The organism is Streptomyces sp. NPDC051104 (assembly GCF_040682835.1).
GTDB lineage: Bacteria > Actinomycetota > Actinomycetes > Streptomycetales > Streptomycetaceae > Streptomyces > Streptomyces cynarae.
On the sequence record NZ_JBFBBS010000009.1, the window covers coordinates 195394 to 285888 of the forward strand.

General features: G+C 71.2%; 68 protein-coding genes and 5 pseudogenes (1 of these 73 only partly in view). 34 read left to right on the plus strand and 39 right to left on the minus strand.

The genetic code is table 11. The features are described 5' to 3' along the window. A pseudogene (locus tag AB0N14_RS16555) lies at positions 1 to 278 on the plus strand (Tn3 family transposase); its annotated part reaches 177 nt to the left of the window's first position; the annotation flags it as partial. Between the two features lie 212 nt (positions 279 to 490). Here the strand turns inward: AB0N14_RS16555 and AB0N14_RS16560 are convergent. After that, complete coding sequence (locus tag AB0N14_RS16560; protein WP_366026350.1) at positions 491 to 1609, minus strand: NAD(P)/FAD-dependent oxidoreductase; 1119 nt, start codon at positions 1607 to 1609, stop codon at positions 491 to 493. Between the two features lie 53 nt (positions 1610 to 1662). Here AB0N14_RS16560 and AB0N14_RS16565 point away from each other — a divergent pair, with 53 nt between their 5' ends. The 6 genes from AB0N14_RS16565 (at position 1663) to AB0N14_RS16590 (ending at position 7876) form a co-directional block, all read left to right on the plus strand. Beyond that, positions 1663 to 2355: a TetR/AcrR family transcriptional regulator C-terminal domain-containing protein gene (locus AB0N14_RS16565; protein WP_366026351.1), complete on the plus strand. Its 693-nt coding sequence runs from the start codon at positions 1663 to 1665 to the stop codon at positions 2353 to 2355. A 298-nt stretch (positions 2356 to 2653) separates the two neighbouring features. Beyond that, positions 2654 to 3388: a recombinase family protein gene (locus AB0N14_RS16570; RefSeq protein ID WP_366026352.1), complete on the plus strand. Its 735-nt coding sequence runs from the start codon at positions 2654 to 2656 to the stop codon at positions 3386 to 3388. Between the two features lie 41 nt (positions 3389 to 3429). Further along, positions 3430 to 3567, plus strand: coding sequence for a hypothetical protein (locus tag AB0N14_RS16575; RefSeq protein WP_366026353.1), 138 nt, complete (start codon positions 3430 to 3432; stop codon positions 3565 to 3567). Between the two features lie 391 nt (positions 3568 to 3958). Further along, positions 3959 to 5179, plus strand: a complete 1221-nt coding sequence (locus AB0N14_RS16580; protein WP_366026354.1) for an acetyl-CoA C-acyltransferase — start codon at positions 3959 to 3961, stop codon at positions 5177 to 5179. After that, positions 5176 to 7305, plus strand: coding sequence for a 3-hydroxyacyl-CoA dehydrogenase NAD-binding domain-containing protein (locus tag AB0N14_RS16585; protein ID WP_366026355.1), 2130 nt, complete (start codon positions 5176 to 5178; stop codon positions 7303 to 7305). Before AB0N14_RS16580 ends, AB0N14_RS16585 begins: the two co-directional genes overlap by 4 nt. Before the next feature lie 199 nt (positions 7306 to 7504). Beyond that, positions 7505 to 7876, plus strand: a complete 372-nt coding sequence (locus AB0N14_RS16590; protein WP_366026356.1) for an NTP pyrophosphohydrolase — start codon at positions 7505 to 7507, stop codon at positions 7874 to 7876. A 22-nt stretch (positions 7877 to 7898) separates the two neighbouring features. Here AB0N14_RS16590 and AB0N14_RS16595 read toward each other — a convergent pair whose 3' ends face one another. From AB0N14_RS16595 to ngcE, 9 genes are all read right to left on the minus strand, one after another. Further along, on the minus strand, positions 7899 to 9422 hold the full coding sequence (locus AB0N14_RS16595) for an amino acid permease (RefSeq protein ID WP_366026357.1): 1524 nt from the start codon (positions 9420 to 9422) through the stop codon (positions 7899 to 7901). A gap of 148 nt (positions 9423 to 9570) precedes the next feature. Beyond that, complete coding sequence (dxs, locus tag AB0N14_RS16600) at positions 9571 to 11508, minus strand: 1-deoxy-D-xylulose-5-phosphate synthase (protein WP_366026358.1); 1938 nt, start codon at positions 11506 to 11508, stop codon at positions 9571 to 9573. Between the two features lie 184 nt (positions 11509 to 11692). Then, a complete protein-coding gene (locus tag AB0N14_RS16605; protein ID WP_366026359.1) occupies positions 11693 to 12985 on the minus strand; it encodes a sugar ABC transporter permease in 1293 nt (430 codons plus the stop codon). After that, complete coding sequence (locus AB0N14_RS16610; RefSeq protein ID WP_366026360.1) at positions 12982 to 13773, minus strand: ATP-binding cassette domain-containing protein; 792 nt, start codon at positions 13771 to 13773, stop codon at positions 12982 to 12984. Before AB0N14_RS16610 ends, AB0N14_RS16605 begins: the two co-directional genes overlap by 4 nt. Before the next feature lie 182 nt (positions 13774 to 13955). Further along, complete coding sequence (locus AB0N14_RS16615) at positions 13956 to 15056, minus strand: sugar ABC transporter substrate-binding protein (RefSeq protein WP_366026419.1); 1101 nt, start codon at positions 15054 to 15056, stop codon at positions 13956 to 13958. A gap of 134 nt (positions 15057 to 15190) precedes the next feature. Next, complete coding sequence (locus AB0N14_RS16620) at positions 15191 to 16390, minus strand: ROK family transcriptional regulator (RefSeq protein WP_366026361.1); 1200 nt, start codon at positions 16388 to 16390, stop codon at positions 15191 to 15193. 239 nt (positions 16391 to 16629) lie between these two features. Beyond that, positions 16630 to 17553: a carbohydrate ABC transporter permease gene (locus tag AB0N14_RS16625; RefSeq protein WP_366026362.1), complete on the minus strand. Its 924-nt coding sequence runs from the start codon at positions 17551 to 17553 to the stop codon at positions 16630 to 16632. Between the two features lie 2 nt (positions 17554 to 17555). Continuing rightward, complete coding sequence (locus AB0N14_RS16630; protein ID WP_366026363.1) at positions 17556 to 18482, minus strand: sugar ABC transporter permease; 927 nt, start codon at positions 18480 to 18482, stop codon at positions 17556 to 17558. Between the two features lie 97 nt (positions 18483 to 18579). Further along, complete coding sequence (gene ngcE / locus AB0N14_RS16635) at positions 18580 to 20058, minus strand: N-acetylglucosamine/diacetylchitobiose ABC transporter substrate-binding protein (protein ID WP_366026364.1); 1479 nt, start codon at positions 20056 to 20058, stop codon at positions 18580 to 18582. A gap of 461 nt (positions 20059 to 20519) precedes the next feature. Here ngcE and AB0N14_RS16640 point away from each other — a divergent pair, with 461 nt between their 5' ends. Next, the gene (locus AB0N14_RS16640) at positions 20520 to 24320 is read left to right on the plus strand and encodes a GH92 family glycosyl hydrolase (protein ID WP_366026365.1); all 3801 of its coding nucleotides are present in this window, start codon (positions 20520 to 20522) and stop codon (positions 24318 to 24320) included. Between the two features lie 64 nt (positions 24321 to 24384). On the opposite strand, the gene AB0N14_RS16645 is transcribed toward AB0N14_RS16640, so the two are convergent. Then, positions 24385 to 27696 (minus strand): GH92 family glycosyl hydrolase, encoded by a 3312-nt coding sequence (locus AB0N14_RS16645; protein ID WP_366026366.1) that lies wholly within the window; start codon positions 27694 to 27696, stop codon positions 24385 to 24387. Positions 27697 to 28193: 497 nt separating this feature from the next. Here AB0N14_RS16645 and AB0N14_RS16650 point away from each other — a divergent pair, with 497 nt between their 5' ends. Beyond that, positions 28194 to 28559: a hypothetical protein gene (locus AB0N14_RS16650; RefSeq protein ID WP_366026367.1), complete on the plus strand. Its 366-nt coding sequence runs from the start codon at positions 28194 to 28196 to the stop codon at positions 28557 to 28559. Here AB0N14_RS16650 and AB0N14_RS16655 read toward each other — a convergent pair. After that, the gene (locus tag AB0N14_RS16655; protein ID WP_366026368.1) at positions 28459 to 30054 is read right to left on the minus strand and encodes an ATP-binding protein; all 1596 of its coding nucleotides are present in this window, start codon (positions 30052 to 30054) and stop codon (positions 28459 to 28461) included. The genes AB0N14_RS16650 and AB0N14_RS16655 overlap by 101 nt on opposite strands. Positions 30055 to 30305: 251 nt before the next feature. Next, entirely contained in the window at positions 30306 to 33101 is a 2796-nt protein-coding gene (locus tag AB0N14_RS16660) for an aconitate hydratase (protein WP_366026369.1), read from the minus strand. A gap of 289 nt (positions 33102 to 33390) precedes the next feature. On the opposite strand from AB0N14_RS16660, the gene AB0N14_RS16665 reads away from it, so the two are divergent. Then, positions 33391 to 34920, plus strand: a complete 1530-nt coding sequence (locus AB0N14_RS16665; protein WP_366026370.1) for a UDP-N-acetylglucosamine 1-carboxyvinyltransferase — start codon at positions 33391 to 33393, stop codon at positions 34918 to 34920. A gap of 420 nt (positions 34921 to 35340) precedes the next feature. Continuing rightward, positions 35341 to 35757, plus strand: coding sequence for a hypothetical protein (locus AB0N14_RS16670; protein WP_366026371.1), 417 nt, complete (start codon positions 35341 to 35343; stop codon positions 35755 to 35757). Between the two features lie 125 nt (positions 35758 to 35882). On the opposite strand, the gene AB0N14_RS16675 is transcribed toward AB0N14_RS16670, so the two are convergent. Continuing rightward, on the minus strand, positions 35883 to 36311 hold the full coding sequence (locus AB0N14_RS16675) for a DUF6299 family protein (RefSeq protein WP_366026372.1): 429 nt from the start codon (positions 36309 to 36311) through the stop codon (positions 35883 to 35885). A gap of 250 nt (positions 36312 to 36561) precedes the next feature. Here AB0N14_RS16675 and AB0N14_RS16680 point away from each other — a divergent pair, with 250 nt between their 5' ends. After that, complete coding sequence (locus AB0N14_RS16680; protein ID WP_366026373.1) at positions 36562 to 37176, plus strand: hypothetical protein; 615 nt, start codon at positions 36562 to 36564, stop codon at positions 37174 to 37176. A 249-nt stretch (positions 37177 to 37425) separates the two neighbouring features. On the opposite strand, the gene AB0N14_RS16685 is transcribed toward AB0N14_RS16680, so the two are convergent. Both AB0N14_RS16685 and AB0N14_RS16690 read right to left on the minus strand, forming a co-directional pair. Further along, positions 37426 to 37830, minus strand: coding sequence for a RidA family protein (locus AB0N14_RS16685; RefSeq protein ID WP_366026374.1), 405 nt, complete (start codon positions 37828 to 37830; stop codon positions 37426 to 37428). Next, entirely contained in the window at positions 37827 to 38954 is a 1128-nt protein-coding gene (locus AB0N14_RS16690) for an acyl-CoA dehydrogenase family protein (RefSeq protein WP_366026375.1), read from the minus strand. The genes AB0N14_RS16685 and AB0N14_RS16690 overlap by 4 nt, the downstream gene beginning before the upstream one ends. Positions 38955 to 39089: 135 nt before the next feature. On the opposite strand from AB0N14_RS16690, the gene AB0N14_RS16695 reads away from it, so the two are divergent. Together AB0N14_RS16695 and AB0N14_RS16700 are read left to right on the plus strand one after the other, a co-directional pair. Then, entirely contained in the window at positions 39090 to 40787 is a 1698-nt protein-coding gene (locus AB0N14_RS16695; RefSeq protein ID WP_366026376.1) for an AMP-binding protein, read from the plus strand. Positions 40788 to 40802: 15 nt separating this feature from the next. Continuing rightward, complete coding sequence (locus AB0N14_RS16700; protein ID WP_366026377.1) at positions 40803 to 41636, plus strand: PaaX family transcriptional regulator C-terminal domain-containing protein; 834 nt, start codon at positions 40803 to 40805, stop codon at positions 41634 to 41636. Between the two features lie 5 nt (positions 41637 to 41641). Here the strand turns inward: AB0N14_RS16700 and AB0N14_RS16705 are convergent, their stop codons facing one another. Next, positions 41642 to 43933, minus strand: a complete 2292-nt coding sequence (locus AB0N14_RS16705) for a bifunctional salicylyl-CoA 5-hydroxylase/oxidoreductase (protein WP_366026378.1) — start codon at positions 43931 to 43933, stop codon at positions 41642 to 41644. 2 nt (positions 43934 to 43935) lie between these two features. Next, positions 43936 to 44763, minus strand: a complete 828-nt coding sequence (locus AB0N14_RS16710) for an enoyl-CoA hydratase family protein (RefSeq protein WP_366026379.1) — start codon at positions 44761 to 44763, stop codon at positions 43936 to 43938. 311 nt (positions 44764 to 45074) lie between these two features. On the opposite strand from AB0N14_RS16710, the gene AB0N14_RS16715 reads away from it, so the two are divergent. After that, complete coding sequence (locus AB0N14_RS16715; protein WP_366026380.1) at positions 45075 to 45524, plus strand: ATP-binding protein; 450 nt, start codon at positions 45075 to 45077, stop codon at positions 45522 to 45524. Here the strand turns inward: AB0N14_RS16715 and AB0N14_RS16720 are convergent. From AB0N14_RS16720 to AB0N14_RS16745, 6 genes are all read right to left on the minus strand, one after another. Then, positions 45484 to 46938: an amino acid permease gene (locus tag AB0N14_RS16720; RefSeq protein WP_366026381.1), complete on the minus strand. Its 1455-nt coding sequence runs from the start codon at positions 46936 to 46938 to the stop codon at positions 45484 to 45486. The genes AB0N14_RS16715 and AB0N14_RS16720 overlap by 41 nt on opposite strands. Before the next feature lie 149 nt (positions 46939 to 47087). Beyond that, positions 47088 to 48095, minus strand: a complete 1008-nt coding sequence (gene argF, locus AB0N14_RS16725; protein WP_366026382.1) for an ornithine carbamoyltransferase — start codon at positions 48093 to 48095, stop codon at positions 47088 to 47090. A 94-nt stretch (positions 48096 to 48189) separates the two neighbouring features. Then, entirely contained in the window at positions 48190 to 49419 is a 1230-nt protein-coding gene (locus AB0N14_RS16730; RefSeq protein WP_366026383.1) for an arginine deiminase, read from the minus strand. A 122-nt stretch (positions 49420 to 49541) separates the two neighbouring features. Beyond that, positions 49542 to 52085 (minus strand): polynucleotide kinase-phosphatase, encoded by a 2544-nt coding sequence (locus AB0N14_RS16735; RefSeq protein WP_366026384.1) that lies wholly within the window; start codon positions 52083 to 52085, stop codon positions 49542 to 49544. After that, positions 52082 to 53728: a 3' terminal RNA ribose 2'-O-methyltransferase Hen1 gene (locus tag AB0N14_RS16740; protein ID WP_366026385.1), complete on the minus strand. Its 1647-nt coding sequence runs from the start codon at positions 53726 to 53728 to the stop codon at positions 52082 to 52084. Before AB0N14_RS16740 ends, AB0N14_RS16735 begins: the two co-directional genes overlap by 4 nt. A 103-nt stretch (positions 53729 to 53831) precedes the next feature. Continuing rightward, entirely contained in the window at positions 53832 to 54755 is a 924-nt protein-coding gene (locus tag AB0N14_RS16745; protein ID WP_366026386.1) for an LLM class F420-dependent oxidoreductase, read from the minus strand. Between the two features lie 211 nt (positions 54756 to 54966). On the opposite strand from AB0N14_RS16745, the gene AB0N14_RS16750 reads away from it, so the two are divergent. Further along, positions 54967 to 55092 (plus strand): hypothetical protein, encoded by a 126-nt coding sequence (locus tag AB0N14_RS16750; protein WP_366026387.1) that lies wholly within the window; start codon positions 54967 to 54969, stop codon positions 55090 to 55092. Positions 55093 to 55194: 102 nt separating this feature from the next. Here AB0N14_RS16750 and AB0N14_RS16755 read toward each other — a convergent pair whose 3' ends face one another. The 4 genes from AB0N14_RS16755 to AB0N14_RS16770 all read right to left on the minus strand — a co-directional run bounded on the left by AB0N14_RS16755 (position 55195) and on the right by AB0N14_RS16770 (position 57870). After that, positions 55195 to 55671 carry a DUF6099 family protein gene (locus tag AB0N14_RS16755; RefSeq protein WP_366026388.1) on the minus strand — a complete coding sequence of 159 codons (477 nt, stop codon included), beginning with the start codon at positions 55669 to 55671 and terminating at the stop codon, positions 55195 to 55197. 177 nt (positions 55672 to 55848) lie between these two features. Further along, positions 55849 to 56202 (minus strand): nucleotide pyrophosphohydrolase, encoded by a 354-nt coding sequence (locus tag AB0N14_RS16760; protein WP_366026389.1) that lies wholly within the window; start codon positions 56200 to 56202, stop codon positions 55849 to 55851. Continuing rightward, on the minus strand, positions 56199 to 57377 hold the full coding sequence (locus AB0N14_RS16765; protein ID WP_366026390.1) for an ATP-binding protein: 1179 nt from the start codon (positions 57375 to 57377) through the stop codon (positions 56199 to 56201). The genes AB0N14_RS16760 and AB0N14_RS16765 overlap by 4 nt, the downstream gene beginning before the upstream one ends. Positions 57378 to 57480: 103 nt before the next feature. Further along, positions 57481 to 57870, minus strand: a complete 390-nt coding sequence (locus AB0N14_RS16770) for a cell division protein SepF (protein ID WP_366026391.1) — start codon at positions 57868 to 57870, stop codon at positions 57481 to 57483. A gap of 246 nt (positions 57871 to 58116) precedes the next feature. Here AB0N14_RS16770 and AB0N14_RS16775 point away from each other — a divergent pair, with 246 nt between their 5' ends. Together AB0N14_RS16775 and AB0N14_RS16780 are read left to right on the plus strand one after the other, a co-directional pair. Then, on the plus strand, positions 58117 to 62139 hold the full coding sequence (locus tag AB0N14_RS16775; RefSeq protein WP_366026392.1) for a bifunctional nitrate reductase/sulfite reductase flavoprotein subunit alpha: 4023 nt from the start codon (positions 58117 to 58119) through the stop codon (positions 62137 to 62139). 188 nt (positions 62140 to 62327) lie between these two features. Continuing rightward, the gene (locus tag AB0N14_RS16780; protein WP_366026420.1) at positions 62328 to 64031 is read left to right on the plus strand and encodes a hypothetical protein; all 1704 of its coding nucleotides are present in this window, start codon (positions 62328 to 62330) and stop codon (positions 64029 to 64031) included. A gap of 18 nt (positions 64032 to 64049) precedes the next feature. On the opposite strand, the gene AB0N14_RS16785 is transcribed toward AB0N14_RS16780, so the two are convergent. Continuing rightward, positions 64050 to 64397 carry a metalloregulator ArsR/SmtB family transcription factor gene (locus AB0N14_RS16785; protein ID WP_200418426.1) on the minus strand — a complete coding sequence of 116 codons (348 nt, stop codon included), beginning with the start codon at positions 64395 to 64397 and terminating at the stop codon, positions 64050 to 64052. 424 nt (positions 64398 to 64821) lie between these two features. Here AB0N14_RS16785 and AB0N14_RS16790 point away from each other — a divergent pair, with 424 nt between their 5' ends. After that, on the plus strand, positions 64822 to 65925 hold the full coding sequence (locus AB0N14_RS16790) for a HoxN/HupN/NixA family nickel/cobalt transporter (protein WP_366026393.1): 1104 nt from the start codon (positions 64822 to 64824) through the stop codon (positions 65923 to 65925). A 22-nt stretch (positions 65926 to 65947) separates the two neighbouring features. On the opposite strand, the gene AB0N14_RS16795 is transcribed toward AB0N14_RS16790, so the two are convergent. Together AB0N14_RS16795 and AB0N14_RS16800 are read right to left on the minus strand one after the other, a co-directional pair. Continuing rightward, positions 65948 to 66715 (minus strand): YcnI family protein, encoded by a 768-nt coding sequence (locus AB0N14_RS16795; RefSeq protein ID WP_366026394.1) that lies wholly within the window; start codon positions 66713 to 66715, stop codon positions 65948 to 65950. A gap of 40 nt (positions 66716 to 66755) precedes the next feature. Next, complete coding sequence (locus AB0N14_RS16800; RefSeq protein ID WP_366026395.1) at positions 66756 to 67343, minus strand: hypothetical protein; 588 nt, start codon at positions 67341 to 67343, stop codon at positions 66756 to 66758. A gap of 119 nt (positions 67344 to 67462) precedes the next feature. Between AB0N14_RS16800 and AB0N14_RS16805 the strand changes: the two genes are divergently transcribed. From AB0N14_RS16805 to AB0N14_RS16835, 7 genes are all read left to right on the plus strand, one after another. Further along, positions 67463 to 67861, plus strand: a complete 399-nt coding sequence (locus AB0N14_RS16805; RefSeq protein ID WP_366026396.1) for a helix-turn-helix transcriptional regulator — start codon at positions 67463 to 67465, stop codon at positions 67859 to 67861. Positions 67862 to 68033: 172 nt separating this feature from the next. Continuing rightward, positions 68034 to 68852, plus strand: a complete 819-nt coding sequence (gene modA, locus AB0N14_RS16810; RefSeq protein WP_366026397.1) for a molybdate ABC transporter substrate-binding protein — start codon at positions 68034 to 68036, stop codon at positions 68850 to 68852. Continuing rightward, complete coding sequence (gene modB, locus AB0N14_RS16815; protein ID WP_366026398.1) at positions 68849 to 69700, plus strand: molybdate ABC transporter permease subunit; 852 nt, start codon at positions 68849 to 68851, stop codon at positions 69698 to 69700. Before modA ends, modB begins: the two co-directional genes overlap by 4 nt. Next, on the plus strand, positions 69697 to 70788 hold the full coding sequence (locus tag AB0N14_RS16820; protein ID WP_366026399.1) for an ABC transporter ATP-binding protein: 1092 nt from the start codon (positions 69697 to 69699) through the stop codon (positions 70786 to 70788). Before modB ends, AB0N14_RS16820 begins: the two co-directional genes overlap by 4 nt. A 215-nt stretch (positions 70789 to 71003) precedes the next feature. Next, positions 71004 to 71423: a TOBE domain-containing protein gene (locus tag AB0N14_RS16825; RefSeq protein WP_366026400.1), complete on the plus strand. Its 420-nt coding sequence runs from the start codon at positions 71004 to 71006 to the stop codon at positions 71421 to 71423. 117 nt (positions 71424 to 71540) lie between these two features. Then, positions 71541 to 72206 (plus strand): DedA family protein, encoded by a 666-nt coding sequence (locus AB0N14_RS16830; RefSeq protein ID WP_366026401.1) that lies wholly within the window; start codon positions 71541 to 71543, stop codon positions 72204 to 72206. Next, positions 72203 to 72856, plus strand: a complete 654-nt coding sequence (locus AB0N14_RS16835) for a phosphatase PAP2 family protein (RefSeq protein WP_366026402.1) — start codon at positions 72203 to 72205, stop codon at positions 72854 to 72856. The genes AB0N14_RS16830 and AB0N14_RS16835 overlap by 4 nt, the downstream gene beginning before the upstream one ends. Positions 72857 to 72910: 54 nt before the next feature. Here the strand turns inward: AB0N14_RS16835 and AB0N14_RS16840 are convergent, their stop codons facing one another. Beyond that, complete coding sequence (locus tag AB0N14_RS16840; protein WP_366026403.1) at positions 72911 to 73888, minus strand: lysylphosphatidylglycerol synthase transmembrane domain-containing protein; 978 nt, start codon at positions 73886 to 73888, stop codon at positions 72911 to 72913. Beyond that, complete coding sequence (locus AB0N14_RS16845; protein ID WP_366026404.1) at positions 73885 to 75396, minus strand: hypothetical protein; 1512 nt, start codon at positions 75394 to 75396, stop codon at positions 73885 to 73887. The genes AB0N14_RS16840 and AB0N14_RS16845 overlap by 4 nt, the downstream gene beginning before the upstream one ends. 261 nt (positions 75397 to 75657) lie before the next feature. Between AB0N14_RS16845 and AB0N14_RS16850 the strand changes: the two genes are divergently transcribed. Further along, positions 75658 to 76059 carry a BlaI/MecI/CopY family transcriptional regulator gene (locus tag AB0N14_RS16850; RefSeq protein ID WP_366026405.1) on the plus strand — a complete coding sequence of 134 codons (402 nt, stop codon included), beginning with the start codon at positions 75658 to 75660 and terminating at the stop codon, positions 76057 to 76059. Further along, the gene (locus AB0N14_RS16855; protein ID WP_366026406.1) at positions 76056 to 76958 is read left to right on the plus strand and encodes a M48 family metalloprotease; all 903 of its coding nucleotides are present in this window, start codon (positions 76056 to 76058) and stop codon (positions 76956 to 76958) included. The genes AB0N14_RS16850 and AB0N14_RS16855 overlap by 4 nt, the downstream gene beginning before the upstream one ends. A 59-nt stretch (positions 76959 to 77017) precedes the next feature. On the opposite strand, the gene tatA is transcribed toward AB0N14_RS16855, so the two are convergent. Further along, positions 77018 to 77284, minus strand: a complete 267-nt coding sequence (tatA, locus tag AB0N14_RS16860; RefSeq protein ID WP_366026407.1) for a Sec-independent protein translocase subunit TatA — start codon at positions 77282 to 77284, stop codon at positions 77018 to 77020. A 147-nt stretch (positions 77285 to 77431) separates the two neighbouring features. Between tatA and AB0N14_RS16865 the strand changes: the two genes are divergently transcribed. Continuing rightward, a complete protein-coding gene (locus AB0N14_RS16865) occupies positions 77432 to 78958 on the plus strand; it encodes an LCP family protein (RefSeq protein ID WP_366026408.1) in 1527 nt (508 codons plus the stop codon). Between the two features lie 237 nt (positions 78959 to 79195). Here AB0N14_RS16865 and AB0N14_RS16870 read toward each other — a convergent pair whose 3' ends face one another. Further along, complete coding sequence (locus AB0N14_RS16870; RefSeq protein ID WP_366026409.1) at positions 79196 to 79867, minus strand: lytic transglycosylase domain-containing protein; 672 nt, start codon at positions 79865 to 79867, stop codon at positions 79196 to 79198. A 719-nt stretch (positions 79868 to 80586) separates the two neighbouring features. Further along, positions 80587 to 81144, minus strand: a pseudogene (locus tag AB0N14_RS16875) (TerD family protein); the annotation flags it as partial. 797 nt (positions 81145 to 81941) lie between these two features. On the opposite strand from AB0N14_RS16875, the gene AB0N14_RS16880 reads away from it, so the two are divergent. Next, entirely contained in the window at positions 81942 to 82742 is an 801-nt protein-coding gene (locus AB0N14_RS16880; RefSeq protein ID WP_366026410.1) for a hypothetical protein, read from the plus strand. A 146-nt stretch (positions 82743 to 82888) separates the two neighbouring features. Beyond that, entirely contained in the window at positions 82889 to 83665 is a 777-nt protein-coding gene (locus AB0N14_RS16885; RefSeq protein ID WP_366026411.1) for a class F sortase, read from the plus strand. A gap of 115 nt (positions 83666 to 83780) precedes the next feature. On the opposite strand, the pseudogene AB0N14_RS16890 reads toward AB0N14_RS16885, so the two are convergent. Further along, positions 83781 to 84005, minus strand: a pseudogene (locus tag AB0N14_RS16890) (theronine dehydrogenase); the annotation flags it as partial. A 372-nt stretch (positions 84006 to 84377) separates the two neighbouring features. Between AB0N14_RS16890 and AB0N14_RS16895 the strand changes: the two are divergent. Next, entirely contained in the window at positions 84378 to 84587 is a 210-nt protein-coding gene (locus tag AB0N14_RS16895) for a hypothetical protein (protein WP_366026421.1), read from the plus strand. A 22-nt stretch (positions 84588 to 84609) separates the two neighbouring features. On the opposite strand, the gene AB0N14_RS16900 is transcribed toward AB0N14_RS16895, so the two are convergent. Then, positions 84610 to 88821, minus strand: coding sequence for a hypothetical protein (locus AB0N14_RS16900; RefSeq protein ID WP_366026412.1), 4212 nt, complete (start codon positions 88819 to 88821; stop codon positions 84610 to 84612). A 276-nt stretch (positions 88822 to 89097) separates the two neighbouring features. On the opposite strand from AB0N14_RS16900, the gene AB0N14_RS16905 reads away from it, so the two are divergent. Continuing rightward, complete coding sequence (locus AB0N14_RS16905; RefSeq protein WP_366026413.1) at positions 89098 to 89343, plus strand: hypothetical protein; 246 nt, start codon at positions 89098 to 89100, stop codon at positions 89341 to 89343. A 253-nt stretch (positions 89344 to 89596) separates the two neighbouring features. Then, a pseudogene (locus tag AB0N14_RS16910) lies at positions 89597 to 89818 on the plus strand (hypothetical protein); the annotation flags it as partial. 413 nt (positions 89819 to 90231) lie between these two features. Here AB0N14_RS16910 and AB0N14_RS16915 read toward each other — a convergent pair. Beyond that, positions 90232 to 90495: pseudogene (locus tag AB0N14_RS16915) on the minus strand (RNase J family beta-CASP ribonuclease); the annotation flags it as partial.

Below are 90495 nucleotides of genomic sequence, written 5' to 3' on the forward strand. Positions count from 1 at the left end.
ACGGGATGGAAGACCAACTCGGTGCACTCGGCTTGGTCCTCAATGCCATCGTGCTTTGGACGACCCGGTACATCGACGCGGCCGTCGCCCAACTTCGCGCCGAGGGCCACGAGATCCGGGAGGAGGACATCGCCCGGCTCTCCCCGCTCAAGCTCCGCAACCTGAACCTGCTCGGGCGCTACAGCTTCAGCGCCAGCGTCCCGGCCGCTGGCGCCCTGCGCCCTCTGCGCGACCCGGATACGCCCGAGCTCGACGAGGACGAGGACGACGCGGACTGAAGTGCGCCCTCCTCCCTCCGGCTGCAGCGCGATGATGTCCGGCCCGCGAGGAGGATCGGACCGGATCTCGGTAGCGGACTGAGGGCTGAATTCGGTGCAGGCGTCCTTGCGTTCGCCTACAGTAACGGCGGTTTTGCCGGAAGGGACTACGGCGGTGCCGCACTGTCCTGTGAAGCCGTGGCGAGCTGCTGGTGCTCTCGCGCTTTTGGCAGTCAGGACGGCTGGACTTGGTCGAAGAGGGCGAGGGCTTCGACGGGGTCTGGGCTCACCAGGCGTTCCAGACCGGCCGTCGTGATCTTCGCCCACCTGCCGGCCCGTGCCCACATCTGTTCCTCGAAGGCGCGGACGGCCTCGTCCAGATCTCCATGACCGGTGGCGATGGACTCGGCGAGCTCGGCGCCCTCCAGCATCGCGAGATTCGCGCCCGCCCCCAGCGGGGGCATCAGATGGGCGGCGTCGCCCAGGAGCGTCACCCCGGAGACGTGGGTCCAGGTGTGGGAAACGGGCAGGACATAGAGGGGGCGGTGGACGAAAGCGGGGCCGTGGCGGAGGAGGTCGAGGACGGGAGCGGCCCAGCTGTCGAACAGAGCCAGCAGCCCCGATCGCATGGCCTCGACGTCGGCTAGGTCCAGGTTCGTGTGCCAGTCCAGCGGCGCGCGGAACTGGGCGTACACCTTGACGTGGCCGCCGCTGTTGCGCCGGGCGACGAGAGATCGGTTCACGCCGTACACAGCCACGGAACCGTCGCCGATCAACCGGGCGAGGTCAGGGTAGCGGGTGTCGACGTCGTCCAGGGAGGTCTCGACCGTGGTGACGCCGGTGTAGTGCGGTGTCACCGACGAGACTGCCGAGCGGGTCCGGGACCAAGCGCCGTCCGCGCCGACTACGAGGTCGAACGTCTCCTGTCGCCCGTCCGCGAAATGGACCAGTACGCCATCCCGAGTCCCGGGCGCCACCTGCATGACACTGCGGCCCCACTGGACGTCGAGAGGGCCGAGCAGCAGGTCACGGAGTTGCCCGCGGTCGATCTCGGGATTGGCCCGGTCATCTGGATGTGGTCGCCAGTCGCGCAGGACGGTCCCGTCCGTGTCCAGGATGCGCATGGCCTGCCCCTCGGGGCGAGACAGCGCCTGGAACTCCGCCAGCAGCCCCGCCTTGTCCAGCGCGAGCTGGCCCAGCCCTTCGCGCAGGTCCAGCGTGCCGCCCGGGGGGCGGGCATCGGGAGCGGGATCGCGTTCGAGGACGGCGACGGGGTGGCCATGGCGGTGCAGGACACGGGCGAAGGTAAGGCCGCCAGGACCGCCCCCGACCACTGCGATGCGTTGTCTCATGCCGATACACTGTATGGACTCGCTACGATGCATCGCAACAGTACGATGCCCCCATGACTGTGTGGGACCGACCGGAGCCGCCGACTCGCCCCGTGCCGCTCGACCGGGAGCGGATCGTGGCCGCCGCCATCGCGCTGGCCGACGAAGGTGGGTTGGAGGCGGTGTCGTTGCGCAAGGTCGCCGGTCGGCTGAATGCCGGCCCCATGCGGCTGTACGGATACATCTCCAGCAAGGAGGAGCTGTTCGACCTCATGGTGGACGAGGTCTACGCCGAGATTCTTCCCGAGGAGCAGCCCGGTGACTGGCGGGAGGCGCTGCGCATCCTCGCCCACCGCACCAGGCAGGCAGCTCTCCGCCACGAATGGCTGGCCGACCTGCTCGGCCGCCGCCCGGCCCTGGGCCCGAACGGCCTCGCCGTGACCGAGGCCACGCTGGCCGCCCTCGACGGCCTCACCGACATTGACACCGTCATGCGAGCCGTGGAGACGGTCAGCGCCTACTTCACCGGCGCGATCAGGCGCGAGATCACGAACCTGCGGGCCGAGCGCGCCACGGGCCTGTCCAAGCACGACTGGCAGCGCGCCCACGGTCCGCATGTGACAAGAATGCTGGCCACGGGCCGCTTCCCGGCACTGGCCAAGGCCGTCTATGACGGCACGGACGTGGACGCCGAAACATCCTTCGCGACCGGCCTGGACTGGGTCCTCGACGCCGTGGCCGCCAAGCTCACCCGGCCGTCGGCGTGACGCTCAACTCCTGCCGAATGTGAGCGAGGCCGGGGTCGGCGTCCACGGGCCGCACGGGCTCGCCGCCGCCACCCATGCTCTGGGCAGCACCACTCAAGGCGTTGTCACTGCGCCTGACACGGGATGACGGCACTCGGTGTCAGCAAACGATCGTTTGACGACAGGCAGTCGACGCGTCCAATGAACCCACGCAATCCGGGGGTTCGCAGCGGCTCGAATCCAATCAGATCCGATGGTGATTGCTGACAGGGTCTGACGACAGATAGGGTCCGATCCTCCGTACGGAAAGGGTCCCTGGGTGGCGAACCTGGTCTACAAGCGGGTTTCGACCGACCAGCAGTCGACCGCCCGGCAGAACCTCGTCCTGGACGAGGCCGGGATCGAGGACCCGGTCGTCTTCGAGGAGGACCCGGGCACCTCCAGTCGCCTCCACCCCCTGCAGCGTCCGAAGTTCCGCGAACTGCTCACGTACGCGCGGCCGGGCGACACCGTCCACATCTCCGAGATGTTCCGCGGCGTACGCGGCACCGGCCACATCCTCGACGTGCTCGACGTCCTCCACCACGACCAGGTGGCGCTGCGCATCCACGACGGCGCGTTCTCCGCGATGGACCTCACCGCCCGCCACCCGCGCACCGGCGAGCTGCTGTCCACCGTGAAGTTCATGGTGCAGACCCTCGCCGCCGCCGGCGAACTCCAGCGCGAGCTGACCTACGACGGACTGCGCGCCGCCAAGGCCAAGGGCAGCAAAGGTGGGCGCCGCCCCGCCGTGGTGGCCGCGAAGACCGACACCGTCCGCACCGCGAACCTGGAGGGCCGCTCGATCGCCGCCCTCGCCCGCGAACACGGTGTCAGCCGCGGCGCGATCCGCACGGCCGTCGCCGACTCCTGCCCGACCACACCGCCATTGAGCAGGAGGATGCCCCCGCCCCGGAGCTGCCGGTCACCCTCGATATGCCGGGCAAGGTCGCGGACTTCCTCCGCGCGGCCGACCTGGAGCCCGTCGAGCGGGCCGCGCTCGACCAAGGGGTAACCGTACGGCGCGGTCAGGGCTACACCCTTCGTGTCACGGCCGTGCCAGCGCTCCACCGGCAACTCGTTGCCCGCTGCCAGCCGCTCGACGGCGGCCGGGGCGTCCCTGCAGTCCCGGCCCAGCGCAAGGCCCGGCGCGAGTACGAGAACCGCGTCACCGGCCTCGGAGCCCCGGCCTGACCATGATCACCGGGTCAGCGTTAACCGCTGTACCGATGTACCGAGGCCGGACACGGCGCAGCCGCATGCCTCGACGGCGCAGCCGCATGCCTCCACGGCGCGGTCGCATGCCTCCACGGCGCGGTCGCATGCCCCACGGCGGGGTGGCGTGCCGACGCGCCCCCCGCCCCCGCCCCCCTTGCGGGCATGGCCCTTCGCGGGGATGCGGCCTGCCGCCTCCCGTTCCGAGCCCTTGCCGACCCCGCGGGGGCTCCACGGTCCGCCGAAGGTGTGACCTTCACCGCTTGGGCGTGCGGGACTGGGCAGCTTGGTTACCCACAAGTAGCATGGTGCTGAGCGCGCGCTCAGCGTGTCGCAGCAGTGCCATCCCGCACCCTGGAGGAGAGCCATCGTGCCTCGTACCGTCAGGGACGTCGTCTTCGTCGACGGCGTCCGCACCCCGTTCGGCAAGGCGGGCCCGAAGGGCATCTACCACGAGACCCGCGCCGACGACCTCGTCGTGAAGGCGATCCGGGAGCTGCTGCGCCGCAACCCGGGTCTCGACCCGAAGAAGATCGACGAGGTCGCCATCGCCGCGACCACGCAGATCGGTGACCAGGGCCTGACCCTCGGCCGCACCGCGGGCATCCTCGCCGGACTCCCGCAGTCGGTCCCCGGCTACTCCATCGACCGTATGTGCGCGGGTGCGATGACGGCCGTGACGACCACGGCCGGCTCGATCGCGTTCGGCGCGTACGACGCCGTCATCGCGGGCGGTGTCGAGCACATGGGCCGCCACCCGATGGGCGAGGGCGTCGACCCGAACCCGCGGTTCGTGAGCGAGAAGCTGGTCGACGAGTCCGCGCTGTTCATGGGCATGACCGCCGAGAACCTCCACGACCGCTACCCGCACATCACCAAGCTGCGCGCCGACGAATACGCCGTGCGCTCCCAGGAGAAGGCCGCGAAGGCGTACGCCAACGGCAAGATCCAGCAGGACCTGGTGCCGATCTCCGTGCGCCGCACGAACCCCGAGGGCGGCGAGACCGGCTGGGGCCTGGTCACCGCCGACGAGCCGATGCGCCCGGGCACCACGCTGGAGAACCTGGCGGGCCTGAAGACGCCGTTCCGCGTCCACGGCCGGGTCACCGCGGGCAACGCGGCCGGTCTGAACGACGGTGCCACCGCCTCGATCATCGCGAGCGAGGACTTCGCCCGCGAGAACGGCCTGCCGGTCAAGATGCGTCTGGTCTCGTACGCCTTCGCGGGCGTCGAGCCGGAGGTCATGGGCTACGGCCCGATCCCGGCCACGGAGAAGGCCCTCGCCAAGGCGGGCCTGTCCGTCTCCGACATCGGCCTGTTCGAGATCAACGAGGCCTTCGCCGTCCAGGTCCTGGCCTTCCTCGACCACTACGGCATCGCGGACGACGACGAGCGCGTCAACCAGTACGGCGGCGCCATCGCCTTCGGCCACCCGCTGGCCTCCTCCGGCGTCCGGCTGATGACGCAGCTCGCCCGCCAGTTCGAGGAGCAGCCGCAGGTCCGCTACGGCCTCACCACCATGTGCGTCGGCTTCGGCATGGGCGCGACGGTCATCTGGGAGAACCCGCACTTCGACGGAGGCGACAAGTGAGCACCACCGCTGAGCTGTTGAAGGGCGCGGCCGAGCTGTTCCCGGACGAGGTCGTCACGCAGGCGCACGTGCGCCACTTCGACCTGCCGTTCGGTGTGGGCCGGTTCGCCCTGATCACCCTCGACAACGGTCACGACCACACCAAGCCGACCACCTTCGGCCCGGCCTCGCTCGCGAACCTCAACACCGCGATCGACCAGGTCGAGAAGGAGGCCGCGGACGGCGAGATCGTCGGCGTCGGCATCACCGGCAAGCCGTTCATCTTCGCGGTCGGCGCCGACCTCAAGGGTGTCGAGCTGCTGAAGCGGCACGAGGACGCGCTGGCCATCGGCAAGGGCGGCCACGAGGTCTTCAAGCGCCTGTCCAAGCTGGCCGTCCCGACGTTCGCCTACTACAACGGCGCGGCGATGGGCGGCGGCGTCGAGGTCGGCCTGCACTGCACCTACCGCACGGTGTCCGCGGCCCTCCCGGCGTTCTCCCTCCCCGAGGTCTTCCTGGGCCTCGTCCCCGGCTGGGGCGGCTGCACGCTGCTGCCGAACCTGATCGGCGCCGACAAGGCCGTCTCGGTCATCATCGAGAACAGCCTCAACCAGAACAAGCAGCTCAAGGGCAAGCAGGTCTACGAGCTCGGGATCGCCGACGCCGTCTTCGAGGGCGCCGACTTCCTGGAGCAGTCGCTGATCTGGACGGCGGCCGTCCTCAAGGGCGAGATCGTCATCGAGCGCCCGGTCATCGATCGCGGCGAGGCCTGGGACCAGGCCGTCGCCAAGGGCCGCTTCATCGCGGACGGCAAGGTGCACGGCGCGGCCCCGGCCGCCTACCGCACCCTCGACATCATCGCCGCCGCGAAGAACGGCGACCTGCAGCAGGGCTACGACGCCGAGGACCAGGCCCTCGCGGACCTGATCATGGGCGGCGAACTGCGCGCCGGCATCTACGCGTTCAACCTCGTCCAGAAGCGCGGCAAGCGCCCGGCGGGCGCCCCCGACAAGAGCCTGGCGCGCCCGGTCACCAAGGTCGGTGTCGTCGGCGCCGGTCTGATGGCGTCGCAGCTCGCCCTGCTCTTCCTGCGCCGCCTCGAGGTCCCGGTCGTCCTCACGGACATCGACCAGGAGCGCATCGACAAGGGCGTGGGCTACGTCCACGCTGAGATCGACAAGCTGCTCGGCAAGGGCCGGATCAACCAGGACAAGGCCAACCGCCTCAAGGCGCTGGTCTCCGGCGTCCTGGACAAGGCCGAGGGCTTCTCGGACGCCGACTTCGTCATCGAGGCCGTGTTCGAGGAGATGGGCGTCAAGCAGCAGGTGTTCGCTGAGGTCGAGGCGGTCGCGCCCGAGCACGCGATCCTGGCGACCAACACCTCCTCCCTCTCCGTGTCGGAGATGGCGTCGAAGCTGAAGCACCCGGAGCGGGTCGTCGGCTTCCACTTCTTCAACCCGGTGGCGGTGCTGCCGCTGCTGGAGATCGTCCGCGGCGAGAAGACGGACGACGCCTCGCTGGCGACCGCCTTCGCGGTGGCCAAGAAGCTGAAGAAGACGGCGGTTCTGGTCAAGGACGCCCCGGCGTTCGTCGTGAACCGCATCCTGACCCGCTTCATGGGCGAGATCCAGAACGTCATCGACGAGGGCACCCCGGTCGAGGTTGCGGAGAAGGCGGTGGAGCCGCTGGGTCTGCCGATGTCCCCGCTGGTCCTGCTGGAGCTGGTCGGCCCGGCGATCGGCCTGCACGTCTCCGAGACCCTGAACAAGGCGTTCCCGGACCGCTTCACGGTCTCCCCGAACCTCAAGGCGGTCGTCGAGGCGGGCAAGCGCGGCTTCTACGTCTACGACAGCGGCAAGCCCGAGCTGGACCCGGAGGTCGCCGCGCTGCTGAAGCAGGGCGACACGGTCCTGACGGAGGAGCAGGTCCGCGCCCGCGTCCTGGACGCGGTGGCGCAGGAGATCGGCCTGATGCTGGACGAGGGCGTCGTCGCCGAGGCCCAGGACATCGACCTGTGCCTGATCACGGGCGCCGGCTGGCCCTTCCACCTGGGCGGCATCACGCCGTACCTGGACCGCGAGGGCGTCGCGGAGCGGGTGAACGGCAAGACGTTCCTCGAGCCGGGCGTGGCGTCGGTTCCGGCGTAACGGCCGCAGCACGGTGAAAGGGCCTCCGCGCAAGGCGGAGGCCCTTTCTCGTTGTGTGCGCAAGGCCGGTGGCGTCGGGGCCGGTCGGAGCCGCCGTCCCGGCGCCCGGCAGCCAGGAGCCGTTCAACGGGGACCGTTGGCACTCCCCCGATATCAATGAGGCGTCCCTGGCGCGGGCCGGACGTGGGACGCTGGAGGCATGAGTGTCCCGCTCCTGGTGATCGTCGATGGCGCGAACGTCGTCGGGTCGGTGCCCGACGGCTGGTGGCGGGACCGGCGGGGCGCCGCCGACCGGCTGCGGGACCGTCTCGTGCCGTTCGCCGCCGACGGGCTGCCCGGCTTTCCCGGGCCGCTGGAGGTGGTGCTGGTCGTGGAGGGTGCGGCGCGCGGCGTGGAGGCCGTGCCCGGCATCCGGGTGGACGCGGCCCCCGGCAGCGGGGACGACCGTATCGTCGAACTGGTCGCCGAGGCCGGGGACCGCCCGGTCCTGGTCGTCACGGCGGACCGGGAGCTACGGCGACGGGTGACGGATCTCGGCGCGGAGGTGACGGGCCCGCGTACGGTGCGCTGAATCCCCGCGCGGAACACCGCGGTCACCGCGTGCCGCCTCCGGACGGCCCGCTCACCCCGTCCGCCGCGGACTCCTCGGCACGGCCCACACGGCTGTGCGAACGGCCGTAGAGGAAGTACACGACGAACCCGAGGACCAGCCAGATCGCGAACCGCAGCCAGGTCTCGGCGGGCAGGTTCAGCATCAGCCACAGCGAGGCGCACACCGACAGGATCGGCACCACCGGGACGAACGGGGTGCGGAAGGCGCGTGGCAGGTCGGGACGGGTGCGGCGGAGGATGACCACGCCGATCGCGACGACGATGAACGCGAACAGCGTGCCGATGTTCACCAGTTCGGCCAGTTCGCTGAGGCTGGTGAAGCCCGCGACGACGGCGATGACCACGCCGAGCAGGATGGTCGGCCGGTGCGGGGTCTTGAAGCGCGGGTGGACGCGGGAGAAGAAGCGTGGCAGCAGCCCGTCGCGGCTCATCGCGAAGAAGACCCGGGTCTGGCCGAGCAGCAGGATCAGACAGACGGTGGTCAGGCCCACGGCGGCACCGAAGCTGATCACACCCGCGAACCAGGGGTGCCCGATGGCCTTGAACGCGTCGGCGAGCGGGGCGTCCACGGACAGTTTGCTGTAGTGCTCCATGCCGGTGACGACGATCGCGACCGCCACGTACAGCGCGGTGCAGATGAGCAGGGAGCCGAGGATGCCGCGCGGCATGTCGCGCTGCGGGTTGCGGGTCTCCTCGGCGGTGGTCGCCACGATGTCGAAGCCGATGAAGGCGAAGAAGACGACGGACGCGGCGGTGAAGATGCCCATCACGCCGAAGTTGGACGGTGCCCAGCCGACCATCAGCTGGATGAGCGGCGCCTTGAGGCTGCCGCCCGCCGGCACCGCCTGCGGCTCGGGCACGAACGGCTTGTAGTTGGCGCTGTTGACGAAGAAGGCGCCCCCGATGATCACGATCAGCACCACGGTCACCTTGACGGCGACGACGATCTGGGTGACCCGGGCCGACAGTTTCATCCCGAGGACGAGGATCGCGGTGAGGAGGAGGACGAGCGCGGCGGCGAGGATGTCGAAGCCGAATCCGTGCGCCCCCTCCCGCCCGCCGAGATAGGCGGGCAGGTGCCAGCCCACGTTGTCCATCAGGGAGCGGAAGTACCCGGACCAGCCGACGGCGACCACCGCCGTGCCGAGCGCGAACTCCAGGACCAGGTCCCAGCCGATGATCCAGGCGGGCAGCTCGCCCAGTGTGGCGTAGGAGAACGTGTACGCGGATCCGGCGACCGGCACCGTGGAGGCGAACTCCGCGTAGCAGAGCGCGGCGAGCGCGCAGACGATGCCGGCCACGACGAAGGACAGGGAGACGGCGGGGCCCGCGTTCTGCCTGGCGACCTTGCCGGTGAGCACGAAGATGCCGGTGCCGATGATGACCCCGACGCCGAACACGGTCAGGTCGAGGGCGGACAGGGTCTTTCTGAGCGCGTGCTCCGGCTCCTCGGTGTCCTGGATCGACTGCTCGACGTTCTTCGTCCGGAAGAGGGTGCTCCTCATGGCGTACCTCCCGCGCGCTCGCCGCCCCCGACATGATCGAGAGGGGGCGCACTCCGTGTGCCCCGGCACGGCAAGATTCACGCAGATGGGCCGGTTTCGCCACCGTAAAGGATGGAGAAACCGGCCCGGGCGCGTGCGGCGGGTCGTCTCAGTCGCGGGCGGGCTCCACCGAGTCCACGCCCTGCGTGGCGCCCGCACGGTCGTAGCGGCTGCCGTCGAGCTTGGAGACCAGCCCGGTGACCTGGCGGGCGACGTCCGGCGCGGTCAGGCCGATCTCCGCGAGGACCTCCTTGCGGGAGGCGTGGTCGAGGAAGCGCGGCGGGACGCCGAAGTCACGCAGCGGCACGTCCACACCCGCGTCGCGCAGCGCCTGCGCGATCGCCGAACCCACACCACCGACGCGGGAGTTGTCCTCGACGGTGACGACCACACGGTGCCGCTCGGCGAGCGGGGCGAGCGCCTCGTCGACGGGCTTGACCCAGCGGGGGTCGACGACGGTGGTGGAGATGCCCTGCTTGTCGAGGAGGTCGGCGATCTCCAGGCACATGGGAGCGAGCGCGCCGACGGAAACCAGCAGGACGTCCGGCACGGGGGCCTCTGCCTTGCGCAGCACGTCCATGCCGCCGACCTTGCCGACGGCGGGGACGGCCGGGCCGACGACGCCCTTGGAGTAGCGCAGCACGGTCGGCGCGTCGTCCACGTCGACGGCCTCGCGCAGCTGGGCCCGCAGCTGCTCGGCGTCGCGAGGGGCGGCGATCCTCAGGCCCGGCACCACCTGGAGCATCGACATGTCCCACATGCCGTTGTGGGAGGCGCCGTCGTCGCCCGTGATGCCCGCCCGGTCGAGCACGAACGTCACACCGCACTTGTGCAGGGCGACGTCCATGAGCACTTGGTCGAAGGCGCGGTTGAGGAAGGTCGCGTACACCGCGAAGACGGGGTGCAGACCGCCGGTGGCGAGGCCGGCCGCGGAGACCGCGCCGTGCTGCTCGGCGATGCCGACGTCGTAGATCCGGTTCGGGAAGGCGTCCGCGAACTTCTTCAGGCCCACCGGCTGGAGCATCGCGGCCGTGATGGCGACGATGTCGTCGCGCTCCCGGCCGAGCCTGACCATCTCGTCGCCGAAGACGGAGGTCCAGCTGGCGGCAGCGGCCTTGATGGGCAGACCGGTGTCGGGGTGGATGGGGCCGATGCCGTGGAAGCGGTCGGCCTCGTCCTGCTCGGCGGGCCTGTAGCCGCGGCCCTTCTCGGTGAGGCAGTGCACGATGACCGGGCCGCCGAACCGCTTGGCGCGGGCCAGGGCGGACTCCAGGGCCTCGATGTCGTGCCCGTTGATCGGGCCGACGTACTTCAGGCCCAGGTCCTCGAACATGCCCTGCGGGGCGATGAAGTCCTTCAGGCCCTTCTTGGCCCCGTGCAGGGTCTCGTAGAGCGGCTTGCCGACGACGGGCGTGCGCTCGAGGACCTCCTTGGTGCGGGCCAGGAACTTCTCGTAGCCGTCGGTGGTGCGCAGGGTGGCCAGGTGGTTGGCGAGGCCGCCGATCGTGGGCGCGTAGGAGCGCTCGTTGTCGTTGACGACGATGACGAGCGGGCGGTCCTTGGCGTCGGCGATGTTGTTCAGCGCCTCCCAGGCCATGCCGCCGGTGAGGGCGCCGTCACCGATGACGGCCACGACGTGGCTGTCGCGCTTGAGCAGCTGGTTGGCCTTGGCCAGACCGTCGGCCCAGCCCAGGACGGTGGAGGCGTGCGAGTTCTCGATGACGTCGTGGTCGGACTCGGCGCGCGAGGGGTAGCCGGACAGACCCCCCTTGCTGCGCAGCTTGGAGAAGTCCTGACGGCCGGTGACCAGCTTGTGGACGTAGGCCTGGTGGCCGGTGTCCCACAGCACCTTGTCCTTCGGGGAGTGGAAGACGCGGTGCAGGGCGATGGTGAGCTCGACCACACCGAGGTTCGGACCGAGGTGGCCGCCGGTCTTGGAGACGGCGTCGACGAGGAAGGTCCGGATCTCCTCTGCCAGCTGGTCCAGCTCCTCCAGGCTGAGCCGGTCCAGATCGCGCGGTCCCCTGATGCGGGTCAGCAGCGGCACCCGTGCCTCCTTGCAGTAGAGCTGTGTCGAGCATTCGCCGGGCCTGTCGAGTCTAATGTTCCGCCTGTGAGGGATCACCGATGGCCCCATGGATCCCCCCGACGTGTCCGCCCAAACACGGTGCCGGACACAGGACTGTGCCCGGCACCGCCGTTGGCGCCGGGCACAGTGGCTGAAGTATCGGCTAGGCGCGGCCGGCCGTCTTCTGGGTCTTGCGGGTCACGGCGTCGATGACGACCGTGGCGAGCAGAACACCACCGGTGATCATGTACTGCACCGGCGAGGCGATGCCCTCCAGGGCGAGGCCGTACTGGATCGAGACGATCACCAGCACACCGAGCAGCGCGTTCCACGTGCGGCCACGCCCACCGAACAGCGACGTACCGCCGATCACCGCGGCGGCGATCGCGTTCATCAGCAGGTCACCGCCACCGGCACCCTGGTTGGCGGACGCGATCTTCGACGCGATGAACAGACCGCCGATCGCGGCGAACGTGCCGGAGACGGCGAAGACCGAGATGCGGACCGCGGCCACGTTGATACCGGCACGGCGGGACGCCTCCACGCTGCCGCCGAGCGCGAACACCTTCCGGCCGTACGCGGTGCGGCGCAGCACGAAGTCCGTGATGAGCAGCACAGCGATGAAGATGACCACGGCGAGCGGCAGGCCCTTGTACTGGTTGTAGACGACGGCCACGGCGAACGTGAGGACCGCCAGCAGCGCCGTGCGCAGGATCGTCTCGCTCAGTGGCCGGGACGGCACACCCGCGGCCTCGCGCCGCTTGTTGCCGAAGTAGGAGCTGAGGAAGTACAGCACGGTCACTGCCAGCGCGAGCCCGTAGGCGGCGGCCACGTCGGGGAAGTAGTACGTCGTCAGCTTGGCGACGAGGCCGTCGCTGTTCAGGTTGATCGTGCCGCTGTCGCCGAGGATCTGGAGCATGAAGCCGTTCCAGAACAGCAGACCGGCCAGGGTGACCGCGAACGCGGGCACACCGATCTTCGCGAAGACGAAGCCGTGGATCGCGCCGGCGACCGTACCGGTGAGGATGGCCAGCACGAAGGCGAGCCACTCGCTCATGCCGTGGGTGATGTTCAGGACGGCGAAGGTGGCGCCCGCGACACCGGAGACCGAGCCGACCGACAGGTCGATCTCGCCGAGCAGCAGCACGAAGACGATACCGACGGCGATCATGCCCGTGCCGACCATGGCGACGGAGATGTCGGAGAGGTTGCCGGCGGTGAGGAAGTTCGAGTTCAGACTCTGGAAGATGATCCAGATGATCGCCAGACCGATGACGACCGGGATCGCGCCCAGGTCACCGGCCTTCATCTTCCGCTTGAACTCGGTGACATAGCCCGTGAAGCCCTGCTCGCGCACCAGCAGACGGGGGTCGACGGCGGTGACCGCCTTCGCCGCCGCCTCGGGGTTCTCCACGACGGTGTCCTCGGGGGGCGTGGAGGTCTTGTCGATGCTCACTTCTTGATCTCCCCATTGCTGCGCGCCGCACGACGGGTCACGGCGTTGTCCGTGGCGCCGGTGATGGCGGAGATGATCTCTTCCTGCGAGGTCGTCTTGACCTCGAAGACGCCGTTGTTGCGCCCCAGACGCAGCACCGCCACCTTGTCGGCGACGGCCTTCACGTCGGCCATGTTGTGGCTGATGAGGATCACGGCGTGACCGCGCTCCCGCAGCCGCTCCACGAGGTCGAGGACCTGCGCGGTCTGCTCGACGCCGAGGGCGGCGGTGGGCTCGTCGAGGATCACCAGCTTGGGCTCGCCGAGCATGGAACGGGCGATGGCCACCACCTGGCGCTGACCGCCGGAGAGCGAGGCGATCGGGATGCGGACGCTGGGGATGCGGATGGACAGCTGGTCCAGCAGCTCGCGCGAGCGCCGCTCCATCTCCACCTCGTCCAGGACACCGCGGCGGCGGATCTCCCGGCCCAGGTAGAGGTTGCCGACGACGTCGATGTTGTCGCACAGCGCGAGGTCCTGGTAGACCGTCGCGATGCCCAGGTTCTGGGCGTCGTTCGGCTTGCCGATGTGGGCGGTCTTGCCTTCCCACTCGATGACGCCCTCATCGATGGGGTGCACGCCGGCGATCGTCTTGACCAGCGTGGATTTTCCGGCGCCGTTGTCACCGACCAGGGCGACCACCTCACCGGCGTGGACCTCAAGCTCTACGTCGGTGAGCGCCTGAACGGCACCGAACCGCTTGGAGACCCCGCGCAACGCCAGCACGGGCGTAGCGGACACGTGAACCATCTCCTTCGCCGCCTGACCCGGCGGGAGGTTGTGCAGAAGTTTGGGGGGTGTTCCGTCCGGCGCCCCGCGACGAGCTTGCGGGGCTGGTGGAGGCGGGGCGCCGGAGGAGTTTCAGTGCGCCAGTCCCGTACGGGAATTCAAGGGCGAATTCCCGTAGGGGGAAAGGGGCTTGCGGCCGGTTGTTACTTCAGGCCGATCTTGGCGCAGGCCGACGTGAACTGCGGGGTGCAGATGTCCGCGACGGTGTAGATGCCGTCCTTGATGACGGTGTCCTTGATGTTGTCCTTCGTCAGAGCGACGACCGGGACCAGGACGGAGGGCACCTGCTTGGTGGTCGGGCTGTCGACCTTGTCCTTCGCTATCGAGTCGAGCGCCTTGCCCTGGGCGATGGCGACGGCCATCTGCGCGGCGACGTCCGCCTCCTGCGGGTACGGCTTGTAGACGCTCATGTACTGGTCGCCGGTGACGATGCGCTGCACACCCGCGAGCTCCGCGTCCTGGCCGGTGACCGGGATGCCCTTGATGCCGGCGGCCTTGAGGGCGGTGATGATACCGCCGGCCATGCCGTCGTTGGCGGAGTAGACGCCGATGATGTTCTGCTTGCCGAGGGCGGAGATGGCGCCCTCCATGTTGGTGTTGGCGTTCTCCGGCTTCCAGTCCTTGGTGTCGTACTCCTTGCCGATGTTCACCTTGCCGTCGAGCACCTCGTGGGCGCCCTTCTTGAACTGCGCGGCGTTCGGGTCGGTGACGGAGCCGTTCATCATGACGATCTTGCCGGACTTGGCCTTGGAGCCGAGGGCCGTGAGGAGGGCCTGACCCTGGGTCTTGCCGACGGTCTCGTTGTCGAACGAGGTGTAGCCGCTGATCGGGCCCTGCGCCAGACGGTCGTAGGCGATGACCGGGATGCCCGCGTCCTTGGCCTTCTGCACGGAGCTCTTGATGGCCGCGGAGTCCACCGCGTCCACGATCAGCACGTCGACCTTGTTGGTGATCATGGTCTCGACCTGCTGGTTCTGCAGCGTGGCGTCCTGCTTGGCGTTGGCGTAGACCACCTCGCCCTTGCCGTTGGTAAGCTCCTTGACCTTCTTCTCGATCAAGGGGCGGTCGAACTTCTCATAACGCGCCGTCTGGTTCTCGGGGAGAAGCAGACCCACCTTGATGGCGTCGCCCTTCTTGGCGCTCGAGGACGAGGAAGAGCTCTTGCTGGACTCCTTGGCGCTGCCACAGGCGGCGAGCGAAACGGCCATGGCACCAGCAGCAACGGCGAAGGCCGCACGACGCATACGCGTGTTCACTTCTAGAAACCTCCCTGACGAGGCCGCGTCGTTGCGGCCGAGGTGGCTGGAAGTCAACTCGGCCACACGTGCGACGTCAAGAAGTAAATCCTTAACGAGATGGCAACGGTGCCATCCGTTATCTAAGTGAAGGCAGGCGTCGCAGCAGGCAGGCTGCCGTCCAAAAGGGTTGAATCACCCATTTCACTGAGTGCGAGAGCAAGCGCGCCGAGGACCTCCGCACGGCCGCCGAGCGCCCCTGGCAGCACCGACAGCTGGCGCGCGGCACTGGGGATCGCGTACCGGCCGACCGACTCCTTGATGGGCCCGAGGACCAGCTCACCGGCCTCGGCGAGATCACCGCCCAGGACCACGCGGCTCGGGTTGAGCAGATTGCACAGGTTGGCGACCCCGCTGCCGATGTGGCGGCCGACATCGGCGATCACCCGACGACAGCCCGGATCACCGTCCCGCGCCAGCCTCACCACACCTTCCATGGTCAGGTCGGCACCGTGGCTGGGCTGCAGCAGCGGCAGCACGTACCGCGCCGACGCGAACGTCTCCAGGCAGCCCCGGTTGCCGCAGCGGCAGACGGGACCGGATTCATCGAGAGTAATATGCCCGATTTCTCCCGCTGTGCCGCCAGGCCCGCGGTAGATCTTGCCGTCAATCACCAGTCCGGCGCCGACACCGCTCGCCACCTTGATGTACGCCAGGTCCTTGACCCCTCGGCCGCTGCCCCAGACCAGCTCGCCGAGGGCGCCGAGGTTGGCGTCGTTGTCCACGTGCACCGGCACGCCGAGCCGCCCCCCCAGCTCCTCGGCGGGTTTGGTGCCGGTCCAGCCCGGCAGGATGGCGGTGGAGCCGAGCGTGCCCGACTCGACGTCGATGGGTCCGGGAACGCCGAGCCCCACGCCCGCGATCTTGGACCGGCTCACTCCGGTCGCCTCGATCAGCCTGCTGACCAGCTCTTCCGCACGGTCGAAGCCCTGTGCGGCGGAGGCGTCCACGTCCAGGGGTTCGGACTCCTCGGCGAGCACCTGATGGGCGAGGTTCCCGATCGCGACGCGCAAATGGGTGTGCCCGAAGTCGACGCCGATCACGATGCCGGCGTCGCCGCTGAGAGAGACGCTGCGGGCCCTGCGGCCACCCGCCGATGTGGGCGTGACCTCGACGGTTCCGCCGTCCTTCAGCTCCCGCACGATATTGGAGACGGTCGCCGCGGACAGACCCGTCGTCCTCGCGATCTCGGCCTGCGTCAGCGACCCGGCCAGGCGCACCGCACGGACGACACGCTCCAGATTTGCCCGATGCAGCGACGACTGCGATCCCGGAGTCTCCATCGACTCATTCACTCCTGCCCTCAGCGCGGCGGCCACGGCGCCGCCCGTGTGACTCGGGTCACAGCAGCGGAATCCGAGTCACGTACAAGTTGTGAACTCCAAGCTCCGCTGAACGGGTTACCGCAGTCAAGTCCTTGACGGAAATCGGGAGAGATCAAAATGAGGACGGACGGACACACCGGCGCCGTCCCCGGTTCACGGGGAAGACGCCGGCAGGCCGGGGCAGCGGAAGTCGATCACTATTTCAGGGCGCCCGCCGTCAGGCCCTGTACCACCTGCCTCTGGAAGACGATGTACGCCGCGAGAACCGGCAGCATCGCCATCACCAGGCCGGCGAAGAGTCCGGACCAGTCGCCCTTGTATCCCTGGCTGGCCGCCAGCTGGACCAGGCCCTGGGTGAGGACGCGCTTGTCGGGGTCGGTGTTCAGGACCGTCGGGAGCATGTACTGGTTCCACTGGCCCAGGAAGTTGAAGATCCCCACGCTGATCAGGCCCGGCTTGGCCATCGGCAGCATGATCTGGAAGAACGTACGGGAGTGCGAGGCCCCGTCCACGAACGCGGCCTCGGCCACCGAGGTGGGCAGCGAGCGGAAGAACGCGGTCAGGAAGAACACCGTGAAGGGCAGCGAGTAGGCGATGTAGACGAGGATCAGCCCGTGGATCGTGTTCAGCAGCCCCATGTTGTTCACGACGTAGAACAGCGGGACCAGCGCCAGCATGATCGGGAAGCTCATGCCGCCGATGAACAGGTAGTAGATGAACCGGTTGCCCGGGAAGTCGAAGCGGGCGAGGACGTACGCCGCCATCGAGCCGAGCACCAGGGTCCCGATGAGCGAACCGCCCACCACCAGGACGGTGTTGAGGAAGTAGTCGCTCATGTTGGCGTCGGTCCAGGCCCGTGCCCAGTTCTCGAAGTGCAGCTTGTCGGGCAGCGACCAGGGCGAGTCGAAGATGGAGCGGTCGTCCTTGAAGGAGGTCATCACCGCCCACAGCAGCGGCATGACGACCATGAACGCCCACAGGATCAGCATGCCGTGCGAGAAGACGTTCAGCACGGTGCCCTCCCGCTTCGCCCGGGAGGGCCCGCCGACCGGGGTGTCCGCCTTTGCGTTGGGGGCGTGCGGTTCGGCCGGGATCGGGGCTGGGGTGTCGGTGGTCTCCACGGTCAGTACTCCAGCCGCTCGCGCCGGCCCAGCCGCATCACGACCGCCGCGAACAGCAGCGTGACGACGAGCAGGGCGACCCCGATCGTGGTTGCGTAGGCGGCCTGACCGTCGCGGAAGGCCTTCTGGTAGACGTACAGCACCATGACGGTGGTCGAGTAGTCCGGCCCGCCCGGCCCGGTCGTCATGATCTGTACGACCGCGAACGACTCGGCGCCCAGGGCGAGGATGCCCATGTACACCCAGCCGGACTGCACGGTGTCCCACAGCAGCGGCAGGGTGATCCGGAAGAAGGTGGTGGTGCGGTTCGCCCCGTCCAGGAGCGCCGCCTCGTACAGGTCCGCCGGGACGGAGGCCATGCCCGCGGAGAACAGGACCACGAAGAAGCCGACCGTGGACCAGACGAGGACCGCCATCACACACCACAGGGCGAGGCCCGGATCGCCCAGCCACAGCGGCTGGACGCTCCCGAGCCCGATGCCGCGCAGCAGCGAGTTGATGGCGCCGCTGTCCGGGTTGTACGCGAAAGCGAACAGCAGGGCGACGATCGCGATGGAGAGCACCTGCGGGAAGAAGTAGACGATCTTGTAGAAGGGCGAGCCGCGGACCCCGGAGATCACCGGCCCGCCCTTCCGCCGCCGCCCGCCCACATTGATCATGAAGGCGAGGAACAGCGCGAGACCGATCGTCACCGGTGGCAGCACCAGCGCGAACAGCAGACTGTGCCACAGCGACTTCCAGAAGATGTCGTCGTGGACCAGTCGCGTGTAGTTGTCGAAGCCCACCATCCTGAACTCGGGGCTCAGGCCGGTCCAGTCCGTGAACGAGTAGTAGATGGACTGGATGAACGGCCAGACGACGAAGAGCGCGTACAGGCCGAGGGGAACCGTCAGGAACCCCACGATGAACCGGTACTTGCCGTGATGCATGGCTACCGACCCCGATCCGGCCGTGCGGGCGGCCGCCTCCGCTGACGGACCTGCCGCTGACGGGCCTGCCCCGGGCAGGCCCGTCCCTGACGGTTCCTCACTGGTGCTTGTAGTGCTTGATCGACGTGTCCTTGGCGGTCTCGTCGGCGAAACCCTGGATCCGCTTGATGGCCTCGGCCGGGGTGATACGGCCGGCCATCATCTCGCCGAGACCGGACACGCCGATCTTCTCCTTCTGCAGCTGCACGTACCAGTCCTGCAGCCGCGGGTTCAGGACGTTGCTGCCGGCCTTCTCGAGCGCCGCCACACCCGACTTCAGGCCCGGGGTGAGGCTGATGCCCGTGGTGCCGCCGTTGAACGCCGTCAGCGACTTGACCTTGGTGGTGAAGTTCTTCGAGGATGCCTCGCTGAGCATGATGCGCAGTTGCTCCATGCCCCCCTCGGGGTTCTGCGCCTTGGCGGGGACGATGAAGGGCTCACCGCCGGAGGCCCAGATGGTGCCGAAGGGCATCTTGTCGGAGGAGTCGATGCCGGAGGGCGCGGAGACGGCGAGGTCGAAGTCGGCCGGGATGACGTTGGCGGACTCGTTCTCCACCCAGGAGCCGTTCGGGATGAACAGCGCCTTGCCCTGGGCCCAGGCGGTCTGCGACTGGATGTGGTCGAGGCCCGGCGTGCCCTTGAGGACGTAGCCCTTCCTGTAGAGCTCGTAGTACGCCTCGAAGCAGGCCTTGACGGCCGGGTGCTTCCAGGCGTTCGGCTCCAGGTTGTCGATGGCGTCGAGGACCTCGCGGCCACCGACCTTGCCGATCATCGGGTACAGGGAGAAGGGGAGGTAGTACGGGTACTTGCCGGCGTAGGTCCAGCCCGCGATGCCCTTCTTCTTGGCCTTCTCGCAGACCTTGAGCATCTCGTCCCAGGTCTCGGGGTACTTCTCGTCGAGCGAGTCGAGGAGCTTCTGCGAGTACCAGACGCCGTAGACCGTGTAGGCGTAGTACATGATCCACACGGGGTTGCCGTCGAACTGGCCCATCTCGACGATGCCGGGACGCAGTGTGTCGCGGACCTTCTTCGACGGGTCGTCGTAGGAGGGGGCGTCGAGGAGCGGGGTGAGGTCGGCGAGCTGGTTGCGGCTGACGAGGACGCCCATGTCCATCTGCTCGGCGCCGGAGTTGTCGATGAGGTCCGGCGGGTTGCCCTGGTTGAAGCGCGGTTGCAGGGTGGACTGGATTTTCTGGGTGGCGGAGAACTTCACCTTCGCCTTCGGGAAGTCCTTCTGGTAGATCTTGACCGCGTCCTGGGCGTACTCCTTGCCGAAGCCGCCGTCGAAGAGCACGAACTCCATCTGTGCCGTGTCGTTGACGCCGAGCGGGTTCTGCTTGGTCTTCTTGCCCGCCTTGGCCTTCTCCTGGCCGCCGCCTCCGCTGCTGGCGCACGCGGTCAGGAAGCTCATCGTGGGGACGGAGACCAGGCCCAGCGCGACGGAACGCTTGATCAGGCTGCGGCGCCCGACGCCTTCGGGGGTGGTGGTGCCGATGCCTTCGGGGGTGGTGCTGTGCTCGCCGGAAGTGGATCCCATGCTCAAGTCCTCGCCTTCTCCAGGACTCAGGCGGTGCACCGGCTCCTCCCCGGCACCGCGGTGATGGTGAAGCTGGGGTCGTGCATGAGCGATTTCAGGGGGCGGTGCGGTGGTGGTTCGTTCTCGAGACGGTCCGCCGCCTCCCGCTTCTCCCCGGTCGTGCCTGCCCACAGCCGTCGTACGGCAAGGTGATGGCTGCCCGGACGCCGACAGGTATAGTCCACTCTCCGTCGCGGGAGCAATATCGCAAGCAAGGTTGCCGCCGTGCGTTTCCGAGTTGAGACCTCGTTTGGAAATACGGGATGCTCGCACAGCTCTCGAACGCGATACCCATTGCATTGAGCCCGAATGCCACAGCCAACGCCCTTGACAGCACTGGCCACTTGACCACCTACTGGTCCTTGCGCAGGCGAAGTGACAACGTTGTCCATTCTCAACAGGCGCAGGGAGGGTGCTCGCCCATGCAGCACAGATCTCGGCACAGATGGGCTCCTACGGCGGTCGTGGCAACGGCCGCCTTCGCGTTGCTGGTGGCGGCCCAGGGCGCTGCGGTGGCTCTGCCCGGCGAAGCGGCGGCCGCGGAACGCGAGTTCGCTTCCTCCTTCGAGCCGGGGGATCCGGCGCCCACGTGGCTGAACACCGTGGACACGACGGCGGACGGCACCAAGCGGGCGTCCGGCGTGGACGGAGGGTACACCACCGGCATTCCAGGCAATGTGACCGATGAGGTGACCGATGTCCGGGCCGGCGCCGAGAACACGGACGGCGGGGAGGTGGCGGACAACCTGATCGACGGCGAGCCGAGTACCAAGTGGCTGACGTTCGCGCCGACGGGCTGGGCGGAGTTCGACCTGGACGAGCCGGTCAAGGTGGTGACATACGCGCTGACCTCGGCCAACGACCACGCCGAGCGGGATCCGGCCGACTGGACCCTTCAGGGGTCCACCGACGGCAAGGACTGGAAGACGCTGGACACCCGAACCGGCGACTCGTTCGACCAGCGCTTCCAGACCAAGTCGTACGATCTCGCCGAACCGGCCGAGTTCGCGCACTTCCGGCTGGACATCACCAGGAATCACAGCGGCGGCATACTGCAACTCGCCGATGTGCAGTTCTCCACGGGCAGCAGCACCGACCCCACGCCGAAAGACATGCGCACGCTGGTGGACCGCGGTCCTCTCGGCTCCCCCACCGCCAAGGCGGGCGCGGGCTTCACGGGCAGGCGGGCGCTGCGCTACGCCGGGACGCACACGGCAGACGGGCGGGCGTACTCGTACAACAAGGTCTTCGACGTGAACGTACGCGTCGAGCGGGACACGCAGTTGTCGTACCGGATCTTCCCGGCGATGGCGGACGGCGACCGAGACTACGACGCCACCAACGTCTCGGTCGACCTGGCCTTCACCGACGGCACCCACCTCAGTGACCTGGGCGCGCTCGACCAGCACGGCTTCCCGCTGAGCCCCACGGGACAGGGCGCGGCCAAGGTGCTGTACGTCAACCAGTGGAACAGCGTCGTCTCGCGAATCGGTTCGGTGGCGGCCGGCAAGACCGTGGACCGGGTCCTGGTGGCGTACGACTCGCCGAAGGGGCCGGCCAAGTTCCGGGGCTGGCTGGACGACCTCGCGCTGAAGCAGGTACCGCCGGACAAGCCCAAGTCCCACCTGTCCGACTACGCGGTGACCACCCGCGGCACCAACTCCAGCGGCTCCTTCTCCCGGGGCAACAACTTCCCGGCGACTGCCCTGCCGCACGGCTTCAACTTCTGGACGCCGGTGACCAACGCCAGCTCGCTGAGCTGGTTGTACGACTATGCACGGACCAACAACTCCGACAATCTGCCCACGATCCAGGCGTTCAGCGCGAGTCATGAGCCGAGCCCGTGGATGGGTGACCGGCAGACGTTCCAGGTGATGCCGTCCGCGTCCGGCACTCCGGACACCGGGCGCACCGCGCGGGCGCTGCCGTTCCGGCACGAGAACGAGATCGCGCGCCCCTACTACTACGGCGTGACGTTCGAGGGCGGCCTCAAGGCGGAGATGACGCCGACGGACCACGCGGCGGTGCTGCGGTTCACCTACCCCGGCGACGACGCGAGCGTGATCTTCGACAATGTGACGGAGCAGGCCGGGCTCACCCTCGACAAGGCGGGCGGCGTCGTGACCGGCTTCTCGGACGTGAAGTCCGGGCTGTCGACGGGCGCGACCCGCCTGTTCGTGTACGGCGTGTTCGACGCGCCGGTGACGGACGGGGCGGCCTCGGGCGTGAAGGGCTATCTGCGCTTCAAGCCGGGCGCCGACCACACGGTCACGCTCCGCCTCGCCACCTCCCTCATCAGCATCGACCAGGCGAAGGACAATCTGCGCCAGGAGATCCCGGACGGCACCTCGTTCGACGACGTCAGGGCACGCGCCCAGGGGACTTGGGACAAGCTGCTCGGCACCATCGAGGTCGAGGGCGCGACCACCGACCAGCTCACGACGCTGTACTCGTCGATGTACCGGCTGTACCTCTACCCCAACTCGGGCTTCGAGAAGGTGGGCTCGGCCGACCGGTACGCGTCCCCGTTCTCCCCGATGACGGGCCCGGACACGGCCACGCACACCGGGGCGAAGATCGTCGACGGCAAGGTGTACGTCAACAACGGCTTCTGGGACACCTACCGGACGACCTGGCCCGCATACTCCTTCCTGACACGGAGTCAGGCAGGCGAGCTGGTCGACGGCTTCGTGCAGCAGTACAAGGACGGCGGCTGGACCTCCCGCTGGTCCTCCCCCGGCTACGCGGACCTGATGACGGGCACCTCGTCGGACGTGGCGTTCGCGGACGCCTATGTGAAGGGCGTGCGGTTCGACGCCAAGGCCGCCTACGACGCGGCGGTGAAGAACGCGACGGTCCTGCCACCGTCGTCCGGCGTGGGCCGCAAGGGCATGGCCACCTCACCGTTCCTCGGCTACACCAGCACCGCCACCCGCGAGGGCCTGTCGTGGGCGATGGACGGTTACATCAACGACTACGGCATCGCCAGGATGGGCCAGGCGCTGTACAAGAAGACCGGCGAACAGCGCTACGAGGAGGAGTCGGCCTACTTCCTCAACCGCGCCCGGGACTACGTCGACCTCTTCGACTCGAGGGTGGGCTTCTTCCAGGGCCGGGACGCGCAGGGCGACTGGCGGCTGGACCCGTCGAAGTACGACCCGCGCGTGTGGGGCTACGACTACACGGAGACCAACGGCTGGGGCTTCGCCTTCACGGTCCCGCAGGACAGCCGGGGCCTTGCCAATCTGTACGGCGGCCGGGCGAAGCTGGCCGACAAGCTGGACGAGTACTTCGCGACACCGGAGACGGCCTCACCTCAGTTCGTGGGCTCCTACGGCAGCGTCATCCACGAGATGACGGAGGCCCGTGACGTCCGGATGGGCATGTACGGGCACTCCAACCAGCCCGCGCACCACGTGATCTACATGTACGACGCGGCGGGTCAGCCCTGGAAGGCGCAGGCGAAGGTCCGCGAGGTGCTCTCCCGCCTGTACACCGGCAGCGAGATCGGGCAGGGCTACCACGGCGACGAGGACAACGGCGAGCAGTCCGGCTGGTACGTCTTCTCGGCGCTGGGCTTCTACCCGCTGGTGATGGGCAGCGGCGAGTACGCCATCGGGTCCCCGCTGTTCACCAAGGCGACCGTGCACCTGGAGAACGGCAAGGACCTGGTCATCAAGGCCCCCAGGAACAGCGCGCGGAACGTCTACGTCCAGGGCCTGAGGGTCGACGGCAAGGAGTGGACGTCGACATCGCTGCCGCACGCGCTGCTCTCCCGGGGCGGTGTGCTGGAGTTCGACATGGGTCCGCGGCCGTCGGCCTGGGGCACCGGGAAGAACGCGGCACCGGCGTCCATCACACGGGACGACAAGGTGCCCTCACCGCGGGCGGACGTGCTCAAGGGTGACGGTCCGCTCTTCGACAACACCTCGGCGACGGAGGCGGCCGTGACGAGCGTGGACCTGCCGGTCACGGACGGCACCAAGGCGGTGCAGTACACGCTGACGTCCCCGGCGGACCGCGCGTCGGCCCCCACGGGCTGGACGCTCGAGGCCTCCGAGGACGGCACGCAGTGGACGACCCTGGACCAGCGGTCGAACGAGTCCTTCACCTGGGACCGGCAGACGAGGGTGTTCTCCGTCCCGCATCCCGGCACGTACGCGCACTACCGCCTGACCTTCACGAGGGAGTCGACGCTGGCGGAGGTGGAGCTGCTGGCCTGACGCACGCCGGCACGGAGGAGGGGCGGGCCCGCCGGGCCCGCCCCTTCGTGCTGAACAGCGGTGATCAGCCGGTGGCGAGGGTGAAGACGTGCAGGTCGGTGTCGTCCGGCAGCGTCACGCTCCTGATGCTCCTGCCGGCGGGGGCCTCGAAGGGCTTGGTGGCGAAGACGTAGGTCGCCACCGGGTCCTTGTCGGCGCCGGCGACGTTGCGGTACGCCGTCTTCGCGACCACCTCGTTGCCGTACTGGACGGTGCCCCCGCCCCCGCCGACGGTCCAGTCGGTGAAGGAGAGGTCGATGCTGTCGCTGGTGCCGTCGGTGTAGGTCACGGTCGCCCTGGTCTGCTGGCTGCCGTTGACGGCGCTGCCGATGAAGCTCAGCTTCGCCGCCGGGCCGGCGAGTTCGATCGTCTGTCCGGTCACGGACGCGTTGTCCGGTCGGCCGCTCGGCGAGTCGGGCCAGGTGAAGGTCAGACCGTCCACCGTGCCCTGCCTGCCCGCCGTGAGACCGGCGGCCGCCAGGGCCTGGCGGGAGTAGCTCCAGCCGCCGCCGTCGTAGTCGGCCTCGTCGTGGTCGCCCTGGTCGTCCGAGACACCGGTGTTGTTGTAGGCGGCGAGCAGTGTGCCGGGGGCCGCGACCGTCAACGCCACCGGTTGGACGTAGGAGGTGCCGTCCGAGGTCACGGTGACCCTGACGTCGTGGAAGCCCTGGCGGGCGGCCGGGCCTGCGGTCAGGGTGATCTCCTGGGCGCCGTCCTTGACCGTGCCCTGGGCGGGGCCGGCCGTCACCCCGTCCGGGGCGTCGACCGTGAACCGCACCTCGGGGCCCGTGCCGCCGTTCAGTGCCAGGGCGCGGATGCCGATCTGGGTGCTGCCGCCCGGGGCGAGGGTCGCGGTGGTCGGGCCGACGCCGATCTGGTACGGCTGCTCGCCCTGACGGAAGGACGGCGGCGCGTCGGCGGGGTCGCTGCCCCAGGAACGGTCCGGCACGGCGGACAGGGTGTAGTCGAGCCGGCCGCCGTCACGGACGAAGGACGCGGGCAGCCAGGGGCGTTCGGTGAGGCGTCCGTCGACTTTGAGAGAGCGGATGTACGGGGAGCCCTCGGCCGCGCCCTCGGCCCGGACCTCGATGTCGTTGCCGTAGGGGCGGTGGATCACGACGCGCGGGAACAGCGGGGAGGCGAGGACGAGTTCGGCGCGGGACGGCACCTGCGGGTACATGCCGAGCGCCGAGAAGACGTACCAGGACGACATGGCGCCGAGGTCGTCGTTGCCGGGGATGCCCTCGGGCTTGGTCGACCACAGCTCGGTCATCGCCGCCCGTACCGTCTCCTGGGTCTTGTGGGGCGCGCCCGCGTAGTCGTACAGGTAGGGGGTGTTGATCGACGGCTCGTTGTCCAGCTCCGCCTTGTCGCCGCCGCTGCCGATGAACGCCCAGCCGCCGTCGGCGTCGTGGAAGAAGGTGTCGAGACGGGCGAGTGCCTTGTCACGGCCGCCCATCGCCGCGAACAGCCCGGCGGGGTTGTGCTGCACCATCCAGGTGTACTGGGCCGCCGTGCCCTCCACGAAGCCGTTGCCGGTCGACGGGGTGAAGCCGGTGACCCAGCTGCCGTCCGCCTTGCGGCCCGCGATGTAGCCGCCACCGGGGTCGGCGGCAAGGTTGAAGTTGTTCTGCCACCACTGGGAACGGCGCGCGAAGGTCGCTGCGGTGTCCTTCTCCCCTGCCGCCCGGGCCAGTTGGGAGAGCGAGAAGTCCGCCGTGGACATCTCCAGGGTTTCGGCGGCGCCGCCCCAGGCGTTGGAGACGGACGGCATGTAGTGGTGCTCCAGGTACTTGTCCAGGGACGGGCGCTGGCCCACCGACAGCACCGGCTTGCCCGCCGGCGAGAGGTCCTGCTCGGTCGGGACCGTCGCCGCCTTCACCAGCGAGTCCAGTGCGCCGCGCAGGTCGAAGCGCGTGCCGCCGAAGGCGCGGATGCCCGCGAGGGCGGTCGGTGAAGGATCGCCGTTCATGACGTGGGTGCCGCTGGCGCCGTGCAGCCAGCGGTCCCACACTCCCCCGTTCTGCCGGGCCAGTTCGTACAGGGACTGCGCCATGTCGGAGCCGGTGTCCGGGTTCAGCAGCGTCAGCAGTTGCACCTGGTCGCGGTAGACGTCCCAGCCGGAGAAGGTGCCGTACTGGGCCTTGTGGCCGGGGCTCACCCGGTGCACCTCGCCGTCGCTGCCGCGGTAGCGTCCGTCGGCGTCGCTGATCACGTTCGGATGCAGCAGGGCGTGGTAGAGCGCGGTGTAGAAGGTGGTGCGGTCCTCGTCGGTGCCGCCGCCGACCCGTATCGCGCCCAGGCGGTCAAGCCAGGCCCGCCGGGCTGCGTGCTCGACGGACTCGAAGGACCGCCCGTCGGGGTTCTCGGCCCGCAGGTTGGCCTCCGCGCCCGCCTGGCTGACGTAGGAGATGCCGACCTTGACGTTCACCGGATCCGGGCCCGGTGCGAACTCGACGTACCCCCCCGCCCCCTTGCCCGCGACGGGACGGCCCCCGTGCGAGAACCCTCCCGTGTCACCGGTCGTGTGCGTCGAGCCCGGGGTCAGCTTGTCGTCCTGCCAGGTGCCGGTCGCCGTGAAGTCGCGGTCGAAGCGGGCCGTGAAGTAGAGCGTGTAGTAGCTGCGTTGTCCCTCGGGATCGAGGTAGCCGCAGAAGTCGCCGGAGGTGACGGAACCGGACACCGTGCGGGTCTCCGGGTCGATGGTGACCGTCGAATCCGACGACCCCACCTCGGAGTTGGCGGTGCGGATCAGCAGCGAGGCCGGTCTGCCCTCGGGGAACGTGAAGCGGGCCGAGCCGGTGCGCGCGGTCGCCGTCAGGTCGGCCGTGACACCGGAGGACAGGCCCACCGTGTAGTGGCCGGGCTCGGCGGTCTCGTCTGCGTGCGTGAAGTCGGCCGCGTACACGGCCTCCTTGGTGTCGCTCGCCGGTGAGGAGGTGACCTCGCCCGCGTACGGGAAGAACGGGATGTCGCCGCTGCCGCCCGCGCAGCCGGTGCCGGACATATGGGTGAGGCTGAAGCCGCGGACGCGGGTGGCGTCGTACTGGTAGCCGCCGGGCGCGGCCGTTCTCGTCGCGTCGCCCCGGGTGTTCTCGGGACTCCAGGACAGCATCCCGAACGGGGCGACGGCGCCGGGGAAGACGTTGCCGCCGTTCCGGGTGCCGATGAGCGGGTCGACGTACGCGGTGGGGTCGCCCACCAGGTCGGGTGACGGTCGGGCGCCCGCGGCGAGCGCGGGGGACGGGGGTCCCCCCGCTCGAGCGAAGCCGAGAGTGGGGGAACCGCCGACCGCCAGGGCGGCGGCCAGCAGCAGGGACGTCGGACGGAAACGCATGACGCGGCCCCTCCTCCTTCGGACGGGTCGCGCACCACGGGTCGCACAAGCCGCAGGGACAGTAGCGTGCGCCAGGTGTATGGCGGAAGACCGTCTGCGGAAGGCCGCTTGTGGAACGCCGTTTGCGGAAGCCGTCGTTCGGCCGGAGCGCCGGGACGTCCCCTTAAGAGTGAACACCAGGAGTGACCCTTGACATCGTTGTCCGCCGCCGCGGTACAGTCATGTACAGACCATTCCGACAACGTTGTCGCCTCCGCCGGTCGACACAAGCCATCAGACCCCGGTCCGGCCTACTCCCCCCGGGCCGGGCCGGCTCGCGGACCGGGTGGCGCGCACAGCGGCCACCCGGTCCGCCCAGCGGCCCGGACACTCCCCACCGACGCCCTACGTCACTCGTGGGGGCGGTGTTCACCGCTCCGGGGCGCGCGCGGGGCAACCCCAGTGCTCTCGTGGTCATCTACCTGTAGGAACGCAATGACCGGGGAGAAGGGCGGGTTGTGCACGGTTCCGGTGCGGACGGTGGCCGCGAGAAGGCCACCGCCGGCTCCTGGTGGGCGGCCGCGGTGGCGAACCTCCTGATCGGCATGCTGGCGATCGTCCCCGGCGTGTGCGTCCGGTGGCTGCTGAACAGGTACGCGCTGCTTCACTGCGTCACCGGCTTCGGCTGCGGCGGCACGTCACCGGACCAGACCGTCGGTATGACGCTCGGCGCGGTGCTGGGCGGTGGGTTCATCCTCGGGATGGTGCTGGTGGTGGACGTCCTCATGCCGTGGCAGGAGGGCCGACCGCTGCACCTGTGGCTCGGCATGACGACCCTGGTGCCGGCGCCGTTCGCGGTGGCGCAGGTGGCGGGATGGATCTAGGGCTCCCCCTCAACGACGGCTCCGTCATGGGCAGTTCGATCGTGAACTCCGTACGGCCCGGAACACTCTCCGCCCGGACGCTGCCGCCGTGGGCCGCCGTGATCGCCGCGGCGATCGCGAGGCCGAGGCCCGAACCGCCCGCCGTGCCGTGCGTGCGGGAGCGGGAGGCCTCGGCGCGGGTGAAGCGTTCGAACACCGTCGGCAGCAGTGCGGGCGGGATGCCGGGCCCGTCGTCCCGCACACGGATCACGCACCGCTCGCCGCTCGCCTCGACGGAGGCGGCGACGGTGGTGCGGGCGGGTGTGTGGACGCGGGCGTTGGCCAGGAGATGCGCCACCGCCTGGCGCAGCCGTGCCTCGTCGCCGACGACCAGCGCGGGGGTGTCGAGCTGCAGGGCGAGCTGCCAGTCGTGGTCGCCGCCCTCCGCGCGCGCCTCCCACACCGCCTCGGCGACCAGGGACGCGAGGTCCACCTCGGCGCAGTGCAGGGGGCGACCCTCGTCGAGCCGGGCGAGCAGCAGCAGGCCTTCCACCAGGTGCGTCATACGGGCCGACTCGGCGGTGACGCGGCGCCAGGCCAGTTCCGGCTCGATCGGGCCGGTGCCCCGGTTCATGAGTTCCGCGTAGCCGGCGATGGAGGCGAGCGGCGTCCGCAGTTCGTGGCTGGCGTCGGCGACGAAGCGGCGCATGCGTTCCTCGCTGCGGCGCACCCGCTCCTCACTGCGCCGGTGTTCGGCGAGCGAGGACTCGACATGCTCGATCATGCGGTTCAGCGCGGCGCCGACCTGTCCGGCCTCGGTGCCGGGGTCGGTGTCGCGTTCGGGCACGCGGGTGAGACGGGTGACGTCACCCCGGCCCAGCGGCGCTCGGGAGACCTCCACGGCGGTGGCGGCGACCCGGCCGAGCGGGCGCAGCTGGCGCCGTATCACCACCGCGCAGACGCAGCCCGCGGCGGCGAGTCCGACGGCCGCCACGACGACCTCGACCACGACCAGGTCCCCGATCAGGTCCCGGACGTCGTCCATCGGGAGCCCGGTGAGGACACGGACCCCGTCGCCGCCGAGAGCGGTGACCCGGTAGGTGCCGAGGCCCGGCACGGTCCGGGTGTGCATCGAGCCGTCGGGCCTGATGCCGTCCAGGGCGGCACGCTGGGCGTCGCTGAGGGGCCGCGGCGCCGCACCCCGGGTGACGGCCCCGGCCACGGTGACCTTCCCGTGCTCGTCGAGCCGGGCGGCGAGCAGGCCGGCGGGTTGTCCGCTCTCCCCGAGGAAGCCGAGATCGGTATCGCGGTCCGGAAAGAGGGTGGCCTCGGCGCGGCTGCGCTGCGCGGCGTCGCCGACGCGGCGGTCGAGGTCGCCGAGCAGATAGGTGCGCTGGGCGTAGACGGAGGTGAGTGCCATGGCCGCGCAGACCACGACGAGAACCGCGCCGGTGAACAGGAGCAGCCGCGCGCGCAGCGAACGCCCCACCGGCCGCCTCGGGAGCCCGGCCCTCATCTCCGCGCCTCGGCAGCGGCGACGGACGGCGGCGCGACGAGTCCGGGCTCGTCGTCGACGATCAGCACACGGACCGGGCCGCCGGGGGAAACAGTGGTGCCAGACATGTCGCAATCCTGTCCCGGTCCGCTGAGGAAACCCTGTGTCCGCACTGAGCACCGGCGATGTCCCGTGCAGGCGATGGGTCCGAAGACGGCGCAGGGCCGCACCCCCGGGCGGGGGTGCGGCCCTCGACTGCCGTGCCGGATCGCCTACTTGCGGATCAGGCTGCGCAGCACGTACTGCATGATGCCGCCGTTGCGGTAGTAGTCGGCCTCACCGGGGGTGTCGATGCGGACGACCGCGTCGAACTCGACACCGGTGTCGGTGGTGACCTTGACCGTGCGCGGCGTGGTGCCGTTGTTGAGCTCCTCGACGCCGGTGAAGGAGAAGGTCTCCTCGCCGGTCAGACCGAGGGACTCGGCGGTGGCGCCCTCCGGGAACTGCAGCGGGAGCACACCCATGCCGATCAGGTTGGAGCGGTGGATGCGCTCGTACGACTCGGCGATGACGGCCTTGACGCCGAGCAGCGCGGTGCCCTTGGCCGCCCAGTCGCGGGACGAACCGGAGCCGTACTCCTTGCCGGCCAGGACGACCAGCGGGATGCCGGCGGCCTGGTAGTTCTGCGAGGCGTCGTAGATGAAGGAGACCGGCCCGCCCTCCTGGGTGAAGTCGCGGGTGTAGCCGCCCTCGGTGCCCGGCGCGATCTGGTTGCGCAGGCGGATGTTGGCGAACGTACCGCGGATCATCACCTCGTGGTTGCCGCGGCGGGAACCGTAGGAGTTGAAGTCGCGGCGCTCGACACCGTGCTCGGTGAGGTACTTGCCGGCCGGGGTGTCGGCCTTGATCGCGCCGGCCGGGGAGATGTGGTCGGTGGTGACCGAGTCGCCGAGCTTGGCCAGGACGCGGGCGCCGGTGATGTCCTCGACCGGGGCCGGCTCCATGCCCATGCCCTCGAAGTACGGGGGCTTGCGGACGTAGGTGGACTCGGGGTCCCACTCGAAGGTGTCGCCGGTCGGGACCGGGAGGGACTGCCACTGGGCGTCGCCGGCGAAGACGTCGCTGTAGGACTTGGAGAACATGTCCTCGCCGATGGCGTTGGCGACGACGTCGTTGACCTCGGCCTCGGAGGGCCAGATGTCCTTCAGGTAGACCGGGTTGCCGTCCTGGTCGGTGCCGAGCGCGTCCTTGGTGATGTCCACCTTCATGGAGCCCGCGATGGCGTAGGCGACGACCAGCGGCGGGGACGCCAGGTAGTTCATCTTGACGTCGGGGTTGATACGGCCCTCGAAGTTCCGGTTTCCGGAGAGGACCGAGGTGACCGCGAGGTCGTGGTCGTTGACGGCCTTGGAGACCTCCTCCGGCAGCGGGCCCGAGTTGCCGATGCAGGTGGTGCAGCCGTAGCCGACGAGATTGAAGCCCAGCTTGTCCAGGTATGGAGTGAGGCCGGCCTTCTCGAAGTAGTCGGTGACGACCTTGGAGCCCGGGGCGAGGGTGGACTTCACCCACGGCTTGCGGGTGAGGCCCTTCTCGACCGCCTTCTTGGCGACCAGGGCGGCGCCGATCATGACGTACGGGTTGGAGGTGTTGGTGCAGGAGGTGATGGCCGCGACCGTCACCGCACCGTGGTCCAGCTCGTAGGTCGTGCCGTCGGGGGCGGTGACCTGGACCGCGTTGGACGGTACGGCACCGGTGCCCTGGCCGTGCTGCGGGGCGCCGGCGCCGTTCTCCTGGTGGCCGTAGGCCGGGGCGTCGGAGGCCGGGAAGGACTCGGCGCTCGCCTCGTCGACCGGGGAGGCGGCGGCCTCCGGTGACTGCGCGACGGGGGCCTCGACGTAGTTGAGGACGTCCTTGGCGAACTGCTGGGCGGCCTCGGCCAGGACGATGCGGTCCTGCGGGCGCTTCGGGCCGGCGATCGACGGGACGACCGTGGACAGGTCCAGCTCGAGCTTCTCGGAGAAGTCCGGCTCGGCCTTCGGGTCCAGCCACAGGCCCTGCTGCTTGGCGTAGGTCTCGACGAGCGCGACCTGCTGCTCGGAGCGGCCGGTCAGGCGCAAATACTTCAGGGTCTCGTCGTCGATCGGGAAGATCGCGGCGGTGGAGCCGAACTCCGGCGACATGTTGCCGATGGTGGCGCGGTTGGCGAGCGAGGTGGCGGCGACGCCCTCGCCGTAGAACTCGACGAACTTGCCGACCACACCGTGCTTGCGGAGCATCTCGGTGATGGTGAGCACGAGGTCGGTGGCGGTGGTGCCGGCGGGCAGCTCGCCGGTCAGCTTGAAGCCGACGACGCGCGGGATGAGCATGGAGACCGGCTGGCCGAGCATCGCGGCCTCGGCCTCGATGCCGCCGACGCCCCAGCCGAGGACGCCGAGGCCGTTGACCATGGTGGTGTGCGAGTCGGTGCCGACCAGAGTGTCCGGGTAGGCCTTGCCGTCACGGACCATCACCACGCGGGCCAGGTGCTCGATGTTGACCTGGTGGACGATGCCGGTGCCGGGCGGGACGACCTTGAACTCGTCGAAGGCGGTCTGGCCCCAGCGCAGGAACTGGTAGCGCTCCTTGTTGCGGCCGTACTCCAGCTCGACGTTGACCTTGAAGGCGTCGTTGGTGCCGAACTTGTCGGCGATGACGGAGTGGTCGATGACCAGCTCGGCCGGCGCCAGCGGGTTGATCTTCGCCGGGTCGCCGCCCAGCTCCTTGACGGCCTCGCGCATGGTGGCGAGGTCCACGACACAGGGCACGCCGGTGAAGTCCTGCATGATCACGCGGGCCGGCGTGAACTGGATCTCCTGCGACGGCTGGGCCTGGGAGTCCCAGTTGCCGAGGGCGCGGATGTGGTCGGCGGTGATGTTCGCGCCGTCCTCGGTGCGGAGCAGGTTCTCCAGCAGGACCTTGAGGCTGTAGGGCAGGCGGGCCGAGCCCTCCACCTTGTCCAGCCGGAAGATCTCGTACGACTCGTCGCCCACCTGCAGCGTGCTGCGGGCGTCGAAGCTGTTCGCCGACACGACAGTCTCCTTCATTGATGTGCGCGTACCACCACGATCCTGCCGCCACGGCATCTCGGCCGATCCGCTGAGGTCAGGCTAAGTTAGGTAACCCTTACCAGAGCGGCTACTGCGGTACGCCTCGGCAGATATCTCGATGTCGAGATAACTCTAGTACATGGGGCCGGGTAGGTCATGTGCGACCGGAGCCCGTCGCGACACACCCCTGTCACCAGGCATCACTCTGCTCCTTTCACCCGAATGGACCCCACAAGATGCCGCATCTCATATCTGAGATAACCTCAGTCTCATGTCAGACGACTACCTCGTACGCATCGGCAAGCTCATCCGTGTCGCACGCCAGCACCGTGGCCTGACCCAGGCGCAGCTCGCCGAGGCACTCGGTACCAGTCAGAGCGCCGTCAACCGCATCGAGCGGGGCAACCAGAACCTCAGCCTTGAGATGATCGCCCGCATCGGGGACGCCCTGGAGAGCGAGATCGTGTCCCTGGGCTACGCGGGCCCCATGCATCTGCGCGTGGTCGGCGGCCGCCGGCTGTCCGGCGCGATCGACGTCAAGACGAGCAAGAACGCCTGCGTGGCGCTGCTGTGCGCCTCGCTGCTCAACAAGGGGCGCACGGTGCTGCGGCGCGTCGCCCGCATCGAGGAGGTGTACCGCCTGCTGGAGGTGCTCACCTCGATCGGTGTGCGGACCCGGTGGATCAACGAGGGGGTCGATCTGGAGATCGTCCCGCCCGCGGATCTCGACCTGGACGCCATCGACGCCGAGGCCGCCCGCCGTACGCGGTCCATCATCATGTTCCTCGGTCCGCTGCTGCACCGCCTCGACCGCTTCAAGCTGCCGTACGCGGGCGGCTGCGACCTCGGGACGCGCACCATCGAGCCGCACATGATCGCGCTGCGCCGCTTCGGGCTCGAGGTCACCGCCACGGAGGGGCTGTACCACGCGGTGGTGGACCGGTCCGTCTCCCCCGGCCGGGCGATCGTCCTGACCGAGCGCGGCGACACCGTGACCGAGAACGCGCTCCTGGCCGCCGCGCGGCACAACGGCGTCACGGTCATCCGCAACGCCTCCTCCAACTACATGGTCCAGGACCTGTGCTTCTTCCTCGAGGCGCTCGGCGTCGAGGTCGAGGGCATCGGCACCACCACGCTCACCGTCCACGGCGTGCCGAACATCGACGTCGACGTCGACTACTCCCCCTCCGAGGACCCGGTCGAGGCGATGAGCCTGCTGGCCGCCGCGGTGGTCACCGAGTCGGAACTGACCGTGCGCCGGGTGCCGATCGAGTTCCTGGAGATCGAGCTCGCGGTGCTGGAGGAGATGGGGCTCGACCACGACCGCACGCCCGAGTACTCCGCCGACAACGGCCGTACCCGGCTGGTGGACCTGACCGTGCGGCCCTCCAAGCTGGAGGCGCCGATCGACAAGATCCACCCGATGCCGTTCCCCGGCCTGAACATCGACAACGTCCCGTTCTTCGCGGCCATCGCGGCCTCCGCGCAGGGCAAGACGCTGATCCACGACTGGGTCTACGACAACCGGGCCATCTACCTGACCGACCTCAACCGCCTGGGCGGGCGCCTGCAGTTGCTCGACCCGCACCGGGTGCTGGTCGAGGGCCCGACCCGCTGGCGCGCCGCCGAGATGATGTGCCCGCCCGCGCTGCGCCCCGCCGTGGTCGTCCTGCTGGCGATGATGGCGGCCGAGGGCACGTCCGTACTGCGCAACGTGTACGTCATCAACCGCGGCTACGAGGAGCTGGCCGAGCGACTGAACTCGGTCGGGGCGCAGATCGAGATCTTCCGGGACATCTGAACGACGGATGCCGCCGTGCTCCGCTTGACCTGCACTGATGCGGGTTTGGAGGGGTGCGGCGGCGCCAGAGGGTTCCCGGACGAGGGGCGAACCGGACGGGGTGCCCGGATGCTCCGCCGGAGCCCGTCACGATGCCCTTGTGCGAGGCCGGCGGGCGGTGAGGCCACGAGGGTGCCGACCGGTCGGGACGCAGCCGCAAGCTGCCGGCTCACCGCTTGCGCGGCACCCCGCAAAGAGGCACCGAGCGAACTTGTCAGGCCGGCACGATTCGGCGCTCCAGACGACGTCGAGTGGTCCCCGTTCAATTCCAGCGACCCGCAAGAGCCCTTCGTGGTGTACGGCCCCGCATACGGTGAGGGTTTTCCCGTCTCCTCCGCCGTGGGGAAGGACGGCCGCCGACGTTACGGTCGTTACTCGATCATGATCATCTGTACCACGCGTTACCACCTGGCCGTCTATCGCTGCGTCCTCGACTTCTTCACGGGTGAGCTCAACAACGAGAGCGGCATGGAGATGCATTACCAGGACGTCGTCTCCGTACGTACCTACTCCGATCCTGATCCGGGTCGGCGCATCGAAATCGAGCCTCGCCCGTCTCAGGCGTATCTTTTCCCTCCCGGGACCGAAAGGTGCTTCGAACTCCTGGTGTCCGGCGGCATGACGTTGCGCATGGTAACCGGGCTGACCAATCGGGAAACGACGGTGTTCCGTCGAGCCGGTCAAGAGGGCATGGTCTACCAAGGCACCGATCCGGACTTCCAGGCCGTCGCGGACGCCGTGCGCATGATGCTGCGAGAGAAGAAGGGCGGAATGGAGGGCCCCGCGCTCGTCGTGTAGATACCCGTCCAGGTGTCAAGGCCCGACCGTGGGTCCTTCGGCCGCGGGTACGGCGTCGTCGGAGGACGGGGCACGGCGGCACGCTCCGCCCGGCGCCCGTCCGGCGCCGGGCGGCATGCCGCGGGTCAGCCCCTGGCCGTCAGGGTCACGTCCTGCTGCCGGACCGCGTGGAAGCGGGGCAGCGGGAGCCCGGAGCCGCTCAGTTCCATCAGCGTGGCTTCGACGTGCGCGGGGCCCGGGCTGTACGCGCCCCGGAGGGTCTCGGAGTTGGTCCAGCGGTGCTCGGTGCCGTCGCACACGGCCAGGGTGCCGCCGACGCCGCGCTGGACCCGGTGGTCGCCCTGCGAGATCGAGGAGGACACGAGGACCGGGTCACCGGTGCCGCCGGCACAGCGGTAGGTGCCGGAGAGGGTGAGCGTGCCGTCGGGCGCCAGGTACCCGGTCGGGTCGACGGTCACCTCGTCGGACGACCGCGAGAGGGCACCCGCGGCGGGGGCGGCGGACAGGAGCAGGGCGGCAGCGAAGACCGGCCCTGCGACCTGGCGCAGAAACATGGAAGTACCTCCTGGAATAGGGGTTCCACAGGTACCGGGAGGCCCCGGTGCGGCGCGCGATCCTCACCCCTTCAGTGGCGAGTCCGCCCCACCGCCCGCGACCGGGAGCGGGTGTGGACGTGCATCTGATGGCTGAGCCTTCCGGATGATTGCCGCCCCTGACGCCGAGCCGTGTGACGTATTCGGCCCTTCACCGTGTGCTACTTGAGGCGCTGATGGCATCCCCGCACCCCCTCAGGAGACTTGGCGGATGAACGCAAAAAACCTTCTCGAAACCGTCGCACGGACCGCGGCCCGCGGCAGATGGCTGTGTCTCCCCGCCGCGACGGTGCTCGCCCTGGTGGCGGGCCCCTGCACCGCCGTGGCGGCTGAGCACCGCGCCGACGTGCCCGTGTGCCCCATCACGCAGCCCGCCCCGAGCACCACCGTCCAGGTGCCGGCAACTGCCGGCCCCACCGGAATCCCCGGCGCGACGCGAGTGATCGACACGGGTGTGTGCGTGCGCAGTGCCGTCAGGATCACGGCGACGGGAAGTATCGCGATCGACGGCTCCACGACGACCTTCACTCCGTGGGGGGACAGCACGAGGCTCGCGGGCTCGGACTTCCCGCTGGCGGGTGTGCCGAGTTGGTCGCTTATCGCCCGGATCGGAAACGGACCGTGGCACTACATCGGGTCGGGCCCGACGACGCTGGTGGGCAGCGGAGAGCTCTACCTCGCGGTGAACGACAACTTCAACTCCGACAACAGGGGGTCGTTCGCGGCGACCATCACACCGTGTGTGTGCGGTTTCCGCTTCGGGCCGGTCGCCATTGGTGCGGCGGACGGCCACCCGCCGGTCATCGGTACGCCCTGCTCCGACTGAGGCCTGGTACGGAACACCAAGGGGTCCTTGCACTATGCCCGATGAGGTCGCGCGGTCTGGCACCGCACCTCGCCGCGTTGCCGAAAAGCCCTGGTAGCTCCTCCCCCGAGCTCTCGGCTTCGCTCGAGCAGGGGGGACCCCCACCGAGGGCTCTCCGGCGCCTTGCGATGCACGGCACCAGACCACGCGACCTCATCGGGCGCTCATAGTGCAAGGACCCCTAAGGCGCGGGGGCGCCGGCGCGCGCCCTCACGTCCTCCCGAGCACGGCGAAGCCGTCCAGTTCCACGAGCGCCTGCTCGTCCCACAGGCGCGTGATCCCCACGACGGCCATCGCGGGGTAGTCACGGCCCGCCAGCCGGCGCCAGATGCGGCCCAGTTCGGGGGCGTGCGCGCGGTAGTCGGCCACGTCGGTGGCGTAGACGGTGACGCGGGCGAGGTCGGCGGGGGTGCCGCCGGCGGCGCGCAGGGCGGTGAGCAGGTTGGCGAGGGCGCGCTCGAACTGCTCGGGCACCGTGTCGCCGACCACCTTGCCGTCGCCGTCGAGGGCGGTCTGGCCCGCCAGGAAGACCACGCGGGTGCCGGTGGCGACGACCGCGTGCGAGAACCCCTTGGCCGGGGAGAGGCCGGGCGGGTTGACGCGCTCACTGGTCACGGGGCCTCCACGGTGGCGTACAACTCCTTGGCGATGATGCCGCGTTGCACCTCGCTCGCGCCCTCGTAGATCCGGGGTGCGCGCACCTCGCGGTAGAGGTGTTCGAGGAGGTGGCCGCGGCACAGTGCGCGGGCGCCGTGCAGTTGGACGGCGGCGTCGACGACGTACTGCGCCGTCTCGGTGGCGAGCAGCTTCGCCATGGCGGCCCGCTTCGGGACGTCCGGGGCGCCTTCGTCGTACGCCGTCGCCGCCGAGTAGACCATGAGACGGGCCGCCTCGGTGCGCAGGGCCATCTCGGCGACCTGGTGGGAGACCGCCTGGAGGTCCTTCAGCCGACCGCCGAAGGCGTCCCTTCCGGCGGTGTGGGCGAGGGTCGCGTCGAGGGCGGCCTGTGCCATGCCGACCGCGAACGCGCCGACGCTGGGGCGGAAGAGGTTGAGGGTGCCCATGGCGACCCGGAAGCCGCGGTCGGCCTCGCCGAGCAGGTCGGCCTCGGTCACGGGCACCGCGTCGAAGGCGAGCGTGCCGATGGGGTGCGGGGAGAGCATGTCGAGGGGGGTGCCGGTCAGGCCGGAGCGGTCGGCGGGGACGAGGAACGCGGTCACACCGCGGGCGCCCGCACCGGGGGCGGTCCGGGCGAAGACGGTGTAGAAGTCGGCCTCGGGGGCGTTGGAGATCCAGCACTTCTCGCCGGTGAGCCGCCACCCGGAGGGGCCGTCGGGCTCGGCCGCGAGGGACAGCGCCGCCGCGTCCGACCCCGCGTCCGGCTCGGTCAGCGCGAAGGCGGAGACCGTGGTGCCAGCCCGGACGCCGGGCAGCCAGCGGGCGCGCTGGGCCGGTGTCCCGTAGGCGTGCACGGGGTGGGCGCCCAGCCCTTGCAGGGCGAGGGCCGTCTCCGCCTCGGTGCAGGCATACGCCAGGGACTCCCGCATCAGGCACAGTTCCAGCGCCCCGGAGGTGAACAACCGGTCGAGCAGACCGAGTTGGCCGAGTTGGGTGACGAGGGCGCGGTTGACGCGGCCGGGCTCACCCTTCTCGGCGAGCGGACGCAGCCGTTGCTCGGCCAGGGTGCGCAGCTCCGCACGCCAGGCCGGCTGGGCGGGGTCGAGCGAGAATGCGGTCATGGCCGGTCCCCTCTCCCTGACGGCCCTTCGGGGCCGGATGGGCTGCTCACCCGAACGTATCGCGGACCGTTGACTGTCGTCACCAACACGATACGCTCGAGGCGCGAGCCCACCACGACAAGGGGGCGAGACGCCATGGACCCGAGGGACGCCACCAGCGCCACGGACACCGCGAGCGCCACGGACACCGCGAGCCGCGCGTCGGCCGAAGCTCCGCCACCGGCCCCCACCGCCCACCGCGACACCTTCGCCCGTGACCATCTCCCGCCCCGCGAGCAGTGGCCCGAGTTCACCTTCGACCTGCCGGAGCTGCGCTACCCCGAACGGCTGAACGCCGCGGGCGAGCTGCTCGACCGCACCGCCCCCGACCGCCCGGCGTTCCGCACGGCGGACGGCGACGTGTGGACGTACGGACAGCTCCGCACCCGTGTCGACCGCGTCGCGCACGCGCTCACCTCCCGTCTCGGTGTCGTCCCCGGCAACCGTGTCCTGCTGCGCGGCCCCACCACACCCTGGCTCGCCGCCTGTTGGCTGGCGGTCCTGAAGGTGGGCGCGATCGCCGTCACCGTGCTCGCCCAGCAGCGCCCGCACGAGCTGCGCACGATGTGCGACATCGCCCGGGTCGGCCACGCCCTGTGCGACGTCCGCGTGGTCGACGACCTGGTGAAGGCCGACGTTCCCGGGCTGCGCATCACCCCGTTCGGCAGCGACGCCCCTGACGACCTGCTGCGTCTGCCGGTGCCGGAGGAGCCGTACGCGCCGGTGGACACGGCGGCCGAGGACGTGGCGCTGATCGCCTTCACCTCCGGCACCACGGGCCGCCCGAAGGGATGCGTGCACTTCCACCGCGACGTGCTCGCCATCGCGGACACCTTCTCGAGGCACATCCTGCGCCCGCGCCCCGACGACGTCTTCGCGGGCAGTCCCCCGCTCGGCTTCACCTTCGGGCTCGGCGGACTCGTCGTCTTCCCGCTGCGGGCAGGGGCCAGCGCCTTACTGCTCGAACAGGCGGGCCCCAGGCAGCTGTTGCCCGCGATCGCCGAGCACCGGGTCTCGGTGCTGTTCACCGCGCCGACCGCCTACCGGGCGATGCTCGACGACCTGGACGCGTACGACACGGCCTCGCTGCGGCGCTGTGTGTCGGCCGGCGAGAACCTTCCCGAGGCCACCTGGCGGGCCTGGCACGAGCGCACCGGTCTGCGCATCGTCAACGGCATCGGCGCCACCGAGCTGCTGCACATCTTCATCTCGGCCGCGGACGACCGGATCCGGCCGGGAACCACGGGGGTTCCGGTCCCGGGGTGGCACGCGCGCGTGCAGGACGCCGACGGCGTGCCCGTACCGGACGGCGAGCCCGGACTGCTCGCGGTGCGCGGACCGGTCGGCTGCCGCTATCTCGCCGATCCACGGCAGCGGGAGTACGTCCGAGGCGGCTGGAACATCACCGGCGACGCCTACGTCCGCGAGCCCGACGGCTACTTCCGCTATGTGGCCCGCGCCGACGACATGATCATCTCCGCCGGGTACAACATCGCCGGACCCGAGGTCGAGGACGCCCTGCTGCGCCATCCGGACGTGGTCGAGACGGCGGTCGTCGGGCGGCCCGACGAGGTGCGCGGGCAGGTCGTGGTGGCGTATGCGGTCCTCAGGGAGGGCGCGCGACGCGACCCGGAGGCGCTGCGCGCCTTCCTGACGTCGGAGCTGGCGCCGTACAAATGCCCGCGCGAGTTCCTCTTCCTGGACGCGCTGCCCCGCACGGCGACGGGCAAGCTCCAGCGGTTCCGGCTGCGCGCGGACGCCGACCCGTTGCCCGTGCGAGGTGATCATGAGTGACGCCGACGATCTAAAGTGATCAACGTGTCCGATCAGCACGCTCAGCACGCCCCGAGGTCCCTCATCGTCACGTTCTACGGCGCCTACGGCCGCTTCACCCCCGGCCCGGTCCCGGTGGCCGAGCTGATCCGACTGCTCGCCGCGGTCGGCGTGGACGCGCCCTCCGTACGGTCGTCGGTGTCACGTCTGAAGCGGCGCGGACTGCTCGTGCCGGAGCGCACGGCGACGGGCGCGGCCGGGTACGCGCTGTCGCCGGACGCACGGCAGCTGCTGGAGGACGGCGACCGCCGGGTGTACGCGACGGCGCCCCCTAAGGACGAGGGCTGGGTGCTTGCCGTGTTCTCCGTGCCGGAGTCGGAGCGGCAGAAGCGGCACCTGCTGCGCTCCCGGCTGGCGGGGCTCGGTTTCGGCACCGCGGCCCCCGGAGTGTGGATCGCCCCCGCACGCCTGTACGAGGAGACCCGGCACACCCTGGAGCGGCTGCACCTGGACGCGTACGTGGACTTCTTCCGCGGGGACCACCTCGGCTTCGCGCCGACCGTGGAGGCGGTGGGGCACTGGTGGGACCTGGCTGCGATCGCCAAGCAGCACGAGGCGTTCCTCGACCGCCATGCGCGCGTGCTGCGCGACTGGGAGTCCCGCGAGGACACGCCGCCCGAGGAGGCGTACCGCGACTATCTGCTCGCCCTGGACTCCTGGCGTCATCTGCCCTACGCCGACCCCGGGCTGCCGGCCGGCCTGCTGCCCGCGAACTGGCCGGGCGCCCGCTCGGCAGCGGTCTTCCGGGCGCTGCACGAGCGGCTGCGGGAGGCGGGGGCGGTGTTCGCGGGCGTGGCGGATCTGCCGTAGGTCTTTCAACTGCCCAGTGTCAGGCGGGGCTTGGGGGCGTCGGTGCGGCCGGTGTTGGGGCGCCTGCTGCCCGCCCGGTAGGGCGCGGGCCACACCGCGCCCTGCCCGCTGTAGCCCTGTTCGGCCGCCGCGTGCAGGGTCCAGTGCGGGTCGTACAGGTGCGGCCGCGCGAGGGCGCACAGGTCGGTGCGCCCGGCCAGGATCAGCGAGTTGACGTCGTCCCAGGAGGAGATGGCGCCCACCGCGATCACCGGTATGCCCGTCTCGTGGCGGATCCGGTCGGCGTACGGCGTCTGGTACGAGCGCCCGAACGCCGGTTTCTCCTCGGCCACCACCTGCCCGGTCGACACGTCGATCGCGTCGGCGCCGTGCGCGGCGAACGCGCGGGCGATCTCGACGGCCTCCTCGGCCGTGGTGCCGCCCTCGGCCCAGTCGGTCGCGGAGATCCGTACGGTCATGGGCCGCTCCTCGGGCCACACCGCGCGCACGGCGTCGAAGACCTCGAGCGGGAAACGGAGCCGCCCGGCGAGCGAGCCGCCATAGGCGTCGGTGCGGTGGTTGGTGAGCGGTGAGAGGAAGCCGGAGAGCAGGTAGCCGTGGGCGCAGTGGAGTTCGAGGAGGTCGAAGCCGGCGCGGGCGGCGCGGGCGGCGGCGGAGGTGAACTGCTCGCGGATGTCGGTGAGCTGGGCGCGGGAGAGCTCGCGGGGCGTCTGACCGCCCGGCTTGTACGGGATCGGCGAGGCGGCCACGAGCGGCCAGTTGCCCTCCTCCAGCGGCTCGTCCATGCCCTCCCACATCAGCTTGGTGGAGCCCTTGCGGCCGCTGTGCCCGAGCTGCACCCCGATCGCCGTGCCCGGCGCGTGGCTGTGAACGAAGTCGGTGACGCGCCGCCACGCCTCGGCCTGCCGTCCGGTGTAGAGACCGGCGCAGCCCGGGGTGATGCGGCCCCCGGGGCTCACGCACACCATCTCGGTCATCACCAGCCCGGCGCCGCCGAGCGCCCGTGCGCCCAGGTGGACGAGGTGGAAGTCGCCGGGGACGCCGTCCACGGCCGAGTACATGTCCATCGGCGAGACCACGACCCGGTTGCGCAGGGTCAGGCCGCGCAGCCGGAAGGGGGTGAACATCGGGGGCGTGCCGGGCGGGCAGCCGAACTCGCGCTCCACCGCCTCGGTGAAGCGGGAGTCGCGCAGCCGCAGGTTGTCGTGGGTGACGCGGCGGCTGCGGGTGAGCAGGTTGAAGGCGAACCGGCGGGGCGGCTGGTCGAGGTACAGCCTCAGGTTCTCGAACCACTCCAGGCTGGCGCGGGCCGCGCGCTGGGTGGAGGCGACCACCGGGCGCCGCTCCTCCTCGTAGGCGGCCAGGGCCTCGGGCAGCGAGGCGTGCTCCTCCAGGCAGGCGACCAGGGCGAGCGCGTCCTCCACCGCGAGTTTCGTGCCGGAGCCGATGGAGAAGTGCGCGGTGTGCGCGGCGTCGCCGAGCAGGACCAGGTTGCCGTGGGACCAGTGCTCGGTGACGACCGTGCGGAAGGTGGTCCAGGTGGAGTTGTTGGAGCGCAGGGGTCGGCCGCGCAGGGCGTCCGCGAAGATCTTGGCGCAGCGCTCGATGGTCTCGGCGGTGTCCAGCTCGGCGAACCCGGCCGCGTGCCACACCTCCTCGCGCATCTCCACGATGACCGTGGACGCGTCGGCCGCATAGGGGTAGCCGTGGAGCTGCATCACGCCGTGCTCGGTCTCGGCGATCTCGAAGCGGAAGGCGTCGAGGGGGAAGTCGGCGGCGAGCCAGATGTACCGGCAGCGGTGCTCCTCGATCGAGGGCCGGAACACCTCGGCGTACGCCTCGCGTGTGCTGCTGTGCACTCCGTCGGCGGCGATGACGAGGTCGTACGCCTCCGAGAGCCGGGCCGGGTACGGGGTCTCGGCGCGGAAGCGCAGGTCGACGCCGAGGGAGCGGCAGCGCTCGTGCAGGATCCGAAGGAGCCGCCGCCTGCCGAGCGCGGCGAAACCGTGACCGCCGGAGGTGTGGCGCACGCCCCGGTGCACGATGTCGATGTCGTCCCACCGCACGAACTCGTCCTTCAGCGCGGCGTACACGACGGGGTCGGCGTGCTCGATGCCGCCGAGGGTCTCGTCGGACAGGACGACACCGAATCCGAACGTGTCGTCGGGGGCGTTCCGCTCCCAGACGGTGACCTCGCGGGCCGGGTCGAGCCGCTTGAGCAGGGCGGCGGCGTAGAGGCCACCGGGGCCGCCGCCGATGACGGCGACGCGCAGCGGCCGCCCTCCGGTGCCGGTCATGGTCACCTCCCCCGCCACTTAGGTGCCCGTTTCTCCGAGAAGGCCGCGTGGAACTCCGCGTAGTCCCCGCTGTTCATCAGCAGGGCCTGGGTCGCCGCGTCCAGTTCCACCGATGCCGCGAGCGGCATGTCCAGTTCGGCCGTGAGGAGGGCTTTGGTCTGGGCGTACGCCAGCGCCGGGCCGTCGGCCAGGCGGCGGGCCAGCGACTCGGCCGCCGTGTCGGCGCCGCCCTCCTCCGTCAGCTCGCTGATCAGGCCGATCCGCTCGGCCTCGGCCGCCCGCACCGGCTCGCCCAGCATGAGCAGCCGGGTCGCGTGGCCGAGCCCCACCACCCGGGGCAGCAGATACGCGGCCCCCATGTCACCGCCGGAGAGCCCGACCCTGGTGAAGAGGAACTGGAAGCGCGCGGTGGGGTCCGCCACGCGGAAGTCGGCGGCCAGGGCGAGGACGGCGCCCGCGCCCGCGGCCACCCCGTGCACCGCCGCGATCACCGGGAACGGGCACTCCCGCAGGGCCCGTACGACCTGCCCGGTCATCCGGTTGAAGTCCAGCAACTGGGCGGTGTCCATGGACAGCGTCGCGCCGATGATCTCGTCCACGTCTCCGCCCGAGCAGAAGCCCCGCCCCTCACCCCCCAGGACCAGGGCGCGTACGGACTTCTCCCGGGACAGTTCGGCGAGCAGGTCGCGCAGATCGGCGTAGGCGCCGAAGGTGAGCGCGTTGAGTTTTCCGGGGCGGTCCAGGGTGACCGTGGCGACCCCGTTGTCGTGGACGCACCGCACATGGCGCCAGTCGGAGGTGCGGGCGGCGGAGCCGGTGAAGGGACTCATGACGTGCGGCCTCCTCGGACGGGGCGGCGGTCCTAGCGGCTGCTCTGTCATGAAGTTATCACCGATCCGTGACTGTCGTCATGAGTGCGCGATACGGCCGGAGATACGCCGGGGATGACGACCGGGGACGACCGGGGGTGTCACACCTTCTCGACAGGCCGGTAACGGCGGGCACCGGCATGCGCGATGGGCCGTCGGTACGGGTAGGCAGCCCGGTACCGGGGCCGACGCCGCCCCCGGCGAAACCCGCCGCCGCCCCGCAGGGTGCGCGCCGTACGATGCCCTTTGTTGAAAGCAGGACCGCCTGCGCCATGAACGGACCCGCCTTGTACGAATCCCCCGCACTCGCCTCCTGGCGCATCGCCCTGCCGCACACCACCGCCGCCGTGCCCGTCGCCCGCGCGCTGGTCCGTACGGCGCTGGCGGAGCTGGAGCACGCGGCCGACAGCGACACCGCGGAGCTGCTGACCGCGGAGCTGGTCGCGAACGCCGTTAAGCACACCGCGGGTGACGGGCCGATCGAGCTGGTCGTGGAGCTGCTGCCGACCGGCTGCACGGTGGAGGTGCACGACCCGGATCCGGCGCCGCCCGGCCACCTCACCCACCCGCTCCCCGTGGCCCCCGACCCCTGGCAGGAGCACGGCCGGGGGCTGCTGCTGATCCGCGCGCTGAGCTCGTCCTGCGGGCACCGCCCCACCGAGTCCGGCAAGGCGGTGTGGTTCAGACTGCCTGCGGTTCCCGCTCAGCGGCGTCCACTGTGACAGCCCCTGCCGTGAGCCGGGAGTGCCGGCGCCCGTAGAGGGCGTACACGAGGGACCCGACCGCGAGGAACACCGCGAACTGCGCCCAGGTCGCCCAGCCCGTCTCGTACATCAGGTACAGGCAGAAGCCGACGCCGAGCAGCGGCATCACCGGGTAGAGCGGCACGCGGAAGCTGCGGGCCAGGCCCGGTTCACGGCGGCGCAGCGCGATCACGGCCACATTGACCACCGCCATCGTGGCGAGCGTGCCGATGGTGCACAGGTTGACCACCGAGTCCAGCGAGGCGAAGGCCGCCGGGATCGCGAAGACGATCGCGACGATCAGGGTGCCGCCGACCGGCGTCGAGGTCCTCGGCGAGACCCGTTCGAAGACGCGCGGGATGAGCCCGTCGCGCGCCATGGACATCAGGATGCGGGTCTGGCCGTACATCACGGCGAGCACGACGGAGACGATGGCGACGACCGCGCCGAAGGCGATGACACCGCCGCCGAGCGTGGAGCCGGTGACCTGGTTGACGACGTACGACAGCGCGGCGGGCCGGCCGCCGACCGCGGGCCCGCCGATGGCGCCGATCGCGGCGAGTGCGACCGCGCAGTACAGCAGGGTGACCAGTCCGATGCAGACCAGGATCGCGACGGGGATGTCGCGCCGCGGGTTCCGGGCCTCCTCACCGGCGGTGGTGATCGCGTCGAAGCCGATGTACGAGAAGAAGGCGGCCGTGGTGCCCGCGCCGATGCCGCCGAGGCCGGCCGGCGCGAACGGGGTCAGGTTGCCGTGCTTGAAGGCGGTGAACCCGATGGCGCAGAAGGCGACCAGGATCGCCAGCTTGAGGACGGCCATGGCGGCGGTGGCCCGGGCGCTCTCGCGTACGCCGCGTACGAGGAGGACGCAGGCCAGCGCGATGACGATCACGGCCGGCAGGTTGACGATCCCGCGGTCGCCCGGCCCGGCGGAGAGGGCGGCGGGCAGCTGCCATCCGGTGAGACTGTGCAGCAGCTCGTTGACGTACTGGCTCCAGCCGACCGCGACGGCCGATACGGACACGCCGTACTCCAGGAGCAGACACCAGCCGACGAGGAAGGCCGTGCCCTCGCCCAGCCCGGCGTAGGCGAAGGAGTACGACGACCCGGAGACCGGGATGGCGCCGCCCAGCTCGGCGAATGCGAACGCGGTGAACACGCAGGTCAGCGCGGCGAGCACAAAGGAGACGACGACGCCGGGCCCGGCCTGGGCGACCGAGTCGGACAGTCCGACGAAGATGCCGGTACCGACGATCGCGCCGATGCCGAAGCAGATGAGCTGGAACAGGCCCATGTGGCGCTTGAGGCCGTGCCCGGCGAGATCGGTACCGGCCTCGGCGACGAGAAGCTGGGGGGACTTGATGCGGAACGGGTTGGCAGGACTGCCGGGCATACGGGTGGCGCTCTTTTCAGTGATGGGGTGCGACCGGGTGGGCCGCCCGACGGGCACGGAAGGGGTGGTTCCGGGTCCGTCGGGGATCGTACGGGAGGGTGCGGGCTTGCGCTGTGGCCGTCGTCGCAGCCGGTCAGGCGAAGGCCCGGTCAGGCGAGGGTCGCGACGAGGACCGCCTTGATGGTGTGCATCCGGTTCTCCGCCTCGTCGAAGACGACGGAGTGCCCGGACTCGAAGACCTCGTCCGTGACCTCCAGCTCGGTGAGCCCGTGCCGCTCGTGGATCTCGCGGCCGACGGCGGTGCCGAGGTCGTGGAAGGCCGGCAGGCAGTGCAGGAACCGCACCTCGTCGTTGCCGGTGGCGCGCAGCACGTCCATGGTCACCGCGTACGGGCCGAGCAGCGCGATGCGCTCGTCCCAGACCTCCTTGGGCTCGCCCATCGACACCCACACGTCGGTGGCGACGAAGTCGGCGCCGCGTACGCCCTCCTTCACGTCCTCGGTGAGCGTGATCCGGGCGCCGGAGTCCTCGGCGAGCCGCTGGGCCGCCTCGACGACGGTCTGCTCCGGCCACAGCACCCGGGGCCCGACGATGCGGACGTCCATCCCGAGCAGGGCGCCGGTGACCAGGTAGGAGTTGCCCATGTTGTTGCGGGCGTCGCCCAGGTAGGCGAAGGCGATCTCCGTCAGCGGCTTGTCGCAGTGCTCGGTCATGGTGAGCACGTCGGCGAGCATCTGGGTGGGGTGCCACTCGTCGGTGAGGCCGTTGTAGACGGGGACCCCGGCATGCGCGGCCAGCTCCTCGACGATGTCCTGACCGTGCCCGCGGTACTCAATGGCGTCGAACATCCGGCCGAGCACGCGGGCGGTGTCCTCGACGGACTCCTTGTGCCCGATCTGGGAGCCTGCCGGGTCCAGGTAGGTGGTGTGGGCGCCCTGGTCGGCGGCCGCCACCTCGAACGCGCAGCGCGTACGCGTCGAGGTCTTCTCGAAGACGAGCGCGATGTTCTTCCCCGTGAGGTACCGCGTCTCGGTCCCGGCCTTCTTGGCCGCCTTCAGCTCGGCGGCCAGCTCGATCAGGCCACGGAACTCCTCGGCGGTGAAGTCCAGCTCCTTGAGGAAGTGGCGTCCGGCGAGGGCGGTCGGGACTGTCGCCATGGGGGCGCTCCAGAAGTACGAGAGGACGGGACGAACACGGGAACGAATGGAACTCTATACGATGCCCCACATTTCTATACGGAGCCTGACTCCTTCACGCACCCACGCGGTCCCTCTCCACCGGACAGCTCATGCACCGGGGCCCACCCCGTCCCCTCCCCAGCTCACTCCCCGGAATCTCGATCACTTCGATCCCCCGCTTGCGCAGATGCGTGTTGGTGGTGGAGTTCCGCTCGTAGGCGATGACGACCCCGGGCTCCACCGCCAGGACGTTGCACCCGTCGTCCCACTGCTCCCGCTCCGCCGCGTGCACGTCCTGCGTGGCGGTCAGCACCCGGATCTCGGTGAGCCCCAGCGCGGCGGCGATCGCCCGGTGCATGTGCTCCGGCGGATGATCGGTGACCTTCAGCTCCTTGTCCCCGGCGCCGGGCTCGATCGTGTAGGAGCGGAGCATGCCGAGCCCCGTGTACTGGGTGAACGTGTCGCCGTCGACCATGGTCATCACCGTGTCGAGGTGCATGAAGGCGCGGCTCTTCGGCATGTCGAGCGCGACGATGGTCCGGGCCGAGCCGGCGGCGAAGAGCTTGGTCGCGAGCATCTCGACGGCCTGGGGCGTGGTCCGTTCGCTCATGCCGATGAGCACCGCGCCGTTGCCGATGACGAGCACGTCGCCGCCCTCGATGGTGGACGGGTAGTCGGACTGGCCCTCGGACCAGAGGTGGAAGTCCTCGTCACGGAACAGCGGGTGGTGCCGGTAGATCGCCTCGAAGTGCACGGTCTCGCGCTGACGCGCGGGCCAGCGCATGGCGTTGATGGAGACCCCGTCGTAGATCCAGGCGGAGGTGTCGCGGGTGAACAGGTGACTGGGGAGGGGCCACAGGAGGAAGTCGTCGAGTTCCATCACATGGAACCGCACGGAGGTCGGCTCCGGATGGGCTTCGAGGAACTCCCGCTTGGTCATGCCGCCGACGAGGGCCTCGGCGAGCTCGGCGGAGGGGAGGGCGTCGAAGGTGGCCCGGAGGTGGTCGGTGGCGAGCGGACCGTACTCCTTCTCGTCGAAGACCCGGTCCAGGACCAGGGACCGGGCCGCCGGGATGTCGAGGGCCTCGGTGAGCAGGTCACCGAAGAGATGCACGGTCACCCCGCGGTCGCGCAGCACGTCGGCGAACCCGTCGTGCTCCGCGCGCGCCCGCCGTACCCACAGCACGTCGTCGAAGAGGAGCGCGTCCTTGTTGCTCGGGGTGAGCCTTTTGAGCTCGAGATCGGGCCGGTGCAGAATGACGCGCCGCAGCCGCCCGGCCTCGGAATCGACGTGGAATCCCATGCCTCCATCCTGACCATTCGGGCACGCGTTCACCCCTCGTTCGCGCCGAATCGGACGGATACCGATCCGGGCCGGCACCGATCCGGGCCGGCTGGTTCGAGGCCTCGCGGCACGGGGCCCCCTTACAGGCGGGGGTCCACCGGCTCGGACTCCAGGGCCAGCACCGCGAACACCGCCTCGTGCACCCGCCACAGCGGCTCGCCCTCCGCCAGGCGGTCCAGGGCCTCGAGGCCCAGGGCGTACTCGCGGATCGCCAGGGAGCGCTTGTGGTTCAGGAACCTCTGGCGGAGCCGGGCGAGGTTGTCCGGGCGCGTGTACTCCGGGCCGTAGATGATCCTGAGGTACTCACGGCCACGGCACTTGATGCCCGGCTGCACCAGGCGGCCGGCCGTGCTGCGGACCAGCGCCTGAACGGGCTTGACGACCATGCCCTCGCCGCCCCGGCCCGTCAGTTCCAGCCACCAGTCGACCCCGGCCCGCACCGACTCCGGGTCGCCGGTGTCGACACGGAGACGACGGGTCGTCTGCAGCAGGCCGGTTCCGTCGTCCTCGACCATGCGGTCGATCAGCGCCAGCTGCTCGTCGTGCGGCACGGCCGCGAGGCTGCGGCCCTGCACCGCCAGCAGCTGGAACGGGGCCAGGCGGACGCCCTCCAGACCGTCCGTCGTCCAGCAGTAGCGGCGGTAGGCCGCCGTGAAGGCCGTCGCGTCGGCAGCACGTGCGCGCTGGCGGGCCAGCAGGCCGACGACGTCGACGCCCCGGGCCGCCGCGCCCTCCAGCGCGGCCAGCGCGCCCGGGAACGCGGCACCGGACGCGGCGCCCACCGCCGCGTACTGGCCGCGCAGCAGTCCCGACGCCTTCAGCGACCACGGCATCAGCTCCGCGTCCAGCAGCAGCCAGTCCGTCTCGAGTTCCTCCCACAGGCCCGCGGCACCGATCGCCGTGCGCAACCGGCCGAGGATCTGCTCCGTCACCGACTCGTCGTCGAAGAACGGGCGGCCCGTGCGCGTGTAGAGCGAACCCGTCGGACCGTCGACGCCGAAGCGCTTCCGGGCCGCCTCCGCGTCCCGGCACACCAGAGCCACCGCCCGCGACCCCATGTGCTTCTCCTCGCACACGACCCGCTCGACACCGTCCTCCCGGTACTGCGCGAAAGCCTCCTCCGGGTGCTCCAGGTAGCCCTCGGCACGCGAGGTGGCCGTAGGCGCCATGGTCGGCGGCAGATACGGCAGCAGCCGCGGGTCCACCGCGAAGCGGCTCATGACCTCCAGGGCCGCCGCCGCGTTCTCCTCGCGGACCGAGACCCGGCCCGCGTGCCGGGTCTCCACCACCCTGCGGCCGTGGACGTCCGCCAGGTCCAGCGGACGGCCCTCGTGGCCGCCGGGCGCCTCGGTGGCCGGCGGCCGGGCCGGCTCGTACCAGGCCCGCTCCGCCGGTACGTCGACCAGCTCCCGCTCAGGCCAGCGCAGCGCGGTCAGCTTGCCGCCGAACACCGCGCCGGTGTCCAGGCAGATGGTGTTGTTCAGCCAGGTGGCCTGCGGGACGGGCGTGTGGCCGTACACCACCACCGCCCGGCCCCGGTAGTCCTCCGCCCACGGGTAGCGCACCGGCAGCCCGAACTCGTCCGTCTCCCCCGTGGTGTCGCCGTACAGCGCGTGCGAGCGGACCCGGCCGGAGGTGCGGCCGTGGTACTTCTCGGGCAGGCCGGCGTGGCAGACGACCAGCCTGCCGCCGTCGAGGACGTAATGGCTGACCAGTCCGTCGATGAACTCCCGTACCTGCTGCTTGAACTCCTCGCTCTCGTCCTCCATCTGCGCGATGGTCTCGGCGAGTCCGTGCGTGTGCTGGACGTTGCGGCCCTTGAGGTACCGCCCGTACTTGTTCTCGTGGTTGCCCGGCACGCACAGCGCGTCGCCCGACTTCACCATCGACATCACGCGGCGCAGTACGCCCGGGCTGTCCGGGCCGCGGTCCACCAGGTCGCCGACGAAGACCGCAGTACGGCCCTCGGGGTGCACGCCGTCGACGTAGCCCAGCTTGCCGAGCAGCGCCTCCAGTTCCGAGGCGCAGCCGTGCACGTCGCCGATGATGTCGAAGGGGCCGGTGAGGTGGGTCAGGTCGTTGAAGCGCTTCTCGGTGACGACGGTCGCGTTCTCGACCTCCTCCACTCCCCGCAGGACGTGCACCTTGCGGAAGCCCTCGCGCTCCAGGTGCCTGAGCGAACGGCGCAGTTCGCGGGTGTGGCGCTGGATGACCCGGCGGGGCATGTCCGCCCGGTCGGCGCGGGCCGCGTTGCGGTCGGCGCACACCGCCTCCGGTACGTCCAGCACGATCGCGATGGGCAGGACGTCGTACTGCTTGGCCAGGTCGATCAGCTGACGGCGGGCGTCCTGCTGCACGCTCGTCGCGTCCACGACGGTGCGACGGCCGGCCGCGAGGCGCTTGCCGGCGATGTAGTGCAGGACGTCGAAGGCGTCCCGGGTGGCGCCCTGGTCGTTCTCGTCGTCGGACACCAGGCCGCGGCAGAAGTCGGAGGAGATGACCTCGGTCGGCTTGAAGTGCCTGCGGGCGAAGGTCGACTTGCCTGATCCGGAGGCGCCGATCAGCACCACGAGGGAGAGGTCGGTGACGGGCAGGGTGCGCCCCTTGGTCTCGGTCACGGTCATGCTGCCTTCCCCTCCTTCGCGATGGTCGTGGTGGCGGTGGTCGTCGTGATCAGGGTGAACACGGCCATCTGCGTGGGCGGCCCCACCTCGGGGTCGTCGGGGCCCACCGGCCGGAACTCGACGGTGTATCCGTGCCGCTCGGCGACCCGGACCGCCCAGGCGCGGAACTCCTTCCGCGTCCACTCGAAGCGGTGGTCGCCGTGCCGTACGTGGCCGGCCGGCAGGCTCTCCCAGCGCACGTTGTACTCGACGTTCGGCGTCGTCACGAGGACCGCGCGCGGGCGGGCCGCGCCGAACACCGCGTACTCCAGGGCGGACAGCCGGGGCAGGTCGACGTGCTCGATCACCTCGCTCAGCACGGCGGCGTCGTACCCCTTGAGCCGGCGGTCGGTGTACGCGAGCGAGCTCTGGAAGAGCTTGACGCGGGACGCCTGCCGCTCCCCCATGCGGTCCAGTTTCAGCCGCCGGGAAGCGATGGTGAGCGCGCGCATCGACACGTCGACACCGACGATCTCGGTGAACCGCGCGTCCTTCAGCAGTGCCTGCACCAACCGGCCCTGCCCGCAGCCGAGGTCCAGGACCCGGGCGGCGGCGGACTCCTTCAGCGCCGCGACGATGGCCTCCCTGCGCTGCATGGCGAGCGGGACCGGCTTCTCCTCCGTTCCGGTCTCCTCCTCGACCGCGTCGTCGGCCCCTTCGGCCGCGTCGTCGGCGTCCAGGACGGCGTTGTCGATCTCCTCCACCTCGCTGTCGTCCGCTTCCGCGAGCCGCACCAGCTCCAGCCGCTCCACCGCCTGCCGGGTCAGCGACCAGCGGCGCGCCAGGTAGCGGCTGGTGATCAGCTTCTGCTCCGGGTGGTCGGGCAGCCACCCCTCACCGGCCCGCAGCAGCTTGTCGACCTCCTCGGAGGAGACCCAGTAGTGCTTGGCGTCGTCGAGGACGGGCAGCAGCACGTACAGATGGCGCAGGGCCTGCGCCAGCGTCAGGGTGCCGGACTCCAGAACGAGACGCACGTAGCGGGAGTCGCCCCACTCCGGGAACTCGGCGTCCAGCACGACCGGTTCGGCGGTGACTGCCCATCCCAAGGGCTCGAACAGCCGCTCTACGAGGGCCGGTCCGCTGCTCTTGTCCGGCTCCGCCTCCGGGACGCCGAAGCCGGTGGCGAGCGGCCGACCATGCTCAGCCCTTCGGGCCTCCGCGCGCTCGTCCGCTCGACACCGGCGCGCCCCTGCGGCTCCGCGGGCCGGCAGCGCGGGTATCTCGATGCGCAACGGCAGCGGCTGCTCGGCGCGCCCCGGCAGGGCCTTGCACACGCCCCGCATCGCGGTGGAGAACACGTTGCTCAGCGCCACGGCGAGCAGGGAGGACGCCGCGTAGGGGCGGTCGTTGACGTACTGCGCGAGCGCCGCGTCGGGCGCGCCGCCGCGGCCCTTGCCCTTGCCCCTGCGCACCAGCGCCACCGCATCGACCTCCAGCAGCAGCGCGGCCGTGCAGCGCTCGGCATCCGCCTCGGGGTAGAGGACGTGCGCCGTGCCGTAGGAGGTGGAGAACGCCTGCGCGGTGCCGGGATGCTTGTGCAGCAGGAAGCCGAGGTCGGTCGCGGGGCGTTCGGGCGTGCCGGTAGTGCCGATGGTCAGGAACATGCTCTGAGTCTCCCGGTCCCGGGGCACCGAGGACCACCGGATTTCGAACCGTGCCGCCCCACCCCGAGGGGCGGGGCGCACACGTCCCCGGAGGCCGTCCGGGCTACTTCACCTGGGACTGGACCCGGGAGGAGATCAGCTCCAGGTGGTCCAGGTCGTCCAGGTCGAGGACCTGGAGGTAGACACGTTGGGCGCCGATCTCCGCATACCGGCCGATCTTGTCGACGACCTCGGCCGGGGTGCCGGCCAGGCCGTTGGCCTTCAGCTCGTCGACCTCGCGGCCGATCGCGGCGGCACGGCGCGCCACCTCCTGGTCGTCCTTGCCGACGCAGACCACGAGTGCCGTTGAGTACGTCAAGGCGTTCGCGTGCCGTCCGGCCTCCTCCGCGGCGGCACGGACCCGGGCGAACTGACGCTCGCTGTCCTCGATCGACCCGAACGGGATGTTGAACTCGTCGGCGTACCGGGCGGCGAGCCGCGGGGTGCGGGTGGCGCCGTGGCCGCCGATGAGCACCGGGACCCTGTTCTGGGCGGGCTTGGGCAGGGCGGGCGAGTCGGTCAGGTCGTAGTACTTCCCGTGGAAGTCGAAGGTCTCGCCGGTCTTGGTCGCCCACAGCCCGGTGACGATCTCCAGCTGCTCCTCGAGGCGGGCGAACTTCTCCGTCGGGAACGGGATGCCGTACGCCCTGTGCTCTTCCTCGAACCAGCCCGCGCCCAGGCCCAGTTCGACGCGTCCGCCGGACATCCGGTCGACCTGGGCGACCTGGATGGCGAGGACGCCGGGGAGCCGGAAGGTGGCGGCGGTCATCAGCGTGCCGAGGCGGATGCGCTTGGTCTCACGGGCGAGGCCCGCCAGGGTGATCCAGGCGTCGGTGGGGCCGGGGAGGCCGTCCACGTTGCCCATCTTCAGATAGTGGTCGGAGCGGAAGAAGGCATCGAAGCCGAGGTCCTCGGTGGCCTTGGCGACGGCGAGGAGCGTGTCGTAGGTGGCGCCCTGCTGGGGCTCGGTGAAGATGCGAAGATCCATACCTCCATCCTGCACGGTCGATCACCGGTCGACCGAACCCGCCCGCTGCCGCCCTGCGGCCCCGGGCGGGTGAAAATCCGTCCATCCGACGGGCTGATCTGCGGAAGATCGGTGACCGTGTCCAGTGGTGATCGTTGCTGGTGCGGAGCCGGACCGCCCGGCACCCGTCGCCGGCGGCCGCGCCCGGGGGCGTCAGGGCCGAGGAGGTCTCATGCCCCAGCACATGCCCCAGGAAGCCGTGTCCCCCGGCGGGGTGCCGCAGGTGGCTGCCTCCGGGCAGCCCGAGGGGCTGCTGGAGCGGATGGAGAGGCTGATGGCGGACTCAACGCGGACCTGACGGAACTGGGGGCGGAGCTGCGGGGGCCGAGGACCGGCGACGGCGACCGAGGTCGAGCCGCCGCACTCCTGCCCGGGGCCGGGGCGCGGACGGTGCCGTCACTCAGCCGGGCGCCCGGTCCCGCTCGCGTATCTCACCGTCTCTCGCCGCCAGTCTGCGCAGCATCTCCCTGACCCGGTCCCTCGACTCGTCCGCCGCGTCTATCGCCTCCATGCACTGCCAGTACGTGCCCTCGTCGTCCGCCGCGCTCGCCACCGCGACGAGGGCCATGCCCAGTTCCATGAGGAGGGAGCCGAGGTCAAGGAGCGCCTTGCGGGCGTCGCCCAGCTCGGTGAGCTGGGCCGCGCGCAGATCGGCCACGTCCACGGGCGGCGTGTCCAGCACGCCGCAGCCCCTGCCCGCCAGCTCCGTCAACCCCAGTGCCTCGCCACGCAGTTCGGGTGGGCCCGAGACCGCCAGGCGGCTGCCGATCGCCTGTGCCAGGGCGTACGCCTGCCACGCCTCCGCCATGATCCTCGGCCCGTCCTCGCTCCCCGCCAGGGCGCGCCTGCTCGCCACGATGAGCCGCACCGCATCCATGCCCTGCCCCCGCTCTGTCCGACGCGCGCTCCCGCACGTCTGCCCGAACTCCGGTGTCCACTACCCAGAGTGAGGGCAGTCGGGCCGAAAAGCCAGAGCTGGTACGAAATCTGTGGACAACCTGGGGGATGTGGACAACTCGACGACTTCGGAGAGTGACGATCCGAGCTCTTGTGATCATTCCTTCCCGGGCGCCGGAAACCTCTCCTCGTTGCGGTCGATCTTCGCGTCCAGTGCCGCCAGCGCGTCGATGCCCAGTACCTCGCAGAGCTGGAGCAGGTACGCCAGGACGTCCGCGACCTCGTCCGTGACCCGGTGGGCCGTGTCCGGGTCCTCCATGACGCGCGCGGACTCCTCCGGCGTCAACCACTGGAAGACCTCGACGAGTTCGGACGCCTCCACACTGAGCGCCGCCACCAGGTTCTTGGGGGTGTGGTACGGCTGCCAGGCGCGGGCGGCCGCGAAGTCGGCGAGCCGGCGCTGCAGCCGCGCCACGGTCAGGTCCCTGCGCCGCCCGGATTCCTCTGTCACGCGCTCAGGTCTACCACCGTCACCCCGTCCACCCCCGCCGCCAGGGACGTCTCGCTCACCCCGCCCACCAGCCGGATGTGGCCCCGCTCGCACATCCGCGCCGCCAGCCGGAGCAGTTCGCGTGCCTGGAGCCGGTCCATGCGGCGGTCGAAGCCGTCCGCCAGGACCGTGAGGGTCTGCAGCGCCGCCGGCACCTCTCCCACCGGGTCGACCTCCAGGACGCCCGGGCCGGTGAGCAGGACGAGGGCCAGGGCCACGTACCTCAGTTCGCCGTCGCCCAGCAGCTTCAGCGGGGTGCGCTGTCCGTCGCCCCGGTCGAGCAGCGCGCGGACCGTGCCGTCGCCGAGCGGCTCCGCCAGCAGGTCGACGACCTCCCCCGCGCACCCGGCAGCGACCGCCGCCGTCAGCAGAGCGTGCCTCCGGCCGCACTCCGCACGCGTGCGCCACAGGACGTCCGCGAGGTTGGAGCAGTCCGGCAGCAGCCGGCCCGCGCCCAGCGGGACGGGGGCACGCATCCGGCGGGGGCTCGGGTCGCAGGCGAAGACCGAGCGCAGGGCGACCACCATCTGCTCGGCGGCGGCGAGCACCCGGCGCTGGCCGTCGGTCTTGCCCGCGACCCGCAGCGGCAGCAGGGCCGTGCCGAGACGGTCGTCGGGAAGCGGCCCCCGGGTGACCGGGGAGGCGCCGGCGGTGTGCCAGGCCGCCTGCACCACCGGGCGGCTCGGGTCGCGCAGTGCGGTCTCCAGCAGGACGAGACCGCCGGACGTCAACCGTTCGCCGACGATGCGCAGTTCGGGCTCGGCCTGCACGGCGACGTCGAGCCGGACGGGCCCTTGAGGACCGTCGGCCGTGCAGCCGATCCGGAAGCCGCGCCGCCACTGGGCATCGGGCCGCGCCCGCTCGGGGACGCAGGCCACCGGGTCCGGGAACACCTCGGCCAGCTCCGCACCGCCGCCGAGCCGCGCGAGCGCCCCGTACGCCTGCAACGCGCGTGACTTGCCCGAACCGCTCGGCCCGGTGAACAGCGTCAACGGGCCCAGTGGAAAGGTGGCCCGCCGATGCCCGGCGAAGGCGGACAGCCGCAGTTCGGTGACGTACGGCCGGTCCGGACGCGGGTCGGCGGCAGCGGCTTGCTCAGGGGCAGCGGGCACGGATGGCGCAGGTGACGGGGTCATATCCGGGACCGTAGGTCTCCTGCCGACCGGCGAACCGTTCCGGCCCCGCGGGCTTCCTACGATCGAGCGACCGGCCGGGCCCGTCGGGGACTCGCACCATGGCTCAGACCCCCGGAACCCCTGCCTCCTGCATCAGTCCCCGTACCTCCGTGCCCGGCGGCGTCAGCAGGAACACGTTGCGGTCCACCCGGTGCATCCCGCTGGACAGGCCGAAGACGACGCCCGTGCTGAAGTCCAGGACCCGCTTGGCGACGTCCGTCTCCGCGCCGGTGAGGTCGAGCAGGACCGGTACGCCCGCCATCAGGGTCTCGGCGACGTCGCGGGCGTCCGCGAACACATTGACCCTCAGGACGACGAAGCGGCGGCGCGCCTCGGTCTGCGCCTCGGGCAGCGCGCGGTGGTCGACCGCTGACGGCCAGGCGTCCCGGCCCCGCAGCGGAACCACCTGAGCGAGCCCTTCCCACTGTTCGTCGGTGACATCGTGCCTGTTCACCGGCCCTCCCCGTGTCGGCTCGCACTCATCGTCTGCACCGGGCAATTCTTGCGCATGGTCACCCGTTCGGCCCAACAGCGACACGGACCGCGACACTCCCTTCGGTCACCCGGGCCGGACGGCGCCCCTCCAGTACCACGCCGGCGTCGCCTCACACCGGCCCCGTGCCCGGTGTGCAGCGCGTGTAACGGCTCAAGATCGCGGCGCGTGACATCCGCGTAACGGGCAATTCGTACGGTCGTCGATATGACCACGAGCCCCGGAACGCAGCAGATACGGACCGTCTGCTCGTACTGCGGCGTCGGCTGCGGGATCGTGCTCGACGTCGCGACCGGTCCCGATGGCCGCCGTCGTGTCGTCAAGGCGTCCGGCGACAAGGAGCACCCGGCCAACCGCGGCCGGTTGTGCACCAAGGGCGCCACCACCGCGGACATGCTGGCCGCGCCCGGGCGGCTGACCACGGCGCTGGTGCGCGACGACCGGGGCGCGGAGCCGGTGCCCGCTCCCGTGGACGCGGCCGTGCGCGAGACCGCCCGCCGACTGCGGGAGATCGTCGACGAGCACGGTCCGGACGCCGTCGCGTTCTATGTGTCGGGCCAGCTGAGCCTCGAGGCGCAGTACCTCGCCAACAAACTGGCCAAGGGCTTCGTGCGGACCAACCAGATCGAGTCGAACTCGCGGCTGTGCATGGCGAGCGCGGGCGCCGGCTACAAGCTGTCGCTGGGCGCCGACGGGCCGCCGGGATCGTACGACGACCTGGACGAGGCGGATGTCTTCCTGGTCATCGGCTCGAACATGGCCGACTGCCATCCGATCCTGTTCCTGCGTCTGATGGACCGGGTCAGGGCGGGCGCCAAGCTGATCGTCGTCGACCCCCGGCGCACCGCGACCGCCGCGAAGGCGGACCTCTTCCTGCAGATACGCCCCGGCACCGACCTCGCCCTGCTGAACGGGCTGCTGCACCTGCTGCACGAGAACGGGCACACGGACGAGGGCTTCATCGCCCGGCACACCGAGGGCTGGGAGGCGATGCCCGCCTTCCTCGCCGACTACACGCCCACCGCGGTCGCCGGGAGCACCGGTCTGACCGAGGAGGACATCCGTCGGGCGGCCCGGCTCATCGGCGAGGCGAAGGAGTGGACGAGCTGCTGGACCATGGGGCTCAACCAGTCCACGCACGGAACCTGGAACACCAACGCGCTCGTCAACCTGCACCTCGCGACCGGCGCGATCTGCCGTCCGGGCAGCGGCCCTTTCTCCTTGACCGGGCAGCCCAACGCCATGGGCGGCCGCGAGATGGGCTACATGGGGCCGGGGCTGCCGGGTCAGCGGTCGATGCTCGTGGAGGAGGAGCGGGCGTTCGTCGAGGAGCTGTGGGGGCTCCAGCCGGGCGCGTTGCGTGCGGACGGGGTGGGGCGCGGAACCGTCGAGATGTTCCAGAAGATGGCGGACGGCGATATCAGGGCCTGCTGGATCATGTGCACCAACCCCGTGGCCTCCGTGGCCAACCGGAAGACGGTCATCGAGGGCCTGGAAGCCGCCGAGTTCGTCGTCGCCCAGGACGTCTTCGCCGAGACCGAGACCAACGCCTACGCCGACGTGGTCCTGCCCGGCGCGCTGTGGGCCGAGGCAGAGGGCGTCCTCGTCAACAGCGAGCGCGGGCTCACCCTGGCCCGGCCCGCGCTGGACCCGCCGGGCGAGGCGACGGCCGACTGGCGGCTGATCGCGGCGGTGGCGCGCGAGATGGGGTACGCGGAGGGCTTCTCCTACGACAGCGCCGAGGAGGTCTTCGAGGAGATCAAGCGCGCCTGGAACCCGAAGACGGGCTGGGACCTGCGCGGGGTGACCTACGACCGGCTGCGGACCGGGCCCGTGCAGTGGCCGGCCGCCCGGGAGGACGGTCCGGCGCGCAATCCGATCCGGTACGTCGACGGCGGGCTGGCGTTTCCCACTCCGAGCGGCCGGGCGGTGTTCCACGCGCGGCCCCACCTGCCGCCCGCCGAACTGCCGGACGACGACTTCCCGTTCCTGCTGAACACCGGGCGGGTGCAGCACCAGTGGCACACGCTGACCAAGACGGGGAAGGTCGAGAAGCTCAACAAGCTCAACCCGGGGCCCTTCGTGGAGGTGCACCCCGAGGACGCGGCAGCGCTCGGGATCGCGGACGGCGACCGGGTGGAGGTGGCCTCGCGGCGCGGGCGGGCCGTGCTGCCGGCGGTGGTGACCGACCGGGTGCGGCCCGGGTGCTGTTTCGCCCCGTTCCACTGGAACGACCTGTTCGGCGAGTATCTGAGCGTCAACGCGGTGACAAGTGACGCGCTCGACCCGGTCTCCTTCCAGCCGGAGTTCAAGGTGTGCGCGGTGGCACTGGCGAAGGTGGCCGAGCCGGCGAGCCCTCCAGCGGCCCCCGTCCCGGCGGTCACGCGGGTCCCGGTGCCCGTCGCCCCGACCGCCGCCGACCCCTTCGGCCTCACCCCCGCCCCTCCGCCGGTCCTGAGCGCCCAGGAGCGCCAGTACCTCACCGGCTTCCTCGCGGGCCTCGGTTCCGGCGCCCCCGGGGTACCCGTGCTGCCGCCGGACGCGCCCTTCGCCCCGGAGCACGCCCTGTGGGTCAACGGCGTCCTCGCCGGCATGTACTCCCGGGCCGGCAGCGCGCCCGAGGAGCGGGAGCCGGCCGGCCGTGAGGTCGTCGTGCTGTGGGCCTCGCAGACCGGGAACGCGGAGGAGTTCGCCACGGCAACCGCCCAGCGGCTCTCCGCGACCGGACACCGGGCCACCCTGGTCGGCATGGACGAGGCCGACGTGGGCCAACTCGCGCGCGATTCCGATCTGTTGCTGATCACGAGTACCTTCGGCGACGGCGACGCGCCCGACAACGGCTCCGGTTTCTGGGACGCCCTCTCCGGTCACGAGGCTCCGCGCCTCGACGGTGTCCGCTTTGCCGTGCTGGCCTTCGGCGACTCGTCGTACGACGACTTCTGCGGACACGGGCGCCGTCTCGACGCGCGCCTGCAGGAGCTGGGCGGAGTGCGCCTCGCGCCGCGCACCGACTGCGAACCCGACTACGTGCCGTCCGCGGACGCCTGGCTCGAGTCGGTCCTCGCCGCGCTCGGCGGCGCCCCGGCGGCGGCCCCCGCGCGGCCGAAGCCGGGCAAACCCGCACCGGCGACCGCCCGCCTCGTCGGCAACCGGCTGCTCAGCCTGCCCGGAGCGGGCAAGGAGGTGCGCCGGTTCACCTTCGACACCAGCGGGACCGGTCTCACGTACGAGACCGGGGACGCGCTCGGTGTGCGCCCCGTCAACTCCCCCGCGCTCGTGGAGGAATGGCTGGACGTGACGGGCATCGACCGCGCCGCCGCCGTCGAGCTCGCGGGAGCCGGCGAGGTGCCCTTCGCCGAAGCCCTGCTCAGGCATCTCGACATCACCCGGATCACCCCGGACCTGCTGCGCTTCGTCGCCGAACGCACCCGCGACGACCGGGAGCTGCGGCAACTGCTGCGCCCGGACAACAAGGACGGCCTGGCGCGCTGGTGCTGGGGCCGGCAGGCCGTCGACGTGGCGGCCGAGTACGCGGTGCGGGCGTCGGCCGAGGAATGGGCAGGAGTGCTCAAGCGGTTGCAGCCGCGGCTGTACTCGATCTCCTCCAGCCCGCTCGTCGACCCCCACCGGGTGTCGCTGACCGTGTCCGTGGTGCGCTACGAGAGTCTGCGCGGGCGGCCCCGCGCCGGGGTGTGCGGCGGCTTCCTCGCCGACGCGGAGCCCGATGCGCCGGTGCCGGTCTTCGTCCAGCGCTCGCCCCACTTCCGGCCGCCGGCGGACGGCTCGACCCCGATGGTGATGGTCGGGCCCGGCACCGGTGTCGCCCCCTTCATCGGTTTCCTCCAGGAACGCCGCGAACTCGGGCACACCGCTCCGAACTGGCTGTTCTTCGGCGAGCAGCACCGCGCCACCGACTACTACTACGAGGAGGAGCTGACGAAGCTGCGGGTGGACGGCGTGCTCACGCGTCTCGACACCGCCTTCTCCCGCGATCAGCGCGCCAAGGTCTACGTCCAGGACCGGATGCGCGAGCACGGTCCCGAGCTGTGGCACTGGCTCCGGGACGGCGCCCGCTTCTACGTCTGCGGGGACGCCTCTCGCATGGCCAGGGACGTCGACCGGGCGCTGCGGGACATCGCCGTCCTGCACGGCGGCCTGAGCGAGGCGGAGGCGGCCGCGTACGTGAAGCAGCTCGCGGCGGAGAAGCGGTATGTGCGGGACGTCTACTGAGGCGGTGCGCGCGTGCCTCCACGGCGGCCGACAGGCAGAGGGCAACCGTCGGCGCAACCCCCCGTACGAACTCTCTTCACCTCGCTGCTACCGGGCTCTTCACCTCCGGGCGCTCGGCGTTCATGATCTCCTCCTAGCGTCCTTCCGTGCATGTGGCAGAAGTGAAGCCGTCGACAAGCGCCCGCTGGGTGCTCCCGCTGGTGGCACGGGGCGAGGACGAGCCGGACGGGGCTCCCGCACAGTGGCACCGCGTTCTCACGTTGCTCGCCAACATCAGCCTGTTGATCGGCACGCGCAACGTGTGGAACAGCGCCGCCAGCCATCAGCCGCCGATCGCCGCGGTGATCTCCGTCTGCTACGCGTCGATCCTGGTGACGGGCGTCCTGACGCTGGTGGTGCGGCGCAGCCGCTCGCTGGCGCGCCTGGATGTCGTGGTCCTGGTGACGGCGATCACGCTCGTCTACTGCGCGGCCGGCGCGCTGCACGACTACAGCGACGAGTCGATCCTCACCATCCAGGCCGCGCGCGAACTACTGCACGGCAACCCGGTGTACGGGCAGGCTTGGCCCTGGCTGTTCGGGCACCACAGCACCGTCGCCTACACCCAGACGGTGGACGGCGGCTACGACTTCACCTACGGCTATCCGCCGTTGACCGCGATCCTCACCGCGCCGCTGCTGTGGATGGGCCACGGCGCGCTCCCCGAGGTCCTGGTCCCCACCACCGCGATCGTGCTCGGCACGATCGTCATGTGGAAGATGCTGCCGACGCCGTGGCGCTCGGCGGCCACCATGGTCTGCCTGGGCTTCGGCATGATCCCGATGTACGCCCGGCTCGGCTACCCGGCGATCGTCGCGCTGGCGTTCCTGATCCCGGTGGTGGTGCGCTGGACGCGGATGGGCACGGGCGGCCCGGCCGACTGGGCGCGGGCGGCCTGCCTGGGCGCGGCCTGCGCCAGCCAGCAGCTGCCGTGGTTCCTGACGCCGTTCCTGCTCGCCGGCGTCTACGCGTTGCGGCGCGGCGAGCTGGGGGCGCGTGAGGCGGCGCGCGCCCTGGGGCGGATGGTGGGCATCGCAGCCGGAACGTGGCTGCTGATCAACGCCTACTTCATCGTGACCGAGCCGCGCACGTGGATCGAGGGCATCGCGCTGCCGCTCACCCAGGGCGCGATCATCCACGGCCAGGGCCTGGTCGGCATCTCCCTGTACTACACCGACGGAAGCGACCGCCTGTCCTGGTACTCGCACGCGAGCATGCTGCTGGCGGCGGGTCTGCTGGCTCTGTTCGTGCTGTTCGTGCGCCGGCTGGGTCCGGCGGCGACCGTGCTTCCCTGGTGCGCGTTCTTCCTGGCGACCCGTTCGCAGGACGGCTACTACCTGATGATGACGCCGCTGTGGCTGGCGGCCGCGGTCACCGTGCCGCCCTCCGCGTTCGCCACCGCCTGGCAGCCCCGGCTGCTGCACGGCCGGCGGACGGCCCGCACGGTGCTGGCCGGGGCCCTGGTGGCGCCGGCGCTGGTGGCCGCGACGGTGGCGGCGACCGGTAAGCCGCCGTTGCGGATGCAGGCCGTCGGCTCGACCCGGACGACCCCTCAGACCGTCAAGACGCTCACCGTCCGTGTGAACAACACCGGCGACTCCGCCGTCGAGCCCCACTTCGCGGTGACCACCGGCCAGGGCATCAGCCGCTATTGGAAGGTGCTCCAGGGCCCGTCGGCCGTCGGCGCCCACGCGGAGGCGACGTACCGGATCCAGGCGCCGGGCAAGGGCTTCGCGGTGCCCAAGAAGGGCACCCGCATCCGGCTGCGGGCCTTCACCGCGTCGCCGATGACGCTGTCGAGCCAGGACATCCACCTGCCAGCGCAGAAGGTCCCGGCTCCGCACAAGAAGTGACGCATCGTCAGATCACCGTCAAGTCACCTGTTTGAGCAGTTCGTTCACCACAGGATCGATCACCCGGTAGCGGACGATCCGCCCCTCCTTCTCACCCGCCACCACCTCGGCCGTCCGCAGCAGCCGCAGCGCCTGCGAGACGGCCGGGTCGTTCATGCCCGTCGCCACAGCCAGGTCGGAGACGGCGAGCGGCCCGGCCCGGTGCAGGGCCAGCAGCAGGGCGAGCCGGCCGGGGTCGGCCAGCAGCGAGAAGCGGTCGGCCCAGGTGCGTACGGCCTCGGGGGCGCCGATGGCCTCGATGGCCTCGCAGACCCGGTGGCCGTCGATGGTGCGCCTGCCGGCGCGGTCGGCGGGGACGAGATGCATGCGCACATTCTCCCAGGTGCCCTGTGTGATCTTCGATACCTACGGATACCTGCGCAACTGTGCAGTCTTGCAGGCGTCGCCGCCCCCGCCCTAAGGTGGCCGGGCCGTGGTGTTCGGGAAGACCGGTGAAAGTCCCCAGGGACTCAGGCCGGAGCGGCCCTCGCCACTGTGATCGGGGAGTTCCCGTCCCGTGCCGCCCGCCTCCAGCGGGTGGCGCCACTGGTTGTGGCGGGGCCGGGGAGGTACGGGTGCGTTCCCGCGTCGTCCGGTGCGTGCTATCGGCATGCCGGGAGGCGTGGGGGCGTGCTCGTACCTCCCCGGCCCCGCCGGCCGGGAAGGCAGGGGCGGGCGCGTTGATCCGTCAGCCAGGAGACCGGCCACGGCATCTCACGAAGTGATCCACGAGGTGCTGGAGCGTGACCGTATGACCCTGACCGACCCTGCCCTGCCCGAGGCCGCCTCCTTCCGTTGGCGGCGCGAGGACACCCTGCGGACCGCCGGGCTGCTGGCGGTGATCGCCGCCCTGCACGTGGCCGCGTTCGGCGTGCTGTTCCTTCTGGTGGTGCCCGAGCACTACGAGATGGGCTCCAAGGCGTTCGGCATCGGGCTCGGCGTCACCGCGTACACGCTGGGCATGCGGCACGCCTTCGACGCCGACCACATCGCGGCCATCGACAACACCACCCGCAAGCTGATGGCGGACGGCAAGCGTCCGGTGTCGGTGGGGTTCTGGTTCGCACTCGGGCACTCCAGCGTGGTGGTGGTGCTCGCCGCGCTGATCGCCGGGGGCACCCAGCTGGCCGGGCGGCTGATGGACGAGAACTCCCGTACGCACCAGGTGCTCGGCGTGCTGGGCACGACGATCTCCGGCTCGTTCCTCTTTCTCATCGCGGCCCTCAACCTGGTGGCGCTGATGGGCATCCTGCGGGTGTTCCGGGCGATGCGGGCGGGGACGTACGACGAGCAGGAGCTGGAAGCCCACCTGGATTCCCGGGGGTTCATGAACCGGATCCTCGGTCGCTTCACCAGGTCCATCAGCCGCCCCGGGCAGATGTTCCCGCTCGGCTTCCTGTTCGGCCTGGGCTTCGACACCGCGACCGAGGTCACGCTGATGGTGATGGCGGGCAGCGGGGCGGCGGCCGGGCTGCCCTGGTACGCGATCCTGTGCCTGCCGCTGCTGTTCGCGGCCGGGATGAGCCTGTTCGACACCCTCGACGGCACGTTCATGAACTTCGCCTACCAGTGGGCCTTCTCGAACCCGGTGCGCAAGGTGTTCTACAACCTCACCATCACCGGGCTGTCGATCGCGGTGGCCTTCCTGATCGGCACGATCGAGCTGGTCGGAGTGCTGCACGACAAGCTGGACCTGCGGGACGCGGTGACGGGCTGGATCGCCGGGCTCGACCTCGACAACGTGGGCTTCGTCATCGTCGGGCTGTTCGTGGTGGTGTGGGCGGCGGCCCTCACGTACTGGCGGCTGGCGAAGGTCGAGGAGCGCTGGGCTCCCCGCCCCGCCGACGGCAGGTGACGCCGGCGGGGCGGGGGGCCGGTCACTCGGACGAGGGCGTGCGAGAGGTGCCGGGGGACCCGGCGGTGCGGCCGCGGGTGAGGGCGAAGCCCGCGGCGGCCAGCCCGAGCACGCCGACGACCAGACCGGCGATGCCGAGCCCGCGGGCGGTGGAGTCACTGGTGGCCGCGGCCTTCGTCGTGGCGGCACTCGGCTTCTCCTCGGTGCCCGCGGGTGCCGCGGTGGAACCGCCGCCCTCCGCCGTGCCCTTGGCGGTCAGCTGGAGCACCGGCGCCGGGTTCTCCGGCTCGTCCTGCCCCTTCTGGGCCTCCTCGATCCAGCGGACGACATTTCCGTCGGAGTAGGTCTGCAGCGTCTTGAACGTCAGCTGGTCGGCGTTCTCCGGAAGTTGACCGAAGGCGACGTTGAAGTCCTGGTACTGGCCGTGCCGGATGCGGCCGCCGGTCCAGGTGATCTGGGAGACCGCGTCGGTGATGGTGCCGTCGTCCGTCTTGACCGGGGTCTTGAGCTTGGTGGTGGTCACCTGCGCCGTCCAGCCGTCCTGCGGGCTGACCAGCACGCCCAGGATCGGGTGGTCGGTGGGCAGGAAGACCTGCACCTTGGTGGTCGCGGCGGTGTCCTCCTCGTTGGGCACCCGGAAGGTCAGCACACCGTCGGTGGCGCCCTTGGCGTAGCTCTCGGGGTGGACGGTGACATGGGCGAAGGCCGCGCCGGCCGCGGTGAGGACACCGGCGGCGGCGAGTGCGGCGACGGTGGTGGCGCGGCGCAGGGTGGTACGCATCGGGGACATGGGTGGGCAAGCTCCGTACTGGTGCCGGGGGTTGGGGGGTTCAGACGGTGTACGGGACTGCCGGGGGCGGGCCGCGCCGGTGGAGGGCGTGGCGGAGCAGCGCCTGTCCGGGGAGCCGGGGTCGGCGGGCGTAGGGGCGCGGCGGCCTGACGTACGCGGGCAGCGGTGCCGTACGCCACCGGACGGCGAGGCGCGGGACGAAGGCGGCGGCCTTGCGCAGCAGCGACCACAGGGCGGCCTCGCCGCGCCGCAGGCACCAGGAGGCCAGCAGGGCGGCGGCCAGGTGCGCGGCGACGGCGTGCGAGGTCATGGCGTGCGCCGGGGCGGCCATGGGCATGTCGCGCGCCATGCCCGGCATGCCCATCGGCATCTGTGCCGGCCCGGCCGCGTCGAAGGCGAGATGGAGCCCGCCCTGGACGAGGAGCATCGCGAGGGCGATGCCGGGCAGCGAGCGCTCACGCCCGGCGAGCGCCGCGCCGGCGGCGAACACGGGCAGGAACCCCGCCGCGTCCGCCCACACCGGCGGCATCGCGCCGGTGGCCAGCGTGTGTCCGCCGACGGCGAGCAGCACGCACACGACGGCGAACACCGCCGCGCGCAGGCTCCGCACCGTCCAGGACACGTCCATGGGGTGGGATCCTGCCACGCGGACACCCGCGATCATGTCCGTTTCCGCAGATCCGGCGTGCCGCGGCGGCGCGGGGGCGCGTTGCGGAGGGGATGGCGCGGGCGCCTATCGTGGCGCGCATGCAGTCCTACACAATCGGCCAGGCCGCCCGGCTGCTCGGGGTGAGCCCGGACACCGCGCGGCGGTGGGCGGACGCGGGGCGGATGGCGACCCGGCGCGACGAGAGCGGACGGCGGGTCATCGACGGCAGGCACCTGGCCGCGTTCTCGGTGGAGCTGGCGCGCGGCGGCGCCGACGAGGAGGACGCCCCCTCGTACACCTCGGTCCGCAACGCCTTCCCAGGGATCGTCACCGCCGTGAAGCTGGGTGACGTGGCCGCCCAGGTGGAGATCCAGGCGGGCCCGCACCGCCTGGTGTCCCTGCTGACCCGGGAGGCCGTGGAGGAGCTGGGCCTGGAGGTCGGCATGGAGGCCACGGCCCGGGTGAAGTCGACGAACGTCCATATCGACACGGCCTGAGACCGTCGCCCGACGACACCTCCGTACGAACGCACATGCGCACTCTCATTGCCCGGGAGCGCAGCTTGTGCGATGCGACGGAACGCTTACGGGTCGCACCTGCGCCAGTATGATCGGCCTATCGGAGGGTGTCCCTGCTCCCTCCTGGACCAGCAGAGGGAGTGGACCCGTGATGACCCGTTCCGCGCGCCGGCCCCGTCGGATGGTGCAGGTGGCCGGTGCGGGGGCCGCCGCGCTGCTGGCCCTGAGCGCCTGCTCCTCCTCATCGGGCTCCCCGAAGACGGCGGAGTCCGCCGCGGCCCCGTCGCCGAAGCCGTCCGGCACGGTCACCGTCTTCGCCGCCGCCTCCCTCAAGGAGAGCTTCACGACCCTGGGCAAGCAGTTCGAGAAGGAGCACCCCGGCACGAAGGTGTCCTTCAACTTCGGCGGCAGCGACACCCTCGCCGCGAGCATCACGGGCGGCGCCCCGGCGGACGTCTTCGCCGCGGCCAGCCCCAAGACGATGGCGATCGTGTCGGACAAGAGGGACACCACCGCCGCCCCGGTGACCTTCGCGCGCAACCAGCTGGAGATCGCCACCCTGCCGGGCAACCCGGACAAGGTCTCCTCCCTGAAGGACCTCACCGGGTCCGGCCTGAAGGTCGTCCTGTGCGACAAGACAGTGCCGTGCGGGGCCGCCGCACAGAAGGCACTGGCCGCGAGCGGTCTGAAGCTGACGCCGGTGTCCTACGAGCAGGACGTCAAGAGCGCCCTGACCAAGGTGGAGTTGAAGGAGGCCGACGCGGCGGTCGTCTACCGGACCGATGTGAAGGCGGCGGGTGACAAGGTGCGGGGCGTGGAGTTCCCCGAGTCGGCCGAGGCCGTCAACGACTACCCGATCGCCCCGCTGAAGGACGCGCCCAACCCCGAGACGGCGAAGGCGTTCATCGCGCTGGTGACCTCCGCCGAGGGCCGCAAGGTGCTGGCCGAGGCCGGGTTCCTGCAGCCGTGACCCGTATCGACGCGACCGACGCCGCGGCCGACACCCTGGTGGGCGGACCGCGGCGCGGACGTGTCCCCCGGCCCGGTGTTCCGCTGCCGCTGCTGCTGCCCGCGCTCGTGGGCCTGGCGTTCCTGCTGCTGCCGCTGGTGGCGCTGCTCGTGCGGGCCCCCTGGCACACCCTGCCGGACCAGTTGACCAGCGCGGAGGTGTGGCAGGCGTTGCGGCTGTCCCTGGTGAGCGCCACCGCGGCGACCGCCGTGAGCCTGGTCCTCGGGGTGCCGCTGGCCTGGCTCCTGGCCCGTACGGACTTCCCGGGCCGGGGATTCGTGCGGGCCCTGGTGACCCTGCCGCTGGTGCTGCCGCCGGTGGTGGGCGGTGTGGCCCTGCTGCTGGCGCTCGGCCGCAACGGTGTGGTGGGGCGGTGGCTGGACTCCTGGTTCGGGATCACGCTGCCGTTCACGACGGCCGGTGTGGTGGTCGCCGAGGCGTTCGTGGCGATGCCGTTCCTGGTGATCAGCGTCGAGGGCACGCTGCGGGCCGCCGATCCGCGCTACGAGGAGGCCGCGACGACACTCGGCGCGTCCCGCTTCACCGCGTTCCGCCGGGTGACGCTGCCGCTGATCGCGCCGGGTGTCGCGGCCGGCGCGGTGCTGGCGTGGGCGCGGGCGCTCGGCGAGTTCGGGGCGACGATCACCTTCGCGGGCAACTTCCCGGGCCGCACGCAGACCATGCCGCTGGCCGTCTACCTGGCCCTGCAGAACGATCCGGCCGCGGCGATCGCGCTGAGCCTGGCGCTCCTCGCGGTGTCGATCGCGGTCCTGGCGGGGCTGCGGGACCGCTGGATGACGGCGTCATGACCCACACCGACCGGGCCACCCCCCGCGGCACCGCCACGGGCGTGCGCGCCGACGGCCTCGACGCGCGGATCGTCGTCGAGCGCGGTTCCTTCCGGCTCGACGTGGCGCTGGCCGCCGCTCCCGGGGAGGTGGTCGCGCTGCTCGGGCCCAACGGCGCCGGGAAGACCACCGCCCTGCGCGCGCTGGCCGGACTGGTCCCGCTCTCCGGAGGTCATCTGCGGCTCGACGGGGCCGCGCTGGAGCGCACTCCGCCCGAAGGGCGCCCCGTCGGTGTCGTCTTCCAGGACTACCTGCTCTTCCCGCACCTGTCGGCGCTGGACAACGTGGCCTTCGGCCCGCGCTGCCGGGGCGCGTCCAAGGCCGAGGCGCGGGCGGTCGCCGCAGGGTGGCTGGAGCGCATGGGGCTCACCGAGCACGCGGGCGCCAAGCCGCGCCGGCTCTCCGGCGGCCAGGCCCAGCGCGTCGCGCTCGCCCGGGCGCTCGCCACCCGGCCCCGGCTGCTGCTGCTCGACGAACCGCTCGCCGCGCTCGACGCCCGCACCAGGCTGGAGGTGCGGGGCGGGCTCCGCCGCCATCTGGACGAGTTCGAGGCGGTGGCCGTGCTGGTCACCCACGATCCGCTGGACGCGATGGTCCTGGCCGACCGGCTGGTGGTCGTGGAGCACGGCCGGGTCGTCCAGGAGGGCACCCCCTCCGACATCGCCCGCCGTCCGCGCACCGACTACATCGCCCAGCTCGTCGGGCTCAACCTGTACCGGGGGACGGCGCAGGGACACACGGTACGGCTCGGCGCCGGCTGCTCGATCACCACTTCGGAGGACCTGTCCGGACCCGTCTTCGTGGTGTTCCGGCCGAGTGCCGTGACCCTCTACCGGGACCGGCCCGACGGCACCAGCGCGCGCAACCTGTGGCGCTGCGAGGTGGCGGCGCTCCAGACGCACGGCGACCAGATCCGCGCCGACCTCACCGGTGAGCTGCCCCTGGCCGCGGACCTGACCACCGTCGCCGCCGCCGAACTCGGCCTGCATCCGGGCGCCACGGTGTGGGCCACGGTCAAGGCGGCACAGACGCACGCCTATCCGGCCTGAGGCGCGGCTCGAGACGTATCCGGCCTCAGGCGCGGACCAGGCGTATCCGGCCTCAGGCCCGGACCAGGCGTATCCGGCCTCAGGCCCGGACCAGGCGTATCCGGCCTGAGACGTGTCCGGCCTGACGCGCCGTCCGGAGACGGCCCGCGCATCCCGCTACCGTGGGACCGGCCAGGACACCATCAGCCATTCCCCACATTCCGCGAGGGCCGCCCATGAACCTGAGCATCCGCAACCAGATTCCCGGCACCGTCACGTCCGTCACGCCGGGCGAGGTCATGGCGGCCGTCAAGGTCAGGTTGAACGGGGGGCAGGACGTCACGGCGGCGGTCACCGCGGAGGCCGTGAACGAGCTGGACCTCGCTCCGGGCGCCTCCGTGTACGCCCTGGTCAAGTCCACGGAAGTGGCGCTGGCCACCGCGGCGGTGGAGGGGGTTTCCATCCGGAACCAACTGCCCGGTACCGTCGACCGCGTCACCACGGGCGATGCCATGGCGTCGGTGAAGGTCACGATCGTGGGCGGGACGCTCACGGCCGCGATCACCAGGGACGCCGCGGAGGACCTCGGTCTCCTGTCCGGCTCCTCGGTCGTCGCGCTGATCAAGTCCACGGAGATCTCACTCGCGACACCCTGAAGGGAACGTTCGCCACCCGATCATCGTCTACAGTTCCGTAGACGTCTACACGAATGTAGTCAGCCGCCGGGTGGCGCCGCGTCGCGCCCGGTCTCCGCACCGGAAGGGCTCGCGACGATGGCCACCTCCTTGTTCCTGGGATCACAACTAGCGGTGAACGTGCTGGACGCCCAGTCACTGCTCGCCGCTTTCGGGGTGCTGGGCGTGGGTGTGGTGATGTTCGCGGAGACCGGCCTGCTGATCGGATTCTTCCTGCCCGGGGACTCCCTGCTGTTCACGGCGGGCCTGCTGTGCACCGGCTCCGGGCAGCAGGGGGTGAAACTGTCGCTGCCCGCGCTGCTGGTCGCCGCGGCCGTGGGCGCGCTCGCCGGGTCGCAGTGCGGTTATCTGCTCGGCCGCAAGGCGGGCGGCGCGCTGCTGGCCCGCAGCCGCTCGGCCCGCCTGCACGAGGGCGCGCGCCGCGCCGAGGAGCTCCTGGATCGGTACGGACACGCGAAGGCGATCGTCCTGGCCCGCTTCGTCCCCGTGGTGCGCACGGTGCTGAACCCGATGGCGGGCGCGCTGCAGGTGCCGGTGCGGACCTTCACCGTCTGGCAGGTGGTCGGCGGCCTCCTCTGGAGCCTCGGCCTCACCCTCGCCGGGTACGCGCTCGGCTCGTCGGTGCCGAACGTCGACAAGTACCTGCTGCCGATGGTCGCGGTGATCGTCGTGGTCTCCCTGATCCCGGTCGCCCTGGAGGTCCTGCGCTCCCGCCGGGCCGCGAAGGAGGGCGTCCGCGGATGACGTACGCCTTCGACGGTGCCCCGATCGACGGCTGGGCCTACACGGACGTGGTGGACCTGGCCCGCCGTACCCCCTCCTGGCTGGACGCGCTGATCTCCGCCTGGTCGACGTACGGGCTCGGGGTGTTCGCCGTGCTGATGGTCCTCGCCTGGTGGCGGGCGCGCCGCACCGGCTCCCGGGCCGCGCTGCTCGCCCTGGCGGTGCCGCTGCTGGTGGTGCTGGCCTACGCCGTGAACTCCGTACTGAAGCTGCTGGTCCGCGAGGACCGGCCCTGCCAGAGCCTGCACGTGGTCACGCTGGAGGCGTGTCCGGCGCCGGGCGACTGGTCGTTCCCGAGCAACCACGCGGTGATAGCCGCGGCGGCCGCGGTCGCCCTGTTCCTCGTCTCGCGCCGGATCGGGTACGTCGCTCTGGTGGCGGCCGGGGCGATGGCGGTCTCCCGGGTCTGGGTCGGCGCCCACTACCCGCACGACGTGGTGGCCGGGTTCATGGTCGGCGCCCTTGTCGCGTCGCTCACGATGATCCCCCTGAGCCGCTGTCCGTACGCCCTGGCCCACCGCCTGGAGACCACGCGGCTGCGTCCCCTGCTGGTGGCGTCCACGGCGACCGACCGGGACACCGCCCCCGAGCGGACGGCCACTCCCACGTAGATCCGGGCCCGTGCGTCACAGGTTTCGTCGTCGGCCGCTCGGCGGGCACCACTGTCACAGCACCCTGCGCCGTACCAGCAGGCCCAGCACCAGCAGCCCCGGCAGCAGCGGCAGCCAGACCGTCAGCAGGCGGTAGCCGAGGACCACGGAGGCCGCCGCTGAACCGGGTGCGCCGCTGAGCGAGAGGGCGAGGGCGAGGGCGGCGTCCAGCCCGCCGATGCCGCCCGGGGTCGGCAGCAGGACCGCCGCGCTGCTCGCCACGAAGTAGGCCAGCGCCACCCGCCCGGGCGGCAGCGGCACGGCGAGGGACCGGGTCACCGCGATCACCACCAGCGCGTGCAGCGACGCGAAGGCGAGCGAGCCGCCCCACAGGGCCAGCGCCCGCCCGGGCAGCCGGTGCACGGCCCGTACGTCCGCCAGTACGGCCCCGGCGGCACGGCGCACCGGCCCGATCAGCAGCAGCGCGAGCGCGGCGGCCACCAGGACGGCGGCCACCACCAGAACCGTGGAGGCGCGCGGCAGGCGCAGCAGCCCGGGCACGGCGAGCGCGAGGAAGGCGATCAGCGCGCCGCGCGCCATGCCCCCGGCGGTGGCCTTGACCGCGAGCGCGGTCGCCGAGCGGGTCACCGGCAGCCCGCAGCGGGTCAGGAAGCGCAGGTTGACGGCGCCCGCGCCGACGCCCGCGGGCAGCAGATGGTTGGCGGCGGACGCGGCGAACTGCACGGCCACCAGCCGCCCGCCGGGCAGCGCCTCGGGCACCGCGCCCTGCTGGGCGAGCGCCGAGCACGCCCAGGTCGCCGTCGCGGCCGTCGCCCCGAGCACCAGCCAGCCCGGGTCGGCGCCGGTGAGCCGGTCCGCGCCGGACGCGATCACCGGCCAGTGGCGCAGGGCGAGCAGGGCCGCGGCGGCGAGCACGGCGAGGGTGAGAGCCGCCTGCCAGTGGGCCCGGCGGCGCAGGATTCCGGCCCCGGTCCGGGCGGTCGCCGCCACCTCGGTGTCCGGCGCCGCCTCGGTGGCCGTCGGAGGGCTCATCCGCGTCCGCCCCTCGCCGTCGGCGAGACGAGGATGCGGACCCCGTCGACGGTGTGCGCCTTCCAGCCGCGCGTGTACGACGGCGGGCGGCCGGTGGGGGTGCCCAGGTACGCGACGGGGATGCGCCCGGCGGTGCTCGCGATGCCCGCGGCGGTGGTGTCGGCGTTGTGGCCGCTGGTGGCCGCGGAGGCGCAGCCGGCGTAGAAGGCGATGGGCACGGCCTCGTTCCCGGTGAGCAGGCAGGGCGGACGGACCCCGAGCCGGTGCAGTTCGGCTGCGGTGCGGGACCAGCCGCGGTGGTCGGCGGTGGTGCGGGCCACCGTGCGGTGCAGCACCGCGAACTGGACCGCCAGGTGCCCGGCGAGCCCGATCGCCACCAGCGTCGCGGTGACCGGGCGCCACCGGCCGTCCCGCCCGGTGACCAGGTGCAGGAGCGCGTCGGCGACGGGGATCGCGAGCAGGGCGTAGGAGGGGAGCAGGAAGCGGGGCGCAGCGTAGCCGATGAGGAAGAGGTACGGGAAGGCCGCCGTCGCCGCGCACGTCAGGGGCACCAGGGTGCGGGAAGGGGGTGCCGGGCGGCGGGCCCGGAGTGCGACGGCCGCCGCGAGCACGGCGAGCAGGGGCAGCACGAACCACCAGGCGGTCACCGCCGGGTTGGGCAGTGGGCCCGCGCACGGGCGGCACAGGGCGCGCCCGCCGAGGCTGCGCAGCTGGTCGCCTATGGCGACGCTCCAGCCCAGGCCGCCCTGTATCCGCGAGCCCTCGGCGAGGCGGTGCGTGAGGCCGCCGTAGTCGACGTAGGCCTCGATGATCCACTCGGCCGCGCCGGCGACGAGCCCGCCCACCAGGGCCAGCAGCAGCCGCAGTCGGCGCCACCGGGGGAAGAACAGCGCCAGGGCCAGCAGCGGCGCGGTGATCCAGACACCGTCGGTGGGCCGCATCCACGTCATCAGCGCCGCGCCCGCGGCGAGTCCCCACAGGGCCGCCCTGTCGGTGCTGTCGGCGTGGGCGCGCAGGAAACAGCCGATGCCGGCCAGCGCACCGATCGCGACCCAGTAATTGGGCATGACCTGCGGGCCGTAGAACAAGGTCACCCACAGGCTAGCGAACAGGGCGCCCCCGAGGGCGAGGACGCGGGGCGGGAACAGCCCCCGCCAGACGCGCAGCGCGACGAACAGGGCGGCGGAGGAGAGCACCGCCAGATAGACCCTGAGCAGTGCGGTGGAGGAGGACCACCAGGTGACGGGGGCGACCAGCAGGGATATGCCCCGCGCGCGGGGGGCGCTGAAGTACGCGGCGGGGGCGTGGGCGCTGATCTGGCTGACATAGACCGTCTCGTCCCAGCCGAGTCCCATGCCCGGCCGTACGAGGACGAGCTGGGCCAGCGCGAAGGCGCCCGCGACCGCTGCGATCAGGCCCTGGCCGCGGTCCCGCCACGACATGCCGGCGACCGACGGCGCTGCGAGCCGGCGGACGCCTGCGAGCGTGGTGCGCGAGCTGTTGGCCATGACCCACCTCTCACCCCTACGGGCCGCAGGGGCATCACACCCTACAAGCCGTAGGGTCGACGATGGAAATCAGGAAAGAAGCAGGTAAAACACGGACAAGCTAACGCGCGCGGCCACGGGGTGCAGCGCGAAAACGGCGGTCACCCTGCCTGCCCGTGGGCGGACTTGCTCCGATGGAGTGAGTCGGGCCGTGGCGGTGCGCGGGCGGCGCGGCTCCGCCCCACCGCTGACGATCCCCCTACGCGCTGTAAGGTTGCGGGCATGGCCGGCAGAGGCCCTGGGGGCAGGGCGGAACGACGCAGCAGCGGTGAACTGGAGAGCGAGGTGCTCGCGACGCTGTGGGCCACCGAGGAGGCGCTCACCCCGGCCGAGATCCAGGCCGAGATCGGCGGCGGCCTCGCCTACAACACGGTGCACACCATCCTCAAACGGCTGTACGACAAGGGGCTCGTGCTGCGGGACGTGGACGGGCGGCGCGGCGCGTACCGGCCCGCGAAGAACGCGGCCGAACTGACCGCCGAGGCGATGCACGAGGCACTGGACCGCGGCCCCGACCCGATCGCCACGCTCCAGCAGTTCGTCTCCGGCCTCAGCCCCGAGGAGGAACAGGCGCTGCGCGACCTGCTCGGCGGGCGCCCCCTCCCCCAGGGTGGTGGCGCATGAAGATCGACGTCTACATGCCGCTCCTGCTGTCGCTGCTGCTGGCCGCCCTCAGCCCGCTGGTCGGCCGACGGGTGGCGCCCACGCTCGCGGCCCGGGTGCTGACGGTCTCCGCCGTGTTCACCGCGGCCGCCACCGTCTGGTCGCTGGTGCTGCTCGCGATCACCCTGGTGGGCCAGGTGCCGCCGGTCGCCGCGGACGCCCGTGAGGACGGCCACCGACTGCCGGACCAGGTCCCGGAGGCGATCGCCGTCGCCGCGATCCTGGCTCTCACCGGGGTGGCCCTGCGCGTGTACCGGGCCGTTCGCACGGAACGCGTGACGCGCCGCACGCTACGGGCACTGTGCGCCGGACAGCCGCCGGACACGGAACTGGTCGTCGCCGCCTCACCCGTGCCGCGGGCGTTCGCCATCCCCGGCAGTGGCGGCGCGCCTGGCCGGATCCTGGTCACCTCGGCGATGCTGAGCGCGCTGGAACCGGCGGAGCGCCGGGTGTTGCTGGCGCACGAGCGGGCGCATCTGACCCACCGGCACGCGCTCCTGTCGACGGCCGTGGCGCTCGCCGCCGCGGCCGATCCCCTGCTGGCGCCCGTCCGCACCACGGTGACGTTCCTGGTGGAGCGGTGGGCGGACGAGCGGGCGGCCGACGCGGTCGGGGACCGTGGCACCACGGCCCGCGCCCTGGCGCGCGCCGCGCTCAGCGCCGGGCGCCGCGCTCCGGTGCGCGCGTTGACCTTCACCGACCGCGCGGTCACCCGCCGCATCGCCGCCCTCCAGGCGGGGCCGCCCCCACGCCTGTGGCCGCTGGCCGCGACCACACTGGCGCTGGGCGCCCTGCCGGCCCTGGGGGCGGCGGACGCCACGGGGGATCTGCTGCGACTGCTGGGGCACGCACTGGCGTGACACGGCTCAGCCCGTCAGGGGTCCGAGGCCGCGTCAATCTCCAGACGGCGCCCGGGAGCTCAGCGGGCCGTGTCGCTCTCCCCCACCGGGCGGGCCGAGGCCGTCTCCCCGGGGGCCGCCTGGATCAGGCGCTGCGCCGACGGCTCGGCCGAGGCGGACTGCGCGGTGTCGCCGTCCTCCTTCATGGCCTTGGCCTCGCTCTTGAGGATGCGCATCGACTTGCCCAGCGCGCGAGCGGTGTCCGGGAGCTTCCTGGAGCCGAACAGCAGGATGATGACGATCGCCACGATCAGCAGATGCCAGGGTTCCAGGCCGTTGCGGAGCATCCCCGCCCACCCCTTCTCTACCTCGGACCGGGGTGCCCGCCGGGCGCGTGGCACCACCTGAGGTTGTTGCTACATTGCGCAACTGTACAACCATCAGGCGGGGCCGGTCGTCCCCTCCGTATGAGTCTCACGGATGAGGGCGCAGCCATGCCGACGAGCCGCCAGGCCACCCCGTCCCGCCACCGCCGCGGGAGCGAGCCCCCGAGCCACCGCGGCGGTGCCGCACGGCGCCGCAAGCGGGGCACACTGCGCATAGCCCTGGCCGTCGCCCTCACCGTCGTGGTGCTCGGCACGGCCGGCCTGGGATGGATCTACCTCAAACTGAACGGCGCCATCGACACCTTCGACGCCGGGGGGCTGTCCGAGAACCGGCCGGAGGCCGGGGTGTCGAAGGGCGAGAACGTCCTCGTCATCGGCACGGACGCGCGCACCGACGGCAACTCCGCGCTCGGCGGCGGCGACAGCAACGACATAGGCCGCTCCGACACCACCTTCCTGCTGCACATCTACGCCGACCACCGGCACGCCGTCGCCGTATCGATCCCCCGCGACACACTGGTGACCATCCCGCCGTGCAGGCTCCCGGACGGCGGGTGGACCAAGGCGCAGCCGAACACGATGTTCAACGCGGCCTACTCGGTCGGGGAGACCGCCAAGGGCAACCCCGCCTGCACCCAGAACACCGTCGAGAGCCTCACCGGGCTGCGCGTCGACCACACGGTCGTCGTCGACTTCAAGGGCTTCGCGGCCCTGACGGACGCGGTCGGCGGGGTGCAGGTGTGCGTGCCGCAGGACGTGTACGAGAACGATCTGAACCCCAACCTCAGCACCCGGGGTGCGCTGTTGTTCAGGAAGGGCGTGCAGACCGTGTCGGGGCAGAAGGCCCTGGACTACGTGCGCATCCGGCACGGCATCGGGGACGGGTCGGACATAGGCCGGATCAGGCGTCAGCAGGCGTTCGTGGCCGGTCTGATCAAGAAGGTGAAGAGCGACGGGCTCACCCCGGCCAACCTGCTGCCGCTCGCCGAGGCCGCCACCAAGTCCCTGACCGTCGATCCCGGACTCGGCTCGGCGAAAGCGCTGATCTCCTTCGCCATGTCGCTGAAGGACGTCGACCTGCAGAACACCAAGTTCGTCACCATTCCCTGGCGGTACGTCGGCGAGCGCGTGGCGATCGTCGAGCCGGACGCGTCGGAGCTGTGGGCCGGGCTCAGGGCGGACCGCACGATCGACGGCAAGGACGCCGCCGGCACCAAGGGCAAGGCCGCCGCCTCCGCCTCACCGAGCCCCAGCGCGGACGTTTCCGGGGCCGGCATCGACGTCGCGGTCTACAACGGCACCACCACCGGCGGCCTGGCCTCCCGCGCCGCGGCGACCCTGACCCGGCAAGGCTTCACGGTCACCGGCACCGCCAACGCGAGCAGCCAGGACCACGCCGCCACCGTCATCGAGTACGGCACGGGCCTGAAGACCCAGGCCGAAACGGTCGCCCGGCTCTTCCCCGGCGCACAGCTGAAGCCCCTCACCGGCGCGGGCATCGATGTCGTCCTGGGCCGGACCTATGCCACCGCCGCCCCCTCGGCCTCCCCCACACCCACCGCCCTGCCCTCCTCGGTGGCGGCCGACGCCCGCTCCGCCGACGACGACCCGTGCTCCGACCTCTCGTACGGGTGACAGAACGTCAGGGTCTTTCGTTTGGATCAGGCCGGATCAGGGAGCGGGGCCTGGTGCGTGCAGCTGCGAGGCGGAGGAGGGAGTCAACGCGACGGAGGTCCCCCCGCGCGAGCGTGTTCGAGCGTGGGGGAGTCGGCGACCGACGACAACGCCGCTGGGGGTGCCCCCACGCCGTCAAGGCAGTGGGGGAGTGCGTGCCAGGCCCCGCAAGCCCGGCATGATCCAAACGAGAGGGCCCTAGGCGCCGACCGCCTGGCCCGCCTTCGTCCAGTCGGCGTGCAGGCGGTCGAGGTAGGAGCGGGCCTGGGTGCCCGGGGCCGCCCCGCGCGCGAAGGCGAGCATGTTGCCCACGCCGGCGTTGTAGCCGAGGGCCAGCAGGTCGTCCTTGGTGTAGGAGGCGGGCCAGGTGGCGGGCAGTTGCGCGGCCAGGTCGTGCAGGTACCAGGCCGCGGACTCGATGGCCAGGTCCCGGTCGTCGGGCAGTTCCTCCCAGCGGCGGCCGACGAAGTCCCGGCCCTGTTTGACCGCGTCGAAGGTGGCGCGGTGCATGTTGGCGATGCCGAAGGAGGCGTCCGGTTTGTACTTCTGCCACGCCCGTTCCAGGGCCGGATCGTGCGGTTTGTAGGCCTCGTTGTAGAGGATCGCCATCAGCAGCCGGGCGTCGACCCCCGCCTGGCGGGCCCGGGCCCGGACCTGCGGGGCGTAGTCGGCCGGGTCGTACGCCGACGCGCTCTTCGACGCGGACGGACTCGGAGAGGGGGAGGCGGAGGACGGGGGGGCGGGGGTGGACGCAGCGGCCGGGGGCGGCGCGCTGGACTGCGGGGTGCCGGCGGCTCGGACGATGACGTACAGGGCGAGGGCCAGCACCAGCACGGGAAGCCACTTGCGCCGCAGCCGGGACTCGGCCATCTCTCGCCCCTCTCCCCCTGCTCCTTCGCACCCGGGGAACCGGCGGGCACCCGACGCACGGCGTGCCCGTACCGAAACGTACTCCCGCCCCTTCTACACCCGGCGCATTAAGGCCCGTGTGAGCGACAGTCGGTGGCGTGCGCGGGGCACGGGCCCCGAGGTCCCCTCCGGTCCCGCCGCCCGCACCGTCAGTCTTCGTAGTAGTTGTTGACCACGACCTCCGGCTCGTCGTCGTCGAACGCCTCGTTGAGCAGCGCACCGCCGATCAGTCCGGCCGCGCCCGCACCGATGAGCGCGCCCGTGCCGAAGCGGCGGCCGCCCCCGTGCTGGTGGTGGTCCGCGTACTGGTCGGGGTGACCCTGCTGCGGATACCCCTGCTGCACGGGCTGCGGGTAACCTTGTTGTACGGGCTGGGGATAACCCTGCTGGGGCGGGGTGTAGAACGGCGGCACCGTCGTCTGCACGCGCTGCGCACAACTGCCGCAGGTCTGGATCTGCCGGGGCACGCCCCACTGCGGCGACCAGGTCACCGTCGTCGTACCGGGGCCGTGGGCCGGGTCGAAGAAGCACGTCACGGGTGAACTCCCTGGGGGTTGCGGCGGCGCGGTGACCGGCTGTGGCTGCGGGGCGGTGGTGGGGGCGGACGGAAACGACGGACCGGTCTTCGCTGCGGACTCCGGGACGGTGACGGGTGGCGCCGGGCTCGCGCTCTCCTTCAGCACGTTCACGCCGTAGTCGGTGGCGATGCCCGCCAGTCCGGAGGCGTAGCCCTGGCCGACGGCACGGAACTTCCACTCCGCGCCGTGCCGGTACAACTCGCCGAAGACCACAGCGGTTTCCGCGCACAGACCGGCGGTCGCAAGGTCGTAGCGGGCCAGTTCGGCACCGCCGTCCTCGTCGACGACCCGGATGTGGGCGCCGCCGAGGTACTCGAAGACCTGGCCGCGGGCCGGGGCGTCGTAGAGCGACACCAAGAAGACGATCTTCGCGACCTCACCCGGGACTCCCATGAGGTCGACGTGGATCTGCTGGTCCTCCCCGCCGACCGGGCCGCCGCTGCCGGAGTGGCGGACCGAACCGTCCGGGCTGCTCAGGTTGTTGAAGAAGACGAAGTGCTCGTCGGACAGCACCTTGCCGCTCCGGTCGCACAGCAGTGCCCCGGCGTCCGGCTCGTAGCCCGTGTCCGCCTGCCAGCCCAGTCCCACCGTCACAGCAGTCAGGCCGGGGGCCTGCTTGCTCAGCGACACGTTGCCGCCCTTGGTCAGGGCCACACCCATCGACGTCCTCCACGGCCATGTCGTCGTCCGCGTCCACCATGATCGACGCTTCCGGACGCCCATCAGTTCCCGGATTGCGCAAGAGACAAAGCAAGCGAGGGGGGCCGTCACCCGGGCGGCGCCATGCGGGCCGTCCGCGGGCGGACCAGGGGCGTGCGGGCCCACCGCAGGCGGACCAGGGGCATGCGCGCATCACGATGCGCACCCCTCCGGCCACGACCCCGAGGACCTCTCCGCGGTCACCGCATCCGCCTCGGCCCGGTCGCCGGCGCCCGCCCGGCCCGGAGCGCGGCTCGCCCAGTATGGGCGGGGCCTCCGAGGGATCCGCCCCCGACATCGCCGCCCGGGGCCCGACGCGACCCGATCGACGCCATCGCCCCGCAATCGGCGGTCCAAGGATCCTGACGACGCGTCGCGTGACGCGCGAATTGCCTCAACAGACCTGATGAGACAACCAAGTTGAATGTCCGTCGAACATGCCTTCGTACCCGGAGTGGCCGGCCTCCCGGGCGTGCGGAGACCTGATGCCACGTCATCGGAGCGACGAGTGCGGCACATCGATGTCCGGACACGCTCCCCACGCGTCCATTCGTGGTCGGACTAGTACTAACGGGTGTGCTGCCGACCGGGTTACTTTTCGGCCCGCAGGCACCCAGAGGGAGTACGAGCTCGCTCGCTTGCCGTGTTCTGCGGTGGTGAGAGGCGGTCCTCGGGTTGAAGGTGATCACGTCACCACTGCGATTTCCCGTGCCGACGTGGTGTCGGCCTTCGTGGTGGCGATGAAAGGACTACCTCTCATGCGAGCGACCCGGACCATGTTCGCCTCCGCGGCGATCGCCGCTGCCGTCGTGTTCTCCGCTCCCGCCGCGTACGCCCTGTCGGCGCCCGAGCTTCGGGCCGCGGACGGCGGTTCCTACGGCGGCGAGGAGCACGGCGGCCACAAGGGCAAGGAGCACGGCCACCACAAGGGCGAGGAATCCGACGACGAGGAGCGCGGCGGCAAGAGCGAGGAGTACAAGGGCGAGGAGTCCAGGGGCGAGGAGCACGGCGGCAAGAGCGAGGAGGGCGAGGAGTCCGGCGGCGAGGAGCACGGCGGCAAGAGCGAGGAGCACGGCGGCAAGAGCGAGGAGTACGGCGGCAAGAGCGAGGAGCACGGCGGCAAGAGCGAGGAGTACAAGGGCGAGGAAAAGGGCGAGGAGGGCGAGAACGACAAGGGTGGAGAGTCGAAGGGCAAGGAGCAGGGCGGTTCGAAGGACAAGCCGCGCGGTGGGGTGAAGGCCGGTGGCGGGGCCCTGGCCATGGCCAAGCAGGAGGAGGGCGGCTGGTCGGGCGAGGACGAGCAGTTCTCGCAGGACGACGAGCAGGGCGGCGAGCGCGCCCATGGTGGCTCGCGGTCGAAGGGCGAAGAGGAGGAGAGCGCGAGCAGCAGCGAGGAGCGCGGGTCGAAGAAGCCCCGCGGTGGGGTGAAGGCCGGTGGCGGCGGGCTGGCGGAGTCCGGCAGCGGCCTGGCCGCGGGCTCGGTGCTGCTCCTCGGCGGCCTCGGCGCGGGGGCGTACATGCTGCGGCGCCGGGGCGCGTCGAGTGTCGCCGGTGCCTGATCGGCGGGCTCTCGCCGATGGCTGCGCGGTCGCGGCCGCTGTCGCCCTGGGAAGGGTGACGGCGTCCGCGGCTGCGGCGCTTGTGCCGGCCGCTGCCGGCACCTGAAGTCCGACCCTAGCCCCCGTCGATGAAGAGGCATTGTCCGATGGCCCCCTCGCAGCCCACCCCACCGGATCGGCCGCGGAGCGGACCCGCGCCCCGCCGTACCGCCGGCCGAGCACTGCTGTGGCCGGCCGTGGCGGTGGGGCTGGGCGTTCTGCTCATCCACAACTCACTGACCGGCACCCCGGCGGACCCGAAGCCGGCGGCCCCGCCCGCGGTCGCCGTCTCGCCCGCGAATCTGGACCCTCCCGTGGACGCCGCTCCGCCCGTGGACGCCGCCCCGCCCGCGGCCGTCACCCCGGTGGCTCCCGGGCCGGACGCGACGGCGAGCCCTCAGAAGCAGGGGCTGCCGCGGTCGGCGCCGAAGCGGATCGAGATTCCGCAGATCGGGGTGGACGCGCCGTTCACGGAACTCTCCTTGGGGGCCTCCGGGCACCTGAACCCGCCGCCCGGGAACAAAACCAACCTGGTCGGCTGGTACCGGGGCGGCGCCTCGCCGGGCGAGCGGGGCACGTCGATCGTGGTGGGGCATGTCGACACCAAGACCGGCCCGGCGGTGTTCGTACTGCTCCGCACCCTCAAACCGGGCAGCAAGGTGGACATCACCCGTGCGGACGGCACTGTCGCCAGGTTCAAGGTCGACTCGGTCGACACCTTCAGCAAGGCCGGCTTCCCGGACAAGCGGGTGTACGCCGACGCTCCGACCCCTCAGCTCCGGCTGATCACCTGCGGTGGCGACTACAACCGCAGCGCCCACGACTACGAGGCCAACGTGGTGGTGTTCGCCCATCTCGTCTCGGTCAAGCGCCCCGCGGCATGACCACGCGGCGGGGCGGACGGGCGGCCCGGGACACCTGGTGACCGCTCGTCCGTGACGCGGTGCTGTCCGCGCCTGCCTCTCGGCCCGGCGCGGACAGTGCCGTTCGTGTTGTCGGTCAGTCGTCGAGGGTGACGACGACCTTCTCGGCAGCACCCGGCGTCAGTGCCGGCTCGAAGGCGCGGTCCGCCTCCGTGAAGGGCACACGGTGACTGATCAGCTCGGCGAAGCGGTTCCGGTGCTCCACGAGTTCGGGGGTGACCTCGAAGATCTCGGTGGGATAGCCCTGGGACGCGATGAGGGTGAGCTCGCTGCGGAGCATGCCGCCGAGGTCGATCTCGGAGCCCTTCAGACCATCAGGCCGTCAGGCCGTAAGGCCCCCGTGCCGATCACACGTCCATGCCCGGTGAAGTACGCGGCCTGCCCGCTCCGGGCAACGCCGTTCAAGACGGTGATCCCGGAGAAGAAGGACCAGGCCGCCAACCGGCGACGGAGAGCAGACCGCTCCGGAGGACGCCGCCCTCCCCGCCGGCGCCCGTCACGCCCTCGTCCACCTCGGCGTCTGCTCGGCGCCCGTCGCCCGCGCGCTGGCCACCGTCATCGCGAAGGGCGCCGCCCGATGACCGTCCCCCAACCCGAGACCACCGATCCACGCCCCGCTCCCCCGCCCGGCACCGCCGTCCGCGACACCGTCCGTGACCGCATCGGCGTCGTCATGGGTCACGAAGGCCCCTACCTCCAGCTTCGCCCCCTGTCCGGCGGCCGGGAATGGGACGCCGACCCCGACCGCGTACGCCCGCTCACGCCGACGGAGTTGCTGCACGCCCGCCTCGCCGAGACGAACGCCCGCAGCCGCGCAGGAGCCGGCCTGGTCGGACCGGACACGCCCCTCGGCTGTGCCAACGCTCCTGCGGACCGGAGCTGAAGCCCTCGAGCCGTGCGACAGGTCACTCCCATGCGACCTCCGCGTAGATCTCCGTCCATGGCGCTCCATGGCCCGCACGTCCCGCCCAGGACGCCGTGCTGCGCAGGGCCGGCATGAGCGCCGGCGGCGTGTCCGGATCGCGCATCAACGCGTAGAGCTCCGGTGCGACGTCCCCCAGGCTCTGGCCCGCGACCTCCACCAGCTGCTTGGCGAAGGGAATGTCGCGGATGGCGAGGTCAAGGATGGTGTCGGTCAGTCGCTCCCGGTCCTCGAGGCTTACCACGCGGAGGTAGCGGCGCCAGTCGTTGGCAAGACCCTCGCGCCACTGGCCCTTGCCCGAGGGATGGACACGGTTGGCGAAGTCGATGACGCGGTCCAGCAGTCCCCGGGCCTGCCGGTGATGGCCCTCGGCGGCGAGACGGCGGCAGAGGTGAGGCAGGTGCTCGAACCGGCGGCGCCACGCGTGCAGGGCGATCTCCTGGTCTTTCGGTGGAAGGAAGAGGGGGAGCTCCGCGAAGACCAACGACTCCAGGGCGCGCAGGAGTTCGTCCACGGGACGGGCCGTGAGATCGTCGAAGTGGGCGTGCAGGGCGATCTGCAGCAGGTACCCCTCGTTGGCGGCCAGCATGAACTGCCGGGCATGGTGGTCGTACCGCGGGCCCGCCGTGGCCCGGATCTCCCGTCCCCGGTCCTGCATGGCCTCCAGGACCGGGAGGAGCTTGCCGAACGGGTCCTGCTTGTGCCAGTGCGCGGCGTGCCGGTGCAGCTGTTCGCCGACACTGCTGAGGACACCTCGTTGGACCTCCCCGTTGCGGGTGGCGGTCAGCAGCTCGACCGTCTCCTCGACGGCGACCGGGAGCAGGCCGCCCTGGGTGGTCGCCAGCGTCTGCAGTTTGACGCCGGTGGCCTTGAGGCCGGTGGGCGAGTCCCGGAGGATCTTGGCGATCGCGAGCAGGGTCTCCCGGTGGCCCGGATCGTCCAGGACGACGGTCATCATGTCGGGGCCCAGGTTGGCCAGCCGTTTCAGACCGCTGAGGTCACCGCTGCGGGTGGCGTCCTCCTGGAGCCGGGCGAGGAGCGGGCCGGGATGGTCCGCGGCACGGCGGCCCATCGCCTCCCGCAGTCGTACTGCGTGGGCCCCGGTCGCGGGCGGGTCCATGCTGATGTGCAGGTCCAGGGCGCGCTCGGCGGCGCGGTGGCCTCCGGCCGCGGCGGCCACCGTGAGGGAGACGGGCCACGGGTCGCTCAGCCACCGCCGGAGCGTCACGTCGCGGCAGCGGTCCGGGTCGCGCGGCGTCGGCAGGCAGGCGGCCACGGTCGCCGCGGGCAGGGGCGCCTTGTTCGCGTCGAGGGCCTTGACGATGACACCCGTGGCCCCGCGTGCGGCGTCCAGGTCCTCCGTCGGAGACAGCCGGCGTCGGCACCAGTCGCGGGCTGCGCCGACGCCTGAGACGCCCGGCTCCTGGGACAGGAGGGGCGCCAGCAGGTACTTGGCGACGGGCTCGGCGGACTCGGGGGAGGTGGCGGCGTCGGAGAGGCGGTCCAGACAGCGCTGGACCAGTCTGGGGGACCCGGTGGCGAGCACCTCGGCCAGGGAACGCAGCCGCAGGGCGCCGGAAGGGGGCGGCGGAGCGGCCTTCAGTCCCTCGGCGAGGGTGCGGACGACGTCCTCGATCTCCGTGGCGGTGGCCGCCCGCAGTGTGGTCGCCCACGCGGGGGCCGCGGCATCGATGATCTTGTCGAGATCCGCCTGCCATGCCTGATGCAGTCCGTCGAGGAGTTCGGGCAGCCTCGCCGCATGACCGGCGTACCGGCCGGGATGCCGGGCTGTGAGGTGGGCCAGCGCGACCAGGGTGTGCAGCAGGACGGCCTTGTTGCGGAAGGTGGCCGCCGCGTTCAGCAGCCTGGTCACGCCGGTCGCGCACTTCTCCGGTGCAGCGGTGTGCAGACCGAGGAGGAAGAGGGTCAGATCCCGGCCGAAGGGCAGACAGTTCAGGTTCTCCCGCTCCGTGAAGTCGAGCAGGCCGAGGCCGGAGAGGAACCGCGCGACCGGTCCGGGCTGCTGGTGCGCGAGATGGGTGACGGCGATCAGCACCCGGCGGCGTTCCTGGCTGTCCTGCCGGTCCCAAATGGCGCGCAGGGTGCGCGGCCAGGCGGCCGGTGCCGGGTTGCTGGTGCCGGTGAGCACCGTCATGTAGGACGCGGTCTGCCACGGGTCGGCGTCGCGCAGGGTTTTCACGGCCAGACTCACCGCGTCCTCCGGCGGGTGGCGCAGACCGGCGTGAATGCGCAGGGCGGTGAGGCGGGTCGCCGCGTGGTGGTGCCGCATCAGCGTGTCCAGTGCGGGGTACCACCCGGCGGCGCCCTCGCGGTCCGCGATGTGGAAGGCGTGCCGGGCGGCCTCGGCGAGGAGGAGGTCGTCCGGGTGCTCGGTGACCCGGCCGGCCGTCGCGGCGAGCCCGCGCCTGGCGGAGCGCAGGGCCTGCCCGGCCGCGTGCTCGGCGAACGCCTGGTGGTGGAAGGCGACACGGCCGCCCTCGATCTTGCGGAGCACGCCCCGGTTCAGCAGCACAGCCACGGCCTTGTCGGCGTCCTGGCGCCGCTTGACCGCCGTGTGGGCGACGAGAGCCGTCCGCGCGTCCGCGCCGTGCAGTTCCGGCCTGCCCGCGCGCAGCATCGCCAGCCCCAGGACCCGTACTTCCTGCGACAGGTCCCGCCGGGCCTGCTCGTCGGCCGGTTCGTCGTCGAGGACGGCGTGGCGGACGTCCTCGATCACGCGCTTGTCCCAGTACTCGCGGAAGAGGTCGGTGACGTCGAGGTCCTTGTCGCGTGGACCGGCCGGGGCGTAGACGTCGAACAGCATGCGCAGGGACAGCGGATGGCGGATCAGCTGTCCGAGCGGCAGCCCGCGGGCCGCCGCGTACACGAGCGTCGACCGCATCCGCTGCGCCAGCGGCTCCGCCGGGCCCGTCCCGCCAGGGTCGCTTCCCTGGCGGGGGCTCGGCCGTCCGGGGTCGCGGCAGAAGACGCGCAGGTGGGCTTCCACGGCACGGTCGAGTTCGGAGCCCGGCTCCCACGGGGCGCCGACGTGCTGCGTGGCGTCCGGCGCGGCGCGGCCGTCGTCGTAGCCCTCCAGGTGCTCCTTGCTGAGCAGTGCCTCGATGCCCGCCCGTTCGCGGTCCTCCAGTCTGCGTGCCTCCGCCGACCGGCAGGCGACGGCGACGGCGACGCCCAGGGCGCGGGCCTCCTGGACCAGCCTCACCAGCAGATCCTCTCCCGCTCGCGTGGCGTCGTGGAGCAGCAGATCCGCGGTGTCCAGGAGCAGGGCGACGGGGCCGGTCCCCTGCCGTGCCCGCACTCCCGACGGCTTTCCGTCACGTGCCGAGGGCTTCCGGCCGCGTCCCGGCGGCCGCCCGTCGAGGCCGGTCAGCTTCGCCTCCAGGGCTGTCAGCAGTTCCTGGAGCCGCAGATCCGCCGGGTGGTCCGGAGTGCCGAGCAGGGCGGAAGAGGAGACGGCCACGACGGTCCACCCCGCCGCACGCAGTTCCTCGCGCACCCCCCAGAGCACGCAACTCTTGCCGGTGCCCGGCTCGCCGAGCACGGCGTTGCCCTGCGGGCCGCGGTTGACGACCTGGTTCCTCAAGCCCTGGGTGAGCACCTTGTGGGCACGGCGTGCGACGTACACGTCGCGCAGGCTGACGGCGGCCCGGTCGGGGTCGTCCAGCAGGGGTACGACGGCCTCCCAGGCGCTGACCGTCCGCCGGTCGACCCGGTCGACCTTGCGGAGGGCGCCGCGTGTCGTCTCGTACTCGTCGTGGGGAGGGGCCGTGGCAGGTACGGAAGCGGCCGTGACCCGGGCTGGCCGGGCCCTGACCGGGCTGCCGCCCGGGACCGGGAGGGCGCGCGGCGAGGAGGGCGCGCGGTGATTCTTCTCCTCCCGGTCCGCGGCCACGAGCATCCTGCCCAGCTCGTCCTCGTCCGCGTACGGCGACGCACATGTGGCCGGGTCGCAGCCGACCTTGGACCGCACGGTTCCGAACCATTTGAGGTTCCACAAGTCGCCCTTGCGCCACGCCGTCACAGAGGCCGGGACGACGCCGAGCCAGTCCGCGACCGTCCCGTTCAGCGGCTGGCATCCGGTCTCGGGGTCGCCGTGCTCCGCTGCCCAGTGCGCAAGGGCCCGCCACAGCCAGGCGGTGTCCGGACGGGTGTCCGGGCTGTGAACGTCTGCCACGGACGCCCAGTCGACTCTCTGGCCGCTTCCGGGCAGCAGCGGCCGCGCGTTCACCGTTTTCTTCACCACGTCCCCCGGCGTTCCCCGCTGAAGAATTCCCCACATCCTGCCAGGTCGTGGCGGTCGTGAAGGGCGTTTCGCGGATGCGGCGGCGCCGGGTGGGCGAAGAAATCCCGCGCCGCGGTCCTCTGTCGGGGCCGGTCGCCGACCGGCCTCTCCCCAGGGCCAGTTGAGGCCCGAGCAGTGGAGAGTCCTCATAGCGACAAGGAGCCGGACATGGCCCTCGACACGATGCTCGACCTGCTGCACGCACTGCCCCACCTTTACGGACCGACCGGCGCCGTGACCGCCGCGCTCATGCTCTCGCGGACCACGGTGCGGCACGCCTCGCTGATCTGGCTGACGCGCGGCGCCACGCCCCAGGAGCGGGCGCTGATCCTGGCCTCGATGCACGGCGTGCCCCGGCCGTCCTGGGGGGACCGCTGCCGGCGCCTGGCACGGCGGCTGCGGCGCCGCCGCTGAGGTGGGGGCGGGCACCGGAGGCCGGGCTCCCGGACGGCGGCACCGCGCCGCGCCGCGCCTCGCCGTCCGGGCCGGTGGCCCGGGGGAGGACCCCCTCTGCCGGGCTACCGCCGCTCCGGCTTCGAATCGGCCCACGTGGGCGACGATCACATCTCGGGAACTCTGCGGACCGCCCGGTCACACACCCCTCGTTCGTGACGGGCGATGTCCCTCGCGTACGTGCCGGCCTCGACGAAGGAGAGCGAGACTCCTGATGGCCCAGGCCCAGCAGCCGCCCCTGCTCCGCGATGTCATCGACATCAAGGAGTCGATCTCGACCTCGGACTTCGTGCTCCAGCTCTCCGAGGCGACCACCCCCGAAGGCGCCGAGCGTGCGCTCCAGGATTACGTGGTTACGGAGCGGCTGCTGGAGAACTTCGACGAAGCCCTCAGGTACATCAAGACGGCCCCCGGCACCCACAAGTCGAAGGCGGCTGATGCGTCATCGGAAACACGTCACAAGGTGGGTGGACGGGAGAATCTGCAGGTCACATGGGGGTTTCCTGCCTTGCGCACGGGCTGTGAGGCGGCCGGAGCGTCAAATGAGCGTCATGACTGACGGACTTTCTCTCCTCCCCCGGCCGGTACACCGGGCTGTCCGCGTTTCTGATCCCCGTGGCCGTCATGTTGCTGCTCGGGCGGCAGGTCAGCTGCTGGAGGGGCTGCGGGATGCCCGGCGCAGCGCTCCCGCCACCGGGCCGCCCCGGGCGCGTCCGGGCGGAACCCGGGCGCGATTCGTACGGGTCGACCCGGTGGCCGGTGATGAGGCTGGACATCAGCAACGACTCGTCGCCGAGTTTCACCTCGTGCACATCGGCGTCCGACCCCAGACGCCTGCCGGGCTGTGGCTCAGGCGTCGATGATGACCGGGATGATGAGGGGTTTGCGGCGGTAAGTGCGGAACGCCCAGTTCGCCACGGCGCGGGCGAGGAGTTGTTCGAGTTGGCGCGCGTCCCCGACGCCCTCCTCGGCCGCTGCGGCCAGGGTCTTCTCGATGACGGGGATGACCGGCTCGAACGTGGTGTCGTCGTGGACGAAGCCGCGGGCCAGGAAGTCGGGGGCCTCGGCGAGTGCGCCGGTGTCCGCGTCGACGATCGCCACCACCGTGACCAC

Excerpts from the sequence above, each read along its gene's own strand:
- AB0N14_RS16560 (WP_366026350.1), bottom strand. The coding sequence starts at position 1,609 with ATGAGACAACGCATCGCAGTGGTCGGGGGCGGTCCTGGCGGCCTTACC.
- AB0N14_RS16565 (WP_366026351.1), top strand. The coding sequence starts at position 1,663 with ATGACTGTGTGGGACCGACCGGAGCCGCCGACTCGCCCCGTGCCGCTC.
- AB0N14_RS16590 (WP_366026356.1), top strand. The coding sequence starts at position 7,505 with ATGAGTGTCCCGCTCCTGGTGATCGTCGATGGCGCGAACGTCGTCGGG.
- AB0N14_RS16595 (WP_366026357.1), bottom strand. The coding sequence starts at position 9,422 with ATGAGGAGCACCCTCTTCCGGACGAAGAACGTCGAGCAGTCGATCCAG.
- AB0N14_RS16610 (WP_366026360.1), bottom strand. The coding sequence starts at position 13,773 with ATGGTTCACGTGTCCGCTACGCCCGTGCTGGCGTTGCGCGGGGTCTCC.
- AB0N14_RS16615 (WP_366026419.1), bottom strand. The coding sequence starts at position 15,056 with ATGCGTCGTGCGGCCTTCGCCGTTGCTGCTGGTGCCATGGCCGTTTCG.
- AB0N14_RS16620 (WP_366026361.1), bottom strand. The coding sequence starts at position 16,390 with ATGGAGACTCCGGGATCGCAGTCGTCGCTGCATCGGGCAAATCTGGAG.
- AB0N14_RS16630 (WP_366026363.1), bottom strand. The coding sequence starts at position 18,482 with ATGCATCACGGCAAGTACCGGTTCATCGTGGGGTTCCTGACGGTTCCC.
- ngcE (WP_366026364.1), bottom strand. The coding sequence starts at position 20,058 with ATGGGATCCACTTCCGGCGAGCACAGCACCACCCCCGAAGGCATCGGC.
- AB0N14_RS16640 (WP_366026365.1), top strand. The coding sequence starts at position 20,520 with ATGCAGCACAGATCTCGGCACAGATGGGCTCCTACGGCGGTCGTGGCA.
- AB0N14_RS16645 (WP_366026366.1), bottom strand. The coding sequence starts at position 27,696 with ATGCGTTTCCGTCCGACGTCCCTGCTGCTGGCCGCCGCCCTGGCGGTC.
- AB0N14_RS16655 (WP_366026368.1), bottom strand. The coding sequence starts at position 30,054 with ATGAGGGCCGGGCTCCCGAGGCGGCCGGTGGGGCGTTCGCTGCGCGCG.
- AB0N14_RS16665 (WP_366026370.1), top strand. The coding sequence starts at position 33,391 with ATGTCAGACGACTACCTCGTACGCATCGGCAAGCTCATCCGTGTCGCA.
- AB0N14_RS16670 (WP_366026371.1), top strand. The coding sequence starts at position 35,341 with ATGATCATCTGTACCACGCGTTACCACCTGGCCGTCTATCGCTGCGTC.
- AB0N14_RS16675 (WP_366026372.1), bottom strand. The coding sequence starts at position 36,311 with ATGTTTCTGCGCCAGGTCGCAGGGCCGGTCTTCGCTGCCGCCCTGCTC.
- AB0N14_RS16680 (WP_366026373.1), top strand. The coding sequence starts at position 36,562 with ATGAACGCAAAAAACCTTCTCGAAACCGTCGCACGGACCGCGGCCCGC.
- AB0N14_RS16690 (WP_366026375.1), bottom strand. The coding sequence starts at position 38,954 with ATGACCGCATTCTCGCTCGACCCCGCCCAGCCGGCCTGGCGTGCGGAG.
- AB0N14_RS16695 (WP_366026376.1), top strand. The coding sequence starts at position 39,090 with ATGGACCCGAGGGACGCCACCAGCGCCACGGACACCGCGAGCGCCACG.
- AB0N14_RS16705 (WP_366026378.1), bottom strand. The coding sequence starts at position 43,933 with ATGACCGGCACCGGAGGGCGGCCGCTGCGCGTCGCCGTCATCGGCGGC.
- AB0N14_RS16710 (WP_366026379.1), bottom strand. The coding sequence starts at position 44,763 with ATGAGTCCCTTCACCGGCTCCGCCGCCCGCACCTCCGACTGGCGCCAT.
- AB0N14_RS16715 (WP_366026380.1), top strand. The coding sequence starts at position 45,075 with ATGAACGGACCCGCCTTGTACGAATCCCCCGCACTCGCCTCCTGGCGC.
- AB0N14_RS16720 (WP_366026381.1), bottom strand. The coding sequence starts at position 46,938 with ATGCCCGGCAGTCCTGCCAACCCGTTCCGCATCAAGTCCCCCCAGCTT.
- argF (WP_366026382.1), bottom strand. The coding sequence starts at position 48,095 with ATGGCGACAGTCCCGACCGCCCTCGCCGGACGCCACTTCCTCAAGGAG.
- AB0N14_RS16730 (WP_366026383.1), bottom strand. The coding sequence starts at position 49,419 with ATGGGATTCCACGTCGATTCCGAGGCCGGGCGGCTGCGGCGCGTCATT.
- AB0N14_RS16735 (WP_366026384.1), bottom strand. The coding sequence starts at position 52,085 with ATGACCGTGACCGAGACCAAGGGGCGCACCCTGCCCGTCACCGACCTC.
- AB0N14_RS16740 (WP_366026385.1), bottom strand. The coding sequence starts at position 53,728 with ATGTTCCTGACCATCGGCACTACCGGCACGCCCGAACGCCCCGCGACC.
- AB0N14_RS16745 (WP_366026386.1), bottom strand. The coding sequence starts at position 54,755 with ATGGATCTTCGCATCTTCACCGAGCCCCAGCAGGGCGCCACCTACGAC.
- AB0N14_RS16750 (WP_366026387.1), top strand. The coding sequence starts at position 54,967 with ATGCCCCAGCACATGCCCCAGGAAGCCGTGTCCCCCGGCGGGGTGCCG.
- AB0N14_RS16755 (WP_366026388.1), bottom strand. The coding sequence starts at position 55,671 with ATGGATGCGGTGCGGCTCATCGTGGCGAGCAGGCGCGCCCTGGCGGGG.
- AB0N14_RS16765 (WP_366026390.1), bottom strand. The coding sequence starts at position 57,377 with ATGACCCCGTCACCTGCGCCATCCGTGCCCGCTGCCCCTGAGCAAGCC.
- AB0N14_RS16775 (WP_366026392.1), top strand. The coding sequence starts at position 58,117 with ATGACCACGAGCCCCGGAACGCAGCAGATACGGACCGTCTGCTCGTAC.
- AB0N14_RS16785 (WP_200418426.1), bottom strand. The coding sequence starts at position 64,397 with ATGCATCTCGTCCCCGCCGACCGCGCCGGCAGGCGCACCATCGACGGC.
- AB0N14_RS16790 (WP_366026393.1), top strand. The coding sequence starts at position 64,822 with ATGACCCTGACCGACCCTGCCCTGCCCGAGGCCGCCTCCTTCCGTTGG.
- AB0N14_RS16795 (WP_366026394.1), bottom strand. The coding sequence starts at position 66,715 with ATGTCCCCGATGCGTACCACCCTGCGCCGCGCCACCACCGTCGCCGCA.
- AB0N14_RS16800 (WP_366026395.1), bottom strand. The coding sequence starts at position 67,343 with ATGGACGTGTCCTGGACGGTGCGGAGCCTGCGCGCGGCGGTGTTCGCC.
- AB0N14_RS16805 (WP_366026396.1), top strand. The coding sequence starts at position 67,463 with ATGCAGTCCTACACAATCGGCCAGGCCGCCCGGCTGCTCGGGGTGAGC.
- modA (WP_366026397.1), top strand. The coding sequence starts at position 68,034 with ATGACCCGTTCCGCGCGCCGGCCCCGTCGGATGGTGCAGGTGGCCGGT.
- AB0N14_RS16820 (WP_366026399.1), top strand. The coding sequence starts at position 69,697 with ATGACCCACACCGACCGGGCCACCCCCCGCGGCACCGCCACGGGCGTG.
- AB0N14_RS16825 (WP_366026400.1), top strand. The coding sequence starts at position 71,004 with ATGAACCTGAGCATCCGCAACCAGATTCCCGGCACCGTCACGTCCGTC.
- AB0N14_RS16830 (WP_366026401.1), top strand. The coding sequence starts at position 71,541 with ATGGCCACCTCCTTGTTCCTGGGATCACAACTAGCGGTGAACGTGCTG.
- AB0N14_RS16835 (WP_366026402.1), top strand. The coding sequence starts at position 72,203 with ATGACGTACGCCTTCGACGGTGCCCCGATCGACGGCTGGGCCTACACG.
- AB0N14_RS16840 (WP_366026403.1), bottom strand. The coding sequence starts at position 73,888 with ATGAGCCCTCCGACGGCCACCGAGGCGGCGCCGGACACCGAGGTGGCG.
- AB0N14_RS16845 (WP_366026404.1), bottom strand. The coding sequence starts at position 75,396 with ATGGCCAACAGCTCGCGCACCACGCTCGCAGGCGTCCGCCGGCTCGCA.
- AB0N14_RS16850 (WP_366026405.1), top strand. The coding sequence starts at position 75,658 with ATGGCCGGCAGAGGCCCTGGGGGCAGGGCGGAACGACGCAGCAGCGGT.
- AB0N14_RS16855 (WP_366026406.1), top strand. The coding sequence starts at position 76,056 with ATGAAGATCGACGTCTACATGCCGCTCCTGCTGTCGCTGCTGCTGGCC.
- tatA (WP_366026407.1), bottom strand. The coding sequence starts at position 77,284 with ATGCTCCGCAACGGCCTGGAACCCTGGCATCTGCTGATCGTGGCGATC.
- AB0N14_RS16865 (WP_366026408.1), top strand. The coding sequence starts at position 77,432 with ATGCCGACGAGCCGCCAGGCCACCCCGTCCCGCCACCGCCGCGGGAGC.
- AB0N14_RS16870 (WP_366026409.1), bottom strand. The coding sequence starts at position 79,867 with ATGGCCGAGTCCCGGCTGCGGCGCAAGTGGCTTCCCGTGCTGGTGCTG.
- AB0N14_RS16880 (WP_366026410.1), top strand. The coding sequence starts at position 81,942 with ATGCGAGCGACCCGGACCATGTTCGCCTCCGCGGCGATCGCCGCTGCC.
- AB0N14_RS16885 (WP_366026411.1), top strand. The coding sequence starts at position 82,889 with ATGGCCCCCTCGCAGCCCACCCCACCGGATCGGCCGCGGAGCGGACCC.
- AB0N14_RS16895 (WP_366026421.1), top strand. The coding sequence starts at position 84,378 with ATGGGTCACGAAGGCCCCTACCTCCAGCTTCGCCCCCTGTCCGGCGGC.
- AB0N14_RS16905 (WP_366026413.1), top strand. The coding sequence starts at position 89,098 with ATGGCCCTCGACACGATGCTCGACCTGCTGCACGCACTGCCCCACCTT.